This window comes from Pseudomonas cremoris, from assembly GCF_014230465.1.
This window is the reverse complement of sequence record NZ_JAAXCY010000001.1, coordinates 683,622-785,734: the sequence shown is the minus strand read 5'-3', so window position 1 is coordinate 785,734 and position 102,113 is coordinate 683,622. Positions and strand designations below refer to the sequence as shown.

Annotated in this window: 89 protein-coding genes, 4 tRNA genes, 3 pseudogenes and 1 riboswitch (1 of these 97 only partly in view); of the genes and pseudogenes, 72 read left to right on the top strand and 24 right to left on the bottom strand. The window is 60.2% G+C overall.

Going from position 1 to position 102,113, the window contains the following annotated elements; all coding sequences use genetic code 11:
- Together HF257_RS03610 and HF257_RS03605 are read right to left on the bottom strand one after the other, a co-directional pair.
- Positions 1 to 346 (bottom strand): annotated as a pseudogene (locus HF257_RS03610) (ribonucleotide-diphosphate reductase subunit beta); the annotation flags it as partial.
- Positions 347 to 902: 556 nt separating this feature from the next.
- The gene (locus HF257_RS03605; RefSeq protein ID WP_026136438.1) at positions 903 to 1,172 is read right to left on the bottom strand and encodes a DUF2790 domain-containing protein; all 270 of its coding nucleotides are present in this window, start codon (positions 1,170 to 1,172) and stop codon (positions 903 to 905) included.
- Positions 1,173 to 1,569: 397 nt separating this feature from the next.
- Here HF257_RS03605 and acs point away from each other — a divergent pair, with 397 nt between their 5' ends.
- The 10 genes from acs to tnpC all read left to right on the top strand — a co-directional run bounded on the left by acs (position 1,570) and on the right by tnpC (position 12,147).
- Entirely contained in the window at positions 1,570 to 3,525 is a 1,956-nt protein-coding gene (gene acs / locus HF257_RS03600) for an acetate--CoA ligase (RefSeq protein WP_017734150.1), read from the top strand.
- A 694-nt stretch (positions 3,526 to 4,219) separates the two neighbouring features.
- Positions 4,220 to 5,005 carry an ABC transporter substrate-binding protein gene (locus HF257_RS03595; RefSeq protein WP_185703161.1) on the top strand — a complete coding sequence of 262 codons (786 nt, stop codon included), beginning with the start codon at positions 4,220 to 4,222 and terminating at the stop codon, positions 5,003 to 5,005.
- Positions 5,006 to 5,096: 91 nt separating this feature from the next.
- The gene (locus HF257_RS03590) at positions 5,097 to 5,786 is read left to right on the top strand and encodes an ABC transporter permease (protein ID WP_010208305.1); all 690 of its coding nucleotides are present in this window, start codon (positions 5,097 to 5,099) and stop codon (positions 5,784 to 5,786) included.
- Entirely contained in the window at positions 5,783 to 6,481 is a 699-nt protein-coding gene (locus HF257_RS03585) for an ABC transporter permease (protein WP_159961329.1), read from the top strand. Before HF257_RS03590 ends, HF257_RS03585 begins: the two co-directional genes overlap by 4 nt.
- 1 nt (position 6,482) lies before the next feature.
- The gene (locus HF257_RS03580) at positions 6,483 to 7,595 is read left to right on the top strand and encodes a succinylglutamate desuccinylase/aspartoacylase family protein (RefSeq protein WP_185703163.1); all 1,113 of its coding nucleotides are present in this window, start codon (positions 6,483 to 6,485) and stop codon (positions 7,593 to 7,595) included.
- Positions 7,596 to 7,622: 27 nt separating this feature from the next.
- The gene (locus HF257_RS03575; RefSeq protein ID WP_185703165.1) at positions 7,623 to 8,387 is read left to right on the top strand and encodes an ABC transporter ATP-binding protein; all 765 of its coding nucleotides are present in this window, start codon (positions 7,623 to 7,625) and stop codon (positions 8,385 to 8,387) included.
- Between the two features lie 248 nt (positions 8,388 to 8,635).
- Positions 8,636 to 9,616 (top strand): transcriptional regulator ArgR, encoded by a 981-nt coding sequence (argR, locus tag HF257_RS03570; RefSeq protein ID WP_185703167.1) that lies wholly within the window; start codon positions 8,636 to 8,638, stop codon positions 9,614 to 9,616.
- Between the two features lie 272 nt (positions 9,617 to 9,888).
- On the top strand, positions 9,889 to 10,206 hold the full coding sequence (gene tnpA, locus HF257_RS33500) for an IS66-like element accessory protein TnpA (RefSeq protein ID WP_073665984.1): 318 nt from the start codon (positions 9,889 to 9,891) through the stop codon (positions 10,204 to 10,206).
- Positions 10,203 to 10,538, top strand: coding sequence for an IS66 family insertion sequence element accessory protein TnpB (tnpB, locus tag HF257_RS33275; RefSeq protein ID WP_010562499.1), 336 nt, complete (start codon positions 10,203 to 10,205; stop codon positions 10,536 to 10,538). The genes tnpA (HF257_RS33500) and tnpB overlap by 4 nt, the downstream gene beginning before the upstream one ends.
- 61 nt (positions 10,539 to 10,599) lie before the next feature.
- Positions 10,600 to 12,147: an IS66 family transposase gene (tnpC, locus tag HF257_RS03555; protein WP_060772731.1), complete on the top strand. Its 1,548-nt coding sequence runs from the start codon at positions 10,600 to 10,602 to the stop codon at positions 12,145 to 12,147.
- A gap of 179 nt (positions 12,148 to 12,326) precedes the next feature.
- Here tnpC and HF257_RS33495 read toward each other — a convergent pair whose 3' ends face one another.
- The 4 genes and pseudogenes from HF257_RS33495 to HF257_RS33770 form a co-directional block, all read right to left on the bottom strand.
- Positions 12,327 to 12,503, bottom strand: coding sequence for a diguanylate cyclase domain-containing protein (locus HF257_RS33495; protein WP_078466174.1), 177 nt, complete (start codon positions 12,501 to 12,503; stop codon positions 12,327 to 12,329).
- A 137-nt stretch (positions 12,504 to 12,640) separates the two neighbouring features.
- Positions 12,641 to 15,505 (bottom strand): bifunctional diguanylate cyclase/phosphodiesterase, encoded by a 2,865-nt coding sequence (locus HF257_RS33425; RefSeq protein ID WP_198342814.1) that lies wholly within the window; start codon positions 15,503 to 15,505, stop codon positions 12,641 to 12,643.
- 43 nt (positions 15,506 to 15,548) lie between these two features.
- A complete protein-coding gene (locus HF257_RS03540; RefSeq protein WP_411829050.1) occupies positions 15,549 to 16,634 on the bottom strand; it encodes a methyl-accepting chemotaxis protein in 1,086 nt (361 codons plus the stop codon).
- 150 nt (positions 16,635 to 16,784) lie between these two features.
- Positions 16,785 to 17,114: pseudogene (locus HF257_RS33770) on the bottom strand (PAS domain-containing protein); the annotation flags it as partial.
- Positions 17,115 to 17,439: 325 nt separating this feature from the next.
- Here HF257_RS33770 and HF257_RS03535 point away from each other — a divergent pair.
- Positions 17,440 to 18,003: pseudogene (locus HF257_RS03535) on the top strand (IS30 family transposase); the annotation flags it as partial.
- A gap of 62 nt (positions 18,004 to 18,065) precedes the next feature.
- On the opposite strand, the gene tnpA (HF257_RS03530) reads toward HF257_RS03535, so the two are convergent.
- Both tnpA (HF257_RS03530) and HF257_RS03525 read right to left on the bottom strand, forming a co-directional pair.
- Complete coding sequence (gene tnpA, locus HF257_RS03530; RefSeq protein WP_047302739.1) at positions 18,066 to 18,371, bottom strand: IS66-like element accessory protein TnpA; 306 nt, start codon at positions 18,369 to 18,371, stop codon at positions 18,066 to 18,068.
- A gap of 19 nt (positions 18,372 to 18,390) precedes the next feature.
- Positions 18,391 to 24,189 (bottom strand): leucine-rich repeat domain-containing protein, encoded by a 5,799-nt coding sequence (locus HF257_RS03525; protein ID WP_185703169.1) that lies wholly within the window; start codon positions 24,187 to 24,189, stop codon positions 18,391 to 18,393.
- Between the two features lie 245 nt (positions 24,190 to 24,434).
- Here HF257_RS03525 and HF257_RS03520 point away from each other — a divergent pair, with 245 nt between their 5' ends.
- From HF257_RS03520 to astE, 7 genes are all read left to right on the top strand, one after another.
- Positions 24,435 to 25,655 (top strand): aspartate aminotransferase family protein, encoded by a 1,221-nt coding sequence (locus HF257_RS03520; protein ID WP_185703171.1) that lies wholly within the window; start codon positions 24,435 to 24,437, stop codon positions 25,653 to 25,655.
- Between the two features lie 199 nt (positions 25,656 to 25,854).
- On the top strand, positions 25,855 to 26,874 hold the full coding sequence (aruF, locus tag HF257_RS03515) for an arginine/ornithine succinyltransferase subunit alpha (RefSeq protein WP_003175655.1): 1,020 nt from the start codon (positions 25,855 to 25,857) through the stop codon (positions 26,872 to 26,874).
- A gap of 53 nt (positions 26,875 to 26,927) precedes the next feature.
- Positions 26,928 to 27,953 (top strand): arginine N-succinyltransferase, encoded by a 1,026-nt coding sequence (astA, locus tag HF257_RS03510; RefSeq protein ID WP_033901301.1) that lies wholly within the window; start codon positions 26,928 to 26,930, stop codon positions 27,951 to 27,953.
- Positions 27,953 to 29,419: a succinylglutamate-semialdehyde dehydrogenase gene (gene astD / locus HF257_RS03505; RefSeq protein WP_185703173.1), complete on the top strand. Its 1,467-nt coding sequence runs from the start codon at positions 27,953 to 27,955 to the stop codon at positions 29,417 to 29,419. The genes astA and astD overlap by 1 nt, the downstream gene beginning before the upstream one ends.
- Before the next feature lie 152 nt (positions 29,420 to 29,571).
- Positions 29,572 to 30,918, top strand: coding sequence for an N-succinylarginine dihydrolase (gene astB / locus HF257_RS03500; RefSeq protein ID WP_185703175.1), 1,347 nt, complete (start codon positions 29,572 to 29,574; stop codon positions 30,916 to 30,918).
- A 23-nt stretch (positions 30,919 to 30,941) separates the two neighbouring features.
- The gene (locus tag HF257_RS03495; protein WP_177013231.1) at positions 30,942 to 31,229 is read left to right on the top strand and encodes a topoisomerase II; all 288 of its coding nucleotides are present in this window, start codon (positions 30,942 to 30,944) and stop codon (positions 31,227 to 31,229) included.
- Positions 31,230 to 31,240: 11 nt separating this feature from the next.
- Entirely contained in the window at positions 31,241 to 32,245 is a 1,005-nt protein-coding gene (gene astE, locus HF257_RS03490) for a succinylglutamate desuccinylase (protein WP_185703177.1), read from the top strand.
- Between the two features lie 133 nt (positions 32,246 to 32,378).
- On the opposite strand, the gene HF257_RS03485 is transcribed toward astE, so the two are convergent.
- Positions 32,379 to 32,888, bottom strand: a complete 510-nt coding sequence (locus HF257_RS03485; protein ID WP_090369065.1) for a 6,7-dimethyl-8-ribityllumazine synthase — start codon at positions 32,886 to 32,888, stop codon at positions 32,379 to 32,381.
- A gap of 97 nt (positions 32,889 to 32,985) precedes the next feature.
- A riboswitch (FMN riboswitch) is annotated at positions 32,986 to 33,155 on the bottom strand.
- A 190-nt stretch (positions 33,156 to 33,345) separates the two neighbouring features.
- Here HF257_RS03485 and ltaE point away from each other — a divergent pair.
- From ltaE to mgtE, 8 genes are all read left to right on the top strand, one after another.
- Positions 33,346 to 34,350, top strand: a complete 1,005-nt coding sequence (ltaE, locus tag HF257_RS03480; protein WP_185703179.1) for a low-specificity L-threonine aldolase — start codon at positions 33,346 to 33,348, stop codon at positions 34,348 to 34,350.
- Positions 34,351 to 34,496: 146 nt separating this feature from the next.
- Complete coding sequence (gene alaS / locus HF257_RS03475) at positions 34,497 to 37,115, top strand: alanine--tRNA ligase (protein ID WP_185703182.1); 2,619 nt, start codon at positions 34,497 to 34,499, stop codon at positions 37,113 to 37,115.
- A gap of 95 nt (positions 37,116 to 37,210) precedes the next feature.
- Entirely contained in the window at positions 37,211 to 38,452 is a 1,242-nt protein-coding gene (locus HF257_RS03470) for an aspartate kinase (protein WP_185703184.1), read from the top strand.
- Between the two features lie 175 nt (positions 38,453 to 38,627).
- Positions 38,628 to 38,816, top strand: a complete 189-nt coding sequence (gene csrA, locus HF257_RS03465; protein WP_009399024.1) for a carbon storage regulator CsrA — start codon at positions 38,628 to 38,630, stop codon at positions 38,814 to 38,816.
- Between the two features lie 62 nt (positions 38,817 to 38,878).
- Positions 38,879 to 38,969: transfer RNA gene (locus HF257_RS03460), tRNA-Ser, on the top strand.
- Between the two features lie 108 nt (positions 38,970 to 39,077).
- Positions 39,078 to 39,154, top strand: a tRNA-Arg gene (locus HF257_RS03455).
- Positions 39,155 to 39,226: 72 nt separating this feature from the next.
- Positions 39,227 to 39,303 (top strand) — tRNA-Arg (locus HF257_RS03450).
- A gap of 326 nt (positions 39,304 to 39,629) precedes the next feature.
- Complete coding sequence (gene mgtE, locus HF257_RS03445) at positions 39,630 to 41,072, top strand: magnesium transporter (RefSeq protein WP_135291620.1); 1,443 nt, start codon at positions 39,630 to 39,632, stop codon at positions 41,070 to 41,072.
- Positions 41,073 to 41,180: 108 nt separating this feature from the next.
- Here mgtE and HF257_RS03440 read toward each other — a convergent pair whose 3' ends face one another.
- The 3 genes from HF257_RS03440 to HF257_RS03430 all read right to left on the bottom strand — a co-directional run bounded on the left by HF257_RS03440 (position 41,181) and on the right by HF257_RS03430 (position 42,309).
- A complete protein-coding gene (locus HF257_RS03440; RefSeq protein ID WP_003193592.1) occupies positions 41,181 to 41,507 on the bottom strand; it encodes an Arc family DNA-binding protein in 327 nt (108 codons plus the stop codon).
- A gap of 383 nt (positions 41,508 to 41,890) precedes the next feature.
- A complete protein-coding gene (locus HF257_RS03435; RefSeq protein ID WP_185703186.1) occupies positions 41,891 to 42,070 on the bottom strand; it encodes a PA3371 family protein in 180 nt (59 codons plus the stop codon).
- Between the two features lie 11 nt (positions 42,071 to 42,081).
- The gene (locus HF257_RS03430; protein WP_185703188.1) at positions 42,082 to 42,309 is read right to left on the bottom strand and encodes a hypothetical protein; all 228 of its coding nucleotides are present in this window, start codon (positions 42,307 to 42,309) and stop codon (positions 42,082 to 42,084) included.
- Positions 42,310 to 42,635: 326 nt separating this feature from the next.
- Between HF257_RS03430 and HF257_RS03425 the strand changes: the two genes are divergently transcribed.
- Together HF257_RS03425 and HF257_RS03420 are read left to right on the top strand one after the other, a co-directional pair.
- Positions 42,636 to 42,712: transfer RNA gene (locus tag HF257_RS03425), tRNA-Arg, on the top strand.
- 268 nt (positions 42,713 to 42,980) lie between these two features.
- On the top strand, positions 42,981 to 44,369 hold the full coding sequence (locus HF257_RS03420; protein WP_185703190.1) for an MFS transporter: 1,389 nt from the start codon (positions 42,981 to 42,983) through the stop codon (positions 44,367 to 44,369).
- A 61-nt stretch (positions 44,370 to 44,430) separates the two neighbouring features.
- On the opposite strand, the gene HF257_RS03415 is transcribed toward HF257_RS03420, so the two are convergent.
- The 4 genes from HF257_RS03415 to flgA form a co-directional block, all read right to left on the bottom strand.
- Positions 44,431 to 45,180, bottom strand: coding sequence for a flagellar brake protein (locus tag HF257_RS03415; RefSeq protein ID WP_185703192.1), 750 nt, complete (start codon positions 45,178 to 45,180; stop codon positions 44,431 to 44,433).
- A 96-nt stretch (positions 45,181 to 45,276) separates the two neighbouring features.
- Positions 45,277 to 45,747 (bottom strand): flagella synthesis protein FlgN, encoded by a 471-nt coding sequence (locus HF257_RS03410; protein ID WP_185703194.1) that lies wholly within the window; start codon positions 45,745 to 45,747, stop codon positions 45,277 to 45,279.
- A gap of 48 nt (positions 45,748 to 45,795) precedes the next feature.
- On the bottom strand, positions 45,796 to 46,119 hold the full coding sequence (flgM, locus tag HF257_RS03405) for a flagellar biosynthesis anti-sigma factor FlgM (protein ID WP_185703196.1): 324 nt from the start codon (positions 46,117 to 46,119) through the stop codon (positions 45,796 to 45,798).
- Positions 46,120 to 46,259: 140 nt separating this feature from the next.
- Positions 46,260 to 47,024 carry a flagellar basal body P-ring formation chaperone FlgA gene (flgA, locus tag HF257_RS03400; RefSeq protein ID WP_185703198.1) on the bottom strand — a complete coding sequence of 255 codons (765 nt, stop codon included), beginning with the start codon at positions 47,022 to 47,024 and terminating at the stop codon, positions 46,260 to 46,262.
- Positions 47,025 to 47,114: 90 nt separating this feature from the next.
- Between flgA and HF257_RS03395 the strand changes: the two genes are divergently transcribed.
- The 6 genes from HF257_RS03395 to flgE all read left to right on the top strand — a co-directional run bounded on the left by HF257_RS03395 (position 47,115) and on the right by flgE (position 52,115).
- On the top strand, positions 47,115 to 48,047 hold the full coding sequence (locus HF257_RS03395; protein ID WP_185703200.1) for a chemotaxis protein CheV: 933 nt from the start codon (positions 47,115 to 47,117) through the stop codon (positions 48,045 to 48,047).
- Positions 48,048 to 48,090: 43 nt separating this feature from the next.
- The gene (gene cheR, locus HF257_RS03390; RefSeq protein WP_016979774.1) at positions 48,091 to 48,918 is read left to right on the top strand and encodes a protein-glutamate O-methyltransferase CheR; all 828 of its coding nucleotides are present in this window, start codon (positions 48,091 to 48,093) and stop codon (positions 48,916 to 48,918) included.
- Positions 48,919 to 49,170: 252 nt separating this feature from the next.
- Positions 49,171 to 49,578, top strand: a complete 408-nt coding sequence (flgB, locus tag HF257_RS03385) for a flagellar basal body rod protein FlgB (RefSeq protein WP_010208346.1) — start codon at positions 49,171 to 49,173, stop codon at positions 49,576 to 49,578.
- A 3-nt stretch (positions 49,579 to 49,581) separates the two neighbouring features.
- Complete coding sequence (gene flgC / locus HF257_RS03380) at positions 49,582 to 50,025, top strand: flagellar basal body rod protein FlgC (protein WP_185703202.1); 444 nt, start codon at positions 49,582 to 49,584, stop codon at positions 50,023 to 50,025.
- A 16-nt stretch (positions 50,026 to 50,041) separates the two neighbouring features.
- A complete protein-coding gene (gene flgD / locus HF257_RS03375) occupies positions 50,042 to 50,764 on the top strand; it encodes a flagellar hook assembly protein FlgD (RefSeq protein WP_185703205.1) in 723 nt (240 codons plus the stop codon).
- A 31-nt stretch (positions 50,765 to 50,795) separates the two neighbouring features.
- Entirely contained in the window at positions 50,796 to 52,115 is a 1,320-nt protein-coding gene (flgE, locus tag HF257_RS03370; RefSeq protein WP_185703207.1) for a flagellar hook protein FlgE, read from the top strand.
- A gap of 260 nt (positions 52,116 to 52,375) precedes the next feature.
- Here flgE and HF257_RS03365 read toward each other — a convergent pair whose 3' ends face one another.
- Entirely contained in the window at positions 52,376 to 55,273 is a 2,898-nt protein-coding gene (locus HF257_RS03365; RefSeq protein WP_185703209.1) for a ribonucleoside-diphosphate reductase subunit alpha, read from the bottom strand.
- Between the two features lie 695 nt (positions 55,274 to 55,968).
- On the opposite strand from HF257_RS03365, the gene HF257_RS03360 reads away from it, so the two are divergent.
- Both HF257_RS03360 and HF257_RS03355 read left to right on the top strand, forming a co-directional pair.
- Positions 55,969 to 56,694, top strand: a complete 726-nt coding sequence (locus HF257_RS03360) for a response regulator (protein WP_185703211.1) — start codon at positions 55,969 to 55,971, stop codon at positions 56,692 to 56,694.
- A complete protein-coding gene (locus tag HF257_RS03355; protein ID WP_185703213.1) occupies positions 56,691 to 58,301 on the top strand; it encodes an ATP-binding protein in 1,611 nt (536 codons plus the stop codon). Before HF257_RS03360 ends, HF257_RS03355 begins: the two co-directional genes overlap by 4 nt.
- Before the next feature lie 88 nt (positions 58,302 to 58,389).
- On the opposite strand, the gene HF257_RS03350 is transcribed toward HF257_RS03355, so the two are convergent.
- Positions 58,390 to 59,106, bottom strand: a complete 717-nt coding sequence (locus tag HF257_RS03350; protein WP_185703215.1) for a 4'-phosphopantetheinyl transferase family protein — start codon at positions 59,104 to 59,106, stop codon at positions 58,390 to 58,392.
- Between the two features lie 136 nt (positions 59,107 to 59,242).
- Between HF257_RS03350 and HF257_RS03345 the strand changes: the two genes are divergently transcribed.
- The 3 genes from HF257_RS03345 to HF257_RS03335 are packed head-to-tail and all read left to right on the top strand — an operon-like array spanning position 59,243 to position 61,590.
- Positions 59,243 to 59,551 (top strand): hypothetical protein, encoded by a 309-nt coding sequence (locus HF257_RS03345; protein WP_185703217.1) that lies wholly within the window; start codon positions 59,243 to 59,245, stop codon positions 59,549 to 59,551.
- An 18-nt stretch (positions 59,552 to 59,569) separates the two neighbouring features.
- Complete coding sequence (locus tag HF257_RS03340; RefSeq protein ID WP_016973689.1) at positions 59,570 to 60,247, top strand: response regulator transcription factor; 678 nt, start codon at positions 59,570 to 59,572, stop codon at positions 60,245 to 60,247.
- Complete coding sequence (locus HF257_RS03335) at positions 60,244 to 61,590, top strand: ATP-binding protein (protein ID WP_185703219.1); 1,347 nt, start codon at positions 60,244 to 60,246, stop codon at positions 61,588 to 61,590. Before HF257_RS03340 ends, HF257_RS03335 begins: the two co-directional genes overlap by 4 nt.
- Before the next feature lie 119 nt (positions 61,591 to 61,709).
- On the opposite strand, the gene HF257_RS03330 is transcribed toward HF257_RS03335, so the two are convergent.
- Positions 61,710 to 62,708, bottom strand: coding sequence for an AraC family transcriptional regulator (locus HF257_RS03330; protein WP_185703221.1), 999 nt, complete (start codon positions 62,706 to 62,708; stop codon positions 61,710 to 61,712).
- 340 nt (positions 62,709 to 63,048) lie between these two features.
- On the opposite strand from HF257_RS03330, the gene HF257_RS03325 reads away from it, so the two are divergent.
- From HF257_RS03325 to HF257_RS03315, 3 genes are all read left to right on the top strand, one after another.
- Positions 63,049 to 64,380 (top strand): dicarboxylate/amino acid:cation symporter, encoded by a 1,332-nt coding sequence (locus HF257_RS03325; protein WP_185703223.1) that lies wholly within the window; start codon positions 63,049 to 63,051, stop codon positions 64,378 to 64,380.
- Between the two features lie 147 nt (positions 64,381 to 64,527).
- Positions 64,528 to 65,514, top strand: coding sequence for an XdhC family protein (locus HF257_RS03320; RefSeq protein WP_185703225.1), 987 nt, complete (start codon positions 64,528 to 64,530; stop codon positions 65,512 to 65,514).
- Complete coding sequence (locus HF257_RS03315) at positions 65,511 to 66,173, top strand: nucleotidyltransferase family protein (RefSeq protein WP_185712018.1); 663 nt, start codon at positions 65,511 to 65,513, stop codon at positions 66,171 to 66,173. The genes HF257_RS03320 and HF257_RS03315 overlap by 4 nt, the downstream gene beginning before the upstream one ends.
- 49 nt (positions 66,174 to 66,222) lie before the next feature.
- Here the strand turns inward: HF257_RS03315 and rne are convergent, their stop codons facing one another.
- Positions 66,223 to 69,402: a ribonuclease E gene (rne, locus tag HF257_RS03310; protein ID WP_185703229.1), complete on the bottom strand. Its 3,180-nt coding sequence runs from the start codon at positions 69,400 to 69,402 to the stop codon at positions 66,223 to 66,225.
- Positions 69,403 to 70,160: 758 nt separating this feature from the next.
- Here rne and rluC point away from each other — a divergent pair.
- The 3 genes from rluC to HF257_RS03295 are packed head-to-tail and all read left to right on the top strand — an operon-like array spanning position 70,161 to position 72,774.
- Positions 70,161 to 71,120, top strand: coding sequence for a 23S rRNA pseudouridine(955/2504/2580) synthase RluC (gene rluC / locus HF257_RS03305; protein ID WP_033901273.1), 960 nt, complete (start codon positions 70,161 to 70,163; stop codon positions 71,118 to 71,120).
- Positions 71,107 to 71,769, top strand: coding sequence for an HAD-IA family hydrolase (locus HF257_RS03300; RefSeq protein ID WP_185703231.1), 663 nt, complete (start codon positions 71,107 to 71,109; stop codon positions 71,767 to 71,769). Before rluC ends, HF257_RS03300 begins: the two co-directional genes overlap by 14 nt.
- A 21-nt stretch (positions 71,770 to 71,790) precedes the next feature.
- Entirely contained in the window at positions 71,791 to 72,774 is a 984-nt protein-coding gene (locus HF257_RS03295; protein ID WP_185703233.1) for a S49 family peptidase, read from the top strand.
- Between the two features lie 130 nt (positions 72,775 to 72,904).
- Here the strand turns inward: HF257_RS03295 and HF257_RS03290 are convergent, their stop codons facing one another.
- Positions 72,905 to 73,483, bottom strand: coding sequence for a Maf family protein (locus HF257_RS03290; protein ID WP_185703235.1), 579 nt, complete (start codon positions 73,481 to 73,483; stop codon positions 72,905 to 72,907).
- Positions 73,484 to 73,588: 105 nt separating this feature from the next.
- On the opposite strand from HF257_RS03290, the gene HF257_RS03285 reads away from it, so the two are divergent.
- From HF257_RS03285 to HF257_RS03190, 20 genes are all read left to right on the top strand, one after another.
- Positions 73,589 to 74,119 carry a YceD family protein gene (locus tag HF257_RS03285; protein WP_010566563.1) on the top strand — a complete coding sequence of 177 codons (531 nt, stop codon included), beginning with the start codon at positions 73,589 to 73,591 and terminating at the stop codon, positions 74,117 to 74,119.
- A 13-nt stretch (positions 74,120 to 74,132) separates the two neighbouring features.
- Positions 74,133 to 74,315, top strand: coding sequence for a 50S ribosomal protein L32 (gene rpmF / locus HF257_RS03280; protein WP_008152339.1), 183 nt, complete (start codon positions 74,133 to 74,135; stop codon positions 74,313 to 74,315).
- Positions 74,316 to 74,319: 4 nt separating this feature from the next.
- Positions 74,320 to 75,330, top strand: a complete 1,011-nt coding sequence (plsX, locus tag HF257_RS03275) for a phosphate acyltransferase PlsX (protein WP_185703237.1) — start codon at positions 74,320 to 74,322, stop codon at positions 75,328 to 75,330.
- 126 nt (positions 75,331 to 75,456) lie between these two features.
- The gene (fabD, locus tag HF257_RS03270) at positions 75,457 to 76,395 is read left to right on the top strand and encodes an ACP S-malonyltransferase (protein ID WP_105525044.1); all 939 of its coding nucleotides are present in this window, start codon (positions 75,457 to 75,459) and stop codon (positions 76,393 to 76,395) included.
- A 19-nt stretch (positions 76,396 to 76,414) separates the two neighbouring features.
- Positions 76,415 to 77,158: a 3-oxoacyl-ACP reductase FabG gene (gene fabG / locus HF257_RS03265; RefSeq protein WP_185703239.1), complete on the top strand. Its 744-nt coding sequence runs from the start codon at positions 76,415 to 76,417 to the stop codon at positions 77,156 to 77,158.
- Between the two features lie 191 nt (positions 77,159 to 77,349).
- Entirely contained in the window at positions 77,350 to 77,586 is a 237-nt protein-coding gene (gene acpP / locus HF257_RS03260; RefSeq protein ID WP_007987170.1) for an acyl carrier protein, read from the top strand.
- Between the two features lie 109 nt (positions 77,587 to 77,695).
- On the top strand, positions 77,696 to 78,940 hold the full coding sequence (gene fabF, locus HF257_RS03255) for a beta-ketoacyl-ACP synthase II (protein WP_185703241.1): 1,245 nt from the start codon (positions 77,696 to 77,698) through the stop codon (positions 78,938 to 78,940).
- The gene (pabC, locus tag HF257_RS03250) at positions 78,940 to 79,755 is read left to right on the top strand and encodes an aminodeoxychorismate lyase (RefSeq protein ID WP_185703243.1); all 816 of its coding nucleotides are present in this window, start codon (positions 78,940 to 78,942) and stop codon (positions 79,753 to 79,755) included. The genes fabF and pabC overlap by 1 nt, the downstream gene beginning before the upstream one ends.
- Position 79,756: 1 nt before the next feature.
- Positions 79,757 to 80,890, top strand: a complete 1,134-nt coding sequence (mltG, locus tag HF257_RS03245) for an endolytic transglycosylase MltG (RefSeq protein ID WP_185703245.1) — start codon at positions 79,757 to 79,759, stop codon at positions 80,888 to 80,890.
- A 19-nt stretch (positions 80,891 to 80,909) separates the two neighbouring features.
- Entirely contained in the window at positions 80,910 to 81,542 is a 633-nt protein-coding gene (tmk, locus tag HF257_RS03240; RefSeq protein WP_185703247.1) for a dTMP kinase, read from the top strand.
- Complete coding sequence (locus tag HF257_RS03235; protein ID WP_185703249.1) at positions 81,535 to 82,524, top strand: DNA polymerase III subunit delta'; 990 nt, start codon at positions 81,535 to 81,537, stop codon at positions 82,522 to 82,524. Before tmk ends, HF257_RS03235 begins: the two co-directional genes overlap by 8 nt.
- A 63-nt stretch (positions 82,525 to 82,587) precedes the next feature.
- The gene (locus HF257_RS03230) at positions 82,588 to 83,373 is read left to right on the top strand and encodes a TatD family hydrolase (RefSeq protein ID WP_185703251.1); all 786 of its coding nucleotides are present in this window, start codon (positions 82,588 to 82,590) and stop codon (positions 83,371 to 83,373) included.
- Between the two features lie 429 nt (positions 83,374 to 83,802).
- On the top strand, positions 83,803 to 84,456 hold the full coding sequence (locus HF257_RS03225) for a TetR/AcrR family transcriptional regulator (RefSeq protein ID WP_185703253.1): 654 nt from the start codon (positions 83,803 to 83,805) through the stop codon (positions 84,454 to 84,456).
- Positions 84,457 to 84,571: 115 nt separating this feature from the next.
- Positions 84,572 to 85,540: a GTP 3',8-cyclase MoaA gene (locus HF257_RS03220; protein WP_185703255.1), complete on the top strand. Its 969-nt coding sequence runs from the start codon at positions 84,572 to 84,574 to the stop codon at positions 85,538 to 85,540.
- A gap of 98 nt (positions 85,541 to 85,638) precedes the next feature.
- Positions 85,639 to 86,244 carry a DUF4823 domain-containing protein gene (locus HF257_RS03215; RefSeq protein WP_185703257.1) on the top strand — a complete coding sequence of 202 codons (606 nt, stop codon included), beginning with the start codon at positions 85,639 to 85,641 and terminating at the stop codon, positions 86,242 to 86,244.
- A gap of 17 nt (positions 86,245 to 86,261) precedes the next feature.
- Positions 86,262 to 86,822, top strand: a complete 561-nt coding sequence (locus HF257_RS03210) for a DUF1285 domain-containing protein (RefSeq protein WP_185703259.1) — start codon at positions 86,262 to 86,264, stop codon at positions 86,820 to 86,822.
- A gap of 70 nt (positions 86,823 to 86,892) precedes the next feature.
- Positions 86,893 to 87,606, top strand: coding sequence for a GntR family transcriptional regulator (locus tag HF257_RS03205; protein WP_185703261.1), 714 nt, complete (start codon positions 86,893 to 86,895; stop codon positions 87,604 to 87,606).
- Positions 87,603 to 88,604: an ADP-ribosylglycohydrolase family protein gene (locus HF257_RS03200; RefSeq protein WP_185703263.1), complete on the top strand. Its 1,002-nt coding sequence runs from the start codon at positions 87,603 to 87,605 to the stop codon at positions 88,602 to 88,604. Before HF257_RS03205 ends, HF257_RS03200 begins: the two co-directional genes overlap by 4 nt.
- A 54-nt stretch (positions 88,605 to 88,658) precedes the next feature.
- Positions 88,659 to 90,125 carry a purine-cytosine permease family protein gene (locus tag HF257_RS03195; protein WP_185703265.1) on the top strand — a complete coding sequence of 489 codons (1,467 nt, stop codon included), beginning with the start codon at positions 88,659 to 88,661 and terminating at the stop codon, positions 90,123 to 90,125.
- Positions 90,118 to 91,023 carry a PfkB family carbohydrate kinase gene (locus HF257_RS03190; RefSeq protein WP_185703267.1) on the top strand — a complete coding sequence of 302 codons (906 nt, stop codon included), beginning with the start codon at positions 90,118 to 90,120 and terminating at the stop codon, positions 91,021 to 91,023. Before HF257_RS03195 ends, HF257_RS03190 begins: the two co-directional genes overlap by 8 nt.
- A 59-nt stretch (positions 91,024 to 91,082) precedes the next feature.
- Here the strand turns inward: HF257_RS03190 and HF257_RS03185 are convergent, their stop codons facing one another.
- The 3 genes from HF257_RS03185 to HF257_RS03175 all read right to left on the bottom strand — a co-directional run bounded on the left by HF257_RS03185 (position 91,083) and on the right by HF257_RS03175 (position 93,009).
- Positions 91,083 to 91,349 carry a hypothetical protein gene (locus tag HF257_RS03185; protein WP_185703269.1) on the bottom strand — a complete coding sequence of 89 codons (267 nt, stop codon included), beginning with the start codon at positions 91,347 to 91,349 and terminating at the stop codon, positions 91,083 to 91,085.
- Positions 91,350 to 91,400: 51 nt separating this feature from the next.
- Entirely contained in the window at positions 91,401 to 91,727 is a 327-nt protein-coding gene (locus tag HF257_RS03180) for a hypothetical protein (protein WP_185703271.1), read from the bottom strand.
- 85 nt (positions 91,728 to 91,812) lie between these two features.
- The gene (locus HF257_RS03175) at positions 91,813 to 93,009 is read right to left on the bottom strand and encodes an MFS transporter (RefSeq protein WP_185703273.1); all 1,197 of its coding nucleotides are present in this window, start codon (positions 93,007 to 93,009) and stop codon (positions 91,813 to 91,815) included.
- Between the two features lie 349 nt (positions 93,010 to 93,358).
- Between HF257_RS03175 and HF257_RS03170 the strand changes: the two genes are divergently transcribed.
- From HF257_RS03170 to araH, 7 genes are all read left to right on the top strand, one after another.
- A complete protein-coding gene (locus tag HF257_RS03170) occupies positions 93,359 to 97,396 on the top strand; it encodes a Pls/PosA family non-ribosomal peptide synthetase (protein ID WP_185703275.1) in 4,038 nt (1,345 codons plus the stop codon).
- The gene (locus HF257_RS03165; RefSeq protein WP_332872189.1) at positions 97,339 to 97,962 is read left to right on the top strand and encodes a 4'-phosphopantetheinyl transferase family protein; all 624 of its coding nucleotides are present in this window, start codon (positions 97,339 to 97,341) and stop codon (positions 97,960 to 97,962) included. The genes HF257_RS03170 and HF257_RS03165 overlap by 58 nt, the downstream gene beginning before the upstream one ends.
- A 65-nt stretch (positions 97,963 to 98,027) precedes the next feature.
- Positions 98,028 to 98,507: a GNAT family N-acetyltransferase gene (locus HF257_RS03160; RefSeq protein ID WP_010208407.1), complete on the top strand. Its 480-nt coding sequence runs from the start codon at positions 98,028 to 98,030 to the stop codon at positions 98,505 to 98,507.
- 237 nt (positions 98,508 to 98,744) lie between these two features.
- Entirely contained in the window at positions 98,745 to 99,566 is an 822-nt protein-coding gene (locus HF257_RS03155) for an SDR family oxidoreductase (protein ID WP_185703277.1), read from the top strand.
- 30 nt (positions 99,567 to 99,596) lie between these two features.
- Positions 99,597 to 100,577, top strand: a complete 981-nt coding sequence (locus HF257_RS03150) for a substrate-binding domain-containing protein (RefSeq protein ID WP_185703280.1) — start codon at positions 99,597 to 99,599, stop codon at positions 100,575 to 100,577.
- Positions 100,574 to 102,073: an L-arabinose ABC transporter ATP-binding protein AraG gene (araG, locus tag HF257_RS03145; RefSeq protein WP_185703282.1), complete on the top strand. Its 1,500-nt coding sequence runs from the start codon at positions 100,574 to 100,576 to the stop codon at positions 102,071 to 102,073. The genes HF257_RS03150 and araG overlap by 4 nt, the downstream gene beginning before the upstream one ends.
- Before the next feature lie 19 nt (positions 102,074 to 102,092).
- Positions 102,093 to 102,113, top strand: the 5' end (the start) of a protein-coding gene (gene araH, locus HF257_RS03140; RefSeq protein ID WP_185703284.1) for an L-arabinose ABC transporter permease AraH. The gene runs 945 nt beyond the window's last position; the window shows 21 of its 966 coding nt (coding positions 1-21); the start codon lies at positions 102,093 to 102,095; the stop codon falls past the right edge of the window.

Sequence of the window (102,113 nt, the reverse complement as noted above, 5' to 3'; positions counted from 1 at the left end):
TGGCGCAGCCGTCGAGGTATTTCTGCCAGGCCCAGTCGTACTTGAACGGCACGAGTTGGTTGAGGTCGGCGCGGCAGTTGATCATGCGCTTTTCGTCAACGGCGACGCGAGCGGCGGAGCCTTCCAGCTCGGCGAGGCCTTCGGCGACGTCGAGTTTGTCGAGGGCGGCCTTGGCGCGGATGATGGCGGCGGAGTCACTGGCGGTGACGGCGCGGGCTTCGATGGCAGCAGCAGCGCCTGCACCGTCGAGACGGTCCATGTTGGCTTCGGTGGCGTGGCCAGCGTTGGCGCCTTTGGTGGCTACTTCGCCTTCTTCTTCTTTATCGAATTCGTCCCAGCTCAGCATGACGTGTCGTCTCCTGCGTGAGGGCTCAAAGGTGCCCGTGTGAAACCGGATGGTTGGGTGTTCACACGGCCCTGAGGCCGCGGTGGATCTTAAGGAATCGTTTGTTGCAACAGCTCGCGCAGGCATTAAACGGAATTGGGTTACGGGTGGACTGCTTGAGGCTTGAGGTGCGCAGCGGTAGGTGCAAGCTCGCGCGGAGGCCTCAGGTCTGGCTCTTCATCCCAGTGTAAAGGGATATTGCAGGCCCGATTTACCCGCGCATTGTAGGGGAAAAAAACCGGTTTGTGTTGGGGCGGATGGTCACGGTGGGCGGCCAGAATGGTGTGTTTTTCGGCCAGAGTGCGGGTTTATAAGGCTTTGCTGGGGTTGGATTTTTTTGACGGGTGGTGGGCGGGGTTTTGTGGCTGGGGGAGGAGGGTGTGTGTGGCTGCCGCCGCTTTCGCGAACAAGCCCGCTCCCACATTTGGATTGGGGTGTGCCAAGAGGTGGGTTCTTTGCCGCAAGAACGATTTCTTGCGGCGAGTAAGGTCGGGTGTGGTGTTAACTAACGAAGTTGTTATCCGTTAGAGCAACCATTGCCCATCACATGGTAATTAAGAATATGACGCTGACCTTGGGAATCTTCATATTCCATCTTTACCGGTACCACTTCGCAGACTTCTGGAATGCTGCTCATCGACAGTACTTTGGCAACGTCCAAGTGGGTGCTGTAAGTGTAGTCCTCGACAATCGGGGCGTTGCGGCTAGCTACGTCAGTCGGGGCTTCGTCGGCCAGGGCGGCGGTGGCGCACAAGCTGCTGAGGGCCATAACTACTAAAGCTTTCATTTCTCTGTTTACCTTATTTAGGTCGAGTGGGGTCACGGGGCCCTTGTGAGGCCGCGTGTGTAACTTAAGAGTTGGGAAGTTCGGATTAACGTTGCCTTCGTGGGGGCTGTTGCGTTGTTAATCACAGTGTCGTGTTGACGGAGTTGATTTTAGGCGTGCGGGTTATATTCATATACCCGTGCTTTTGATAAACACTATTGGCGGTTTTTGTAACAATCCCGTGGTAAAGCTTTTTTCACAAAGCCGCAAAGCGCCGCAGCCTGCGGGCTAGAGCCGCAAACGCGGATGTCAGGGCAATTTGTAGGGGCTTGTTACTACCATCGTCGAATGGTTCTATGGGGCAGCCCCGGCTACAACAGGGCATACAAAAACAACTATTGTCACCGAGGTAAGAAAGATGAGTGCGGCTTCCCTGTACCCCGTTCGCCCCGAAGTAGCAGCCAACACGCTGACTGACGAGGCGACCTACAAGGCCATGTACCAGCAGTCGGTGGTCAACCCCGATGGCTTCTGGCGTGAGCAAGCCAAGCGCCTTGACTGGGTCAAGCCTTTCACCGCGGTGAAGCAGACCTCGTTCGACGATCACCATGTCGACATCAAGTGGTTTGCCGATGGCACCTTGAACGTTTCCTACAACTGCCTGGACCGTCACCTCGCTGAGCGTGGCGATCAGGCGGCCATCATCTGGGAAGGCGATGACCCTTCCGAAAGCCGCACCATCACCTACCGCGAGTTGCATGAAGAAGTCTGCAAGTTCGCCAACGCCCTGCGCGGCCAAGACGTGCATCGCGGCGACGTGGTGACTATCTATATGCCGATGATCCCCGAAGCCGTGGTCGCCATGCTGGCCTGTACCCGCATCGGTGCGATTCACTCCGTGGTGTTTGGCGGTTTTTCGCCGGAAGCCCTGGCCGGTCGCATCATCGACTGTAAGTCGAAGGTAGTGATCACTGCCGACGAAGGCATCCGTGCCGGTAAGAAGATTCCGCTCAAGGCCAACGTCGACGACGCCCTGACCAACCCGGAAACCAGCAGCATCCAGAAAGTCATCGTGTGCAAGCGCACCAATGGCGCGATCAAATGGAATCAGCATCGCGACATCTGGTACGAAGACCTGATGAAAGTGGCGGGCACCGTGTGTGCGCCCAAAGAAATGGGCGCCGAAGAAGCGCTGTTCATCCTTTATACCTCCGGTTCTACTGGCAAGCCTAAAGGCGTGCAGCACACCACCGGCGGCTACCTGCTCTACGCAGCGCTGACCCACGAGCGCGTGTTCGACTACCGTCCAGGCGAGATCTACTGGTGCACCGCCGACGTCGGCTGGGTCACTGGCCACACCTATATTGTCTACGGCCCGCTGGCCAATGGCGCGACCACGCTGCTGTTCGAAGGCGTGCCGAACTACCCGGACATCACTCGGGTCGGCAAGATCGTCGACAAGCACAAGGTCAACATCCTCTACACCGCCCCGACCGCAATCCGCGCGATGATGGCTTCCGGCACCGCCGCCTGCGAAGGCGTGGACGGCAGCAGCTTGCGTCTGCTGGGTTCGGTGGGTGAGCCGATCAACCCAGAAGCGTGGGACTGGTACTACAAGAACGTCGGCCAATCCCGTTGCCCGATCGTCGACACCTGGTGGCAGACCGAAACCGGCGCTACCTTGATGAGCCCGCTGCCGGGCGCCCATGCGCTCAAGCCGGGTTCGGCGGCACGGCCGTTCTTCGGCGTGGTGCCAGCGTTGGTGGACAACCTGGGCAACATCATCGAAGGCGCTGCCGAAGGCAACCTGGTGATCCTCGATTCGTGGCCAGGCCAGGCCCGTACCCTGTACGGCGACCATGACCGTTTCGTCGATACCTATTTCAAGACCTTCCGTGGCATGTACTTCACCGGCGACGGCGCCCGTCGCGATGAAGACGGCTACTGGTGGATCACCGGGCGTGTGGACGACGTGCTGAACGTGTCGGGCCACCGCATGGGGACCGCCGAGATTGAAAGCGCCATGGTCGCCCACCCGAAAGTCGCCGAAGCGGCGGTGGTCGGTGTGCCGCATGACATCAAGGGGCAGGGCATCTATGTGTATGTCACCCTCAAGAATGGCGAAGAGCCGAACGAAGCGCTGCGCCTGGAGTTGAAAAACTGGGTGCGCAAAGAGATCGGGCCGATTGCTTCGCCGGACGTGATCCAGTGGGCACCGGGCTTGCCGAAGACACGCTCGGGGAAAATCATGCGGCGGATTTTACGCAAGATTGCCACGGCTGAGTATGACGGGCTGGGGGATATCTCCACCCTGGCAGACCCGGGTGTGGTGGCGCATTTGATTGAGACGCACAAGACCATGAATGTGGCGTAAGGCGGGTTGGTGATACAGAGCCCCATTCGGTGTGAGCCGGATGGGGCTTTTTTGTGGGATCTTGCAAACAGTGGAGATCCCCTGTGGGAGCGGGCTTGCTCGCGAATGCGGTGGGTCAATCAACATCTCCAGCGACTGACACTCAGCATTCGCGAGCAAGCCCGCTCCCACATTTGGACTGCATTTCATAGCGAGGGCGGTGGTGGTATGACGAGCCTGCATAACCTTCAGGCCAATAAATATCGGTTTCTCTCGTAGGGCATTTCTGAATGTTACCGTTGTTGCCAAATGTGTAACCCAGCGCCCAAACATGAGGCGATGTGCTACACCTGTGCCCCGAAAAGCCCCATTCCAGACGCTCCCAGAAATAAGATTAAACGCCAGACTTGCCGTGCTAGAAGGGTTTGCGAATAATAGGCCCGCAATTTGCAGCATCAACAGGTTTAATATCTTTTGTCTCTGCATAAAATTCAGAGGCTGTCAATGTGCTGGACCCGCTTTCTCGGTGCTTCTGTAAATTGTTGTCGCATTGAGGAAATATCGGCTTCCGGCCTGTCGTTAGAATGCCGATCACTCGCTCGTCGTCGCAGGTTTAACTTGTGTAGGACGCAGCACCGCAATTCGGTTTCCCTTAAGTCGCATCGTGGGCCATGGCTCATACTGCTGTTTTGCCCTATACCGATGGAGTCCCAAGATGAAGAAACTCGTGCTGTTGGGCGCCCTGGCGCTGTCCGTGCTGTCCATGCAGGCTTTCGCTGATGAGAAGCCCCTGAAGATTGGTATCGAAGCGGCTTACCCTCCGTTTGCCTCGAAGGCGCCGGATGGCAGCATCGTGGGCTTTGACTACGACATCGGCAACGCCCTGTGCGAAGAGATGAAGGTCAAGTGCGTATGGGTCGAGCAAGAGTTCGACGGCCTGATCCCTGCGTTAAAAGTGCGCAAGATCGACGCGATCCTGTCGTCCATGTCCATCACTGACGACCGCAAGAAGTCGGTGGACTTCACCAACCGCTACTACCTGAGCCCAGCACAGCTGGTGATGAAGGAAGGCACCGCCGTCAGCGACAGCCTGGATGAATTGAAAGGCAAGAAAATTGGCGTGCAGCGCGGTTCGATCCACGATCGCTTCGCCAAGGAAGTCCTGGCCCCTAAAGGCGCCACGGTTGTTCCTTACAGCTCGCAGAACGAAATCTACCTGGACGTGGAAGCCGGTCGCCTTGACGGTACCGTGGCTGACGCCACCCTGCTGCAAGACGGCTTCCTGAAAACCCCGGCCGGTAAAGGCTACGCGTTCGTGGGCCCACAGTTCACCGACGCCAAGTACTTCGGCGACGGCATTGGCATCGCGGTGCGTAAAGGCGACAAGGCCGAGCTGGACAAGATCAACGCGGCGATCGCAGCGATCCGTGCCAACGGCAAATACAAGCAAATCCAGGACAAGTACTTCGACTTCGATATTTACGGCGCTGACCCTAAGTAACTCGTCGCAGCTGTCTGTCCGCAATGGCGCAAGCAACAGAATTCCTGAGGTTTGCGCCATTTTTTCATCCCCCTTTTCGAGGACCTGAATCATGTTGAAAGGCTACGGGGCCGTCATCCTCGATGGCGCATGGTTGACGCTTCAGCTCGCCTTGTCGTCCATGGCCTTGGCCATTGTTCTGGGTCTGATCGGGGTCGCGTTGCGCCTGTCGCCGGTGCGCTGGTTGGCCTGGCTGGGTGACTTGTACTCCACGGTGATCCGCGGGATCCCTGACCTGGTGCTGATCCTGCTGATTTTCTACGGCGGCCAGGACCTGCTTAACCGCGTCGCGCCGATGCTCGGCTATGACGACTATATCGACTTGAACCCCTTGGCCGCCGGTATCGGCACCCTGGGTTTCATCTTTGGCGCCTACCTCTCGGAAACCTTCCGTGGCGCCTTCATGGCCATTCCCAAGGGCCAGGCCGAGGCCGGCCTTGCGTATGGCATGAGCAGTTTCCAGGTGTTTTTCCGGGTGATGGTGCCGCAGATGATTCGTCTGGCGATCCCCGGCTTCACCAACAACTGGCTGGTACTCACCAAGGCCACCGCGCTGATCTCGGTGGTGGGTTTGCAAGACATGATGTTCAAGGCCAAGCAGGCGGCAGATGCCACCCGCGAGCCTTTTACCTTCTTCCTCGCAGTGGCGGCGATGTACCTGGTGATCACCAGCGTGTCGTTGCTGGCCCTGCGTCATCTTGAGAAGCGCTACTCGGTAGGCGTAAGGGCGGCTGATCTATGATCTTCGACTACAACGTCATCTGGGAGGCCATGCCGCTGTACCTTGGCGGCCTGCTGACCACCCTGAAACTGCTCGCCATCTCGTTGTTTTTCGGCCTGCTCGCCGCCTTGCCCTTGGGCTTGATGCGTGTGTCCAAGCAGCCGATCGTCAACGGCGCGGCCTGGCTCTACACCTACGTGATCCGCGGCACGCCGATGCTGGTGCAGCTGTTCTTGATCTACTACGGCCTGGCCCAGTTCGAAGCAGTCCGTGAAAGCTTCCTGTGGCCGCTGCTGTCCAGCGCCACGTTCTGTGCGTGCCTGGCGTTTGCGATCAACACCAGTGCCTACACCGCCGAGATCATTGCCGGTAGCCTCAAGGCCACGCCCAATGGCGAGATCGAAGCGGCCAAGGCCATGGGCATGTCGCGCTACAAGCTATACCGCCGCATCCTGTTGCCATCGGCCTTGCGCCGCGCGCTGCCGCAGTACAGCAACGAAGTGATCATGATGCTGCAGACTACCAGCCTGGCCTCCATCGTCACCTTGATCGACATCACCGGTGCCGCGCGCACGGTGAACGCCCAGTTCTACTTGCCGTTCGAAGCCTATATCACTGCCGGTCTGTTCTACCTGTGCCTGACTTTCATCCTGGTGCGCCTGTTCAAGTTGGCCGAGCGCCGCTGGCTGAGCTACCTGGCTCCACGGAAGCACTGATATGCAACGTATCGATCACCTGTTGCCCTGGGGCCACCTGGGCTGCGAGCGCCAGCTGAGCGTATTCCGTTTTGGCAAGGGCGAGCGCAAGGCCTATATCCAGGCCAGCCTGCACGCCGATGAGTTGCCCGGCATGCGTGCCGCGTGGGAGCTAAAGAAGCGCCTCGCTGAACTTGAAGAGCAAGGCGCCCTTAACGGCGTGATCGAGTTGGTGCCGGTCGCCAACCCGATGGGCCTCGGCCAGTTGCTGCAAGGCAGCCATCAGGGGCGTTTCGAGATCGGCAGCGGCAAGAATTTCAACCGTGACTTCGTTGAGTTGAGCGAGCCGGTTGCAGCGTTGCTCGGCGGCAAGCTGGGGGATGATCCCCACGCCAACGTACGCCTGATTCGCCAGGCCATGAGCGATGCCCTCGACGCGTTGCCCGCGCCAAGCAGCCAGTTGCAAGGCATGCAACGCATCTTGCTGAGTCACGCCTGCACCGCCGACGTGGTCTTGGACCTGCACTGCGACGCCGAAGCTGCGCTGCACATGTACGCGTTGCCGCAGCATTGGCCGCAGTGGCGCTCGCTGTCGGCACACTTGAATGTGAAAGTCGGGTTGCTGGCGGAAGACTCCGGCGGCAGCTCGTTTGACGAAGCCTGTTCGCTGCCGTGGCTGCGTTTGTCCCGCACGTTCCCCGAGGCGCAGATCCCGTTGGCGTGCCTGGCGACCACCCTGGAGTTGGGCGGGCAAGCCGATACGGGCCGTGACGAGGCGATCTTCCATGCCGAAGGGATCCTCGCGTTCCTCGCCGAACAAGGCTTGATCAAGGGCGAATGGCCGGCACCGCAACACGAGCCTTGCGAAGGCGTGCCCTTCGAAGGCACTGAATTGCTTTTTGCACCCCACGCCGGGGTGATCAGTTACCTGTGTAAAGCCGGTGACTGGGTAGAAGCCGGCGAACCGATTTTTGAAGTGATTGATCCCCTGGAAGACCGCGTGAGCACTGTTTGCGCGGGCACGACCGGGGTGTTGTTTGCCGTTGAACGGCTACGTTATGCCCAAGCGGGTTTCTGGCTGGCCAAGGTGGCGGGGCGCGAAGCGCTGCGTCACGGGCGCTTGCTCAACGACTGACCACCTGTTTTTGTGAGAACCGACCGCATGTACAAACTTGAAGTCCAAGACCTGCATAAACGCTATGGCAGTCATGAAGTGCTCAAAGGTGTATCCCTGGCCGCCGCTGCCGGTGATGTGATCAGCATCATCGGTTCCAGTGGTTCGGGCAAAAGTACCTTTTTGCGCTGCATCAACCTGCTGGAGCAACCCCATGCCGGCAAGATTCTGCTCAACAACGAAGAGCTGAAACTGGTGGCCAGCAAGGACGGCGCCATGAAGGCCGCCGACCCTAAACAACTGCAACGCATGCGTTCGCGCCTGTCGATGGTGTTCCAGCATTTCAACCTGTGGTCGCACATGACTGCGCTTGAAAACGTGATGGAAGCACCGGTGCACGTGCTGGGCATGTCGAAAAAAGAAGCCCGTGAAAAGGCCGAGCATTACCTGGCCAAAGTGGGCGTGGGCCACCGCAAGGATGCGTTCCCGGGCCACATGTCCGGTGGCGAACAGCAGCGCGTGGCAATCGCCCGTGCCCTGGCGATGGAGCCGGAGGTGATGCTGTTCGACGAACCTACCTCGGCCCTCGACCCGGAACTGGTCGGCGAGGTGCTCAAGGTCATGCAGGACCTGGCTCAGGAAGGCCGCACCATGGTGGTGGTGACCCACGAAATGGGCTTTGCTCGTGAAGTGTCGAACCAGTTGGTGTTCTTGCACAAAGGCATCGTGGAAGAACGTGGCAACCCGCGTGAAGTGCTGGTGAACCCGCAGTCCGAGCGTTTGCAGCAGTTCTTGTCCGGTAGCTTGAAATAATCAAGGCTGCTTTTATGCACTGAATTAGTGCATGCTCCACAGTCTTGAAGTCGACCTCAATCCTCTGTGGGAGCGGGCTTGCTCGCGAATGCGATCTATCAAATACAGATGGATTGACTGACACGCCGCATTCGCGAGCAAGCCCGCTCCCACATTTGGATCTTCATCGACTTTAAGGATTTGTGCTCGATTACGGGCTAGCATTGGCCTTTGTCTTCATTACTGTTACTGGCTTCGGATAGCACTCCATGACCGCCCACAAAATTGGTTTCCTGATTTGGCCCAGCACAAAAGCACTCACGCTTGCGCTGGCTGAGGAGGCCTTGCGCGTTGCTCAACGGGTGCATCCGGACGTGGTCTACGAGTTGTCGTTCCTGCTCGCCGAACCTGCCACCGAGGGCGCCTGGCAACTGCCGGGTGAACCGTGGGCCGGCAAGCTGGAAGGTTTCCAGAAGCTGTTCCTGCTGGCGGATGAACCACCGACGGCTATTGCCTCCCAGCTTAGTACTGCCCTCAAGCAACTGGTGCGCGCCGGGTGTGTGATCGGCGGTTTGTCGGCCGGTGTGTACCCGCTGGCCCAACTTGGCTTGCTCGACGGCTACCGCGCCGCCGTGCATTGGCGCTGGCAGGACGATTTCGCCGAACGCTTCCCCAAGGTCATTGCCACCAGCCACCTGTTCGACTGGGACCGCGACCGCCTCACCGCCTGCGGTGGCATGTCGGTACTCGACCTGCTGTTGGCGGTGCTGGCCCGTGATCACGGCGCTGAACTGGCCGGTGCGGTCTCCGAAGAATTGGTGGTGGAGCGCATCCGCGAAGGCGGCGAACGCCAGCGTATTCCTCTGCAAAACCGCCTGGGCTCCAGCCATCCCAAGCTGACCCAGGCCGTATTGTTGATGGAAGCCAATATCGAAGAACCGCTGACCACCGACGAAATCGCCCAGCATGTTTGCGTGTCGCGACGACAACTCGAACGCATCTTCAAGCAATACCTCAACCGCGTCCCCAGCCAGTACTACCTGGAACTGCGCCTGAACAAGGCCCGCCAGATGCTCATGCAAACCAGCAAGTCGATCATCCAGATTGGCCTGTCATGCGGCTTCTCCTCGGGGCCGCATTTCTCCAGTGCCTACCGCAATTTCTTTGGCGCCACCCCCCGTGAAGACCGTAACCAGCGGCGTAGCAGCAGCCCGTTCGAGTTATCGTCGGTGCCCGCCGAGCGCGGCTAGGGCTTATTCCTCCATAGGCTCCTCGGGCAGTTGCATCACGGGGTCGCCGTTGCCGTCCACGGTGATTTCGTGGATCTGGAAGTCAATCCCCGTCTGCACGTAATACTGCCTCAGTCGATCCAGGCTCTGCCGTGACCAGGGGTTGTTGCTCAGGTCGGACTCGTCGTGAAAGGTAAGCGTCCAGCCAAGTCACCTTCCGAACTCCAGCATTAAGGGCGATGGTGTCCGCGTATTTTTAAGCGGACGCGATCGTCCTTAACGTTAGGATTTCCATGCGCCAACGAAGCTCTTACCCCAAACCGTTCAAGGTCCAGGTCGTTCAGGAATGCCTACAACCGGGTGCGACCGTCTCCAGCGTTGCCATCCGCCATGGCATCAACGCCAACGTCATTCGAAAATGGCTACCGCTTTACCGAGATCAGCTACCCGCGGTGTTGTCGGCGTTCGTTCCATTGAGGGCTACGCCCAAACGGCCGACTGCAGCATCGGTGATTATTGAGCTATCGCTTGGCGAGCAGTCAGTCACAGTGAAATGGCCAGTGTCCGATCCTGACGGCTGCGCCCGCTTTGTCCGGGGGCTTGCCCCGTGATCCGCATCGATAGCATCTGGCTTGCCACTGAGCCGATGGACATGCGCGCCGGCACCGAGACCGCATTGGCCCGTGTAGTGGAGGTATTCGGTGCGGCGAAGCCGCACTGTGCTTATCTGTTCGCCAACCGCCGCGCCAACCGCATGAAAGTGTTGGTGCATGACGGTGTAGGGATCTGGCTGGCCGCGCGGCGATTGAACCAGGGCAAGTTTCACTGGCCAGGCATCCACCGCGGCTCGGAAGTTGAACTCGACACCGAGCAGCTTCAGGCTTTGGTGCTCGGTTTACCTTGGCAGCGGGTTGGTGCAGCCGGTGCGATCACAGTGCTGTAGCGCCGGCCATTAGCCCATCGCTTTATCTGCGCTGATCGCCTGCTCTGGCACAATCAGCGGCATGACTTCCTCGCCCAATCTCGACCAACTGACACCTGAGCAACTGCGCGCACTCGCTGCGCAGTTGCTGTCGCAAGTCGACACGTTGGGTAAGACGGTTGAAACGATGGGCAAGAAGATCGACCGCGATCAAACCGTCATCGAGCAGCTCACCCATGAAATCGCCTGGTTCAAGCGATACAAGTTCGCCAAGCGTAGCGAGCAACTAAGCCCTGACCAGGGCAGCCTGCTGGATGATTTGCTCGACACGGACATTGCCGCTATCGAGGCGGAACTGAAAACCCTCAATCCTCCGGCGGCTCCGGCTGAACCCCGCCAACAGCCCAAGCGCGCACCGCTGCCAGCCCAGTTTCCGCGTACTGTGATCCGTCACGAGCCGCAGAACACTCAATGCACCTGCGGCTGCCAGCTGCAACGCATCGGCGAAGACATCAGCGAAAAGCTGGATTACACGCCGGGCGTGTTCACCGTCGAACAGCACGTGCGTGGCAAATGGGCCTGCCGTCAGTGCGAAACACTGATCCAGGCGCCGGTACCAGCCCAGGTGATCGACAAGGGCATCCCCACTGCCGGCCTGCTGGCTCACGTGATGGTGGCCAAATTTGCCGACCACCTGCCGCTGTATAGGCAAGAAAAGATTTTTGGGCGCGCTGGCCTGGCCATCGCCCGCTCGACGCTGGCGCAGTGGGTCGGACACACCGGCGTACAGCTCCAACCATTGGTCGACGCCCTGCGCGAGGCGGTACTGGCGCAAGGCGTGATCCACGCCGACGAAACCCCCGTGCAAATGCTGGCCCCTGGCGAGAAGAAAACCCACCGGGCTTACGTCTGGGCATACTGCACCACACCCTTCGCCGACCTGAAGGCCGTGGTGTATGACTTCAGCCCCAGCCGGGCTGGTGAGCATGCGCGCAATTTTCTGGGTCAGTGGAGTGGCAAGCTGGTCTGCGACGACTTCGCCGGCTACAAGGCCAGCTTCGAGCAGGGCATCACCGAAATTGGCTGCATGGCCCACGCCCGCCGCAAATTTTTCGATCTGCACGCAGCGAACAAAAGCCAGTTAGCCGAACAGGCGCTGCACTCCATTGCCGGGCTGTATGAAATCGAGCGGCAAGCACGGCACATGAGCGATGAAGAACGCTGGCGAATACGGCAGGAAAAGTCTTCACCAATCCTCGATGCGCTGCATAACTGGATGCTGGCCCAGCGTGATCGGGTGCCCAACGGATCAGCCACGGCAAAAGCCCTGGATTACAGCCTAAAACGCTGGTTAGCGCTGACGCGCTATCTGGACGACGGCGCCGTGCCTATCGACAACAATCAGGTCGAGAACCAGATTCGACCATGGGCCCTTGGACGCTCGAACTGGCTGTTTGCCGGGTCGCTGCGCAGCGGCAAACGGGCGGCGGCGATCATGAGCCTGATCCAGTCGGCGCGGATGAATGGGCATGATCCGTACGCCTACCTGAAGGATGTGCTGATGCGGCTGCCGACACAGCGGGCCAGCGAGATTGGCCAACTACTGCCGCATCAATGGGCACCCGCCTGAATTACGCAAGGTGAGTTCGGCAGACGCTTACAGTTCCGCGCCCCCAGCGACCGTTGATGGCGCTCATGGTGCTCACCAAGTCCGGCGTTAGCAAACATCGGGTTGCTTCTCTGTGTCATGGCGATTCGCCGCCGGCAATTTATCGCCTAGTGCTGACGAGCTGCTGTGCCAAAAAAGAGTTACGGAAGTATTCGCGGAAGGCTTTCATTGGCGCGGTACATGGCCAGATCTGCATGCATGATGAGATCGTTCGTGCATTGCCCATCTTTGGGCGCGATGGCGACCCCCAGGCTGGCTGACACGACTAGGCTGTGCCCTAGGATTTCAATGGGGTGCGTGAACGGTCTCCTGGACACGGGCTAACTCACGCAGACGCTTGTCGAATGAGCGACTAAAACAGATCTCCAGTCTGAGTTCGATCTCATTCAGCGACGGCTTTATAACCTTCGCTGACAACTTCATTTACAGCTCAGCCTTACACGCTAATTTCCCCTTATGTTCGGGTGATCGGTTCCGGCTTACCAAACAGGTAACCTTGGAACGCTCGGCAGCCGATAGCAATCAGCAACTCCAGTTGTTCGCGCTGCTCCACGCCTTCGGCTACCACCTCCAGGCCGAGGTTTTGCGCCAGGGTCACCACGGTGTGAGCGATGGCGCTGTCGGTGTTGTCGGTGAGGATTTCGTCGACGAAGGACTTGTCGATCTTCAGCTGATCCAGCGGCATGTGCTTGAGGTAGCTCATGGACGAATAGCCGGTGCCGAAGTCGTCCAGCGAGAAGCGCACGCCGACCTGGCGCAGTGCCTGCATCTTGCCGATGGTTACCGTCAGGTCGTGTTGCAGCATGGATTCGGTGATTTCCAGGCGCAGGCGGTTGGCCGGTGCGCCGCTGCTGGCCAGCACCTGCAGCACCTGCTGGACGAAATCGGCCTGGCTGAGCTGGCGGGCGCTGATATTCACGGCAATGGTCCAGACCTGGCGCATGGGGTCGTGCTGCCACTCGGCCAGCTGGCGGCAGGCGGTGGCCAGTACCCATTGGCCGATCGGAATAATCAGGCCGCTTTCCTCGGCCAGGGGAATGAACTGCGCCGTGGAAACCAGGCCGCGCTGCGGGTTTTGCCAACGCAGCAGGGCCTCAAAGCCGAGGATCTGCTCGTCGGCGTCGACTACCGATTGGTAGAACAGGCGCAGCTCATCCTGCTCCAGGGCCAGGCGCAGGTCCCGCTGCAGCAGGGCGCGCTGGTTGATTTCGCTCTGCAGGGCGTTATCGAAGAAGCACAGCTGGTCGCGCCCGGCATCCTTGGCTTTGTACAGCGCCATGTCGGCCCGCTTGATCAGTTCGTCGGCGTTCTGCAGCGTGCCATCGAACAACACCACGCCAATGCTCGGGGTGATCTGCGCCATATGGTCGTGGAGCTGATAGGGCGCGGACAGCACCTGGCGGATCTTCTCGCCAGTATCGCTGGCATGGTGCATGGCGCTTTCCTGGCTGTTGCCCAGCTCTTCGATGATCACCACGAACTCGTCGCCGCCCAGGCGCGCCACCGTGTCGCTCTGGCGCAGGGTGCCCTGCAGGCGCACGGCCACTTCCTTGAGCAGCTGGTCGCCGATCGGGTGGCCGAGGGTGTCGTTGATTTCCTTGAAGTGGTCCAGGTCCATCAGCAACAGGGCACCGTGCTGATTATGCCGTTGGCTGTTGTGCAGGGCGCGGATCAGGCGTTCGCTCATCAGGCGGCGGTTGGCCAGGCCGGTGAGGGCGTCGTGCAGGGCCATGCGCTGGGCGGCTTCTTCGATGCGCTTGCGCTTGGTGATGTCGGCGCGGATGGCGATGTACTGCTCGGGCAGGCCATCCTTGCCGATGAAGGGCATGATGGTGCTCTGCACCCAGTACAGCGAGCCGTCCTTGGCGCGGTTGCACACCTCGCCACTCCACACCTCGCCATGGCTGATGGTGCGCCACAGGTCCTGGAAAAATTCGCGCGGATGATGGCCGGAGTTGATCATTTTGTGGGTGCGGCCGACCAGTTCACTGCGGGCGTATTGGGAAATGGCGCAGAACTTGTCGTTAACCTGGGTGATTACCCCGCGGGCATCGGTGATGGCGACGATGGCGTGGGCATCCAGGGCGGCCTTGATCTCGGCGATTTCACGCAGTGAGTCAATCAACTGTCGGCGATTGTGCTCGCGTTCGCTGGTGTCGGTGAAAATCGCCAGCACCCCGGCTTCGCGGCCGCTGACCTGGCGTTCCGGCACCACCAGGCAGGAGGCATAGGCGCTGTTGCCGTCCGGGCGCAGGTATTGCAGGTCCAGGTCGCTGCGTATGCCGTCGAGGGCTTTGATCAGGTGTGGTCTGATCTGCTCGGCAACGTCGTCCAGCAGCAGATCGCCGATGGTTTGGCCGATCACGCTTTCCGGACGACGATCCTGGCTGCGGATTAGCGTCGGGTTGGCATAGCGCAGGTGCAGGTGCTCATCCAGGCGGGCGATGCCAACCGGCAGGTTGCTCAGCAGGTTGTGCAGTTCGGTTTCCTGTTCGCGAATGCGCTGCTCACGCACTTCCAGCAAACGATAGGGTTTGCGCACGGCAATCTGGAAGGCAGCCAGGTAGAAGAAGCAGTAGGCGGCCACCTTATAGATGTGGCCGAACAGGTTGATGAATTCCGAAGTCGTTCGGTATTGGGTAAACGCCAGGCCGCCCATCGCGGTAATGAAACAGGCCGCGCCCAGCCATAGATCGCGGCTGCTCTGAGTCTTGCGGCTACGCAGGAAGAACCACAGGGCCAGGCCCAGGTTGGCGACGCACAGGATGAGTTCGCAGGTGTTCTTCAGTGGCGTCAGGCCGCTGCCGGGGATATAGCTCAGCGGCAGCCATTGTGGGCGCTGAGTGGCGATCAGGAACAGGGCGGCGACCAGGACAATGCCTGCTATCAGCCAGGCATTGCGGCTGCCGGGTAGGCGCAACGACAGGGCTGCCAGGCAGAGAACGGCCACCTCGACCGCACGGCTGCTGAGCCAGAAAAAGATCGCCGTGTTGGTACTGCCATCCACCACCAGCCCCGGCATGCCGGCGAAATACAGGGTATGCAACATGTCCAGGCCGGCCACGCTGGCGAAGCCGAAGACCAAGGTCTGAGCTATGGGCTCGGCGTCATGATCAGGGGTATTCCAAGCAATAGTCACAATCATCAGCGAGACGCTGATGGCGAACATTTCCAGCAGGATATGCACCGAGAGGTAGTCGGCCGGACGGGCAGTGAAGATGGCAATCGGAGGCAGGCTCAGGGCCAGGGCCATCAGTACCAAGGCCAGGGCGCAGGTGCTCAGAGCCAGACTGCGGTGGTTCAGATAGAGAGGCTGCAAGGCGTTGTCCGGGGGCGCTGCTAGCGCCCGTTGTGCAGGATTATTAACTGTTGAAACGCTCGACCAGCGCGTGCAGGGAGCCTGCAGTGGACTGTAGCTGGCTGCCTAGGCGCGCGCTATTGCCGGTGACTTCGGCATTGTCGTTGGTGGCCTGGGAAATCGAGTTGATCTGCCGGGCAATATCCTCAGCGACCAGACTCTGCTGTTCGGCGGCAGCGGCCATCTGCTCGGCCATCTGATGGATGTTGTCGACCGTCTGGCTGATGCCCTGTAGCGACTGTTCGGTTTGCGCTACCCGCGCCACGCCGTTACGCGCTTCCTCGCTGCCGGCGCGAGCTACGCTCAAGGCACGTTCGGTTTCCTTATGCAGGCCCGTGATGATGCCCTGGATGACGTCGGTAGACTGGCGGGTCTTGGAGGCCAGGGCGCGCACTTCGTCGGCCACTACGGCAAAGCCACGGCCCTGCTCACCGGCGCGGGCTGCTTCGATGGCGGCATTCAGGGCCAGCAGGTTGGTCTGCTCGGCAATCGCGTGGATCATGCTGGCGGCTTGCTGGATGGAAGCGGTTTCATCGGCCAGTGACTGCACCGATTGGCCGATGCCATCGACAGTCTGCGCCAGTTGCTCGATGACCTGGCGGCTTTGCTGCGACTGCTGGGCGCCGGCCATAGCCAGTTCACTGGCCTGACGTGCTTCCTGAGCGGTTTGCTGGACGTGGCTGGAGACCTGATTGATCGACGCGGCCATCTCGTGCATCGCCGTGGCGGCCTGGTCAGCTTCATTGCGCTGGGCCTGCAGGGCACGTTCGGCCTGCTCGTTGAGGCGGCCGTTTTCCTTGGCCAGGGCGGCGGTCTGGTCGGCGAAGTCTCCCAGGCGGCAAAGCGCCGTGCGAATCCGTGCATCCTCGCTGATCAGTGCCAGGTGCAGCAGCGCCAGTGGCCCGGAGGCATCGCTGTAGGTGCGGGCCACCAGCGGGCTGTCGAATGTTTTTGGCGCTACTGCACGAGCCCGGCCGAGCAGCTGGCTGGAGTTGTGCAGGCTGGCAAAACCCTGCAGCCCAAGCAGGACCAAGGTCAGCAGCAACGCCGTGCCGGGCAATTCCAGGCTCCAGAGCGCCGCGCCGCTCACTACACCGAGCAGCGGCAGCACGAAGAAGCGTGCCAGTTGCGCGAATGCCTCGCCACGGCCGATGGCCGGGCGCCCCTGGTTCAGGCGCGCGTAGAGCGCTTCGGCACGGCGCACCTGCTCGCTGTTGGGTTTGCTGCGCACCGACTCGTAGCCGACGACCCGGCCGTTTTCCTGGATGGGCGTGACATAGGCGCTGACCCAATAGTGATCGCCGTTCTTGCAGCGGTTCTTGACGATGCCCATCCAGCTGCGTCCGGATTTTAGGTAGTCCCACATATGAGCGAACACGGCAGGCGGCATATCCGGGTGACGCACTAGGTTGTGCGGGCTGCCGACCAATTCCTCGCGGGTAAATCCGCTGATCTCGGCGAACTCGTCGTTGCAGTACGTGATGATCCCGCGGGTATCGGTGGCGGAAATGAGGTGCTGTTCTGCTGGGAAACTGCGTTCGCGGCCGCTGAGTGGTTGATTGATTCGCATGGGGAGGGCTCACCTGAATGATAGGCACATCGATAGCCTGGGAGGCAGTGGGTCTAGTCGGCTCTGTAAGCTGATCGTTTAGTCAAACTTTTTCACATTAGCAGGCACCCCTCTTGATGCTCCCCCCATAGAGGGGGGGCTAAAAGACAGGTGAACAGCCTGATAGTCACAACTGTCGAAGAGTGCTCCCCCTTGATAGGTATTAGGGCTGGCAAACAGTTGTCGACCTGCGGCGGCAAAAGTTGAGTGCAGCACCTGGCCTTTCCGGTACGGTGCTGCCCCTATGTCTTACTCCGAACTCAGCGTTGAAGAGCGCGTCATTTAAATCGGTCATGCCCAAGGTTTCAGCCTGCGTAGGATTACCTGCTTGATCACCCGATCCCCTTCGACCATCAGCCGGGAGCTGCGCCGCAATCGAGATGCCTGCGGTTGTTACTCGGCCCGTGCGGCCCGGCAGCAGATGCAGGCCCGCCGCTAGGTTTGTCGACCGATGCGAAAGCTGTTGCTGGGTAGCGAGCGCTTCGAGTTGGTGGCCCATCTGCTGCGTGAGCGTTTGTCTCCCGATCAGATTGCCCGCAAGCATGCGCAGCATGAAGACTCCCAACCTCAGAGAGGCCTACGTCTGTCGCAAGACGATCAATAACGCGATCTATGCCCTGCCGGTCGGTGAACTGCGCAAGGAGCTTATCATCTGCCTGCGCCAAAGCAAGACGACGCGCAGACCGCGCTATGGCGGTGTGGATCGGCGCGGCCTGATCCCTGAGATGGTCAGCATTCATGTGCGTCCGCCGGAGATCGAAGACCGGCTGATGCCGGGGTATTGGGAGGCGACCTGACCAAGGGTAAGGCTAACGCCTCGTCTGTAGGCACGTTGGTGGTGCGCGCCAGCGCCGACCCACAGAGAGCAGTTCCTGGTAGATATGGTGATATTGCACCGTGTTGCGCGGTCGGCTACCAGGCAGCGGCGCTTTCGGTCGGCCAGTTCACTTTGATGGTACCGCTCGGGTGTGGGATTTCCAGACAGATAGTCGATGACGCGGAATCCGACTTTGTCCCAATAGCCTGCAAGGACAGAGGAATGAAAGCAGGTTGCAGCGCCATGGCTTTCTGCGTGTGCACTCGGATCCATTTATGGACGAGGTTTGCGTTGAGGCTGTGGCTCAGCGCAACGCTGGCAATCGAGGCCCCGGGCTGGGCGCACTCTTGAATAATCTGGGCCTTGAAGGATTTGGAGTAGGAACGGCGTTGTGGCTGCATGAAAGACCCGCTTAAAAGGCTAGAAATGGTGTCCACTTAAATCAGGTGGACACCATCGCCTTTGGCGTCGGGGCCAGGAAGGTGTGTTGGCCGGACGGATACCGTGAAAGTTCTGTTGCGTCTCCATTAATGCCTGCGGGATTTCGCGTAGTTGGTTATGGCTCAGGTCCAGGTTTTGTAGCTCGGTGAGTTGAAACACCCCGTCGGGCAGTTGGCTGATCCGCGTGTTGTGCAAGTGCAGCGAGGTCAGTCTTTGCAGGCCAGTGACGTCCGGCGCGTGGCCCAGTGGGTTGTTGCTCAGGTCCAGGAACTCCAGGCTGTGCAGGTCGCTGACCGTACGCGCGGTGGCCGGGGTCAACCGGATCGCGCAGTGGGACAGTTCCAGGCTGGTGAGCTTGGGCATGGCAAAGATCGCCGTGGGCAGCCGCTCCAGGGTGCAGTGGCTCACGTTCAGCGATTGCAGCTCGGTGAAGTTCTTGAGCGTGCCGTCCACCTGTGTGGTGGTGATCGAACCCTTGAATTCAAACGCCGTGACATGCTCGAAGCGCGCGCTCAATGGTGGCAACTCACCGATGATTGGCAGGTTGACCAGCACGGCATGGGTCGGCGTATAGTCCAGGCTTTCTTCGTCTTCCGGGCTTTCGCGGCGCCAGGCTTCTTCAAGCAGGCGCTTGAAGTGGCTGCGGTTGCCCTCTTCGGCGATGCGGGTCAAATCATCCAGGTCGTTGCCCAGCACCGGGTGCCGGGTGGGCACGTCGTCGGCCCAGCGTTGCAGGTCACTGACCAGTTGCTGGTATTCGGCTTCCAGTCGTGTCAGGGCGGCATCGACTTCATCCATGTTGCCCGCCAGCTTGAAAATCAAACCGTCTGCGTCGCGGGGTTGCAGTCTTGGGTAGAGTCGCTGCGCCCACTCGCGTTGTGCCGCCGGTGCTTGGGCATTGAAAAATGCCTGTGTGCGCTGGCAGTAGCGTTTGATCTGCTCAAGGGACGTGTACGACAGCGGGTTGGCGGATAGATCGAACGCCTGGCTGCTGCTGACCGGTAACTCGAATAACGCCGCTGGCAAGTGTTCGATGGCGTTGCGGCTCAAGTTGATCACCTGGCGGGGCATGGTGCGCAACAGCCCGGGCGGCACCGCGCTCAGCCCGGTGTCGGTCAGCAGCAGGGTGCCCAGTTCTGGCAGTTGGCTGAAATCCGGCAGCTCGCCCAGCGGGTTGCCGCTCAGGCTCAAGTGCCGCAGTTGCTGCATGTTTTCAAGGCTTGCGCGGCTATTGGCGGATAGCTTGATCGAGCAGTTTTCCAGCTCGAGGAACCACAGTTTTGGCAGGCCAAAGACCGCTTGGGGAATGTCCGTCAGCGGCGCTTGGTGCACGTTGAGCACATGCAACTCGGGGAAGCGGGCGAGGAATGCATCGACGTTGCCCAGGCCTACGCCGTCCTCGATCACCAATTGCGCGACGTGTCGCCAAGTGGCCTTCAGGGTGGGCATGTGCCCGGCCAAGCGGCGCGATATCACTAATGAGTGGCGCCGCCCGGTGGGTTGGGTGCGCTCGCGGCGCCAACTGTTTTCCAGCAACTGGCTCAGCTCATTTCGGCGGCGATACTCCGTTGGGCTGAGGTCGGGAGCCTGTTGCCACTGCGTCAACTCGGTTTGCAGCTGTTGCAGCTCGCCTGCCCGGTTGGCCAATTCAATCTGCCCGGCTTCGAGGTTGCCCGGCAATTTATAGATGAATTGATTGAGTTCCTCCTGGCTCAGGCTCGGATACAGCAGGCGCGCATCGCGCAGGTCGGCGGCGGGCGCGTCGATATCGAAATAAACGCCATGGAGCTGATAGTAGGTCTTGACCTGCTCCAGAGTGCGGCGCGACAGCGGGTTGTCGCTCAGCACGAAGCTGTCGGCTCGCTCGGGCGACAGCGTGAACAGTTCGGCTGGCAGCTCGCGGATCTGGTTGTCATTGAGCAGCACCACTTGCAGTTCGGGGCGCGTCAATACGCCGGCCGGCAGGTGTTCGATGGCGGCCTGCGTCAGGTCCAGATGAATCAGGTGCGGCATGGCTTCAACGCTGGGCGCCAAGCCCAGGGGGTTGTTGTGCAAGGCGAGGATCTGCAAGCCATGCAGCGAGCCGAGACGGGCCTGGCTGGCGGGGGTGAGCCTGATGTTGCAGGTGCTCAGGTTCAGGGCGTTCAGGCGCGGCATGCTGAAGATGGTTTCCGGCAGCGTGCCGAGGTTGAACCCGGTGACGGAGAGGTGACGCAGCCGCCGAAAACGCCCGATGAAAGCAACGGCGCCTGGGCTGTCGGGGAAACCGTAGAGCGTTAGCAACGACACATGGTCGAAGTTGGCGGTCAGTTCGGGCAATGGGCCGAGGGTAGGGTATTCCATGCGCAGGCTGTGGCCGTTTTCGTGGGCGGCTTCGAAGTAATCATCTACATCGGTCTCGCGCCGCCAGCATTGGCGCAGCTGCTTTGCGCTCATGTAGCGGTTCTGCGCTTCGCGGACTTGCTCGGCGTCGGACAAGGGCGCTCCGGTGCCCGGGTGAGTCGTGAGGGGTTGGCGCTCCCATGTGCTCAGGTCGCGGTCCAACTGCCCGTATTCCTCGGCCAGCGCGGCGAGGCCATTGGCGACGCCGCTGGGTTGCGCGTGCAGGTGGGTGAGCAAGTCATGAATTTGCCGTGGGTTGAGGGCTGGGTACAGCTGGCGTGCGCGCTGTTCTAACGTTGGGGGTTGCGTCGCCGGGGCGGCAAGCCTTGGGTAGCCGCTGTCGCTTCCCAGATGGCGCTGGGTTTCCAGGCTGGGGGGCTCGGCGGCGTCACCGCCCAGCACGTGGCGCAGTTCGTCGCGTTTAAGCGGGTTGTGGCGCAAGCGTTCTTCAAGCAAAGGGCCTTGGCCGATGCCGATGCCCAGGGCGTCTCGTTGCGCATCGGGCAAGGCATTGAGGACGGCGGTGTACAGGTCGGTTTCGCCGAACAACGGGCCCTTATCGTCGTAGGGGACATAGCGGCCGCCGGCCGTGCGCACCACTGTGCGTTGGATCGGCGCGTCGTCCGGGCCCACCTGCAGCCAACTGGCAGCGGCGGCGTCGAGGTGCCGGGCATCGAGGCGCAACTGATCAGACCAGCCTGGCAGCAGTTTCAGGCTGTTCAAGGCCAGGCGGTCAGTGTCCAGGTTCGGCGGCGCCACCAGGTGCTGGCCTTCGTAGGCGCGGTTAAGCCGCAGTTCGGCCAGTGCGCTTTCAGCCAAGTGGGCCAGGCGCGGCGGTGTACGCTGGTAGCCCAGTTCCTCCAGCTCAAAGGCGCTGGCCTGGCCCAGCAGTCGGGTGATGAGCTTGGTCGGCAGGCCGGGCGCGGTCTGCATCATGTGTTGCACTGGCGGTTGCTCGGTCAGTTGATACTCGGCATACCGCGCCTCGAACAGCTCGGTGCGATGTCGCTCGGCCAGACGCGCGAGTTTCTTGCGCAGTTGCTTCACGCGGTTTTCCAGGCGCAGCTCGGGGTCGGCAGCCACCTCGCCGAATTGCCTGCGGATTTCTTCCGGGCTCAGGGCTTGCAACAGGGTCCTGAGCAGGTCGCCATTGGTCATTTGCGCCTCGTGGATCTGCACCACGGGCTTGTTCTGATCACCGAATGCCCAGGCGGTGTTGCCCTCGGCGTCAACAATGCGCAAGGCGCGGGTGTTGGGCCAGTCGCCGTAGGTGGTGAGCAACTGGAGCATGTCCTGTGGGTCGACCTGCGCGTGTTGCGTGGGGTCGTCGCTGTCGAGGCGTTCGATCAGGGTTTGCAGGCTGCGGTCCAGGCGCAGACGGTCGAGGGTGTCGTCCAGCAGCGGCGGCACCGGGTCGCTGCGCACGTGCATTTGGCGCAGGGCGTTTTCATTCACGCCGCTGAGGCTCAGCGCCAGTTGCTGGTCAGCTTCGCTCAACTCGGCGACGCGATGGCCCAGGCGCCGCAGCAGGGTGGGGTGATCCCATTGCAGTGGCGTGTCCAGCTCACTGTGCCAGGCACCGGCGCCGTTGTGCTGCACGCGCGGGGTGTAGGCCTCGGGACGGTTGGGGTGCTTGATCACATAAGTGTCTTCATTCGCGTGTTTTTGCACGGCGTACAGCTTGCCTTCCAGGGGCAATATCGACTCGCCGCGCATCCGATGCAGCCCTTGCGAGTCGATGCCCAGGCGTGGTGGCAGGCGGATGTGTTGTTGATAGGGCGTGAGGTCCGGCTGCCAGTAACGGCGGGCACCGCTGGCCAGCGTGACGGGTTTGAAACGGTCGATAAAAGCCAGGACGTCAGGGGGCAAAACCCTGCGTAACTGCGCCGCGCCAATCGTGCTGCCTGCACCAAAGGCACCCAATTGCACCAGGGATTGCAGCACGCTCATCAAGTGGCCGAACGCCTCTTGGGACAAGCCTTCGGCCCAGTCAACAATGCCTTCGAACACGTCATCCAGCAGTTGGTAGGCCATGTAACCGAGCATTAACTCGCCCAGCCCGGGAATGAACGGTGCGACGATCAACAGCGCGGCGTTGAGGATCGACGACGCCACATTCACAAACGAATCCCATAGGGCCCAGCGCGCATTGCGGTCCACTGTGGCCGTGGACACGGCTTGGGTGCGCGCATCGTTGAGGACCTGATTGAGCTTTTGCTGATAGAGGTGCAACCAGATATTGCCGTGGACCAGTGTGGCGACAAATTGCAGCTTGGGGGCGTCGGTGGGTTCCTTGCGCCAGGCGGGCAGGCCGCTGCCGTAGTCGGTGGGGTGCCATTTGACTCGCGCCAGGCGCTGGCTCAGGTTGGCGAAAAACACCCCGCGCTGTGCATGGGGGACGAAGCGGCTGAAAAACGTCTGGTAGTCGGGGTCACGCAGTTGATGGGTCAGTTCCTGTTGGAAGGCCAGCGCCGAGGCGTATTCCTTGAGCGGTTGCTGCGGGTCGTCCGGCACGTAGGCGACCAGGCGCTGTACCGAACGGGAGGTTTCCAGGTCGGGAGCGATCAGCAGGATGCCTGCCAGTGGCGCGTCCATCATCTGCAAGGTGTGGCAGTGCAAGGGCTGGGTGTCGAGGCTCAGGTCACTGCGGCCCTGCAGTAGGCCTTCGACCTGCCGCGCAAAGTCATCGCGAATATCACCGCGCTGACGCGCCAGTTGCAGGGCGACGCGCAGGGCGGCTTTGTGGCTGGCGTCGACCTTGGCTTGCAGTACCGCGGCGCTCACCGGTTCGTTCAGGCCCAGTTGTGTGCGCAGGTACGTCTGGTAGTGCGCGCCGATATCCAGCTCGCGGCACAACCGGGTAAAGGTGGTGATGCCGATTTTTTCGCGGATGGCAGGCAGGGTGTCGAACTGGCCGGTGGCATTGGGCGGTGTGATGTAGGTCGAGTCGATCTCGAAGGCGTCGTCGAGGGTTTCGCTGTGTTCGAAGTTGTGCAGGGCGGCGTCCAGCAGTGACACGGTCCAGGTGCGCGCGGCGCCCGAAGGGATCGAAAACCACGGCACATGTTGTGGGATATAGAGGCGCAGAAAGACCGATTCGCTGTTCAAGTCCAGGCCGAAGCGGGTCAGCAGTGCACCTTCCAGCCGCGCACGGGCAAATGCCCGTGGGCCTTGCACCTGATTGAGGGCGTCATCCACCGCATTTTGCGCGTTCCAGTGCACGCCGGTCAGGCGCTTGAACTCGGCATTGGTGGCATGCGCTTGCAGGGTTGCCTCGGCCAAGGCCCGTCGCCGGGTGCTTGACGCCTGGCCCAGCCAGGGCGCAATGGCATCTTTCAGCAGGGCATAGTGACGGTCCGGCTGTGCGGTATCGTCGGTGAGAGAGGGCGTACTCATGCAAAATCTCTGATAGTCAGGAAAGCGCATCAGTAGATCAGCGCGTTTCACGCGGCCTGCTCTAGATAGTTAGTTTAAACTGCGCCATTGCGACGCTATTTGTCGCATTGGCGTAAACCCGCCAAAATCGCGGGTTGGCGCTATAAGAAGTTGTCGCTTGGCGGCAAGGCCGCGCTGAAAACTGTCCTTACAATCCCTGCATCGCCCGCCAGTTCCAGGCAGGCGTTCCTCTTCAGGAGACTCCGATGTCCGTTGAGCAAGCCCCGGTGCAACGTGCCGATTTCGACCAGGTCATGGTGCCTAACTACGCACCGGCCGCATTCATTCCTGTGCGTGGCGAAGGTTCGCGCGTGTGGGACCAGGCGGGTCGCGAGCTGATCGACTTTGCCGGCGGCATCGCGGTCAACGTATTGGGCCATGCCCACCCGGCGTTGGTTGGTGCACTGACCGAACAAGCCAACAAACTGTGGCATGTGTCGAACGTCTTCACCAATGAGCCGGCCCTGCGCCTGGCGCATAAGCTGATCGACGCCACCTTTGCCGAGCGCGTGTTTTTCTGCAACTCCGGCGCCGAAGCCAACGAGGCCGCGTTCAAGCTGGCCCGTCGTGTTGCGTTCGACCGTTTCGGCACTGAGAAGTACGAGATCATCGCTGCGCTGAACAGCTTCCACGGCCGTACCCTGTTTACTGTCAACGTCGGTGGCCAGTCCAAGTACTCCGATGGTTTCGGTCCTAAAATCACTGGCATCACTCACGTGCCTTATAACGACCTGGCTGCACTGAAAGCCGCCGTGTCGGACAAGACCTGCGCCGTGGTACTGGAACCGATCCAGGGCGAAGGCGGCGTACTGCCGGCTGAACTGGCTTACCTGCAAGGTGCTCGCGAACTGTGCGACGCCAACAACGCGCTGCTGGTGTTCGACGAAGTGCAAACCGGTATGGGTCGTAGCGGCAAGCTGTTCGCCTACCAGCATTACGGCGTTACGCCAGACATCCTCACCAGCGCCAAAAGCCTGGGCGGCGGTTTCCCGATTGCAGCGATGCTCACCACCGAAGCGCTGGCCAAGCACCTGGTGGTCGGCACCCACGGCACCACCTACGGCGGCAACCCGCTGGCGTGTGCGGTGGCCGAGGCGGTGATCGACGTGATCAACACGCCAGAAGTACTGGCCGGTGTGAACGCCAAGCACGACCTGTTCAAGGCGCGCCTGGAACAGATCGGCAAGCAATACGGCATCTTCACCGAAGTGCGCGGCATGGGCCTATTGATTGGTTGCGTATTGAGCGACGCGTTCAAAGGCAAGGCCAAGGACGTGTTCAACGCGGCCGAGAAAGAAAACCTGATGATCCTGCAAGCCGGTCCGGACGTGGTGCGTTTTGCGCCGAGTTTGGTGGTGGAGGATGCGGACATCAAGGAAGGCCTGGATCGTTTTGAGCGTGCTGTGAAGGCGCTGACGCAAGCCTGATAGCAACACTTTTTGCTGGCCGGACCGTTTCCAAATGTGGGAGCGGGCTTGCTCGCGAAAGCGGTGGTTCAGTCGCCAGGTGTATTGACTGACAGATTGCATTCGCGAGCAAGCCCGCTCCCACATTTGGGCCTGAGTTGAATCAGGCACTGTCCGGCATTTTTTCCTCTATGAGTTTTTCGAGTTAAGGAGTGACACCATGCTGGTGATGCGCCCCGCGCAAATGGCTGATCTGGGCGAGGTACAGCGTCTGGCTGCGGACAGCCCGATTGGTGTCACCTCCTTGCCGGATGATGTGGAACGCCTCAGCGACAAGATCGCCGCCAGCGAAGCTTCCTTCGCCGCCGAGGTGAGTTTCAACGGTGAAGAAAGCTATTTCTTCGTGCTCGAAGACACCGAGACCGGCAAGCTCGCCGGCTGCTCGGCTATCGTCGCGTCGGCGGGCTATTCCGAGCCTTTCTACAGTTTTCGTAATGAGACCTTCGTGCACGCCTCCCGCGAGCTGAAGATCCACAACAAGATCCACGTGCTTTCCCAGTGCCACGACCTGACCGGCAACAGCCTGCTCACCAGCTTCTATGTGGTGCCGGAGCTGGTCGGTTCGCCGTGGTCGGAACTCAATTCCCGTGGCCGCCTGCTGTTTGTCGCCAGCCACCCTGAGCGCTTTGCCGACTCGGTGGTGACCGAGATCGTCGGCTACAGCGACGAGAACGGTGACTCGCCGTTCTGGGACGCCATCGGTCGCAACTTCTTCGACCTCAACTACGCCGCCGCCGAGCGCCTGTGTGGGCTCAAAAGCCGCACCTTCCTCGCCGAGCTGATGCCGCACTACCCGATCTACGTGCCGTTGCTGCCGGATGAAGCCCAGGAAGCGATGGGCCAGGTGCACCCGCGTGCGCAGATCACCTTCGACATCCTGATGCGCGAAGGCTTCGAGACCGATCACTACATCGACATCTTCGACGGTGGCCCGACGTTGCACGCACGGGTCTCGGGCATTCGCTCGATTGCCCAGAGCCGCGTGGTGCCGGTGAAGATCGGCGAGATGGTCAAGGGTGTTGGCCGCCAGTACCTGGTGAGCAACGCGCAGTTGCAGGATTACCGCGCGGTGATGCTGGAACTGGACTACGCGCCCGGCAAACCGGTGACCCTGGACCTGGCGGCCGCCGAAGCCCTGGGCGTTGGCGAAGGCGCGAGTGTGCGTTTGGTCGCGGTTTAAAGAATTGAGTGTCGCGGGTGGCTGCCAAACAGCGGCCCGTCTGAGGAGATAGCATGATCGTTCGTCCCGTACGCAGCAGCGATTTACCGGCCCTGATTGATCTGGCGCGCAGCACCGGCACCGGCCTTACTACGTTGCCGGCCAACGAAGAGCGCTTGACGCACCGGGTAGGCTGGGCCGAAAAAACCTTCCGCGGCGACGCCGGGCGTGGCGATGCCGACTACCTGTTCGTGCTGGAAAACGACGAAGGGCGTGTGGTGGGGATTTCCGCGATTGCCGGTGCCGTTGGCCTGCGTGAGCCTTGGTACAACTTCCGGGTAGGCCTGACGGTCAGCGCCTCCCAGGAACTGAATATCTACCGTGAGATTCCGACGCTGTTCCTGGCCAACGACCTCACCGGCAATTCCGAGCTGTGCTCGTTGTTCCTGCACGCCGATTACCGCACCGGCCTCAATGGCCGCATGCTGGCCAAGGCGCGCATGTTGTTCATCGCAGAGTTCCCGCAACTGTTCGGCAACAAGATCATTGCCGAGATGCGCGGTGTGTCCAACGAAGCCGGGCGCTCACCGTTCTGGGAAAGCCTGGGCCGCCATTTTTTCAAGATGGAGTTCAGCCAGGCTGATTACCTCACGGGCGTAGGCAACAAGGCATTTATTGCCGAGTTGATGCCGAAGTTTCCGCTGTACAGCTGCTTCCTGTCCGAAGACGCACGCAACGTGATCGGCAAGGTTCACCCAGACACCGAGCCTGCGCTGAGCATGCTCAAGAGCGAGGGGTTCAGCTACCAGGGCTATGTCGACATCTTCGACGCGGGCCCTGCAGTGGAGTGTGAGACCACCAAGATTCGCGCGGTGCGTGACAGCCAGTCGCTGGTACTGGCCATCGGCACGCCGGGGGACGACGCCACGCCGTTCCTGATCCATAACCGCAAGCGCGAGGAGTGCCGCATCACGGCCGCTCCGGCCCGCCTGGCGGCAGGCACGCTGGTGGTCGATCCACAAACCGCCAAGCGCCTGCAACTGGTCGTAGGTGATCAAGTGCGTGCCGTACCGTTGTCCGCTGCTCGGGAGTCGAAGTAATGAATTCGTTGTACATCGCAGGTAGCTGGCTGGAAGGTCAGGGTGAGCTGTTCGAATCGCGCAATCCGGTGACTCAGCAGGTGCTGTGGGCGGGTAATGGCGCCACTGCCGAGCAAGTCGAGTCTGCCGTGCAGGCTGCGCGCCAGGCGTTCCCGGCCTGGGCCCGCCGCTCGCTGGAAGAACGTATCAGCGTGCTGGAAACCTTCGCCACTACCCTGAAAAAGCGTGCTGATGAAATCGCCCGCTGCATCGGCGAAGAAACCGGCAAGCCGCTGTGGGAGTCGGCCACCGAAGTCACCAGCATGGCCAACAAGATCGCCATCTCGGTGCAAAGCTACCGTGAACGTACCGGCGAGAAGAGCGGCCCCCTGGGCGACGCCACTGCCGTGTTGCGTCACAAGCCCCACGGCGTGGTGGCAGTGTTTGGCCCGTACAACTTCCCGGGTCACTTGCCCAACGGGCATATCGTCCCGGCGTTGCTGGCCGGTAATACCGTGTTGTTCAAACCCAGCGAGTTGACGCCAAAGGTCGCCGAGCTGACCGTGCAGTGCTGGATCGAAGCCGGCCTGCCCGCGGGCGTACTGAACCTGCTGCAAGGTGCGCGGGAAACCGGCATCGCCTTGGCGGCCAACCCAGGAATCGACGGGTTGTTCTTCACCGGCTCCAGCCGCACGGGTAATCACCTGCACCAGCAATTCTCCGGGCGTCCGGACAAGATTCTGGCGCTGGAAATGGGCGGCAATAACCCGCTGGTGGTTGATGAAGTGGCCGATGTGGATGCGGCGGTCTACACCATTATCCAATCGGCGTTTATCTCCGCTGGCCAGCGTTGCACCTGTGCGCGTCGTCTTCTGGTGCCGGAAGGGGCATGGGGTGATGCGTTGCTCGCAAGATTGGTCGCGGTCAGTTCAACGATTGAAGTGGGCGCGTTCGACCAGCAACCGGCACCGTTCATGGGCTCGGTGATTTCCCTGGCGGCTGCCAAAGCCTTGATAGACGCCCAGGAATTGATGCTGGCCAACGGCGCCGTGGCGCTGCTGGAAATGACCCAGCCGCAGGATCAGGCCGCGCTGCTGACGCCAGGCATCATTGATGTGACCGGCGTGACCGAGCGCGAAGATGAAGAGCTGTTCGGCCCGTTGTTGCAGGTGATTCGCTACGCTGATTTCGAAGCCGCGATTGCCGAGGCCAACAACACCCAGTACGGGTTGGCTGCAGGTTTGCTGTCGGACTCCGAGGCGCGTTACCAACAGTTCTGGCTGGAAAGCCGTGCCGGTATCGTCAACTGGAACAAACAGCTGACTGGTGCGGCGAGTACGGCGCCGTTTGGTGGGGTAGGGGCCTCGGGCAACCATCGCGCCAGTGCGTATTACGCGGCGGATTATTGTGCGTACCCGGTGGCTTCGCTTGAGACTCCAAACTTGGTGGTCCCAGCGACATTGACCCCTGGGATAACATTGATCTGAAAATGTGGGAGCGGGCTTGCTCGCGAATGCGGTCTGTCAGTTGATGTATCAGGTGACGGGTCCACCGCTTTCGCGACCGAGCCCGCTCCCACATTGGATCTCTGTTGTGTTGAAAATTGCCTATAAAAACAGATGTTCGTGGAGCCTCGCCGATGAAATCCTATGAAGTCAATTTTGACGGTCTAGTGGGGCCGACCCATAACTACGGCGGTTTGTCCTTCGGCAACGTCGCGTCCCAGAGCAACAGCCAGCAGCATTCCAACCCCAAGGAAGCGGCGTTGCAGGGCCTGCAAAAGATGAAGGCCCTGATGGACATGGGCTTCGTGCAAGGTGTGTTGGCGCCCCAGGAACGCCCGGACGTGGCCGCCTTGCGCAGCCTCGGTTTCAGCGGCACCGACGCGCAGGTCATTCAGCAGGCAGCGAAGGAAGCCATGCCGCTGCTGGTCGCCAGTTGCTCCGCGTCGAGCATGTGGGTGGCCAACGCCGCTACCGTGAGCCCGAGTGCCGACACCTTTGACGGTCGCGTGCATTTCACCGCCGCCAACCTCAATTGCAAATACCACCGCAGCATCGAACATCCGACCACCAGCCGTGTGCTAGGAGCGATGTTTGCTGACGCGCAGCACTTCGCCCATCACGCCGCATTGCCCGCGGTGGCGCAGTTTGGCGACGAAGGCGCAGCCAACCACACGCGTTTTTGCCGTGAGTACGGCCAAGCGGGCGTTGAGTTCTTCGTGTTTGGCCGCAGTGCGTTCGACCCCCGTTACCCAGCACCGCAAAAGTACCCGGCGCGCCAGACACTCGAAGCTTCCCAGGCCGTTGCACGCCTGCATGGCTTGAAGGAGTCCGGTGTGGTCTACGCCCAGCAGAACCCAGCGGTGATCGATGCCGGCGTGTTCCACAATGACGTAATCGCCGTGGGCAATGGCGAAGTGCTGTTCTACCACGAGGACGCGTTTCTCAATACCGAGCAAATGCTCGCTGAATTGCACGGCAAGTTGGGCAAGTTGGGCGGTAACTTCCAATCCGTCTGCGTGCCCCGCGCGCTGGTCAGCGTCGAGGACGCAGTGCGTTCTTACCTGTTCAATAGTCAGTTGCTGACCCGCTCCGACGGCTCGATGCTGCTGATCGTGCCGGAAGAATGCCGTGCCAACGAACGCGTTTGGCAGTACCTGCAAGGCTTGACCGCGTCCGGCGGGTTGATCCGTGAAGTGAAAGTCTTCGATCTCAAGCAAAGCATGCAGAACGGCGGTGGCCCGGCGTGCCTGCGCTTGCGCGTTGCGTTGAACGAAACGGAACTGGCGGCGGTGAATCCAGGCGTTATCATGACCGCGCCGTTGTACGAAACACTGACCCAGTGGGTCGGCAAGCACTACCGCGACAGCCTGCGTGAAACCGACCTGGCTGACCCGCAATTGCTGCTTGAGTGCCGGACGGCATTGGATGAACTGACGCAAATCCTTAAACTGGGCTCGGTTTATCCTTTCCAGATCAATTAACGCCGCACGGCGAGAGCTAAAATATGACCACCGACACCCTCAAACTGATTCTTGAAGACACCGACGGCACCCAGCTGGAAACCTCCTGCACCCGCGTCGCCGTGGTCTGGCAGGGCAAGGAAATCTGGATCCAGCACGACGGCCGTGGCCAACTGCTGATCGGTGTGGACGTGGAAGAAGGCGACGCCGAGTACGCCAACCTGCTGATGCGCCCACTGGCCACCAACCTGATGAGCCTGCAATTGGAAATGGAACCGGCCGACGTTGAAGGTGACGACGATCACGTTCACGGCCCAGGCTGCAACCACTAAGGAAGCTGCTTATGCTCGCCCTCGGCAAACTGCTTGAACTGACCCTCGCCGGTCGTGAACCGGCGCAAAAAATTCAACTGACTGTCGACGGCGTGCAGATGCGCTGGCTCAGCGAGGGCGCGCTTGAAGTGCGCCCGCCGCAGGGTCGGGACAATGGCGGCGACCTGCTGCTGTCGTCTGGCATCCATGGCAACGAAACCGCGCCGATCGAACTGCTCGACCGCTTGTTGCATGGCATTGCCCGTGGGGAGATCAAACCCCGCAACCGTATTCTGTTCCTGTTCGGCAACCCCGAGGCGATGCGCCGCGGCGAGCGTTACCTGGAGCTGGACGTCAACCGGCTGTTCAATGGCCGTCACGAACAAAACATCGGCCCGGAGGCCATGCGCGCCGCCGAGCTTGAGCAACTGGCTCGTAGCTTTTTCAGCCTGCCCGACCGTTCGCGCCTGCACTACGACCTGCATACGGCCATTCGTGGTTCGAAGATCGAACAGTTCGCCCTGTACCCGTGGAAAGCCGGTCGCCAGCACTCCCGTCGCGAACTGGAGCGTTTGCGCGCCGCTGGCATGGAAGCCGTGCTGCTGCAGAACAAGACCTCCATCACCTTCACGGCGTTTACCTACGAGCAACTGGACGCCGAGGCCTTCACCCTGGAGTTGGGCAAGGCGCGGCCGTTCGGGCAGAACCAGGGCGTAGACGTGTCTCGCCTGGAAACCCGCCTGAAGCAGATCATCGAAGGCAGCGAGCCTGAGACCGACACACTCGACGGTTTGAAACTGTTCGCGGTTGCACGGGAAGTCATCAAGCACAGCGATGCCTTCCTCTTGCACTTGCCGACGGACGTGGAAAACTTTTCAGAACTGGAAAAGGGCTATCTGCTGGCCGAAGACGTGGCCAAGACCCGTTGGGTGATCGAGGAGGAGGGTGCGCGCATCATCTTCCCCAACCCAAAGGTCAAGAATGGTTTGCGTGCGGGCATATTGATAGTCCCGACGTCGGATGCCGGGTTGGCGTAGATCTCAAGGTTTTAGCGCTATCCAATGTGGGAGCGGGCTTGCTCGCGAAGGCGGTGTATCAGTCAACCTGTTCAGTGACTGACACACCGCCTTCGCGAGCAAGCCCGCTCCCACATTTATTTCGCGGTGTTATTTAGACGGCTACAGCGCGCGGCTCGCTACGACGGATCGCGCGCACTTTGTGCAAGGTATCGGCACAGGTACGTGCCGCTTCCTGACCCTTGTGCACAAAGTGATCGTGGAAGAACGCATGATGTTCGCTGCCCGCATGGAAGTGATGCGGCGTCAGGGACACCGAGAACACCGGCACTTCCGTTTCCAGCTGTACTTGCATCAATCCGCTGACCACCGATTGGGCGACGAATTCGTGACGGTAGATACCGCCGTCTACCACCAATGCGGCAGCGACGATACCGGCATAACGGCCAGTCTTCGCCAGTAGCTTGGCGTGCAGGGGCATTTCAAATGCGCCACCGACTTCGAAGAAATCGATGTCCGATTCCTGGTAGCCCTGGGCGATGATTTCGGCGAGGAAGCCTTTACGGGATTGGTCGACAATATCCTTGTGCCAGCAGGCCTGGATAAACGCGATACGCTCGCCGTGATGGTTCTTGCTTTTGCTGTCGATTGCGGTGGGTTGCATGTTCTGACTCCTGTTTAAGAAAAAAACAGGGCGTTATGAATCGAATGGGATTTAAGGGTACGCCTGCCCGAATCGGCGCGCGGCCCTTAGGTGCCAATCCCGTTCTCTCTTCATCCGGACTATGACCGTCGGCCCCGGGATCACACCGGGTCTGCTGACCTTGTCGCCGTCCTGCGTGAGCAGTTCGAGGCGCCAAGCGCTCGCGGGCTATACACGTTGCGTGTAATTACCGCCGGTGGGGAATTGCACCCCGCCCTGAGAACGTTGCCGCCAGAACCCTGGCGGCGGAGAGTTTTTAACACGGTTTTTCCAAAACTGCACGATCGTCGTATCGATAAGCTATATCGGTTTGTTTGGTTGGTATTCGATTGAATGCGCAGGGGGCTTGATATTCCGTGGCTTTGCCCGCAGTAATCACTCTGAAAAGGAACTTACTGAACCCCAAGAGGCTTGTTTCATGTCTGTGATCGACCTGCGCAGCGACACCGTGACCCAACCCACCCCCGGCATGCGGGACGCCATGGCCGCTGCCGCCAGCGGCGATGACGTGTATGGCGAAGACCCTAGCGTCAACCATCTGGAGGCCGAACTGGCCAAGCGCCTGGGGTTTGCCGCTGCGTTGTTCGTGCCCACCGGCACCATGAGCAACCTGCTGGCGTTGATGGCTCACTGTGAGCGCGGCGAGGAATACATCGTCGGCCAACAGGCCCACACCTACAAATACGAAGGCGGTGGTGCGGCGGTACTCGGTTCGATCCAGCCGCAGCCGCTGGAGGTACAGGCCGACGGCTCGCTGGACCTGGACCACGTGCTCGCAGCTATCAAACCCGACGATTTCCACTTCGCTCGCACCCGCCTGCTGGCACTGGAAAACACCATGCAGGGCAAGGTGTTGCCACTGGAATACCTGGCCAAGGCGCGAGCGTTCACTCGTGAGCACGGCCTGGCCTTGCACCTGGACGGCGCGCGGATCTACAACGCGGCGGTCAAGCTGGGGGTGGATGCGCGGGAAATCGCCCAGCATTTCGACTCGGTGTCGGTGTGCTTGTCCAAGGGCTTGGGTGCGCCGATTGGCTCGGTGCTGTGCGGCTCCACGGCGCTGATCGCCAAAGCGCGCCGCCTGCGCAAAATGGTCGGCGGCGGTATGCGTCAGGCCGGCTCCCTGGCGGCGGCCGGGTTGTACGCCCTGGACCACCAGGTGCAGCGCCTGGCAGACGACCACGCCAACGCCCAATGGCTGGGGGACGAATTGCGCAAAGCTGGTTTCGAAGTGGAGCCGGTGCAGACCAACATGGTCTACGTCCAGATCGGCGATCAGGCCCAGGCGCTGAAAGCCTTCGCCGCCGAGCGCGGGATCAAGTTGAGCGCCGCGCCACGCCTGCGAATGGTCACGCATTTGGATGTCAACCGGGCACAGATCGAGCAGGTGCTGGCGACATTCGTCGAATTTTCACGCAAATGACCGTACAGACCGTCTAATTGAACCGCTCTATCGCATAAACACGCTGTACCACCGACAAAGGGCCGATATAATGCGGCCCTTTGCCGTCGCTCCGTCTGATGATGTTGCGCACTGGCCTTTGGCCGCAGCCTCCGTGGAAGAACCTAATGAAAAGCGCAGAAATCCGTGAAGCCTTCCTTCGCTTCTTCGAAGAGCAAGGTCACACCCGTGTAGCCTCCAGCTCCTTGATCCCAGGCAATGACCCAACCCTGCTGTTCACTAACGCGGGGATGAACCAGTTCAAGGACTGCTTCCTGGGCCAGGAAAAACGCGCGTACACCCGTGCTACCAGCAGCCAGAAGTGCGTGCGTGCCGGCGGCAAGAACAGCGACCTGGAAAACGTCGGTTACACCGCCCGCCACCACACCTTCTTCGAAATGCTGGGTAACTTCAGCTTTGGCGACTATTTCAAGAAAGATGCGATCACCTTCGCCTGGACCTTCTTGACCGGCGTGCTGAAGCTGCCCAAGGAAAAGCTCTGGGTCACCGTCTACGCGACGGACGACGAAGCGTATGACATCTGGACCAAAGAAATCGGCGTGCCTGTCGAGCGCATGATCCGTATTGGCGACAACAAAGGCGCGCCGTACGCTTCCGATAACTTCTGGACCATGGGTGATACCGGCCCGTGCGGCCCTTGCACCGAGATCTTCTACGACCACGGCGCCGACATCTGGGGTGGCCCACCGGGCTCGCCGGAAGAAGACGGCGACCGTTACATCGAGATCTGGAACAACGTCTTCATGCAGTTCAACCGCACCGCCGATGGCGTGTTGCATCCGCTGCCAGCGCCGTCGGTCGACACCGGCATGGGCCTGGAGCGGATCAGTGCGGTGATGCAGCACGTTCACTCCAACTACGAAATCGATCTGTTCACTAACCTGCTGAGCGCGTCGGCTGCCGCCATTGGCTGCGCCAATGAAAACCAGTCCTCGCTCAAAGTAGTGTCCGACCACATTCGCTCTTGCGGCTTCCTGATCGCCGACGGCGTGCTGCCGTCGAACGAAGGCCGTGGCTACGTGCTGCGCCGTATCATCCGTCGTGCCTGCCGCCACGGTAACAAGCTGGGTGCCACTGGCAGCTTCTTCTACAAGATCGTTGCTGCGCTGGTTGCCGAGATGGGCGAAGCCTTCCCGGAACTCAAGCAGCAGCAAGGCAACATCGAGCGCGTGCTCAAAGCCGAAGAAGAACAGTTCTCCAAGACCCTGGAACACGGTCTGAAAATCCTCGAGCAGGACCTGGCCGAGCTCAAAGGCACCGTGGTGCCGGGCGACGTGGTGTTCAAGCTGTACGACACCTACGGTTTCCCGATGGACCTGACTGCCGACATCGCCCGTGAGCGCGAGCTGACCATCGACGAAGCCGGTTTTGAGCGTGAGATGGAAGCCCAGCGCGTGCGCGCCCGCTCCGCCAGCTCCTTTGGCCTGGACTACAACACCCTGGTCAAGGTTGATGTGCCGACCGAGTTCACTGGCTATAACGCCACGGTGGGTTCGGCCAAGATCGTTGCTATCTATAAAGACGGCAAGTCGGTCGACGTATTGAACGAAGGTGAAGAGGCGGTTGTGGTCCTGGACCAGACGCCGTTCTACGCCGAGTCCGGCGGCCAGGTCGGCGACTGTGGTTTCTTGAGCTCGACGTCCGGTCGTTTTGAAGTTCGCGATACCACCAAGACCGGCGGTGCGTTCCTGCATCACGGTGTCTTGGTGCTGGGTAATCTGACCATCGGTGCGCCGGTAGACACTCAGGTTGATGCTGACGTACGCCACGCCACTGCGTTGAACCACTCGGCCACTCACTTGTTGCACGCTGCATTGCGCCAGGTACTCGGTGAGCACGTCCAGCAGAAAGGCTCGTTGGTCGACAGCCAGCGCCTGCGTTTCGACTTCAGCCACTTTGAAGCGATCAAGCCTGAGCAGATCAAGGCTCTGGAAGACATCGTCAACGCCGAGATTCGCAAGAACACGGCGGTACAAACCGAAGAAACCGACATCGAGACCGCCAAGGCCAAGGGCGCCATGGCGCTATTCGGCGAGAAGTACGGCGACAGCGTGCGCGTGCTGAGCATGGGCGGCGATTTCTCGGTGGAATTGTGTGGTGGTATCCACGCCAACCGTACCGGCGACATCGCTTTGTTGAAGATCATCAGCGAAGGCGGCGTGGCCTCCGGTGTGCGTCGTATCGAGGCGGTGACAGGTGCTGCGGCCCTGGCCTACCTCAATGCAGCCGAAGAACAACTCAAGGAAGCGGCCAGCCTGGTCAAGGGCAGCCGCGACAACCTGATCGACAAGCTGTCGGCTGTGCTGGAGCGCAACCGTGCGCTGGAGAAGCAGCTGGAGCAACTGCAGGCCAAGGCTGCCAGCGCAGCAGGCGACGATCTGTCCGCCTCTGCGGTGGACGTCAAGGACGTGAAAGTCCTGGCGGCACGCCTGGATGGTCAGGACGGCAAGGCGCTGTTGGCGCTGGTTGATCAGTTGAAGAACAAGCTCGGCCGCGCAGTGATCCTGCTCGGCAGTGTCCATGAGGATAAGGTCGTTCTGGTTGCCGGTGTAACCAAGGACCTGACTGGCCAACTCAAGGCCGGTGATTTGATGAAGCAAGCCGCTGCGGCAGTGGGCGGCAAGGGTGGTGGTCGTCCGGACATGGCGCAAGGCGGTGGTGTAGACGCTGGTGCCCTGGACGCGGCCCTGGCCCTGACCGTGCCATTTGTCGAGGCAGGTATTTAAGGCACCGTTCACCGGCCCGTGGTCTAGTCGCGGGCCGGTGTGGTGTTGGTTGATTGGATAATAGGCGCCCCTTTACGGGCTGAGGCGGCTTAGAAATGGCTTTGATCGTACAGAAATTTGGAGGCACCTCGGTCGGTTCTGTCGAAAGAATCGAACAGGTAGCCGACAAGGTTAAGAAATTCCGCGATGCCGGTGACGACCTGGTGGTGGTGCTGTCGGCCATGAGCGGCGAGACCAATCGCCTGATCGATCTGGCCAAGGCAATCAGCGGTGATCAACAGCCGCTGCCGCGTGAGCTGGATGTGATTGTGTCCACGGGGGAGCAGGTGACCATCGCCTTGCTGGCCATGGCGCTGAACAAGCGTGGTGTGCCGGCGGTGTCCTACACTGGCAGCCAGGTGCGCATCCTTACCGACAGCTCGCATACCAAGGCGCGCATCCTGCAGATTGACGATCAGAAAATCCGTACTGATCTGCAAGCAGGCCGCGTGGTAGTTGTAGCGGGCTTCCAGGGTGTGGACGAGCACGGCAACATCACGACCCTGGGGCGTGGCGGCTCGGACACCACCGGCGTGGCACTGGCGGCGGCCCTCAAGGCTGATGAATGCCAGATCTACACCGATGTGGACGGCGTCTACACCACCGACCCGCGTGTTGTGTCCGTGGCCCAGCGCCTGGACAAGATCACCTTCGAAGAGATGCTGGAAATGGCCAGCCTCGGTTCCAAGGTGCTGCAGATCCGTGCGGTGGAATTCGCCGGCAAGTACAACGTTCCGCTGCGCGTATTGCACAGCTTCAAAGAGGGTCCGGGCACCCTCATTACTATTGATGAAGAGGAATCCATGGAACAGCCGATCATTTCCGGTATCGCATTCAACCGTGATGAAGCCAAGCTGACTATCCGTGGCGTGCCAGACACCCCGGGCGTGGCTTTCAAGATTCTGGGCCCTATCAGCGATGCGAACGTTGAAGTCGACATGATCGTGCAGAACGTTTCGCACGATAACACCACCGATTTCACCTTCACCGTGCACCGCAACGAGTACGATGCGGCTCTCAAGATCCTGGAGAACACTGCCAGCGAGATTGGTGCCCGCGAAGTGGTCGGCGATACCAAGATTGCCAAGGTGTCGATCGTAGGCGTTGGCATGCGTTCCCACGCCGGCGTTGCCAGCCGCATGTTCGGCGCGCTGGCCAAGGAAAGCATCAACATCCAGATGATCTCCACCTCGGAAATTAAAGTCTCGGTGGTGATTGAAGAGAAGTACCTGGAACTGGCTGTACGGGCGTTGCATACGGCTTTTGAGCTGGACGCTCCGGCTCGACAGGGCGAGTGATGTAATGCCAGGAAGGCGCGGTTTACCGCGCCTTTCCTTTTTTTGTAGGGCGCATGTTCTTTTGCGTGGGCTCGACAATACTTAGGCGTGTAGGGCTATGGCCATTGGCTTGTAGGTCGAACGCCTTTTTTTTGCAGACTGTTGTTCCTGAAATGAAATGCGTGAGGAGAAAGGTATGCTGATTCTGACTCGTCGTTGCGCAGAAAGCCTGATTATTGGTGATGGCGAAATCACCGTGACCGTGCTCGGCGTCAAAGGCAATCAAGTGCGTATTGGGGTTAACGCTCCGAAAGAGGTGGCGGTCCACCGCGAGGAAATCTACCTGCGGATCAAGAAAGAGAAGGACGAAGAACCAACCCTTTAATTTTTATCGTTTTTTATGTTTGCAAACGGGGATGAACGTGGTTAATATACGCCCCGTGTTGCGGAGAGCTGGCCGAGTGGCCGAAGGCGCTCCCCTGCTAAGGGAGTACACCTCAAAAGGGTGTCGGGGGTTCGAATCCCCCGTTCTCCGCCATTATTTGCTTAGTACGTTGCAATCTGGTTTTTTCGTTAAGTGATTGAAATTAAACGAAAAAATAGCTTTACATAGAGATTGAACGGCCTATAATGCGCGGCAACAAATGCACTCGTAGCTCAGCTGGATAGAGTACTCGGCTACGAACCGAGCGGTCACAGGTTCGAATCCTGTCGAGTGCACCATTTAAGAGTCAGTTGCAGCAATGCAGGTGACTTGGCTTCAACCAGTTGTGATCTGGTCTAAAAACACAATCTGCACTCGTAGCTCAGCTGGATAGAGTACTCGGCTACGAACCGAGCGGTCACAGGTTCGAATCCTGTCGAGTGCACCATACAAACAAAAAGCCCGCCTAGTGCGGGCTTTTTGCCGTCTGGGTTTTATGTTTTTGTCCTGCTCATGTGTTTTCCTTCCGAGCTGTGTCGTCGCAGTTCATAGATGCAGCCAATGCTCAGCTTTGTCTCGCAAGCGCTTGTTCTTTCCAGTTTTTTAACGTTTAAAGCGCGCGCAGCGTGTATCATTGCGCCCGTCAGCCCCGCCGGGGCTTGTGGAATACCTCCATGGACTTACCCAGTAGTGACTCAGTACCCCGTTTTACCAATCATGAATTGACTGATTGATCCTTCCGGCGTGCCCCGCTGCTGGGAGTGGAGTTCGCCTATGACCGAAGTAGAAGTAAAGAAAACACAAGAAAGCCTGCAGGATCGCCTGGCTCAAGTCATCGAGCTGCTGCAGCGCCAGCGCGTGGTCGAAGACCTTACGCACCGCCAGGATGGTCCAAATAACAACCTGGTCGAAAACCTGGTTCACCGGCAAAACCTCGTCGAGTTGCAACGCAAGCTCGATGACCTGCACTCCGCCGACGTTGCCTATATTCTCGAAGCCTTGCCGCTGGATGATCGACTGACCCTATGGCAGTTGGTCAAGGCTGATCGTGACGGCGACATTCTCCTAGAAGTATCTGACTCAGTCCGTGAAACGCTGATCGCCGACATGGACGATCACGAGCTCTTGGCTGCGGCCAAGGAGATGGATGCCGACGAACTCGCTGACCTGGCTCCTGAGCTGCCGCGCGACGTCGTGCACGAGCTGATGGAAGCCCTCGATGGCCAGCAGCGTGAGCGCGTACGCTCCGCATTGTCCTATGACGAGGATCAGGTCGGCGCCCTGATGGACTTCGAGATGGTCACCATCCGCGAAGACGTCAGCCTGGAAGTCGTCTTGCGTTACCTGCGTCGACTTAAAGAGTTGCCAGGTCATACCGACAAGCTGTTTGTGGTCGATTACGAAGGCATCCTCAAGGGTGTACTGCCGATCAAGCGTTTGCTGGTCAACGACCCGGATAAAAAAGTTGCTGACTTGATGGCCAGCGACACTGTGAGCTTTCACCCGGATGAAGACGCCTACGAGGCCGCCCAGGCGTTCGAGCGTTATGACTTGATTTCGGCGCCCGTGGTCGACAAAAACGGCAAGTTGATCGGCCGTCTGACCATCGATGAAATGGTCGACCTGATTCGTGAAGAGAGCGAAACCGAAGTTCTCAACATGGCGGGTCTGCGTGAAGAAGAAGATATTTTCGCATCGGTCTGGCGCTCGCTGCATAACCGCTGGGCGTGGCTGGCCGTTAACCTGATTACTGCGTTTATTGCTTCGCGGGTGATCGGGTTGTTTGAAGGTTCGATCGAGAAACTGGTGGCCCTGGCAGCGCTGATGCCAATTGTGGCCGGGATCGGCGGTAACTCGGGTAACCAGACGATTACCATGATCGTACGTGCTATGGCGCTGGATCAGGTAAGCACCGCCAATTCATCGCGCTTGCTGCGCAAGGAGCTTGCGGTTGGCCTGATCAACGGCCTTGTCTGGGGAGGTGTGATTGGTGTGGTGGCCTATTTGCTGTACGGCAGTTGGTCCCTTGGCGTCGTGATGACGGCTGCCATGACCCTCAACCTGCTCTTGGCGGCGTTGATGGGGGTGTTGATCCCTATGACCCTGGCCCGCCTGGGCCGTGATCCGGCAATGGGCGCCAGTGTGATGATTACCGCCATGACCGACAGCGGTGGGTTCTTTATCTTCTTGGGCTTGGCGACGATCTTCCTGCTCTGATTCATTCCGGCGGGGGCAGATCTGCCCCCCGCATCTCCCGGCATTCCCTTCCCAAATTCCATGCAAAAAAAAGCCAGCACGTGGCTGGCTTCGGCTTTCACTTGCAGATCAATTGGCTTCTGCGGCCGCCTCAACGTCGTGCGCGATAAGCGAGACGAGAGCATTTTGCTGGCGGTGGGAGAGCTGACGAAAACGCTGCAGCAGTTCGCGTTCGTGCAGTGACAGCTCGGGGCTGTCCAGGCGCATGCTCAACTCTTCGCCCAGCGCACCTTCCTGAATAAGGCTCTGTTCCAGGCGTGCGATGATTTCGGAGTTCATGCTTCGGTGATGATTGCGAGCCACCTCGGCAATGCGTTCCCGCATTCCGTCTGGCAGACGTACGACGAACTTGTCAGCCGTACGGCTGGAATAAATTGCCTGTTTCAATGGGCGCATATATTTAACCGGTTAGTTCAGGGGAGCGGTTTTTGGAATTGGCCGCAAGATGTGTGTTAGGACAAGGTTCGCAGCCAAATGTTCAACCTGAATTGCAAAGAGGCCGCATCATGCCTCAGATTTGCCATTTCCTTGGCGTCAATTCTGTGACAAATATTGAACTGCCTAAAGGCTTTATGCCAGCACTCATTTGCATTTTTGCGGACTGGTTGGAAAACTTTTCTACGAGTGATTCTGTAGGGGAACTTCCAGCAAGTCCTGGCCACCACAAGGGTTTAGGCCGCCTATCCTATAGCAAAGTGGCCTTTTGCCCGCAGTTTTAAGACTAGTGGCATTTTGCCGATTTGCGAGGGCGAGGCGACATAAGGTCGGGAGGGGAGGGGTCAGCGCAAAACCGGATCGAATTTGATTCGGCGACCCACGATCAGCGTGAGCAACAACAGGCTGGCGGATACGCCGGCGGCAATGAGTGCGGTGGTTTGCTCGCCTTCAGAGCTGGCGCTCAGGCCGAAAATGCCAGTGGCGAGGGTCAGGCATAGAAACAGCCAGGCAGATTTGGTCATGAGTGGTTTCCTCAGAAAACCCAGTGTTCAGAGACGGGAGCAGCTTGATCGCCTTGAGTCAGGCGTACCTGCGATTGCACGTTTGGGGTCATCACTGCCAGCTGCGGGCGCTGTTGCAGGTGGTGTGGCACGGCCTGGCTGATCTGTGCGGGGTCATTCGTGCCAGTCGTTTGAAAGTGGAACGTCACCAATGCAGCCAGGGCTACGGCATTGAGGCTCAACAGAAGGGCACTGTTCATGGTCATGTTCTCCGCTTGACGCCGTGGCTGAATGGGTCTTGTAGGAGAGGTATTGCAGGTCTTGTGCCAATCTATATATTCAATAAAATCAATGTCTTGAGTCTACTTTAAATGCTCTCAAGGTTGCAATTTGCAATGCTGGCATTTTAGGGGAGTGCATTTTGCACGATGGCGCCATGTGCCTGTGTTTACTGGGCAAAACCCGGATCGTCACAGGAGGGGTCGACCTACACTCAAAAAGCCAACGGACGACATGACAAAATCCACCTTGGCCGTTAACATGCACGCCGTCCGTCGCAGCGCCCTTGGCTCGGTGGCTGTCATTTGTCCCAGTAGCTCAATTGGATAGAGCATCCCCCTCCTAAGGGGAAGGTTGGCCGTTCGAACCGGCCCTGGGACACCAGATTCAAAGCCCCGCACAGAATATTCTGGCGGGGCTTTTTTGTGGGCGTTCAACGGGATGGGTCGAACCTTGCCGGTGTTCAGGGTTCACAGCAGGTGCGCGGTGTATTTATCGCCATTTGTGTACCTTGCAAGCAGTTGGGTAGCGTCTGAGCTGTTAAGCAAAATAATCCCCGGAAACAGCATTTGCTGCCTGTCCGGACCCGGCCACCCCGGACTATCATGCCGATAGCCCTGTCTCTCACCGCAAGGAGCCGCTCGGAACGCCGATGCGCCAGATCTGGAAATCTTTTCGAGCCCTTTATTTCGCCTCCTTGATGATGCTGATCGGCTCCGGCCTGCTCAGTACTTACCTGGCCTTGCGCCTGGCGGCCGACCATGTCGACAGCCTGTGGGTAGGTGCGCTGATGGCGGCCAACTACTTTGGCCTGGTGCTGGGTGGCAAGATCGGGCACCGCCTGATTGCCCGGGTCGGGCATATTCGTGCCTACGCCACGTGTGCTGGGATTGTCGGTGCGGCAGTGCTGGGCCACGGCCTGATCAACTGGCTGCCGGCCTGGATTGTGCTGCGGATGATTGTCGGCCTGGGGATGATGTGCCAGTACATGGTGATCGAGAGCTGGCTTAACGAGCAGGCGGACGCCAAGCAGCGTGGCGTGGTGTTCAGCGGCTATATGATCGCGTCCTACCTGGGCCTGGTGCTGGGTCAGCTGATCCTGGTAATGCACCCCCAACTCGGCCTCGAACTGCTGATGCTGGTAGCGTTGTGCTTCGCCCTGTGCCTGGTGCCGGTGGCCATGACCCGGCGTATTCACCCGGCGCCGCTGCATCCTGCGCCGATGGAGCCACGCTTCTTTATAAAGCGCGTGCCGCAGTCGCTGAGTACGGTGTTGGGTGCGGGGCTGATCGTGGGCTCGTTCTACGGTTTGGCGCCGCTCTATGCATCGCAGCAAGGGCTGACGACGGAGCAGGTAGGTCTGTTCATGGGTAGCTGTATTTTTGCCGGATTATTGGTGCAGTGGCCGCTGGGTTGGCTGTCGGACCGTTATGACCGCGCGCTGCTGATTCGCTGCTTTGCCCTCTGCCTTGCGGTGGCGGCGTTGCCGTTGGCGGTACTGACCCAGGTGCCGCTGGAAGTGCTGTTTGTGGCTGGCTTCGTGTGTTCCCTGGTGCAGTTCTGCCTGTATCCGCTGGCAGTGGCGTTCTCCAACGACCATGTGGAGGGTGACCGTCGGGTGTCGCTCACGGCCATGTTGCTGGTGACCTATGGCGTGGGTGCCAGTGTCGGGCCGTTGCTGGCAGGTGTGGTCATGAAGATGTTTGGCAGCCACATGCTGTATGCGTTTTTCAGTGTGTGTGCGTTGATCCTGGTGTGGCGCATTCGGCCAAAAGCGGTGACCAACCTGCATCAGGTGGACGATGCACCGCTGCATCACGTGGCGATGCCCGACAGTATGTCCAGCTCTCCGTTGGTGGCTGCGCTTGATCCTCGGGTGGATGAGCAGGTGGTGCAAGACCAGATGCAAACCACCGTGCCAGAGGCCGAGGACGAACCGGAGCAATCGCCGGTGGAGTCGCCGGCGGCCGAAACTGAGCCTGAGCCCGAACATCCGGACCCCGACGACCACCCCCACGACTTGAGCAGGGCGCGCCCCTGAATGCAAAAACGGGCAGATCCCATCAGGATCTGCCCGTTTTTTTTTGTCGCGATCTTTAGCTTTAAAAATCGTCGTCTTTGTCGAAGCGCCGTGCTTCACGCTGCAGTTGGTACACGAATCGCTCGACCTGGCGTTGTACCAGGCCACTCATATTGTGGAAGCGCACACCCGCAAAGGTGGTGTTGATCTTCTCTTCGAAGTGCAGGTAACGCAGTTCGACGGAGGTGGTCATGCTGCCAAAGGGCAGGGCGGCGATAAAGCGGTCGTAGACCTGGCCCAGTTGCAGGCGCTCGGAAATATCCCCTTCAAAGCGCAGTTTGCAGCCGGTGGCGGAAATATCCAGCAGCTTGCCAGCAATGGGAGCCTTTAGTTTCTCGCCGCCTATTTCGATATTGACCAGTTGGGCCAGCTTCAGGGCTGCGCGGAAGGCGTTGCGGCGCTGATGGTAGACCACCTCGTCGGGCATGCTGCCGGTATAGATGCGGTGACCGTCTTTTTCGCTGACGGTCATGGTGCCGCTGCTTTCCCAGGCAACGCGTACGCCTTCGTGGAAGCCTTCGATGCGGAAGGGTTCGCCGTTCTCAAGGTGGCGTTCGCCGTCACGGGGGATCATCTCGTCCAGGGCCACTGTACCGCTGTCGCGATCAACGTCCACCAGGTAACTCTGGAAGCGCTGGCTACGTTCGTGGAAGGTAATGATCAGCGGGTCGTGGCTTTCTTGCAGCATCCGCAAGGTGCTGGCGATTTCCAGAGGCGTGGTGAGGACCTTGGGTGGCTGCGGTGCATCTTCCGCATTAAGGGCGTTGAACACGGTTCTTCCATCTCCAGACAAAATACAACTACACGCAAGAGCCAGCATTTTGCCAGCATGTAACACGCCTTGGATAGGCCGCGCTGTAAACGGGTGTCAGGCTTGGCTGCGGGTGCTTGGTTTGACCAGGCGTGAGGTGGAGCCTTGGGCGTTATACAATGCCGGAGGCTCTCCGCCGTGAAGTATACGCAACTGGTTGGCAGTCGTAGCTTGCTGAATCTGGATCGACTGACCGTTGAGCAGGTTGGCTTCCTGGCACTGGGCGAGCAAAAGGTTGAGTTCTTTGCTCTGGGCCAGCAATTGATCGCCGACCGAGGAGTGACTGGCCAATTGCGCCAGACCGTCGTGGTCTGCCGGCAGGCCGAGGCTGATGAGGATCTGGCTGCGTTTTTTGCCGTGCTGTTCAAGCAGTACAATCAGCGACTGCTTGCGCGCCAGAATGTCTTCCAGCAGGGGCATGTCACGGCCGTAAAGCGCCAGGGATTCTTCCTTGAGCAGCTCAAGCAAGTGTTGTGTCGGCGCGAGATCATCAATGATCAGTTGAAGCAGATTTTCGTCGTGATGCATGGCTGGCCTTGGGGTTTAAGCGTCCAAAAGCCCGGCGCAGGCCTTTGCCTAGCGCTCGGCTTCGAAATTAAGCAGCTTGCTGGCTACACGGTTGCTGTCGACTTTATAGCTGCCATCGGCGATAGCCTGTTTCAACTCGGCCACGCGGGCTTTATTGACAACCGGTTGATCGCGCAGCGAGTCAGTGACCTTCTGCAACTGTTGAGCCTCATTGCTCAGGTGTACGGATTCCCCGCTCTGGCTGGCGCTGGCCTGTTCTGCCTTGACGGGCAGGGCCTGTGGCTTGGCCTCTGCGCTGTCCTTGGCACCCGTGGTGCGCGTACTGCCGGGCAAAGCCTGGGAATTATTTAAACGGCTGAAATCGATGACCATGATAAAAAACCTCTGGGTATTTGGACGCTTGCCATGTTTTCGGCCATACCCGGACAAACTTTAGGCTCGATTGACAATAAACTGCACAGGCCGACATCCAGTCGACAGTGTAGGAAAAGCTGGCGCCTGATACCAGTAGTCTATAAAGCCACCTCGACTTGGCCAGGTGCTGTCACCCGTGCCTTGATCACGCGATTGGAATTAAGGTTCTTCACGCGGATCTGCTCGCTCATGCCGCCGTTGGACAGCGCTTCCCCCGGCATTTTCACGTTCAGCGCGCCGCTGCTGGCGGAAATCACTACCTGATCACCCTTGCGAATGACTTCGGCCTGTTCCAGATGCACCAGCGTGATGACCTGGTCCGTGACCACTGGTCGGGTCAATTTTTGCCCGACAGCCTGGTCCAGTGACGTCAAATAGCCCTGGTTGATCATGCTGATGTCTCGCTCACGCAGCACAACATCGTCGAAACCGATGATGCCAGTGCGTTTCAGCGGACGAGCCACTACCACTACATCGCGAAACAGCTTCACCTGGGCCGGCACAAACACGGTCCAGGGGGACGCGCCCTCGCAGCGTACTTTCACCGTCACGCGGCCGATGGGTTGGGCGGGGCTTTCCAGGGACGCTGTCAATTCCTTGTCGCACATTGGCATGCGCAGGCGTGGGTCCAACTGGCTGACCTGGATTTCATAACGCCCAGGCGTCTGGGTGGTCGCCAGATAATCTTCTACAGTGAACTCAAGAAAGCCCTGAGTGACGCCGATAAGTAGATCAGGCAAGGTGACGTTGTCTGCGCGGGCCGTGGCGCCGAGGCTCAAGGCGAGCAACGCCAGCGGTGCGCAGAGCAATCTACGGTACCTTGGTAATTGAAGGCGTCGGGAAACTGTCGTTTTAATATCCATAGCCAACAAATAGCAAAGCTCGTGCCGTTTAGTGTTGGGGGCGCGCTGTCCTCTAGGTATGGCTCAAGGTTTTAGCGTAGGAGTAAAGGCATGGCAGGTGTAATGGATTCAGTAAACCAGCGCACACAGCTGGTAGGGCAGAATCGCCTGGAGTTGTTGCTTTTTCGCCTGGACGGCAAGCAGTTATATGGCATCAACGTGTTCAAGGTGCGGGAGGTGCTGCAATGCCCCAAGCTGACGATCATGCCCAAATCCAGCCCGGTGGTGTGCGGCGTGGCCAATATCCGCGGCGCGACCATACCCATTCTTGACCTGGCGCTGGCCACTGGCTCGCCCGCGTTGCAGGATCGTCAGAATCCCTTCGTGATCATCACTGAATACAACACCAAGACCCAGGGTTTCCTGGTGCGCTCGGTGGAACGTATCGTCAACATGAACTGGGAAGAAATTCATCCACCACCCAAGGGCACTGGCCGCGACCACTACCTCACGGCGGTGACGCGGGTTGATAACCAGTTGGTGGAAATCATCGATGTGGAGAAAATCCTCGCCGAAGTCGCTCCCACCTCGGAATCGATTTCCGTGGGCGTGGTGGATGCCGAGACCGCACACAAGGCGATCTCCCTGCGCGTGCTGACGGTGGATGACTCTTCGGTGGCACGCAAGCAGGTAACCCGTTGCCTGCAAACGGTCGGCGTCGAGGTTGTAGCCCTCAACGATGGTCGCCAGGCGTTGGATTACCTGCGCAAGTTGGCGGACGACGGCAAAAAGCCGGAAGAAGAGTTCTTGATGATGATCTCCGACATCGAAATGCCGGAAATGGACGGTTACACGCTCACGGCTGAGATACGCAACGATCCACGCATGCAAAAATTGCATATCATCCTGCATACTTCGTTGTCGGGTGTATTCAACCAGGCGATGGTCAAGAAGGTCGGCGCTGATGACTTTTTGGCCAAATTCCGGCCGGATGACCTGGCAGCCCGGGTAGTCGACCGGATCAAGGCAGCAGATCACGGCTAGGGGGATTTCCCCTGGCGGTCACACGATTTAAGAGGCGGTATCATTGTCTACGGGTAATTTGGATTTCGAACAATTCCGGGTCTTCCTGGAAAAAGCCTGTGGCATATTGCTCGGTGAAAACAAGCAGTACCTGGTATCCAGCCGTCTCAACAAGCTGATGGAACAGCAGGGCATCAAGTCGTTGGGCGAATTGGTCCAGCGTATCCAGGGCCAGCCGCGCAGCGGGCTCAAGGAAATGGTGGTGGATGCCATGACCACCAACGAAACCCTGTGGTTTCGCGATACCTATCCCTTTGAAGTGCTCAAGAGCAAGGTGCTGCCGGAAGCCATCAAGGCCAGCCCGGGCCAGCGCCTGCGCATCTGGTCGGCGGCCTGTTCTTCGGGGCAGGAACCGTACTCGATCTCGATGTCCATCGATGAGTTCGAACGGACCAACATGGGGCAGTTGAAGGCTGGCGCGCAAATCGTTGCCACCGACTTGTCAGGCACCATGCTTACCAACTGCAAGACCGGCGAGTACGATAGCTTGGCGCTGGGCCGAGGTCTGTCCCAAGAGCGCCTGCAACGTTACTTCGATCCGAAAGGGGCCGGGCGTTGGGCGGTCAAGGCGCCGATCAAGAGTCGGGTGGAGTTCCGTTCGTTCAACCTGCTCGACAGCTATGCCAGCCTGGGCAAGTTCGACATGGTGTTCTGCCGCAACGTGCTGATCTATTTCTCGGCCGAGGTGAAGAAAGACATCCTGTTGCGCATCCACGGCACTCTCAAGCGTGGTGGTTATTTGTTCCTTGGCGCCTCCGAAGCGCTGAACGGTCTGCCGGATCATTACCAGATGGTGCAGTGCAGCCCTGGGATCATCTACCAGGCTAAGTAAGTCGAGTTCACTCGGTCAAAAAATGTGGGCGCTGGCAAACCAGCCCCCACATTTTTTTTGCGGCAATCCTTCCTCGAGCGGCAATCCCCCATTGCCGCTTTACTGGCGCCACGCGGAAACACGTTGCCGCTTTTCTGGCATTGCCGCCGGCAATCGCCCCTCAAACCCTTTAAATTCGGGCCCTCCATAAACTGGCACACACCTTGCTATAACCCTGTTAATGAAAAGCAGGTCAGCCTAAAGGTTTCCGCCATGAGCATCAGCTTCGATAAAGCGCTCGGTATCCACGAACAAGCCCTGGGCTTCCGCGCCCAGCGTGCCGAAGTCCTGGCCAACAACATTGCCAACGCCGACACCCCGAACTACAAGGCTCGGGACCTGGACTTCTCCGCCGTGCTCGCCGCACAGCAGGACAAGACCAAGAACGGCACCTTCGCCTTGAACATGACCAACAGCCGTCATATCGAAGCGCAAGGCCTGAGCAATGGTGACGAGTCGTTGCTGTACCGCACGCCGATGCAGCCATCGATCGACCAGAACACCGTCGACGCCCAGCTGGAGCAATCGGCCTACGCCGAGAACTCGGTGAACTTCCAGGCCAGCTTCACCCTGCTTAACAGCAAATTCAAAGGGCTGATGTCAGCCCTGCGTGGAGAGTAAGCCATGTCCCTGTCCAGTGTTTTCAATATTGCCGGTAGTGGCATGAGCGCTCAGACCACCCGTCTGAACACCGTCGCCAGTAACATCGCCAACGCCGAAACCGTGTCTTCGAGCATTGACCAGACCTACCGCGCTCGCCATCCCGTGTTCGCCACCATGTTCCAGGCTGGCCAGAACGGCGGCAGCGATTCGTTGTTCCAGGACCAGGGCAATGCAGGTTCCGGTGTGCAGGTGCTTGGCGTGGTCGAAGACCAGAGCAACCTCGAAGCCCGTTACGAGCCCAACCATCCCGCCGCGAACGAAAAGGGTTATGTCTACTACCCCAACGTCAACGTGGTCGAGGAAATGGCCGACATGATTTCCGCCAGCCGTTCGTTCCAGACCAACGCGGAAATGATGAACACCGCCAAAACCATGATGCAGAAGGTCCTGACCCTGGGTCAGTGATAAGGGGCACCGAATAATGGCCATTGTTGATACCTCATCAACCAACACCGCGGTCCAGGACCTTTTCAACAGCAAGGTCAAGACTGCGACCGACAACGTCGCAAGCGCTTCCAGTGCCGCCACGGGTAACCAGTCGCTGGGCAAGGACGCGTTCCTGCAACTGCTGGTGACTCAGCTGAAAAACCAGAACCCGCTGTCGCCTCAAGACAACGGTGCATTCGTGGCCCAGTTGGCGCAGTTCAGCAGCCTGGAAGGCATCAACACCCTGAACGACTCGGTGAACGCGATTTCCAGCAACTTCAGCTCGTCGCAAGCGCTGCAGGCTTCGTCGTTGGTAGGGCGCTCGATCATCACCCAGACCGACAAGGCCCTGGTGGATACCAGCAAGAGCATGACCGGTTCGGTGGCGGTGACGTCGGCAGTCGGCAACGTCTCCATCAAGATCACCGACAAAGACGGCAACGTGGTGCGCACCATCGACATGGGTGCCCAGAACGCCGGGAATTCGGACTTTATCTGGGATGGCAAAAACGACGCGGGTGAGGTTGCCCCAGCCGGTACCTACACCTTCGCGGCCACCACCAAGAATGACAAGGGCGACGCGGTTGCCCTGGCCACTTCGCTGCCAGCCACGGTCACCAGCGTGACCTTGAGCAAGACCGGTGGCGAAATGTTGCTGAACCTGGCAGGCGGCATGGGCAGCGTCAAGCTGTCGCAAATTCAGACTATCGGTACATAGAGCCGGCTAAATACGGCAGAGGGAGAGAAACATGTCTTTTAACATCGGCCTTAGCGGCCTCTATGCGGCCAACAAACAACTGGACGTGACCGGCAACAACATTGCTAACGTCGCGACCACTGGCTTCAAATCGTCCCGTGCGGAATTCGCCGACATCTACGCGGCGTCTAAACTGGGCACCGGCCAGAACAGCATCGGTAACGGTGTGAACCTGGCGGCAGTGTCCCAGCAGTTCACCCAAGGTGATGTGAACAACAGCGGCGGTATCCTGGACATGGCGATCCAGGGCGGTGGCTTCTTCGTACAGAAGGCCAGCGACGGCTCGCTGGAGTACACCCGTAGCGGTGCTTTCCGTGCCGACAAAGACGGCTACATCACCAACAACACCGGTACTTCGCGCCTGCAAGGTTATGCAGCAGACGAGAACGGTAAAATCGTCAAGGGCGGCCTGGTCGACCTGCAGCTGAACTTGGCGAACCTGCCGCCGAAGGCATCCACCAAGGTGGATTCCACCAGTAACCTGAACTCCTCGGACCTGCCGATCGATCAGACACTGCACCCGTTTGACCCAACCAAGACCGACAGTTTCAACACTCAGTACTCCACCACGCTCTACGACACCCAGGGCAATGCCCACTCGATGGTGCAGTACATGGTCAAGACGGGTTCCAATACCTGGGATTCCTACACGTTGATTGACGGTCGTAACCCGGACGGCTCGGCGATCAGCGGCGCCGATCCTAGCGACCATACGGTGCCTGTGCCGTCCACCTTGACCTTTGATGGTTCCGGCAAACTCACCAAAATCGTGGGTGCCAACGTCAGCGGTACCACGATGACCATTGACGATTGGAAGCCGGGTAGCATGGTCAACGGCGTCTGGACGAGCAATGGCGCTGATGCCAACAAAGACGGGATTGCCGTCAATATGGGCAACATCACCCAGTACAACTCGGCCAGCTACCGTAACCCTCCGGTCACCGATGGCTACGCCACCGGCCAGATCACTGGCCTGAAAATCGACGGCAGCGGCGTGTTGTTCGCCACGTTCAGCAACCAGCAGAGCAAGGCCATCGGCCAGATCTCTCTGGCCAGCTTCAACAACGAACAGGGCCTGCAGCCAGCCGGCGGCACCACCTGGAGAGAGACTTTCGCCTCGGGCCAGCCAGGCTTTGACAGCCCGCAAGCCGGTACCTTGGGTTCGATCGTGGCCAACTCCCTGGAGAACTCCAACGTCAACCTGACCAACGAGCTGGTGGACCTGATCAAGGCCCAGAGCAACTATCAGGCGAACGCCAAGACCATCTCCACCCAGAGCACCATCATGCAGACCATCATCCAGATGACCTGATGCGGTAGCGCTCCACAAGAAGCCCCTCACACGAGGGGCTTTTTTGTGGGCGTGTAGTGAGCGGGCTTGCCCCGCGCTGGGTGGCGAAGCCGCCCCAACCAAGACGCCGCGGTGTTTCAGGGGCACCTAGGTGTCTGGGTTTAGGGCGGCTTCGCCACCCAGCGCGGGACAAGCCCGCTCACTACAAGTAAGTCCGCCAGGCAAAAGAAAACCCCCGGCAAACCCAAAGGGCTTGGCGGGGGTTCGTTTACCAGCTCAGCTTATTGGCAAGCTTCGCAATCCGGCTCGTCAATTGCGCAGGCCTTTGGCACTGGCGCCGGGCCGGCTGGAGCGGCGAGTACCGAGTCATCACCGTGGTTGCCGCCGCTGGAAACAGCGTTCAGCTTGCCGGTGTTGATGGTCGATTTCTCGGTGCTGGTCGCAGCCAGGGCACGGAGGTAGTAAGTGGTTTTCAGGCCACGGTACCAAGCCATGCGGTAGGTCACGTCCAGCTTCTTGCCCGAAGCGCCGGCGATGTACAGGTTCAGGGACTGAGCCTGGTCGATCCACTTCTGACGACGGCTAGCGGCGTCAACGATCCACTTGGTGTCCACTTCGAAGGCCGTCGCGTAGAGCTCTTTGAGTTCTTGCGGGATGCGTTCGATCTGCTGCACGGAACCGTCGTAGTACTTCAGGTCGTTGATCATGACCGAGTCCCACAGGCCGCGGGCCTTGAGGTCGCGAACCAGGTACGGGTTGATCACGGTGAATTCGCCCGACAGGTTCGATTTCACATACAGGTTCTGGTAGGTCGGTTCGATCGACTGCGATACGCCAGTGATATTGGCGATGGTGGCGGTCGGCGCGATGGCCATGATGTTGGAGTTACGAATACCTTTTTGCACGCGGGCACGTACCGGCGCCCAGTCCAGGGTTTCGTTCAGGTCAACGTCGATGTACTTCTGGCCACGGGCTTCGATCAGAATTTGTTGCGAGTCCAGCGGCAGGATGCCTTTGGACCACAGCGAACCCTGGAACGTCTCGTAGGCGCCGCGCTCGTCGGCCAGGTCGCAGGAAGCCTGGATCGCGTAGTAGCTGACCGCTTCCATGGACTTGTCGGCGAACTCGACCGCAGCATCCGAACCGTAAGGAATGTGCTGCAGGTACAGCGCGTCCTGGAAGCCCATGATGCCCAGGCCCACTGGACGGTGCTTGAAGTTGGAGTTCTGCGCCTGTGGCACCGAGTAGTAGTTGATGTCGATAACGTTATCGAGCATGCGAACGGCGGTGTTGACGGTGCGTTCCAGCTTGGCGGTGTCCAGCTTGCCGTTGACGATGTGGTTCGGCAGGTTGATCGAGCCCAGGTTGCAAACGGCGATCTCGTCCTTGTTGGTGTTCAAGGTGATCTCGGTGCACAGGTTCGAGCTGTGGACCACGCCCACGTGCTGCTGCGGGCTGCGCAGGTTGCACGGGTCTTTGAAGGTCAGCCATGGGTGGCCGGTTTCAAACAGCATGGACAGCATTTTGCGCCACAGGTCTTTGGCCTGGATGGTCTTGAACAGCTTGATCTTGCCAGGGTACTGAGCCAGGGCTTCGTAGTACTCGTAGCGCTCTTCGAAGGCCTTGCCGGTCAGGTCGTGCAGGTCCGGAACTTCGGATGGCGAGAACAGGGTCCATTGGCCGTCATCGAAGACGCGCTTCATGAACAGGTCAGGGATCCAGTTGGCGGTGTTCATGTCGTGGGTGCGACGACGGTCATCACCGGTGTTCTTGCGCAGCTCGATGAACTCTTCAATGTCCATGTGCCAGGTTTCCAGGTAGGCACACACAGCGCCTTTGCGCTTGCCACCCTGGTTCACGGCTACAGCGGTGTCGTTCACTACTTTCAGGAACGGTACAACGCCCTGGGACTTGCCGTTGGTGCCCTTGATGTACGAACCCAGTGCGCGCACCGGGGTCCAGTCGTTACCCAGGCCGCCAGCGAATTTGGACAGCATGGCGTTGTCGTGGATCGCGTGGTAGATGCCCGACAGGTCATCCGGCACGGTGGTCAGGTAGCAGCTGGATAGCTGTGGACGCAGGGTACCGGCGTTGAACAGGGTCGGGGTCGACGACATGTAGTCGAAGGACGACAGTAGGTTGTAGAACTCGATGGCACGGTCTTCTTTGTGCTTCTCTTCGATCGCCAGGCCCATGGCCACGCGCATGAAGAACACTTGCGGCAGTTCGAAGCGGATACCGTCTTTGTGGATGAAGTAACGGTCGTACAGGGTCTGCAGGCCCAGGTAGGTGAACTGCTGGTCGCGCTCGTGGTTGATCGCCTTGCCGAGTTTTTCCAGGTCGAAGGTGGCCAGGACCGGGTTCAGCAATTCGAATTCGATACCCTTGGCGATGTAGGCAGGCAGGGCCTTGGCGTACAGGTCAGCCATTTCGTGGTGGGTGGCGCTTTCGGCGACTTTCAGGAAGCCCAGGCCTTCGGCACGCAGGGTGTCCATCAACAGGCGCGCGGTCACGAACGAGTAGTTCGGCTCACGCTCAACCAGGGTACGGGCGGTCATCACCAGGGCGGTGTTGACGTCGGTCAGGGCCACGCCGTCGTACAGGTTCTTCAGGGTTTCGCGCTGGATCAGGTCACCGTCGACTTCTTCCAGGCCTTCGCAGGCTTCGGTGACGATGGTGTTCAGGCGGCCCAGGTCCAGCGGTGCAAAGGTACCGTCGGCCAGGGTGATGCGGATCGATGGGTGAGCTTGTACTGCCGCTTCTTCCGCTGGGGTGCGTACAGCGCGTTCCTTGGAGCGGGCGTCACGGTAGATCACGTAGTCGCGGGCTACTTTCTGCTCGCCGGCACGCATCAGGGCCAGTTCGACCTGGTCCTGGATTTCTTCGATGTGGATGGTGCCGCCCGAAGGCATGCGACGCTTGAAGGTTGCGGTGACTTGTTCGGTCAGGCGGGCAACGGTGTCGTGGATGCGCGACGAGGCAGCAGCGGTGCCGCCTTCAACTGCAAGAAACGCTTTGGTGATGGCGACGGTGATTTTGTCATCGGTGTAAGGAACGACAGTGCCGTTACGCTTGATCACACGCAGTTGGCCGGGTGCAGTGGCGGACAGATCCAGGTTCGAATCAGCGGCCTGCGGCACGGAGCCTTGCGGGTTCTCGCGAGTTGTGTCGGTTTGCATGGGGGGTTGTCTCCACATTCTATATTTATTTGGGCACCATCACGGTGCCCACCGTTCCGTCCTGAAGCACTTACAGCAGGCCTGGGCCTGGCATAACAACTTCGGGACAGGAGGAAGGGAGCTGTTCGCGCCGCTTCCATGCCGAAGTCTTCGGTTCGGGGCTGAAAAAGCCCTTGGCCGTATTCCTGATGGGTGACAGTTGCCAGGTTCAAGCACTGCAACACCCGTACCGTTTTGCGCTGTAGGAGCTGGAAAACGGCTGCCATCCGCGTGCGCGGTTTGGGCTTTGAAAAAATGCTTTGGTTCAACCAAACGGGAGCAAGAAAGGGCTTGAGTTTCTTGTCTGATCTGTGTTTGGTTTTTTGCTTAAAACCCTACATGTAGGGTTTTTTTAGCGCCGAGGTACAAGATAATGCGTTTTGGGGGGCTTAGCAACGCACTACCTGTGGATAACGCTGTGGGTAAAATGTGTATGAATCGTGGAACACCCGTGTAGGCCGCATTGCTGCTGGATTCGGCCGTTTGTCACCGAATATTCCAAGATAAAAACAGCCGGTTGGATTTTTGAGGGCGCGAACCCTATCACAAAAAAACGCGATCACCGAATGGATTTCCTGGCTTGTGCTAGAGGGGCGGCGCATGGCTACAATCGGCCTCAGTTATGCCCTCAAAACATTACAAATAAGGTGTGGCCCGTGGAGCAAGAAGCCTGGCAGGTATTGATTGTCGAAGACGACCAGCGACTCGCTGAGCTGACCCGCGACTATCTGGAGAGCAACGGCCTGCGGGTATCGATAGAAGGCGATGGGGCGCTGGCAGCCGCGCGTATCATCGCCGAGCAACCGGACCTGGTGATCCTCGACCTGATGCTGCCCGGCGAAGACGGCCTGAGCATCTGCCGCAAGGTACGCGAACGCTATGACGGCGTGATCCTGATGCTCACCGCCCGCACCGACGACATGGACCAAGTGCTTGGCCTGGACATGGGCGCCGATGACTACGTATGCAAGCCCGTGCGCCCGCGCCTGTTGCTGGCGCGCATCCAGGCCCTGTTGCGGCGCAGTGAACCGGCGGAACCGGCCACCGTGGAAAGCCAGCGCCGCCTGCAATTCGGTCCACTAGTAGTGGACAACGCCCTGCGCGAGGCCTGGTTGCACGAGGGCGGCATCGAGCTGACCAGTGCCGAATTCGACCTCTTATGGCTGTTGGTGGCAAACGCCGGGCGCATCCTGTCCCGCGAAGAAATCTTCATCGCCCTGCGCGGCATCGGCTATGACGGCCAAGACCGCTCCATCGATGTGCGCATCTCGCGCATTCGGCCCAAGATCGGCGACGACCCGATCCACCCTCGCCTGATCAAGACCATTCGCAGCAAAGGTTACTTGTTCGTCCCCGAAGCCGCCGCCGACATGCCACTGTGAACTCGATCTTCCTGCGCATCTATGGCGGCATGTGCGCAGCGCTGATCCTGGTGGCGCTGCTCGGCGTGTTGGCCCTGCACCTGCTCAACGAGGTGCGCAGCGGTCAATACCGCGAGCGCCTGGCCCACGGCACGTTCGCCTTGATGGGCGATAACCTGCAGCCCATGAGTCCCATCGAACGCCAACGTGCCTTGGCAGTGTGGGAGCGGTTGCTGGGGATTCCCCTGGAGCTGCGCAGCCTTACCGATGCTCAGCTAGACCTCAGTCAGCGCACCCGCTTGCAACGCGGCCAGGTGTTGGTGGAGCAGACCGGGCCCCACGCGGCGCGGGTGCTGCGCTTGGTCAGCGAGCGAGAGCAACTGGTGCTGACGGGCGAAGTGCAGCAAATCAGTGAGCAGTTGGCACGGGCAACTATTTACCTGCTGGCCGATGAGTTGGTGCGTTTCCCGGTGGCGGAGCAGCCGCAACGCCTGGCTGACCTCAAGGAAGCCAAGGGGTTTGGCTTTGAGATGCACCTGATGACCCTCGATCAGGCTGATATGGATGACGACCAGCGCCGTCGCGTGTCGGAGGGTGACACGGTGATGGCCCTGGGCAAGGGCGGCGATTCGATCCGCGTGTTTGCCGGCATGGTCGGCACGCCGTGGGTGCTGGAGATCGGTCCGCTGTTTCAAATGAACCCGTACCCGGCGCAATGGCTGATTCTGATCGCTTTGATCGGCCTGACCCTGATCGGTTTGATCGTCTATCTATTGGTGCGCCAACTGGAACGCCGGCTCAGAGGCTTGGAAGCCGCCGCCACGCGCATCGCCAAGGGCAACCTGGAAGTGCGCGTCCCCGCTCGTGGTGCCGACTCGGTGGGGCGCCTGGCTGCCGCGTTCAATGGCATGGCCGAGCACTTGCAGCAGTTGCTGGCCATCCAGCGCGAATTGGTCCGGGCCGTGTCCCACGAATTGCGCACCCCGGTGGCACGTTTGCGTTTTGGCCTGGAGATGATCGGCGACGCCGCCACTCCCGAGGCCCGGCGTAAATATATGGAAGGCATGGACAACGATATCCAGGACCTGGATGGCCTGGTGGACGAAATGCTCACTTATGCGCGTCTGGAGCAAGGTGCGCCCGAGCTGAATTTCCAGCGGGTCGACCTCAATGCACTGCTCGACCAAGTGATCGATGAGTTATCGCCATTGCGCCCGCAGGTCTCGGTCACCCGAGGCATTTGCCTGTCTTCGGCGCATTGGGACGACGCCTGGGTTGATGCCGAACCGCGCTACCTGCACCGTGCCCTGCAAAACCTGGTGAGCAATGCGATGCGCCACGCCCAGGGCCAGGTGTTGATCAGTTACCAGGTGGGCCAGGTGCGTTGCCGCATCGACGTGGAGGACGACGGCCCCGGCGTGCCGGAAAGCGCTTGGGAGCGCATCTTCACGCCCTTTTTGCGTTTAGACGACAGCCGTACCCGTGCTTCGGGCGGACATGGCTTGGGGTTGTCGATCGTGCGGCGAATAATCTATTGGCATGCTGGGCGGGCGTTGATCAGCAAGAGCAATAACTTGGGTGGGGCGTGCTTTAGCTTGAGTTGGCCTCGGGATCAGGAGAAACCCTGATACCGCTTTCGCGAGCAAGCCCGCTCCCACATTTTGATGTGTGAATACAGTTAAATGTGGGAGCTGGCTTGCCTGCGATAGCGGTCTATCAGGCGCTGACGGCCACCAGGCTCAACAACTGCCCATCCGCCACAGCAAACTGCCCCACCAACTCCGTGCCATCACACCACTCGCTGGACAGGTCCGTGAGCAATCGCAATCGCACCACGCCTGACTCAGACCACTCCACGACCTCGGCATGCTCAAAGTAGAAGCGCTTCTGCACGATGGGGTAGAGAGCCTTGAACAGGCTCTCCTTGGCCGAAAACGTCAGCGTCACCAGCAGCGCAATCTGTTCGCGCGGTATCAAGGCCATGCGCTGCATTTCATCGGCCGTGAGGATTTCCCCCGCCAAGCGCTCGGCCCGCTCCAGGCTCAGCACATTCTCCAAGTCCATCCCCAGCCCACGCCACTGCGCCTTGTGCCCGACAATCGCCGCTGCGTGCCCGGTGCTGTGGGTAATGGAGCCGCTGATATGCCCAGGCCACACCGGTGCACGGTCTTCGCCGATGGCGGGGATGAAGTCCAGATGATCGAGTTGTTGCAGCGCGGCACGCGCACATAATCGACCGGCCAGGAACTCCGCCTGACGCTTGGCCACCGAACGCTGGATACTGGCCGGCGGCGGTACGGCGGTGCGCTGGAAATCGCCCTCTGCCAGCAAGGCAGGATCAAAGCGCGTGCTGAGAAACACCGTGCCCGGCAAAGCGGTAGGCAACGGCCAATGGGCGTCAAGTGGGGTGCAGCAGGCGGGTAGGGGATTCATGGGGGGTAGTTTGCCGAGTTGCTGCGCCAGAGGCTAGCCCGCAACGGTTCAGCTGAGGTTCAGAGCCTGTTCAGGGGGAGTTCAGGGGGCGCTGCGTAGTCTGGCCTCAACAGCCAAACGCACCGAGGTAAGCACCATGACTGCGATCAAAAAGCTGATGTTGGCGTTAACCATGCTCAGTGCCACCGCTGGGGTCCAGGCCTCCGATAGCGACTTTGCTGCATTCGGTAGCCAGAAAACCAAGAAACCCAGCACGTTGATCCAGCGTGTCAGCGTGGAAGATGCAGGCAGCCAGCCGACGCCATGGGGCCAGTCGCTGGGCCTCACCGCGCCACAGCCAGCCTATCGTGCCGGTTATGAACACCTGACTGGCCAGTACAATGGCATTAAACTGCGCCCGCAAGACCTGCAGGGCCGCTATGATATCCCTCTGTCGGACAGTTGATTTGCTTTGGAGAGCCTTATGAAATTGCTGGTGGTGGAAGATGAAGCGCTGCTGCGTCATCACCTGTTGACCCGCCTGACCGACAGTGGGCATGTGGTCGAGGCCGTGGCCAATGCCGAGGAAGCCTTGTACCAGACCGGCCAATTCAACCACGACCTGGCGATCATCGACCTGGGCCTGCCCGGCATGGGCGGCCTGGACCTGATCCGCCAACTGCGCACCCAGGCCAAGACGTTCCCGATCCTGATCCTCACCGCACGCGGCAACTGGCAGGACAAGGTCGAAGGCCTGGCTGCCGGCGCCGACGACTATGTGGTCAAGCCCTTCCAGTTCGAAGAGCTCGAAGCGCGGATGAACGCCTTGCTGCGCCGCTCCAGTGGGTTTACCCAATCGACCATCGTTGCCGGGCCCTTGCTGCTGGACCTCAATCGCAAGCAGGCGTCCCTCGACGAACAGCCTTTGGCGCTGACTGCCTACGAATACCGCATCCTCGAATACTTGATGCGCCATCACCAACAAGTGGTCGCCAAGGACCGTTTGATGGAACAACTCTACCCCGATGACGACGAGCGCGATCCGAACGTCATCGAAGTGCTGGTCGGCCGCTTGCGTCGCAAGCTGGAAGGCCCGGCCGGATTCAAGCCGATCGATACCGTGCGTGGCCTGGGCTACCTGTTCAATGAGCGCTGCCGTTGATTCGCTCGCTACGCGTGCGCCTGATGCTAGCGGCCGCCACCCTGGCCGTGCTGTTTATGTTGGGTTTGTTGCCGGCCATGCAGGGCGCGTTCAGCCTGGCGTTGCAGGATTCCATCGAGCAGCGCCTGGCATCGGACGTCACCACGTTGATCTCCGCCGCGCGGGTGGAAAACAACCGCCTGTTGATGCCAGCACAGTTGCCGGACGAACGCTTCAACCTCACCGATAGCCGGCTGCTCGGCTATATCTACGACCGCGAGGGCCACCTGGTATGGCGCTCGCGGGCGACCAAAGAAGAAAACATCAACTACAAGCCGCGCTACGACGGGCGCGGTAATGAATTTGCGCGGATCCGTGAAGCGAACGGCCAGGAATTCTTCGTCTATGACGTCGAGGTCAAGCTGCTTGGCGGCAAAAGCGCGGCGTTCAGTATCGTTGCCCTGCAACCGGTGCGTGAATACCAACTGACCCTGGAAGGCCTGCGGGAAAACCTCTACCTGGGCTTCGGCGCGGCCTTGCTGGTGCTGCTGACCTTGCTGTGGCTGGGCCTGACGTGGGGCCTGCAAGCCTTGCGGCGCCTGAGCCAGGAGCTTGACCAGATCGAAGGCGGCACCCGTGAAAGCCTCTCTGAAGAACACCCCCGCGAACTGCTGCGCCTCACCGGTTCCCTTAACCGCCTGTTGGCCAGTGAGCGAGAGCAACGGGCGCGCTACCGTGATTCCCTCGACGACTTGGCCCACAGCTTGAAAACCCCGCTCGCCGTGTTACAGGGTGTGAGCGAAGACATGGCCCAGCGCCCCGAAGACCGCGACCAGGCTTGGGTGCTGCAATCGCAGATCGAGCGCATGAGCCAGCAGATCAGCTACCAGTTGCAGCGTGCCAGCCTGCGCAAAAGCGGCCTGGTGCGCCATCAGGTGCGCCTGGAACCGGTGCTGCAAAGCCTGTGCGATACGCTGGACAAGGTCTACCGCGATAAACGCGTCACCGTGTCCTTTGACTTGCCGCCAGAGTGTGATGTGCCGATTGAGAAGGGCGCCTTGCTGGAATTACTCGGCAACCTGCTGGAAAACGCCTACCGCCTGTGCCTGAGCGAGGTGCGTATCCGCCTGGTCGAAGGCCTGGAAGGGACTGAGTTGTGTATCGAGGATGACGGCCCCGGTGTTCCGCCGGATCAGCGTGCGCGGATACTGCAACGGGGTGAGCGGTTGGATCGCCAGCATCCGGGGCAGGGGATCGGGCTGGCGGTGGTCAAGGACATTATTGAAAGCTACGGCGCGCAGCTGACCTTGGGGGATTCGCCGTTAGGTGGTGCTGCCTTCAAGATTCACTTTCCGGCAGTTTGATTTTTATTGGCTGTGCTGGCCCTTTCGCGAGCAAGCCCGCTCCCACATTTGAACGTGTTCACAAATCAAAATGTGGGAGCGGGCTTGCTCGCGAAGAGGCCGGTACAGACAACACATCTCTAATTCTCTTGCGCCCGATACGCCCCCGGCGTTACCCCCGTCCACTTCTTGAACGCCCGATGAAACGCCGACGGTTCGGAAAACCCCAACTGCTCGGCAATCTCCTGCAACGACAAATCCGCCCGCCCCAAATGATAGATGGCGATGTCCCGCCGCAGCTCATCCTTGAGCGCCTGAAAACTGGTGCCTTCCTCGCGTAAATGCCGACGCAGGGTCTGTGGGCTGATGTGCAGGTGCTGGGCGACGGCGTCCAGGTCGGGCCAGGGCGTGCGGTCACGGCTCAACAGGCGGCGCAACTGACTGCTCAAGCTGTCGCCTTCATCCGGGCGGGACAGCAGGTCGGCGGGGGAGCGTTCAAGGAAGTGCTTGAGGGTGCGTTCATCCTGCAACAGCGGCAGGCCCAGATAGCGTGCGGGAAATACCAGGCTGCTGTTCGGCGCACCGAACACCTGGGTACAGGGAAACAGCAGGTCATATTCACTGGCATGCGCTGGCATCGGATAGCTGAAGGTGGCCTGATGCAGCCGGATACGCTGGCCGATCAACCAACTGCCGAGGCGGTGCCAGATCACCAGCAGGCATTCACTGAGGAAGTGATCCGGGTCCCACAGTTGGGAGTCGTCCAGGCTCAAGCGAGCCATTTCGCCTTCTCTTGTCAGCTGCCAGCGCGGGCCTTGTGGGAATAGGCTATAAAATAATAAGCCGCGCTCCAGAGCCTTCTCCAGGGTGCGGCAGTGGATCAGCGCGTGGCACATCATGGCGAAGGTGCCGCGTTTGCTCGGGCCTTCGGCAAACCCCAGGTATTCGTCGTCCAGCGCCAACCAAAGCATCTGCAACAGCCGGGTAAATTGCTCCGGCGCGATGCGCGCACGCGGTTCTGTCAGTAGCTCTGGAGGGATACCCACCTGTTGCAGCAGACCTGAATAGTCGTAACCCGCTCGGCGCGCACCGCCGAGGGCAGCCCGGGCGTAGTGACTGGCGATGGTGCGTTCACGCATGCGAAGGCCTCGTCCGTGGAAAGGCCGATGGTAGTCATCACCGCTGAGGGCGACAAGGCGGATATCCGCCAAATTGTAGGACGGGATTGGATGGGTGGGCGGAAATCCGCCACCTGATTTGGCGTTTCGCAGGGCGTCCGGAAAGCCTTGAGCCTGATGCCTAAAGGCCTTCAGGGGTTTTCAGCAAAGTGGCACGGCGTTTGCGATATAGATTACAGCGCAGGCTTGGATCCTTGAGGCTTCGCAAACAACAAATCCCTCCAGTGCAGGAGGGTTCGCAATTCAAGTGTCGTGGGCAATGGCGGATCTTTGCCACACGGGACGATTGAGGAATTTTGCAATGACGACTCGTCAGCCAATCTACAAATCCCTGTATTTCCAGGTGATCGTTGCAATCGTTATCGGTATTTTGCTCGGTCACTTCTACCCGCAGACCGGCGTGGCCCTCAAGCCACTGGGTGACGGCTTTATCAAGCTGATCAAAATGGTCATCGCCCCCATCATCTTCTGCACCGTTGTCAGCGGCATCGCTGGCATGCAAAGCATGAAATCGGTCGGCAAAACCGGCGGCTACGCGCTGCTGTACTTCGAAATCGTATCGACCATCGCCCTGCTGATCGGCCTGATCGTGGTTAACGTTGTGCAACCGGGCGCCGGCATGCACATCGACGTTGCCACCCTGGACGCCTCTAAAGTCGCTGCCTACGTGACTGCCGGTGCAGACCAGAGCATCGTTGGCTTCCTGCTCAACGTGATCCCGAACACCATCGTCGGCGCTTTCGCCAACGGCGACATCCTGCAAGTGTTGATGTTCTCGGTGATCTTCGGTTTTGCCCTGCACCGCCTGGGTGCCTACGGCAAGCCGGTACTGGACTTCATCGATCGCTTCGCTCACGTGATGTTCAACATCATCAACATGATCATGAAGCTCGCGCCACTCGGTGCCCTGGGCGCCATGGCGTTCACCATCGGCGCCTACGGTGTAGGTTCCCTGGTGCAACTGGGCCAGTTGATGATCTGCTTCTACATCACGTGCCTGCTGTTTGTACTGGTGGTGTTGGGCGGTATCTGCCGCGCTCACGGTTTCAGCGTGTTGAAGCTGGTTCGCTACATCCGTGAAGAGCTGCTGATCGTCCTGGGTACTTCCTCCTCCGAATCCGCACTGCCACGCATGCTGATCAAGATGGAGCGTCTGGGTGCGAAGAAATCCGTAGTAGGCCTGGTAATCCCGACTGGCTACTCCTTCAACCTCGACGGTACTTCGATCTACCTGACCATGGCTGCCGTGTTCATCGCCCAGGCGACTGACACCCACATGGACATCACTCACCAGATCACCCTGCTGCTGGTGCTGCTGCTGTCCTCCAAAGGCGCTGCGGGTGTGACCGGTTCGGGCTTCATCGTACTGGCTGCGACTCTGTCGGCCGTAGGCCACCTGCCGGTTGCCGGCCTGGCGCTGATCCTGGGTATCGACCGCTTCATGTCGGAAGCCCGCGCACTGACCAACCTGGTGGGTAACGCCGTTGCCACCATCGTTGTGGCCAAGTGGGTCAAGGAGCTGGACACCGACAAGCTGCAAAGCGAGCTGGCGTCTGGCGGTACCGGTATCTCCGAGACTCGTCAGGAAGATGACCTGGGCGTAGCCGAAGGCCCGGCGCCTGCCATCAAGTAATACGCTGCTGGCGTGAACTGACGCCCAAGCGACTCCACAAACGCCCCGACTTGTTCGGGGCGTTTGCGTTTCTGGCGGCTGACGTTGAATTCTTTTACTTTAAAGTCAGTCGAACTTTCATTCGTTGCAACGCTTGCGAGAGGTGGTATGGACAGTGTGGATCTGAACGTCCTGCGCAGCGTGTTGGAGTGGCGCCGCGCCGGGCAGCAAGTGGTGTTGTACAGCGTGGTTCAGACCTGGGGCAGCGCACCGCGCCCGCCGGGGGCGATGCTGGCCCTGCGCGGCGATGGGGTGGTGATCGGTTCGGTGTCCGGCGGTTGCATTGAGGATGACTTGATCGCCCGCCTGCAGGACGGACGATTGCCCGAAGATGGGCCACCGGTGCAGTTGGTGACCTATGGCGTTACCCGTGACGAGGCTGCGCGGTTTGGCCTGCCGTGTGGCGGCACCCTGCGACTGACCGAAGAGCGCGTTGTCGAGTGGGAGTGGGTGTCGGAGTTGTTGGCGCGTTGTGAAGCCCATGAGATTGTCGCTCGAGAGTTGGACCTGGCCAGCGGCAACGTCACTCTCAGCAGCGCGAGCAAGACCGACGTGGTGAGTTTTGACGGCGAGCGTCTGCGAGCGATCTATGGCCCACGCTGGCGCCTGCTGCTGATCGGCGCTGGTCAGCTGTCGCGCTACGTGGCAGAAATGGCGCGCCTGCTGGATTTCGAGGTGTTGATCTGCGACCCGCGTGAAGAGTTCGTCCACGGCTGGGAAGAACAGCACGGCCGTTTTGTGCCAGGCATGCCCGATGAGGCGGTGCTGAACATCCAGACCGACGAACGCACGGCCATCGTCTGCCTGACCCATGATCCAAGGTTGGATGACATGGCGTTGCTCACCGCGTTGAATTCTTCAGCGTTCTACATCGGTGCCCTGGGCTCGCGGGTCAACACCCAGAAACGTCGGGAAACCCTCACGGCGCTGGGGTTGTCCGCCGAGGCGATTGCTCGCCTGCATGGGCCGATTGGCTTGCATATCGGCAGTCATACGCCAGCAGAGATTGCGTTGTCGTTGATGGCGGAAATTGTCGCGATCAAGAATGGTGTGGCACCGATGCAGAAAAAGCCGTTGCCGGTAGTAGCACAGTGACTATCACGGCGATTGTCCTGGCGGCAGGGCAGGGCAGTCGTTTCCGCGCAGAGGCGGGGGCTGACCAGGACAAGCTGCTGGCTGATTGTGTCGGCCTGGATGGCGTGACGAGGCCGGTGATCGAGCAGGTATTGAGGCATTTGCCTGCAGGCGTTGTCAGGCGCTGGTTGGTGACCTCGCCGGAGCGCTCGGGTGTGATTCGATTGGCTGGGGCTTATAACTGCGAAGTGTTGCTGCTGGACTCGGCCGGAATGGGCGACAGCATCGCGGCGGCAGTCGCGGCCATTGGTCCGGCGGATGGCTGGTTGGTGGTACTGGGGGATATGCCGTTTGTTCGGCCGTCGAGTATGGAGCGGGTGATTGAGGGGCTGGAGGAAGGAGGGATCAGCGTGCCGATGTATGGCGGTCAATACGGGCATCCGGTGGGATTTGGCCGGGCGCTGGGGCCTGGGTTGACGGCGTTGAGCGGTGATCGTGGAGGGCGGTCGTTGTTTGCACAGGCGCCGGTCAGCGAGGTGCTGGTTGAAGATCCCGGTGTGCTCTGGGATGTGGACGTGCCGCAGTCCTTGAATTTCAAGAGGTATGTATCGACTGAAACACCGCATTCGCGAGCAAGCCCGCTCCCACATTGGATCTGCGGCATTTTTCAGACTGCATAAAAAAGCCCCGCCTGAGAGATCAGGCGGGGCTTTTTAGTTACTGCTGGAATCAGACCAGAGGTTTGCTCTCGTGTTCTGCTTCCTGTGCAGCAGCAGCAGCAGCTGCTGCTTCTGCTTCCTTGCGACGGCGACGCACTTCACGTGGGTCGTTCGGCGCACGGCCGTTCTCGGTCAGGGCGCTGGCAGGTGCAGCTTCAACCACTGGAGCGGCCACTTCGGCAACTACCGGTGCTTCAACTACGGGTGCTGGCTCGACGACTGGAGCAGGCTCAACCGCGGGGGCAGGCTCGGCAACCGCAACTTCGGCGACCGGTGCTGGCGCTTCCTCTACTGCTGGGGCAGGGGCTGGCGCTTCAACCGGAGCGGCGGGCTCGGCAGTCCATTGGAAGGCGGTCTGTTCTTCACGAACTTCACGAACTTCTGGCGCTGCTTCGACAACCGGTGCTTCAACAACCGCTTCAACCACTGGCTCAGGCTCGGCCACCGGTGCTGGCTCAACCACTGCCGCTTCCACTTCCGGCAAGGCTTCTTGAACCGGGGCAACTTCCACTTCCGGAACTACCGGCGCTTCGATTGGGGTGGTGGCTTCTACAACAGGTGCTTCGACAACCGGTGCTTCGAAGGACGGAGCTTCAACAGCCGGAGCCTCAACAACAGGTGCTTCAACGACTGGCGCCTCGGCAACCGGTGTTTCCACGGCGACGGTTTCTTCTACGGCAGCAGTAGCGCGTTCAGCCTGCTCGTGAGCCTGGGCTTCAGCAGGTGCGCTGATGACCGCGCTGGCAACAGCAGCGGTAACGGCCAGGCCGGCGGCCAGTTCGGCGCCACTTGGTTCGTCGGTTGCGCCTTCTGTGTTCTCGCCGGTTTCTTCCGAGCCTTCGATCACGTTGCCGTTGGCATCACGTTGACGCTCACGACGGTTGCTGCGGCGACGCTGGCCACGGGAGCGACGACGTGGACGATCGCCTTCGGCGCCTTCCTGACCATCTTCCTGCAGTTGCTCTTCACCGGTCAGTACTTCTTCTTCGCTGGCGGCAGCGGCTTGCTCGGCACGTGGTTGACGTTCTTCACGCGGGGCGCGTGGTTGACGCTCCTCACGTGGCGCACGCTCTTCACGCGGCTGACGAGCCGGGCGCTCTTCGGCAACTACGGCTGCACCGGCAACGGCTGGGGCCGCGTCCAGTGGCTCGCGCAGTTCACGCACGCGCTCTTCGCGTTCGCCGCGTGGCTTGCGATCTTCGCGCGGTGCACGTGGAGTGCGTGGTGCACGCTCTTCGCGCGGTGCACGTTCTTCACGGGCTGCGGCTGGGGTTTCTTCACGGGCTTCGCGAGGCGCACGTTCTTCACGCGGTGCGCGCTCTTCACGAGGCGCACGTTCTTCGCGCGGCTTGCGCTCTTCGTCGCGGCGACCGTTGCGGTTGCGGCTCTGCTGGCGACCGTTGCGACGCTCTTCGTTGCGTGCCGGGCGTTCGGCGGCAGGTTTTTCAACCACAACCGGTGCCGCAGGCTCTTCCTTGGTGGCGAACAGGCTGACCAACGACTTCACCAGGCCTTTGAACAGGCTTGGCTCAGGCAGGGCGGCCGGTGCGGCAACAGGGGCAGCAACTTCGGTCGGAACCGGTGCGTTGGCACGGGCCGGCGCGGTCTTCACGGCAGCTTCCTGGCGAACCAGGGTGCGGGTCGCTGCGGCTGGCTGGACTTCTTCCACTTCGGCTGCGGCTGCGGCGATTTCGTAGCTGGATTGGCCGCTATGGGCTTCCGGGCTGTCATCACGCAGACGCTGCACTTCAAAGTGCGGCGTTTCGAGGTGATCGTTCGGCAGAATGACGATACGGGCGCGAGTGCGCAGTTCGATCTTGGTGATCGAGTTGCGTTTTTCGTTGAGCAGGAAGGCTGCAACCGGGATCGGCACTTGCGCGCGGACTTCGGCGGTGCGGTCTTTCAGGGCTTCTTCTTCGATCAGGCGCAGGATCGCCAGCGACAGCGATTCAACGTCACGGATGATGCCGGTGCCGTTGCAACGCGGGCAGACGATGCCGCTGCTCTCGCCCAGGGATGGACGCAGGCGTTGACGGGACATTTCCAGCAGGCCGAAGCGCGAGATGCGGCCGACTTGCACGCGGGCGCGGTCAGCTTCCAGGCACTCGCGGACTTTTTCTTCCACGGCGCGCTGGTTCTTGGCAGGGGTCATGTCGATGAAGTCGATCACGATCAAGCCGCCGATATCACGCAGGCGCAACTGGCGGGCGATTTCTTCAGCCGCTTCCAGGTTGGTCTGCAGGGCGGTTTCTTCGATGTCGCTGCCTTTGGTCGCACGCGCCGAGTTGATGTCGATGGACACCAGGGCTTCGGTCGGGTCGATCACGATGGAGCCGCCGGAAGGCAGTTCGACCACGCGCTGGAAAGCGGTCTCGATCTGGCTTTCGATCTGGAAACGGTTGAACAGCGGTACGCTGTCTTCGTACAGCTTGATCTTGCTGGCGTACTGCGGCATCACCTGGCGGATGAAGGTCAGGGCTTCGTCCTGGGCTTCAACGCTGTCGATCAGCACTTCGCCGATGTCCTGGCGCAGATAGTCGCGGATAGCGCGGATGATCACGTTGCTTTCCTGGTAGATCAGGAACGGCGCGGAACGATCCAGGGACGCTTCTTTGATAGCGGTCCACAGTTGCAGCAGGTAATCGAGGTCCCACTGCATTTCTTCGCTGCTACGGCCCAGGCCGGCAGTGCGAACGATCAGGCCCATGTCGGCAGGTGCGATCAGGCCGTTCAGCGCTTCGCGCAGTTCGTTGCGCTCTTCGCCTTCGATGCGACGGGAAATGCCGCCGGCACGTGGGTTGTTCGGCATCAGGACCAGATAGCGGCCAGCCAGGCTGATGAAGGTGGTCAGGGCTGCGCCCTTGTTGCCACGTTCTTCTTTCTCGACCTGAACGATGACTTCCTGGCCTTCGCTCAGGACGTCCTTGATGTTCACGCGGCCTTCGGGGGCTTTCTTGAAGTATTCGCGGGAGATTTCTTTAAGGGGCAGGAAGCCGTGGCGCTCGGAGCCGAAATCGACAAAGGCAGCCTCAAGGCTTGGTTCAATGCGAGTAATACGGCCTTTGTAGATGTTGGCCTTCTTTTGCTCGCGTGCACCGGATTCGATGTCCAGGTCGTAGAGGCGTTGGCCATCTACCAGTGCAACACGCAACTCTTCGGGTTGAGTTGCGTTAATCAGCATTCTTTTCATGTTGTACCGTCGGTTTCCGGGCTGCCGGAAACGGCGTTCGGCACACACGACTTCTCACGGTCGGTGTCAGGTGCGTCAAGAGTGGTTGGCCACTCCAGTGTCCAGCAAACACCGGCCAATTGGGCCAGTATCGCGACGGACGCGTCCTGCTTGTTAGCGGTGGTGACAAAGGCACCACTTCAACAAAAGCTAAGGTCAGGAGGAGGAATCAACCGGCGACTGTGGACGAGATGAAGCGTCTAAATATAAGCCTAGTGCTACACAGTCCGACGGTTGTGCATCTCCACCCTACACGTATCCCTGATAATTCGGGTGCTGCCGCGCGCAGAATCCGCAGCGGGTTGGCATTTACCGTGTTCTCCAATGGGGAGTCCACGCTCATGGCTAAACAAGACTAGGTGTGGGCGACTGCGCTCTCACTCAGCTCTTAACAGGCGTTGTTTCCGAAGCATTCGCCATGGTCTGGCTCAAGACTGACTGCACTTTGTGAACTGGCCGTAAATATCGGCGCAAAACGCGAGTATTCACTCTGCTTTCTGCACTCGCTTCAGGCCTCATGTCACCTGCGCTCGTTACAATCCTGAGCCTTCCAAGGTGGCGAAAGCCCCGTAGGACGGCCTCGCGTCCTGATGAATTGCGATGGTCAGGGCCGGCAGTTTGCCGCATGTCCTCTGGCCAGGCCGCTTTTGGCGGCGTTCGCGACTATAGCAGCAATGATTAAGTGCTTCAAATCCATAAAAATTGTTATCATCGCCGGCATGACGACTACCGCCCCCCAGACCCCCAGCGTCCAGCTGCTCGAGGTCTCGCCGGAATATGCCGGCCAACGCATCGACAATTTTCTCCTGGCCAGGCTCAAAGGCGTGCCCAAGACCTTGATTTACCGCATCTTGCGTAAAGGTGAAGTGCGGGTGAACAAGGGCCGGATCAAGCCCGAGTACAAGCTGCAGGCGGGCGATATCGTCCGTGTACCGCCGGTTCGCGTGCCAGAACGTGACGAGCCTGTGCCATTGGCTCAAGGCTTGTTGCAGCGCCTGGAAGCCTCGATTGTCTTCGAAGACAACAAGCTGATCGTGATCAACAAGCCGTGCGGCATTGCGGTTCACGGCGGCAGCGGCCTGAACTTCGGCGTGATCGAAGCCTTTCGTCAGTTGCGTCCGGATGCCAAGGAGCTGGAGCTGGTCCATCGCCTGGACCGCGACACTTCCGGTCTGCTGATGATCGCCAAAAAGCGCAGCATGTTGCGTCACCTGCACACCGCCCTGCGTGGCGACGGTGTGGACAAGCGCTACATGGCGCTGGTGCGCGGCAACTGGGCCAGTTCCATCAAGAGCGTGCGTGCGCCTCTGCAGAAGAGCAACCTGCGCTCCGGCGAACGCATGGTGGAGGTGGACGAGGAGGGCAAAGAAGCGCTGACCCTGTTCAAGGTGCTGCGCCGCTTCGGCGACTTTGCCACCATGGTTGAGGCCAAGCCGGTGACCGGGCGTACCCATCAGATCCGTGTGCATACCCTGCATGCGGGCCATTGTATTGCCGGTGATACCAAATACGGCGACGAGGATTTCTCCAAGGAGATCCGCGACCTGGGTGGCAAGCGCCTGTTCCTGCACGCCTACATGCTGACCGTGCCGCTGCCCGATGGTGGCGAATTGAAGCTGCAGGCCCCGGTCGATGAGATGTGGGCCAAGACCGTGGAGCGTTTGAGTGTCGCACCTTGATTACAAACTGCTGATTTTCGATTGGGACGGGACCCTGGCCAACTCCATTGGCCGGATTGTCGAGTCGATGCATGCGGCGTCGACCCGTTCGGGCTACGCGCTGTGCACGGATCACGCGGTCAAGGGCATCATCGGCCTGGGTTTGCCTGAGGCGATTCGCACGTTGTACCCAGAGATCAGTGATGCTGATTTGATTGCGTTTCGCGAGCACTACGCTGATCACTACATCGCCCTGGAGGCTGAGCCCTCGCCGCTGTTTGAGGGCGTGGTGCAGTCTCTGAATGCCTTTCGTGCCGAGGGTTATCACCTGGCGGTCGCTACCGGCAAGGCCCGTCGCGGCCTGGATCGGGTGCTCAAGGCTCACGGTTGGGAAGATTATTTCGATATCACCCGTGCTGCCGATGAAACCGCCAGCAAACCCCATCCTCTGATGCTCGAACAGATCATGGCCCATTGCGGTGTGTCGCCGCGCCAGGCGTTGATGGTAGGCGATGCCTCCTTCGACCTGATGATGGCGCGCAATGCTGGCATGGACAGTGTGGCGGTCAGCTATGGCGCCCAGTCTGCCGAGGCCTTGCAGCAATACGAGCCGCGGCTGACGATTGATCATTTTTCCGAATTGCAGGCCTGGCTCAGCCGGGCCCGATAAGTCTTTGCTGGGGTTAATGGCATGAGTGACGAATGGAAAGCGCCCGAAAAGGCTGAAAGCGGCGATGACAAAAGCTGGAGGCTGTTGGAGAAGACCCTGCTGGCCAGTGTCCAGGAGCAGCGCCGTGCGCGGCGTTGGGGGATTTTCTTCAAGCTGCTGACCTTTGTGTGGCTGATCGCAATGCTGGCGCTGTTCAGTCCGCTGATGGACATGGAAAAGAACGCAACTCGCGGTGCCAACTACACCGCGCTGATCGAGGTGCGCGGGGTGATCGCCGACAAGGAGTCCGCCAGCGCCGACAATATCGTCAGCAGCCTGCGGACTGCATTTGAGGACCCCAAGGTTAAAGGCGTGATCCTGCGTATCAACAGTCCGGGCGGTAGTCCGGTGCAGTCGGGATATGTGTATGACGAGATTCGCCGTCTACGCGGCTTGCACCCGGATACCAAGCTTTATGCGGTGATTTCCGATCTCGGTGCCTCCGGGGCTTATTACATTGCCAGCGCGGCTGATCAGATCTATGCCGACAAGGCCAGCCTGGTCGGCTCCATTGGCGTGACGGCCGCCGGTTACGGGTTTGTCGGCACCATGGAGAAACTCGGCGTAGAGCGCCGCACCTACACTTCGGGCGAGCATAAATCCTTCCTTGATCCGTTCCAGCCGCAAAAGGCTGATGAAACCGAGTTTTGGCAGGGCGTGCTCGACACCACGCATCGTCAGTTCATCGCCAGTGTGAAGCAGGGGCGTGGCGATCGTCTGAAGGACAAGGAACATCCGGAACTGTTTTCGGGGTTGGTGTGGTCGGGCGAGCAGGCATTGCCGCTAGGCTTGATCGACGGCCTGGGCAGTGCCAGTTCGGTTGCGCGGGATGTGATTGGCGAGAAAGAGCTGGTGGATTTCACCGTGCAGGAATCGCCGTTTGACCGGTTCTCCAAGAGGCTGGGCGCCAGCGTGGCGGAGAAGTTGGCGCTGTATATGGGCTTCCAAGGCCCGAGCCTGCGCTAAGGTTCTGAGCCTGGTGTAGATCCAAGTGTGTGCGGGCTTGCTCGCGAATACGGTGGGTCAGTCGCATATGTACTGGCTGATATGCCGCCTTCGCGAGCAAGCCCGCTCCCACATTGGTTTTGTGGGGTGCTTAGGGTATTTGCACGCCTTCGGCCAGCAGCATATCTACCAGCCGAATCAGCGGCAGTCCCACGAGGCTTGTTGCATCCGGCCCTTCCGTGCTCTGGAACAAGCTCACACCCAGCCCTTCTGCCTTGAAGCTGCCCGCGCAGTCATAGGGTTGCTCAATCCGTAGATAGCGTTCGACCCGCTCCGGGTCCAGCTCACGCATGTGTACGGTAAACGGCACACAGTCGACTTGGCAGTGACCGGTCTCGGTGTTCAGTAATGCCAGCCCAGTCAGGAAGCTGACCCGCTTGCCGCTGGCGGCCAGGAGTTGATCGCGGGCGTTTTCAAAGGTGTGCGGTTTGCCGATGATTTTTCCGTCGAGTGCTGCCACCTGATCGGAGCCGATGATCAAATGCCCTGGATGGCTGGCTGCAAGGGCGCGGGCTTTCTGTTCAGCCAGGCGCTTGACCAGTTCCACGGCGGACTCATTTGCGTGATGGCTTTCGTCGATGTTCGGCGAGCTGCAAGTGAATGAAAGATGCAGGCGGCTCAGCAATTCCCGGCGATAAACCGAGCTGGATGCGAGTAATAAAGGCAGCATGGGCGTCTCCTCAAGGCAGCCGGGGATTCTAGCTGCGTGACCGGCTGACGCACAGGGCTGAATTTCCTTTGACATGGCCGGGTGCATCCCTATAATGCTGCGCCTATGTTGAATGACCCGATTCCACCTCACGTTGACCCGCGCAAATTGGCTGATCGTGGCACTTCCCTTCAAGGTGAGTTGCTGCTGGCCGATTTGGAGAGACTCTGCGACCCGCTTTCCGACACTGTCGGTACGGTGCAGGCCAAATTCGTTTTTGAACGAGATGAACGTAAATCTGTGGTAATCCACAGCTTTATCGACACCGAGGTCAAAATGGTTTGCCAGCGTTGTCTTGAGCTGGTCACCCTGCCGATCCACAGCGAGTGCAGTTATGCTGTGGTGAAGGAGGGTGCGAATACCCAGTCGTTGCCGAAAGGTTATGACGTGCTGGAACTGGGCGAAGATCCTTTGGATCTGCATGCACTGATCGAGGAGGAGCTTCTGCTCGCCTTGCCCATTGTGCCTGCTCATCATCCGGAAGAATGCCAGCAGCCGGCGGGTCTCGATGACGAGCCCGAACCGAGCGAGGACGAGGTAACGCGGTCCAACCCGTTCAGTGTATTGGCGCAGTTAAAGCGTGACCCAAACGTTTAGGAGTTAATCAATTATGGCTGTTCAGCAGAACAAAAAATCCCGCTCTGCCCGTGACATGCGTCGTTCGCACGATGCCCTGACGGCAAGCACTCTGTCTGTAGAAAAAACCACCGGTGAAATTCACCTGCGTCACCACGTATCGCCAGAAGGCGTATACCGTGGCCGTAAAGTGATCGACAAGGGCGCTGACGAGTAATCACTTGTCTGCTCTAGTCATCGCGATAGACGCAATGGGCGGGGACTTCGGTCCCCGCAGCATTGTTCAGGCCTGCATTGCCAGCCTGTCTGCCACACCCTCGCTGCACCTGACCCTTGTCGGTCAACCCTCCTTACTTGAAGAACTGATTGCCAGCCATCCGGCGGTGGATCGCGCGCGCCTGACGATTACGCCGGCCAGCGAAACCATCACCATGGATGAAAAGCCGGCGGCTGCCCTGCGTGGCAAGCCTGACTCTTCGATGCGGGTGGCGCTTGAGTTGCTGCGTGATGGCAAGGTGCAAGCCTGTGTCAGTGCTGGCAATACCGGGGCGCTGATGGCTTTGTCGCGGCATGTGCTTAAGACATTGCCTGGCATTGATCGGCCAGCGATGGTAGCGGCGATTCCGACGCAGCAAGGCTATTGCCAGCTGTTGGACCTGGGGGCAAACGTTGATTGCAGTGCCGAGCACTTGCTGCAGTTTGCCGTGATGGGCTCGGTGGCTGCCGAGGCGTTGGGCGTGGCCCGGCCGCGTGTTGCCTTGCTGAATATCGGCACCGAGGACATCAAGGGCAACCAGCAGGTCAAGCTCGCCGCCACGTTGTTGCAAGGTGCGCGTGGCTTGAACTACATCGGTTTTGTCGAGGGTGACGGTCTGTACCGTGGCGAAGCGGATGTGGTGGTGTGCGATGGGTTTGTCGGCAATATCCTGCTCAAATCCAGTGAAGGCCTGGCGACCATGATCGCTACGCGTATCGAAGCGTTGTTCAAGCGCAACCTGGTTTCACGCATCGTGGGGGCCTTGGCGTTGCCGTTGATGCGCCGTCTGCAGGCTGACCTGGCGCCGGCGCGGCACAATGGTGCGAGTTTTCTCGGCCTGCAAGGCATCGTGGTGAAAAGCCATGGTTCGGCGGGCGTGGAAGGCTTTCAAAGCGCGATTGCGCGGGCCCTGATCGAGATTCAGGAAAACCTGCCGCAACGCTTGCACGGCCGTCTAGAGGACCTGTTGCCTTAGGCGAATCGGCCCGGAAATGCTTAAATGTGACCGGCCAGTTCAATTGACCATCCAATCTGTCAGTTTCGGGTGCTCCCACCGTAGGGGTGCCCATATCCGACGACCAGATCATTAGGGGCTTGTTACATGTCTACATCCCTCGCATTCGTCTTTCCAGGGCAGGGTTCGCAGTCCCTCGGCATGCTGGCCGAGCTGGGCGCGCAATACCCGTTGATCCTGGACACCTTCAAGGAAGCTTCCGATGCCTTGGGTTACGACCTGTGGGCGTTGACCCAGCAAGGGCCGGAAGAGCAGCTCAATCAAACCGACAAAACCCAGCCGGCCATCCTGACCGCTTCGATCGCCCTGTGGCGCTTGTGGCTGGCAGAAGGCGGCGCACGCCCGGCATTCGTGGCCGGTCACAGTCTGGGCGAATACAGTGCCCTGGTTGCAGCGGGTAGCCTGACCCTGGCTGAAGCGGTCAAGCTGGTTGAGCGTCGTGGCCAACTGATGCAAGAAGCCGTTCCGGCCGGTCAGGGCGGCATGGCTGCGATCCTGGGCCTGGACGACGCCGTAGTGATCGAAGCCTGTGCCGAAGCGGCACAAGGTGACGTGGTCAGCGCAGTGAACTTCAACTCCCCTGGCCAGGTGGTAATCGCCGGCGCCAAGGCTGCAGTTGAGCGCGCCATCGAAGGCTGCAAGGCCCGTGGCGCCAAGCGCGCGCTGCCGTTGCCGGTAAGCGTGCCGTCCCACTGCGAGCTGATGCGCCCGGCGGCCGAACGTTTTGCCGAATCCATCGCCGCCATCAACTGGCAGGCGCCGCAGATTCCGCTGGTGCAGAACGTCAGCGCGGCCGTGGCCGCCGACCTCGACACCCTCAAGCGTGACTTGCTGGAGCAGCTCTACAAGCCCGTACGTTGGGTTGAGTCGGTCCAGACCCTGGCCGCCAATGGCGCCACCGAGCTGGTCGAGTGCGGTCCGGGCAAAGTCCTGGCCGGTTTGAACAAGCGCTGCGCCGACGGAGTGTCGACCGCGAACCTCAATACCCCAGATGCCTTCGCTGCCGCTCGCGCAGCATTGGCCTGAAGAATTAGGAGAAGCCTGCATGAGTCTGCAAGGTAAAGTTGCACTGGTTACCGGCGCAAGCCGTGGCATTGGCCAGGCGATCGCCCTGGAGCTGGGCCGTCAGGGCGCCGTTGTCATCGGCACCGCCACTTCTGCCTCGGGCGCCGAGCGTATCGCCGCGACCCTGAAGGAAAACGGCGTGCAAGGCACCGGCCTTGAGCTGAACGTCACCAGCGACGAGTCCGTGGCAGCCGTACTGGCCGAGATCACTGCACAGTTCGGTGCGCCGGCTATTCTGGTGAACAACGCCGGTATCACCCGCGACAACCTGATGATGCGTATGAAAGACGACGAGTGGTACGACGTGGTCGATACCAACTTGAACAGTCTGTTTCGCCTGTCCAAGGGCGTTTTGCGCGGCATGACCAAGGCGCGTTGGGGCCGAATTATCAATATTGGCTCCGTAGTGGGTGCCATGGGCAACGCAGGCCAAGTAAACTACGCCTCCGCCAAGGCCGGCCTGGAAGGTTTCAGCCGTGCACTGGCGCGTGAAGTCGGCTCGCGGTCGATTACGGTCAACTCGGTGGCCCCAGGGTTCATCGATACCGATATGACCCGCGAGCTGCCGGAAGCACAGCGTGAAGCCTTGCTGACGCAGATTCCGCTGGGCCGTCTGGGCCAGGCTCAAGAGATCGCGAATGTGGTCTCTTTCCTGGCATCCGACGGTGCGGCATACGTGACTGGGGCTACAATCCCGGTGAACGGCGGGATGTACATGAGTTAAATTGTGACGGATCGCTTCAAAAAAATGTCATACGAGCTGTCTAAAATCCGTTATAAAGCTGCAACTTAATTTATAGGCGGATGGCCGACCGGGTACGTGGTGAAGCTTTCAGTTGAAAAGCTGAAAAGGCTTTCTATACACTTACCCACTGGCCAGCTGCCTGAATTTGTCCATTAGGAGTTAAACAAGGTATGAGCACCATCGAAGAGCGCGTCAAGAAAATCGTCGCCGAGCAACTGGGCGTTAAAGAAGAAGAAGTGGTCAACACTGCTTCCTTCGTAGAAGACCTGGGTGCCGATTCCCTTGACACCGTTGAGCTGGTGATGGCTCTGGAAGAGGAATTCGAGACCGAAATCCCGGACGAAGAAGCTGAAAAAATCACTACCGTTCAAGCTGCTATCGACTACGTTACTGCCCACCAGGCGTAATAGTTTTTAGTCGTCGCTTGCTGTTGGGAAAAACCGCACTGCTGTTACAGCGTGCGGTTTTTTCTTTAGCTCTATAGCAAAGTGTCGTCATTAGAAAAAGGAGAGTGCTGTGTCGCGTAGACGCGTCGTAGTCACCGGTATGGGTATGTTGTCGCCACTGGGTACGGATGTGCCAAGCAGTTGGCAGGGCATTCTGGCTGGCCGCAGTGGTATTGGTCTGATCGAACACACGGACCTTTCTGCCTATTCCACCCGTTTTGGCGGCTCGGTAAAGGGTTTCAATGTCGAGGAATACCTCTCGATCAAAGAGTCCCGCAAACTCGACCTGTTCATTCAATACGGCCTGGCAGCCGGTTTTCAGGCAGTGCGTAACGCCGGCCTGGAAGTCACCGACGCCAACCGTGAACGCATCGGCGTGGCCATGGGCTCGGGTATTGGTGGCCTGACCAATATCGAAGAAACCAGCCGCATCCTGCACGATACTGGCCCCCGTCGAATTTCACCGTTCTTCGTGCCGGGCTCGATCATCAATATGATTTCCGGGTTCCTGTCGATCCACCTGGGTGCGCAGGGGCCTAACTACGCCATCGCCACCGCGTGCACCACCGGCACGCATTGCATCGGCATGGCTGCGCGCAACATTGCCTATGACGAAGCCGACGTGATGATCGCCGGCGGCGCCGAGATGGCTGCTTGCGGCCTTGGCATGGGCGGCTTCGGCGCGTCCCGTGCACTGTCTACCCGCAACGACGAGCCGACCCGTGCCAGCCGTCCGTGGGATAAGGGCCGTGACGGTTTCGTGTTGTCCGACGGCGCCGGTGCCCTGGTGCTGGAAGAGTTGGAGCACGCCAAGGCGCGTGGTGCCACCATTTACGCCGAGCTGATCGGCTTTGGCATGAGCGGCGATGCTTACCACATGACCTCGCCACCGTCCGACGGTGCCGGCGCTGCGCGTTGCATCACCAACGCCCTGCGTGATGCGAAGGTCAATGCGGACCAGGTGCAATACATCAACGCACATGGCACTTCGACCCCGACTGGCGACTTGGCGGAAGCCGAAGCTATCAAGTCGGTGTTCGGCGAGCACGCCTACAAGTTGGCGGTCAGCTCCACCAAGTCCATGACCGGTCACCTGCTGGGTGCGGCGGGCGCGGTCGAGGCGATCTTCAGCGTGATGGCCATCAAGGATCAGGTCGCTCCGCCGACCATCAACCTGGATGAGCCGGACGAAGGTTGCGACCTGAACTTCGTGCCGCACGAAGCGCAGCAGATGCCGATCGACGTAGTGTTGTCCAACTCGTTCGGTTTTGGTGGCACCAACGGTTCCCTGGTGTTCCGCCGGTTCGCCGAGTGATGGAAAGCTGGGTCGACGGTCAGCCAGCGGACAACGTGCCCCTGAAAGATCGCGGCCTGGCGTATGGCGATGGGCTGTTCGAAACCATCGCCGTCAAGGCCGGGCAACCTGTGTTGCTCGACCGCCACCTGCAGCGCCTTGATGAGGGTTGCAGGCGCCTCGCCTTGGCTGCCGATCACGGGTTGATCCGCAGCGAAGTGCTGGCCTACGCCTTGGCCCTCGGCGACGGTGTTCTCAAGTTGATCCTCTCTCGCGGCGACAGCTTGCGGGGTTATGGCATCAACCCTGGCGCGCCGGTGCGCCGTATCTTGCAGGGCAGCCCGCCCGCAACCTATCCCCACACCCACGCAACCGATGGCATCCGCCTGTTCCCGTGCGCGACCCGTTTGGCCGAGCAGCCCTTGCTGGCGGGCCTCAAGCACCTTAACCGCCTGGAGCAAGTGATCGCCCGCGCCGAGTGGCAGGATGCCGAACATGCCGAAGGCTTGATGCAGGATATATCTGGCCGAGTGATCGAAGGTGTATTCAGCAATCTGTTCCTGGTACGTAATGGCTTGTTACTAACCGCCGATCTGAATCGTTGTGGCGTTGCCGGGGTGATGCGCGCCGAGATTCTGGCCCAGGCGCAGGCACTGGGCATCCCGGTGGCTGTGGCCGACATCAGTATCGAGCAGTTACAGCAGGCCGACGAAGTTTTTGTCTGCAACAGCGTTTATGGCATTTGGCCGGTGCGCGGTTGCGCTGCGATGAGCTGGTCGGTTGGGCCGCTCACCCGTAAACTGCAGGGCATTGTTCGCGCGCTATTGGATATTTGAGTTGATACGAAAACTGGTTGTACTGCTGCTGATCGGTCTGTTCTCGGCGGCTTTGCTGTTGGGCTATTCGGCCTGGAAGTTCGACTCTGCCTTGAAGCAGCCCTTGAACCTGACCCAGGAGCAATTGCTCGATGTACCGGCAGGGGCGACCCCTACCGGCACCTTCAATCGCCTGGAAGCCGACGGCGTGCTCGATGGCGCCTTCTGGCTGCGCTTGTATTGGCGTTTCAACCTCGACGGCCAACCGCTGCACAGCGGCGAATACCGCATGACGCCCGGCATGACCGCACAAGGTTTGATTGGCCTATGGCAGCGCGGTGAAGTGGTGCAGTACAGCCTGACGTTGGTGGAGGGCTGGAATTTCCGCCAGGTTCGCTCGGCGCTGGCCAAGCATGAAAAGATCGTGCAAACCCTTTCCGGCCTCAGCGACAGCGAAGTAATGGACAAGCTCGGCCACCCCGGTGTGTTCCCCGAAGGTCGCTTCTTCCCGGATACCTATCGTTTCGTGCGTGGGATGACCGACGTCGAATTGCTGAAAAAAGCCTATAACCGCCTGGACGACGTACTTGCCCAGGAGTGGAGCAAGCGTGCCGCCGATGCGCCGTACACCGAGCCTTATCAAGCGCTGATCATGGCGTCCCTGGTCGAGAAGGAGACCGGTGTACCTGAGGAGCGCGGGCAGATTGCCGGGGTGTTCGTGCGTCGCCTGAAAGTCGGCATGCTGTTGCAGACCGACCCCACGGTGATCTACGGCCTGGGAGAGCGCTACAACGGCAAGTTGACCCGCGCTCATCTCAAGGAGGCCAACCCCTATAACACCTATATGATTTCCGGTTTGCCGCCGACACCGATTGCCATGGTCGGCCGCGAGGCGATCCACGCGGCGCTCAACCCGGTGCCGGGCAGCAGCCTGTATTTCGTCGCCCGTGGCGATGGCAGCCATGTTTTCTCCGATGACCTGGATGCGCATAACGCCGCCGTGCGTGAGTTCCAGCTCAAGCGTCGTGCTGACTACCGCTCCAGTCCCGCACCGGTGGTAAAACCGGCGGAAGATCCGGCGCCATCGACCGAGGCACCTGCTGAAACGCCGGCCACGCCTACGCCCGACACTGTCGCGCCGCAAAGCCCGCAATGACTCTGACTAAGGACTGCCTGTGACTGGCTTGTTTATTACCCTGGAAGGCCCCGAAGGCGCCGGCAAAAGCACCAACCGCGATTACCTCGCCGAGCGTTTGCGCGCCGAGGGCATCGAGGTCGTGTTGACCCGTGAGCCCGGTGGTACGCCACTGGCCGAGCGCATTCGTGAAGTGCTGCTGGCTCCGGGTGAAGAACAGATGAACCCCGATACCGAGCTGCTGCTGGTGTTCGCCGCGCGTGCCCAGCACCTGGCCGAAGTGATTCGCCCGGCCCTGGCCCGTGGTGCCGTGGTGATTTGTGACCGTTTCACCGACTCCACCTACGCCTATCAGGGCGGTGGCCGGGGTTTGTCCCTGGAGCGTATTGCCACGCTGGAAACTTTCGTCCAGGGCGATTTACGCCCCGATCTCACCCTGGTGTTCGACTTGCCGGTAGAGGTCGGGCTGGCCCGTGCCAGCGCGCGTGGCCGCCTGGATCGTTTTGAGTTGGAAGGTCGGGCCTTCTTCGATGCGGTACGTACCGCATTCCTCAAGCGCGCTAATGCTGAACCTGCGCGTTACCACTTGCTGGACGCTGCCCAGCCGCTGGCTCAGGTGCAGCAAGCCATTGACGCCCTGTTGCCGACACTGCTGGAGCGCGCCCGTGGCTGAAGCCTACCCGTGGCAAGACAGCCTCTGGCAGCAACTGGCCGGCCGTGCCCAGCATGCCCATGCCTACTTGCTGCATGGGCCGATAGGGATCGGTAAGCGTGATCTCGCCGAGCGGCTGATGGCCAGCCTGCTGTGCCAGCGCCCGGTCAATCTGGAGGCCTGCGGCGAGTGCAAATCCTGTCTGCTGCTCAAGGCGGGCAGTCACCCGGATAACTACCTGCTGGAGCCCGAGGAAGCCGACAAGGCGATCAAGGTCGACCAAGTGCGCGATCTGGTCAGCTTCGTGGTGCAGACCGCGCAGATGGGCGGGCGCAAGGTGGTGTTGATCGAGCCGGTAGAGGCGATGAACATCAACGCCGCCAACGCCTTGCTCAAAAGTCTGGAAGAACCTTCCGGCGATACGGTGTTGTTGTTGGTGAGCCACCAGTCCAGCCGTCTGCTGCCAACCATCCGCAGTCGCTGCGTACAGCAGGCATGCCCGTTGCCGAGCGAGGCCATGAGCCTTGAGTGGTTGGGGCAGGCATTGCCTGATTGCAGCGCAGAAGAACGGGTTGAGTTATTGACCCTGGCCGCCGGCTCACCCCTGGCTGCGGTAAAGCTGCAAGCCCAGGGCGTACGCGAGCAACGTGCGCTGGTGGTGGATGGCGTGAAGAAACTGCTCAAGCAAGAACTGTCTGCCACGCAACTGGCCGAAAGCGCCTGGAAGGATATTCCGCTGCTGCTGCTGTTCGACTGGTTCTGTGACTGGTCCAGCCTGATCTTGCGTTACCAGTTGACCCAGGATGAAAGCGGCCTGGGCCTGCCGGACATGCGCAAGGTGGTGCAATACCTTGCGCAGAAAAGCGCCCAGGACAAGGTGCTCACTATTCAGGACTGGATCCTCGCCCAGCGCCAGAAGGTGCTCGGCAAAGCCAACCTCAACCGTGTGCTGTTGCTCGAGGCGCTGCTGGTGCAGTGGGTTGGCCTGCTCGGCCGTCGTTAATTTCCGAGGCCTGCGGGTGTATCGTGGGCCAGACACTTTCCGTGATTTAAGTCGTAGATGCCTATGCTCGTAGATTCCCATTGCCACCTTGATCGCCTCGACCTCTCTCAGCACGGCGGCTCCCTGGACGCGGCCCTCGAAGCCGCTCGCCAGCGTGGGGTAGGGCACTTCCTGTGCATCGGCGTCAGCGCTGAAAACGCTGCCGACGTCAAAGCCCTGGCCGAGCGTTATGCCGATGTGGACTGCTCGGTGGGTATCCACCCGTTGGACCTCAAGCCCGGCGAAGCGCCTGCGCTAGATTGGTTGCTGGGTGAACTCAACCACCCGCGGGTGGTGGCGATTGGCGAAACTGGCCTGGACTACCACTACGAACCCGAAGCCGCCGAGTTGCAGCAAGCCTCCTTTCGCTTGCACCTGCAAGCCGCCCAGCAAACCGGCAAACCGGTGATCGTCCACACGCGGGGCGCCCGCGCCGATACCCTGGCCCTGCTGCGCGAAGCTGCGCTACCCCAGGCCGGCGTGCTGCACTGCTTTACCGAAGACTGGGAGATGGCCAAGGCGGCTCTGGACCTGGGTTTCTACATCTCGCTGTCGGGCATCGTCACTTTTCGCAATGCCGACGCTTTGCGCGACGTGGCACGCCAGGTGCCGGCCGACCGGCTGCTGGTGGAAACCGACTCGCCGTATCTGGCGCCGATCCCGCATCGGGGCAAGCCCAACTTGCCGGAATACGTCCGAGACGTGGCAGATTACCTGGCGATGCTGCGCGGCGAGTCCGTGGAGCGTTTTGCCGAGCAGACGACTGAGAACTTCAAACGCTTGTTCCCATTGGCGCACGTCAAATCCTAGGCAAAAAAAACCCGGGTTCTGGGGGGTGAATCCGGGCTAAGACCATTAGGAGTAAAACAAGGGCACACAGTCCTTCGGTACCCAGGTCGGCGCGTCACTTGGGGGAGATGTCACGCCGACAGTTCAAGTATTGATCAGTATCTGATTCAGTCCAGTCGCGACTGTTCGTTTTTTAAACAGATTTGGAATACACGCGCTTCGCTTGAGTTCTCATTACGCAGGTGTACGGCGGTAGTTGTTGCGTATTATTTCTGACTGATAGGCGACTATTCGTTGGCGCAGGGTTAGGAAGGTGCGCAGATTGTTCACATAGGCGTTGCTCGGCGACCGTTCAGTCTGGATAATCCCTCGCATCGGGTAAATCGTATCGCCACGTATCCGTGGCCCTGCGCAACCCGCCCCCTATTCACCTCTGCAGATCTCTTCCTCATGCACAAAGAACCCCGTAAGGTCCGTGAGTTTCGCCGCCGTGAGCAGGAAATTCTCGACACCGCGCTCAAGCTGTTCCTCGAACAAGGTGAAGACAGCGTCACCGTCGAGATGATCGCGGATGCCGTGGGTATCGGCAAAGGCACCATCTACAAGCACTTCAAGTCGAAGGCCGAGATCTACCTGCGCCTGATGCTCGACTATGAGCGCGATTTGAACGAGCTGCTGCATTCGGCCGATGTCGACAAGGACAAGGAAGCGCTGTCGCGCGCCTATTTCGAATTCCGCATGCGTGACCCGCAGCGGTACCGCCTGTTTGACCGCCTGGAAGAAAAAGTGGTCAAGGGCCATCAGGTGCCGGAAATGGTCGAAGAGCTGCACAAGATCCGTGCCTCGAACTTCGAACGCCTGACCCTGCTGATCAAGGGCCGTATCAGCGAAGGCAAGCTGGAAGACGTACCGCCGTATTTCCACTACTGCGCTGCCTGGGCGTTGGTGCACGGCGCGGTGGCGCTGTACCACTCGCCGTTCTGGAGCAACGTGTTGGAAGATCAGGAAGGTTTCTTCCAGTTCCTGATGGACATCGGTGTACGCATGGGCAACAAGCGTAAACACAGCAGCGAGCCACCGGCTGCCGAACTCCCTGCCACCTGAGGATTTACTGCCACGCGCAGTACCCCAGGAATATACTCAGGCAAGGACGCTTGCTAAAAGCTGATTTTTCAGTCAGCTTTTAGCGCGCCCGTAACATCCTCTGTCGGAGTGATCCATGATCGTTGATCGTCAAGGCAGGCGTTTTCGCAATTTGCGGATCAGCCTGACCTCAGCCTGCAATTATGCGTGTACCTACTGCGTGCCCAACGGCAAGCGGCTGGTGGCTGCCCAGGACGAACTCTCGGCCGAGGCCATGGCCCGCGGTGTGGCCTATCTGATTGAGGCGGCCGGTATCGAGCGCCTGCGTATCACCGGCGGTGAGCCGCTGGTCAGCCCAAAACTGGAAGCCTTCATGGGCGCCGTAGGGCAGATGGGGCTCAGTGATATCAGCCTGACCACCAACGGCCAACTGCTTGCACGCAAGTTGCCGTTGCTGGTGGATGCCGGGATCAAGCGCATCAACGTTTCCCTCGACACTCTGGACGCCGACGCCTTCCGCAGCATCGCCCGTGGCGGCGACTTGGCCACCGTGCTCGACGGCATGGACCAGGCCCGCGCTGCCGGGATCAAGATCAAGGTCAATATGGTGCCACTGCGCGGCCAGAACCTGGACCAGGTGATGCCGTTGCTGGATTACTGCCTGAAGCGCGGCTACGAATTGCGGTTTATCGAGTTGATGCGCATGGGGCACCTGGCCAAGGACTCCAACGCGTTTCTGCAGCAATTTGTCAGTCTGCAGCAGCTACTCAGCCTGATCGGCGAACATCACGAGTACCTGCAAGCCAACGCTCCTGTGGACGCGACGGCGGTGCGCTACGAAGTGCCGGGCAAAGGCTACTTCGGTGTGATCGCTAACGAGAGCGTGCCGTTCTGCCGTACCTGTTCGCGGCTGCGCTTGTCTTCCACGGGTTGGTTGCATGGGTGCTTGTCGTCGAGCAATCGTCATTACGTCGGTGACTTGCTGGACCTGCCGCGACACCAGGCATTGCCTGCCCTGCAAGGTCTGTTGATGAAAGCCTTGGGCGACAAACAGGAAGTCGCGTTTTCGGGTGGCGCTACCATCATGAAGATCATCGGCGGCTAAAACGCCTACATTTGGACAGGTGCCTCTCCTGAATGGCGCGGTTTCTGCATCTCACGCCCATTCGCCGGTTTTCCGTCACCGGCTTCTGGAGGAATAGGATGCGTAGTCTGGTTTTGTTGCTGGCGTCGTTGGCGCTGAGTGGTTGCATGACCGTCAGCGATATGGCCGAAGGCACCCGTTATCAGATGAGTGACGCCGGGCTGCTGGACCACAGCGATACGCGCCGCAGCAACTCGGTTCGCGTGCAGCCGGACTCGTTTATCTTCATCGCCCAAGGTGCCTTTGTGCCGCCAGGCAGCGCCTATCCGCGTCCAAACGTGGTGGCTGAAGAGGCTTTTAATGGTTTTGTCGAATACTTCCCCATGGTGCGCCGCGCCCGTCAGGCTGAAGGCCTGGAGCAGGCGATGGCCGAAGCGCGTGGCGCGGGTGCCCACTATTTGCTGTATTGCCGTTTCGCGGCAGCGGATGACCGCATCGGCAACGCCGACGAGTGGTCCGATCAGGAGGCCCTCGACCGACTCGGCCTCGACAGTGGCGTGATCCAGGTCATGTTGATCGAGACCAGCACCCAGTATTTGATCGATACTGTGCGCATTCGCAGCCGTGGCGGTTTACTGACGTTCCACGACAACAAGCCACAAGACCTGATCGCTCGTCCCCTTGCGCAGTACGCGCGCAGCCTGCTGGGCATGAGTGACCAATAAATCCCGAGGAGAACCCCATGACCGATTCCGCCAAGGCCAATGATCTGTTGGCCCAACTGCCCAAGGGCAAGGGGCCGGCGCCGGTGCACATGTGGAACCCGGATTTCTGCGGCAACATCGACATGCGTATCGCCCGTGATGGCACCTGGTTCTACCAGGGCACGCCGATCGGGCGTAAGCCGATGGTCAAGTTGTTCTCCAACATCATCCGCCGCGATGGCGATGAGTACTTCCTGGTCACGCCCGTGGAAAAGGTCGGCATCACCGTCGATGATGCGCCCTTTGTCGCCGTGACCCTTGAGGTGGAAGGGCAGGGCGAAAGCCAAGTGCTGCGCTTCACCACCAACGTCGATGAGCCGATTGAAGCGGGCATGGAACACCCATTGCGCGTAGTGATCGACCCCATTACCCAAGAGCCGTCACCCTACCTGCGGGTGCGCACCAACCTCGAAGCCCTGGTACACCGCAACGTGTTCTACCAATTGGTTGAACTGGCGGTGAGCCGTCCGATCAACGGTCAGAACTGGCTTGGGGTCTGGAGCGGCGGGGAGTTTTTCCGTATTGGCCTGGAGCCCTGAGGCCGGTTTTTTCATTCCTCTGAAATAATTCGCTTGCTGCACAGCGGGGCTTTCGGTTATCAATTTGTACATGATTAGACATGTCCGATTTGATAAGAAAAAACGCGTCGTCGACGAACTGATCCGCCGTATCGAGGGCGGGGTGATGGTCGACGGTTTCCTCTTGCCCGGCGAGCATCAGTTGGCCGAAGAGTTTGCAGTCAGCCGCGGCACCCTGCGCGAAGCCCTGGCCGAACTCAAGCGGCGCAATTACATCGCCACCCAAAGCGGCGTCGGCTCCATTGTCACCTTTGACGGCATGGTGCTCGACCAACGCAGCGGCTGGGCGCAAGCCCTGGCCGATACGGGCGCCTCGGTGAACACCGATATCCTGCGCCTGGAGGCGGTAACCCGCCCGGACCTGCTCAGCCGTTTCGGCAGCGACCAATTTATCGCCCTCGACCGCCGCCGGCGCACGCCGGATGGCATCGCTGTGTCTCTTGAGCGTTCGCTCATGCCCGCTTCAGGTGGCCTGGAAAGCCTGCCGCAGGTCGGCCTGATCGATAATTCCCTGACCATCACCCTGGCAGCCTACGGTTACGTCGGCGCCGAAGGTGATCAGTGGATCGGCGCCGAACCACTCAACGATGAAGACGCCGAACTGCTCGGTCGTCCGACGGGCACGGTGTTCCTCAAGGCGTCACGCACGACCTACGACCGGCGCGAACGGTTCATGGAACACGTCGAAAGCCTGCTCGACCCTCTGCACTTTCGCCTGCACCTCCAGTTTGGAAACTCGAAATGACCTCGCACACTCGCGCCCTCGGCGCCTTCTACGGCTTGGCGTTGGGCGATGCCCTGGGCATGCCCACCCAGTCACTTAGTCGTGAGCAAGTACGCGCGCGCTTCGGTGCGATCACTGCGTTGGAAGATGCCGATGCGCACCAGCCCATCGCCCCGAACATGCCAGCCGGTTCCATCACCGATGACACCGAGCAGGCGATCCTGGTCGGTGAGTTGCTGGTCGAAGGTCAAGGCAGCATCGAACCCACCGTGCTCGCCCAGCGCCTGATCGACTGGGAAGCAGTGATGCGTGCCAAGGGCTCCCAAGACTTGCTGGGTCCTTCGACCAAGCGCGCGATCGACATGATCCTCGCCGGGCACACCCCGGAAGAGTCTGGTCGCTACGGCACCACCAACGGCGCGGCCATGCGCATCACGCCCGTGGGGATTGCCGCCGATGTCAGCGACCCTGCGCAGTTTATCCAGGCGGTGATCCAGGCGTGCCAGGTGACCCATAACACCACGTTAGGCATCTCCAGCGCGGCGGCGGTAGCGGCGGTGGTCTCGGCGGGCATCAACGGTGCGGACCTCGGTGAAGCGTTGAACATCGGCACCCAGATCGCCCAGCAGGCTGAAGGCCATGGCCATTGGATCGCGGGCGGGCGTATTTCCACCCGTATCAGTTGGGCGCGCACCTTGAGCGTGGGCAGCGCAGACAAGGCGCTGTTCGCCGACCTGTTATACGAATTGATCGGCACCTCCGTGGCGTCCCAGGAGTCGGTGGTGGTGTCGTTTGCCCTGGCCCAGCAAGTGGCCGTGGGTGACATGAATGCATTCGAGGCCCTGTGCCTGGCCGCCAGCCTGGGTGGCGACACCGACACCATCGCCGCGATTCTCGGCGCGATGTTGGGGGCGTGTCTTGGGATGCAGTGCTGGCCGGAGGCGATGATCGAACAGGTCAAGGCCGTCAATGGTTTGGATTTGCAGCCGTTGGTCAACGGTTTGCTCGCGTTGCGCTAAACACCACAGATAGTTGCCACAACCACAACAATACAGGCATCAGGAGCACCCCTCATGAGCAGCACCTCTTCCGGCCAAGGCGCCGGGCAATTGGAAACACGCGGCATCGAGCCGGTCCCGGAAGCCGAGTGCAACGGCCACCCGCTGCAACTGTTCTGGGTATGGTTCGCGGCCAATATCAGCATCCTCGGCTTGCCACTGGGCGCAACGCTTGTTGCGTTTCGTGGCCTGGCCATCTGGCAGGCGGTCATCGTGGCGATCCTCGGCGCCGCCGGTTCGTTTGCGGTGGTGGGCATTATCTCCATTGCCGGTCGTCGTGGCCGCGCGCCGAGCCTGACCCTGTCCCGCGCCATCTTCGGCGTGCGCGGCAATATCGGGCCGACGCTGGTGTCGCTGATGTCCCGCCTGGGCTGGGAAACCGTCAACACCACCACCGCCGCCTTCGTGTTGCTGTCGTTGTGTTCGATCCTGTTCGGTTCGCCGGTCGAGGCGAAAAGTGCACCCATCCTCACGCTTATCTTCATCGCGATTTTCGTGCTGTTGACCCTGTCGGTCTCCGGCCTTGGTCATGCGACATTGCTGGTCATTCAGAAGTGGGCTACCTATGTGTTCGGCGCCTTGAACATCCTGGTGGGCGGCTTCCTCTGCGCCACCATCGACTGGAGCGCCGTATTCAATGCGACCCCGGCACCGCTGAGCGCAATGATCATCGGCGTCGGTACCATGGCCGCCGGTACCGGTATCGGTTGGGCCAACGCCGGTGCCGACATGTCGCGCTACCAGCACCGCAGCGTCAAGGCCGTGCGCCTGGTGGCCTCTGCCGCCTTCGGTGCGGGCATTCCACTGGTACTGTTGATCACCCTTGGTGGCCTGCTCTCGGTCGGCAATAACGACTTGGCCTCGGCCACTGACCCGATCATCGCGATCCGCGACATGCTGCCGACCTGGATGGCGGTGCCGTACCTGATCACCGCGTTTGGCGGGCTGTTGCTGTCCAACAACCTGTCGGTGTACTCCGCCGGCCTCACCACCTTGACCCTCGGTCTCAAGGTCAAGCGCGTGCATGCGGTGATTGTCGACATCGTGGCGATCTTCGCCGGCTCCATCTACTTCATGCTGATCGCCGACAGCTTCTACGGCCCGTTCATCACCTTTATCTCGCTGCTGGCGGTGCCGATCACGGCGTGGGTCGGCATCTTCGTGGTCGACCTGATCCACCGTCACTACTACAGCCCCACGGACCTGCTGGACGTCAGCCCAAGCAGTGCCTACTGGTATCGCGGCGGTGTGGAATGGCGTGCATTCGGCGCCTGGGCCGTGGCGATTGTGCTGGGTTTCAGCTTCACCACCATCGGCACCACTGCCGAAAACATTTGGTTCGCCGGGCCATTGTCCGACTCTTGGTTGGGCCACAACGGCCTGGGCTGGATCGTCACCTTCTTGGTGGCCGGCGGCATTTATGCAGTACTGGGTGGCGCAGCTGATCGTCGCCCGGCTTTGGTAGAGAGTCACAATGTCTAGATTGCTGCACACCGGCCAAGTCATCGTTGACCTGGTCATGGCCCTCGACACCTTGCCCGCAACCGGCGGTGACGTGCTGGCGCAATCCGCCAGTTTCGAAGCCGGCGGTGGCTTCAACGTCATGGCAGCGGCGCGGCGCAATGGCTTGCCGGTGGTGTACCTCGGTCGTCATGGCAGCGGCCGCTTCGGCGACCTGGCCCGCGCCGCAATGCAAGCCGAGGGCGTGGAGATGGCCCAGCCGGCCAGCACCGACAAAGACACGGGCTTATGCGTGTCGCTGACTGAGGCCACCACCGAGCGAACCTTCATTTCCCATATCGGTGCCGAAGGTGACTTGAGCGCCGACGACTTGGCGCGCGTGACGCCGCAGCCTGGCGACTACGTGTATGTCAGCGGCTACAGCCTGTTGCTGGAGGGCAAGGCACAGGCGCTGCTCGACTGGGTCGTGGCGTTACCGCGTGAGATCAACGTGGTGTTCGACCCGGGGCCGCTGGTCAAGGCGCCGGAATCGGCACTGATGGTGGCGTTGCTGCCGCGTATCGATATCTGGACCAGCAATGGTCCGGAAGCCTTGGCGTTTACCGGTGCACGTACGCTGGCGGATGCGCTGGGCGAGTTGAAACGTCATTTGCCAGAGGGTGCATTGCTGGTGGTGCGTGATGGCCCGAAAGGTTGCTGGGTGAATGCTGACCATGTGCCGGGCTTCAAGGTGAAAGCCGTAGACAGCAATGGCGCGGGCGATGCCCATGCGGGAGTGTTTGTAGCCGGGTTGGCTGCGGGACTTGCGCCGGTTCAAGCGGCGCGCCGCGCGAATGCGGCTGCGGCGTTGGCGGTGACGCGTTGGGGGCCGGCAACATCCCCGGGCACTGCCGAGGTCGACGCCTTACTCATTGAATAAACTCGCTCAAAACTGTGGGAGCAGGCAAGCCAGCTCCCACATTTACACCAGTGTGAGGGCTACTGGCTTGTCTCAGACTCCAACTTTCGCGCCTCATCCACCCCAGACGCCGTCAGCTTGATCGGCAAATTCAGCGAGTACTCACCGTCATCGCCGGTGGTGACATGCCCATCCTTGATAAATCCGCGGTCCTGCAAAAAAGCCAGCACACTGGCCACCACTTTTTCGCCGCGGTAGTTATCCAGCACCTCCTTGCCCAAGCCATTCGGATGGGCGTGCAGCAGGCGGGTGAGGACTTCTTTTTCAAGGTTTCTATCGACGTTCATGCGTACCTCTTCACTGGGAAATGATGGGGTGTTGGCGGTGCGTTGATTAGGTCAAGGTGCAGGCTGTTTTGGCGCGCCTGGCAGGTTCGAGTCGTCGCCTTTATTGATCTTCGGTTCATTCACCGAAGGGCCCATCTTGCCGTTGCCGACCGCTGGCGGGCTCTGGCGACCGGTGTCCTGGCCTTGGGTGTGCGGGTCGGCGCTGTTGCTGTTGTCGACCGCGCCGCCATTGGTTTCCATGCCGGTGCCCATGGATTTCTGGGTTTCGCTGGTGGAGGGGTTGGTCGGACCGGTGGACGAGGTGGCCGCCACACTACTCAGGGAAACCGCAGACAGCAGGCCGGTGAGGGCGAGGGCAGCAAACTGGGAATGCTTCATGAGGGTATCTCCATAGGATTAATGTCCTTACCCTCTATTGGTCCGCCCGCACTTTGCGTTCGTGCCTTGATGGCGACGAACGGTCTTAGCTCACCTGTAAGATTTTGTGTGTCGATGCCCGGCGCCAGATCAATCGCGCCACCGTGATCAGCCAGTTGAACAGCGCCACTGCCACCACACTCAACAGCAACGTCGGCAGGCCGTATTCCACAATGATCTGCCCCGCCAGCAACGGAAACCCGAACACCCCGACAAAGTACGCCAGGCTGAACAACAACAGCGCCTGGGACGTGGTGCCGGCCGGTGCTTCATTGGCCACCAACCCGTTGATCACCGAATACGTCAGGCCATAGCCCACGCCCAGAGTGACTGCCGCCAACAGGTAACTGAAGCTGCCTGACACGCTGAAGCCAAACATCAACACCGACACCAGCATCAGCCCCGACAGCACACACGCGGCGCTGTAGGCATCACGCTTGACGACGAACCCGGCGATCAGCAAACGGCTGGTGATTGCGGCGCTCAGGAATCCCGCGAAGAACAACGAATAGTCCAGGTTGTGCGCCGCCGCATAGCTGGTCTGGAACGACGACAGCCCACCGAACACGCAGCCGCCCAGGCCGACCATGATGATCGCGAACACCGCTTTGGATGACAGTACCCGGCGCACGGCACCCCACGAGATTTTCGCCGCCGGTACAGCACCTTGTTGCTTGAGATGGGCGCCCAAGCGCCAGAACATCACGACCCCAATCAGGCTGGCGCACGCGGCAATGTAGAACGCGGTGGTCAACGGCAGCCCCAGCGCATTCGCCGCACGCCCCAGCAAAGGGCCGGCGCCGATGCCACTCATCATGCTCCCCGACAGCAACGCAAAGTACTTGGCCCGATGCTGTGGCTCCACCAGCATCGCCACGATGATCGGCCCCAAGGTATAGAACACGCCCCAACCCAGCCCCAAGGCCAGGCCAAACATCATCAAGCCTTGGCCAAAACCTGGCGTCAGCGCAAAGCCCAGACACGCCACCGCCAGCAGAAGGCCAAGCATTGCAATCGAACGAGCGGCGCCGAGCCAATCGGCCAGGTGACCGGACACCATCACGGCGACAAAGGTGCTCAGCATCGCCATGGAAATCACGCTGCCGGCGTCGTGTTCATTGCCGCCGCGCAGGTGGATCAACAGCGACAGCAAGAACGTCGAGCCATAAGACAAGGACAACAGAAAGCTGGCCAGGCAAAAGAACACGAAGTGTTTTCGGGAAAGCATCGCAGCGGTGGACATGGGCGGACCTGGCCGTTGTTGGATTTATGCCGTCAGCTTTTAGCATGTGTAGGGCGCGGGTTAGTTGTGGTGTTACTGGTCTCAGCATTAGCCCCAGGTGGAGTAATCGCGCGGTGCGCTGTGCCGCCGGACGAGCGGTCAAGGCGAGCAAATTTGTTCAACCGCCGTACAGCTGGCCTTTGCGATAGTCCTGATGCGTAGTTGAAGTCGTGGGGTATCTGTCGCGTTTAAGCCAGAACCCAAGGGCCTCGTTCGCCTATCAATGTATCGAGAGCGATACCGGCGAGATACGCAACATTACAAATCGGCGACTTGGCCGGATTGACCCCACACAGCGAACACTGCCGCCATGACTACTGTGACCTTGCTGAAAGCCCCCGTTATCGCCCGACCGACAGAGGTGTTGTACGGTCCCATCCAGCCTGAATTGTTGCGTAACGAGGTGTTGGCCGATGTGCTTGAGGCCACGGTGCGTCGTGACCCGCACCAGGTGGCGCTGATCGATGGCGAGCGCCAGCTCAGTTATGGCGAGCTGGATCGACAAGCCAACGTCGTCGCCTCGCGCTTGATCGAGGTGGGCGTGGGGCCCGGCCAGATTGTCGGCTTGTGGATGCCGCGCGGGTTGGAACTGCTGGTCATGCAAGCGGGCATCGCCAAGACCGGCGCCGCCTGGTTGCCGCTGGACCAGGACACACCGCTGGAGCGCCTGCAGATCTGCATGGAGGATGCCCAGGCGGTTGGCGTCTTGAGCAGTGCATGCAACGCCCCCGCTTTGCAGGCCGTGGGTCTTACCGCCTGGGCCGCCGAGGCATTGCTCGCACCGTTGGCGGCGCCGTTGCTGCGCCGCAGCAATGCGCAGCCCGAAGACCCGGCCTACGTCATCTACACCTCCGGCTCCACCGGCAAACCCAAGGGCATCCTGATTTCCCAAGGCAGCATCTGCCACTTCCTGCGCAGTGAAAACGCGATCCTCGGCATCCAGGCCAGCGACCGGGTTTACCAAGGTTTCTCGGTGGCCTTCGACATGTCGTTTGAGGAAATCTGGATCGCCTACCTGGTGGGCGCCACCCTGTGGATCGGTCCCAAGGACATCACCGGCGACCCCGAAGCCCTGCCGCGCATGCTCGCCCAGCAGCACATCAGCGTATTGCACGCGGTGCCGACACTGCTGGCATTGTTCAGTGAGGACGTGCCCAGCCTGCGCCTGATCAACCTCGGCGGCGAGATGTGCCCGGAGTCGCTGGTGGAGCGTTGGAGCCGTCCCGGCCGACAGATTTTCAACACCTATGGCCCCACCGAAGCCACTGTTTCTGCAAGCCTGGCGCGCTTGGTGCCGGGCGCAGCGGTGACCATCGGCACACCGCTGCCCAATTACGGTTTGCTGGTGATCGAGGCCGATCTGGCCGCCGGTGCCACGCCGACCTTGCTGGCGCGCGGGCAGACCGGCGAGCTGTGCATCATCGGTCCCGGCTTGGCCGACGGGTATTTGGGAAGGCCTGACCTGACCCGCGAAAAATTCCTCGAAAATCCCTGGTCTACCGGCTACTACGATGAGCGCCTGTATCGCACCGGTGACTTGGCGCGCATTGATGCCGACGGGCAAGTGGTGTGCCTCGGGCGCGCCGATGACCAGGTGAAGATCCGTGGTTTTCGGGTTGAACTGGGCGAAATCGAAGCCTTGCTCGCCCAACAACCAGGGGTGGGCACGGTTGCGGTGCTGCTGCGCAATGACGGTGGCATCGATCAATTGATCGCCTATCTGGTGCCCGAGGGCGGCCTGCCCGTCGACGACTTGCCCGCACGGTTGCGCAAGGCATTGCAGGCGCGATTGCCGGCGTACATGGTGCCGGGTCGCTTTGAACTGCTCGACAGCATGCCGCGCCTGACCTCCGGCAAGATCGACCGCAAAGCCCTCAAGGCGCGGCCGTTGGCCATGGACACCCACGGCGCGAACCTGGAGTCCGACACCCCGGAAAACCCTGCGGAAAGTACACTGTTCGCCGCCCTGGAAACACTCTTCCCCGGCCAGCCGATTCGTCGCGATGCCGACTTCTTCGTCGACCTGGGCGGTCACTCATTCTTCGCGGCACGGCTGGCGTCGGCCCTGCGTGCCGATGAGCGTTTCGCCCACATCACCGTGCGCGATATTTATCAGCAGCGGCGGGTAGGTGCTATTGCGCAGGTCCTGCAAGCGACGCCGCAACCGACTGTGCAACAGGCGGCCTGGACACCGCCGTCAGCACTGGCCCGCTGGCGCTGTGGGGTGGCGCAGGCGGCGGTGATGCCGGCAATGGTGTGCCTGCGCATGAGCCAATGGTTGGCGCCGTTCTTTACCTATCACTACCTCACCGGCAGCCCTGGTGATTCCGTGGTCACCGCAACTGCAGCGTCGATTGGCGTGTTTTTACTGGCGACGGTGTTGCAGTTCGTATTGGCCATTGCCGGCAAATGGTTGATCGCCGGGCGGTTGAAAGCTGGCGTCTATCCGTTGTGGGGCATGACCTATTTCCGCTGGTGGGCCGCGTCGCGAATGGTCGAGTCGGCGCCGGTCTACCTGTTGAGTGGTTCGTCGCTGTACGGCCTGTGGCTGCGCGCGCTTGGCGCCAAGGTGGGGCGTGAGGTCAACATCGGCTCGTTGGGTGTGCGAGTGCCGGACCTGTTGCAGATCGGCGATGAGGTCAGCATTGGCAACGGCGTCAGCCTGGAAAATGCCCGGGTCGAGCGCGGCCAGTTGTACCTCGGTCGGGTGGTGATCGACGACAACGCGTGCCTCGGTTCCTACACGATTCTGGAAGGTGATACGGTCGTCGGTCGCAGCGGCCATTTGCAAGGCCAGTCCGCGTTGGCACAGGGTTGCAGCGTGCCGGCCGAACGCATCTGGAGCGGTTCTCCTGCGGTCGATATCGGCGCTTTCGACCCGGCCAGCTTGCCTGCGCGGCCGGTGGTCGGACGTTTGCAATTGGCGTTGGAAAACCTGTTTTATGGGGTTGGCATCCTGCTAATCGCCACGCTGTTTTTCATCCCGGTATTCCCGACGTTTTTCCTGATCGACTGGTTCGATGAGCACCACATCCTGCCGTGGCTGCAAGAACAGCACGTGAGCATGCAACTGCTGCGCTATTTCGCCTTGGCCCTGCCGGCAGCGGCGGTATTGATCGTGGTGGTGATGCTGGTTTCGGCGGCGCTGCGCTGGGCCGTGTTGCCGCGCCTGAAACCTGGCAGTTATCCGGTACACAGCCGGGTGTATTGCAGTAAATGGCTGGTGAGCCATATCCAGGAAGCCAGCCTCAATGTGCTGTCGGGGCTGTATGCCACGGTGTATGCGCCGCTGTGGTATCGCTTGCTGGGCGCGCGGGTGGGGCGTGATGCGGAAATTTCCACGGCCCAGGGCGTGATTCCCGACATGCTCACCCTGGGCGATGAAACGTTTATCGCCGATGCGGTGATGCTCGGCGACGAACAGGTCGACGGCGGCTGGATGTGCATTCAGCCTACCGTGGTGTCCCATCGCAGTTTTGTCGGCAACGGCAGCTATATCCCCGATGGCACCACGTTGCCCGAGAACGTGTTGATCGGCGTGCACTCCCGTGCGCCAGCCAACGCCGAGATCGCCAGTGGCGACACTTGGTTGGGTTCGCCGCCGATCAACCTGCCAGCGCGTGAACAGGTCAGTGGCTACCCGGACAACCTGACGTTCCGTCCGTCACCCTGGCGCCGCCTGGCCCGGGGTGCGATCGAAGGCGTGAGGATCGTGGTGCCCCATGCGACGGTGATCGCCGTGGGCTACACGGTAATGATGGACCTGATGCCCGTCGCCGAAGCGCAGCGTTGGGGCGCCGTGTTGGGTTACCTGGCGCTGATCGGCCTGGCCTACAGCCTGGGTAACTATCTGTTGGTGGCGGCGTTGAAATGGCTGGCGATTGGGCGCTACCGCAAACGCTCCGAAGCGATGTGGACGCCGTTTGTGTGGTTGTCCGAGGGCATCACCAGCCTGTACGAAGGCATGGCTGCGCCCAATTTCATGAGTTACCTGCGCGGCACACCGTGGTTGCCGTTGGCGTTCCGGGGACTGGGCTGCAAGATCGGCCGGGGCGTGTACATGGACACCACCGACATCACCGAATTCGACTGCGTGACCATCGGCGACCACAGCGAATTGAACGCGGGCGCCTGCCCTCAGACGCATCTATTTGAAGACCGCGTGATGAAAATCGACCAGGTTCTGATCGGCGAGCGCGTCTACATGGGCCCGCGCAGTGCCGTGCTGTACAGCGCCGAAGTCGGCGACGGCGCGCGGCTTGGCCCGCTGACGTTGGTGATGAAAGGCGAGTGTATTCCGGCCTCCAGCAGTTGGCTCGGTTGCCCGGCCGCGCCGGCGCGGGGCTGACGCCGATGCAGGTGTTCATGTGGCCAGAAACTACCCCTCGCTGGCAGAACGGTGTGTTGCTGATAGGCGTGCGGCATGTGCCGGGCCTCAACCGCGACACGGCTCGTATGCGCGTGCGGCAGGCGTTGAGCGAGGCGTTGGCGCAAGCACTCGATGTGCCCCTGAGTTGCATTACCTTCGCTACGGAGCCTGGCCAGGCACCCCGCATCGGTGTGCCGGGGCACGAGCATGCCGGGCTTTCCATCAGTCACGACGGCGAGTTCTCGGTGGCAGCGGTGCATCTGCACGGCGCGGTGGGCATCGATGTAATGACCGTGCTGGACACTTTCGACTGGCACGGCGTAGCGGGCGACTATTTGGGCCCCCAGGTGTTGGCGCGCTTGTGCGCCGTGGACCAGTTGCAGCGTGCCCGTTTGTTCACCCGCGCCTGGTGCGAGCGCGAAGCGCGGCTCAAGTGTGCCGGGCTAACGCTGGGCGAGTGGTCACGCGAGGCACAACGACCGTATCGCATTGTTGAACTGGACTTACCGGCAGGGCTGCTCGGGGTGTTGGCACTGCCGGTATAAATTGCGCTGCAATCAGTCATGAAAGCCCCTTAGTATGTGTGCTTTGAAATTGCCAAGGCTCGCCCATGACCATCGAGATTCGCCCCGCCGTGCCCAGCGATGCTGCGCAAATCCTGACGTTTATCACCGAGCTTGCCGAGTACGAGAAAGCCCGGCATGAAGTGATCGCCAGCGTGGTGGACATCGAACGCAGCCTATTCAGCGAAGGCGCTACCGCCCACGGCCTGATCTGCCTGCGCGATGGCTTGCCGATTGGTTTTGCGGTGTTCTTTTTCAGCTATTCCACCTGGCTGGGCAGCAACTGCCTGTACCTCGAAGATCTGTACATCAACCCGGAACAACGCGGTGGCGGGGCGGGCAAGAAGTTGCTGCGCCACCTGGCCAAGATCGCCTTCGACAACGGCTGCGGGCGTTTCGAGTGGAGCGTGCTGGACTGGAACGAACCGGCGATTGCCTTCTACAAATCCATCGGTGCCCAACCCCAGGAAGAGTGGGTGCGCTACCGCATGGAAGGCGACGCGCTGCGCGACTTTGCCTTGGGCTGAGATTGGGTTTTAGAAAACACTGAGTTCAAATGTGGGAGCGGGCGTGCTCGCGAATGCGGTGTGTCAATCGACTGATAGGGCGACTGACAGACCGCATTCGCGAGCAAGCCCGCTCCAACATTTTTTTGTGTTTCGTTCAACATATGGGATGCAAATTTATATATTGAGATATTTCAAAAGATAGGTTTATAGTCCCCTGCATCAGCACTCACTACCAAAAATAAAACAGGTGAAGCGATGCAGGCACAACCGTTGTCACTCCCCGCCGTGCCCGAGCCTACCTATGGCGAGCGGCTCAAAGGCAAAGTGGTGATCATCACCGGCGCCGCCCAAGGCATCGGCGAGGCGATCGTCGCGTGTTTCCAGGCCCAGCAGGCGCGGTTGATCATTGCCGATATCCAGGGCGAAAAGGTCGAGAACGTTGCCGCCCACTGGCGCGAACGCGGCGCCGAGGTCCATGCGCAAGCCGTGGATATCACCTCCAAGGATCAATGGCAGTCGCTGGTCAACCTGGCCATCGAACGCTTCGGCCGTGTGGATGTGCTGGTCAACTGCGCCGGGGTCAACGTATTCCGCGACCCTCTGGAAATGACCGACGAAGACTGGCGCCGTTGCTTCGCCATCGACCTCGACGGCGCCTGGTTCGGCTGCCGCACGGTGTTGCCGCACATGATCGAGCAGGGCATCGGCAACATCATCAATATTGCCTCCACCCATTCCAGCCACATCATTCCTGGCTGCTTTCCTTACCCTGTCGCCAAGCACGGCCTGCTCGGTCTCACCCGCGCCCTCGGCATCGAATACGCACCCAAGGGCATCCGCGTGAATGCCATTGCGCCGGGCTATATCGAAACCCAGCTCAACGTCGATTACTGGAACGGGTTTCCCGACCCGCATGCCGAGCGCCAGCGTGCATTTGACCTGCACCCGCCCAAGCGCATCGGCCAGCCCGTGGAAGTGGCGATGACCGCGCTGTTCCTGGCCACCGACGAGGCGCCCTTTATCAATGCCACCTGCCTGATGATCGATGGCGGGCGTTCTGTGATGTACCACGACTAACACTTTTCCAATAACAAGAAGAGGTGGTTCATGTTCAAGAAAACTGTAGGGGCGCTGGCGCTCGCGCTCGCCTTTAGCGGCGTGGTATCTGCCGAAGAAGTGAAGATCGGTTTCCTGGTCAAGCAGGCCGAAGAACCCTGGTTCCAGACCGAATGGGCCTTCGCCGAAAAAGCCGGCAAAGATCAGGGGTTCACCGTAATCAAGATCGCCGTGCCCGATGGCGAGAAAACCCTTTCAGCCATCGACACCCTGGCCGCCAACGGCGCCAAGGGCTTCGTCATTTGCCCGCCGGACGTGTCCCTGGGCCCGGCCATCATGGCCAAGGCCAAGCTCAACAACCTGAAAGTGCTGGCGGTGGACGACCGCTTCGTCGACGCCAAGGGCAAGCCCATGGAAGATGTGCCTTACGTGGGCCTGGACGCCTACAAGATCGGCCAGAAACAAGGCGAAGCCATGGCCGCCGAGGCGAAAAAACGCGGTTGGGACTGGAATGAAACCTACGCCGTGATCAACACCTTCGACGAGCTGGAAACCGGCAAGAAACGCACCGACGGTTCAGTCGAAGGCCTCAAGGCGGCTGGCTTGCCCGCCGACCACATCCTGTTCAGCGCGCAGAAAACCCTCGACGTGCCCGGCAGCATGGACGCCACCAACTCGGCGTTGGTCAAACTGCCCCGTGCGGCGAAAAACCTGCTCATCGGCGGCATGAATGACAGCACCGTGCTGGGCGGCGTACGCGCCACCGAAAGCGCCGGCTTCAAGGCGGCCAACGTGATCGGCGTGGGCATCAACGGCACTGATGCCATCGAAGAACTGAAGAAGTCCGACACCGGTTTCTACGGCTCCATGCTGCTCAGCCCTGACGCGTCAGGCTACAAGACCGCCAGCGCGATGTTCGAGTGGGTCACCAAAGGCACCGAGCCTGCCAAGTTCACTGCGCTGGATAACGTGACCCTGATCACCCGCGCCAACTTCAAGGAAGAGTTGAGCAAAATCGGGCTGTGGAAATGACCGGCGCGGCCCTGCGCTTCAACGGCATCGGCAAGGAATTTCCCGGGGTGAAAGCCCTGGCGCAGATCAGCTTTGAAGCGCGGCCGCACGAGGTCCATGCGTTGATGGGCGAGAACGGCGCGGGCAAGTCGACGTTGCTGAAAATCCTTGGCGGCGCCTACATTCCCAGCAGCGGCTCGCTGCAGATCGGCGAGCAGACCATGGCCTTCAAGAGCGCTGCCGACAGCATCGCCAGTGGCGTGGCGGTGATCCATCAAGAGCTGCACCTGGTGCCGGAAATGACGGTCGCCGAGAACTTGTTCCTGGGGCATTTGCCGTCGCGATTTGGCGTGGTGGATCGGCGCCAGCTACGCAAGCAGGCGCTGGCGTGCCTCAAGGGCCTGGCCGATGAAATTGATCCAGAGGAAAAACTCGGGCGTCTGTCCTTGGGCCAACGCCAATTGGTGGAAATCGCCAAGGCGTTGTCGCGTGGCGCCCATGTGATTGCTTTCGACGAGCCCACCAGCAGCCTGTCAGCGCGGGAGATCGACCGCTTGATGGCGATCATCACGCGCCTGCGGGACGAGGGCAAAGTGGTGCTCTACGTGTCGCACCGCATGGAGGAAGTGTTCCGCATCTGCAACGCAGTCACGGTGTTCAAGGACGGTCGTTATGTGCGCACCTTTGATGACATGGCGGCACTGACCCACGACCAACTGGTGACCTGCATGGTCGGCCGTGACATCCAGGATATCTACGACTACCGGCCGCGTGAGCAGGGTGAGGTGGCGCTTAAGGTCGAGGGTTTGCTCGGGCCGGGTCTGCGTGAAGCGGTCAGCCTTGAGGTGCACAAAGGCGAGATTCTCGGACTGTTCGGGTTGGTGGGCGCGGGGCGCACCGAGCTGTTTCGGTTGCTGAGCGGTTTAGTCCGCAGCACCGCCGGCAGCCTGGAACTCTGCGGTGAAACCCTGCACTTGCAATCCCCCCGCGACGCCATCGCCGCCGGCGTGCTGCTATGCCCGGAGGACCGCAAGAAGGAGGGCATCATCCCGCTCTCCAGCGTGGCCGAGAACATCAATATCAGTGCCCGTGGCGCGCATTCCACCTTCGGTTGGCTGCTGCACGACGGCTGGGAAAAGGGCAACGCTGACCAACAGATCAAAGCGATGAAGGTCAAGACGCCCAACGCCGAGCAGAAAATCATGTACCTGTCCGGCGGCAACCAGCAGAAGGCCATTCTCGGCCGCTGGCTGTCGATGCCGATGAAAGTGTTGCTGCTGGACGAACCCACGCGCGGCATCGATATCGGCGCCAAGTCGGAGATCTACCAGATCATCCACAACCTGGCCGCCAGCGGCATCGCGGTCATCGTAGTGTCCAGCGACCTGATGGAAGTGATGGGCATCAGCGACCGCATCCTGGTGATGAGCGAAGGCGCCCTGACTGGCGAACTCAGCCGCGACCAGGCGGATGAAGCACGGCTGTTGCAACTGGCTCTCCCGCGTTCGCGGGCTTGAAGTATTCGAGGGTGTAGGCATGTCACAGGTAAAAACTGCA

Excerpts from the sequence above, each read along its gene's own strand:
- tnpC (WP_060772731.1), top strand. The coding sequence starts at position 10,600 with ATGACTTCCTCGCCCAATCTCGACCAACTGACACCTGAGCAACTGCGC.
- HF257_RS03180 (WP_185703271.1), bottom strand. The coding sequence starts at position 91,727 with ATGAAGCATTCCCAGTTTGCTGCCCTCGCCCTCACCGGCCTGCTGTCT.
- HF257_RS03590 (WP_010208305.1), top strand. The coding sequence starts at position 5,097 with ATGTTGAAAGGCTACGGGGCCGTCATCCTCGATGGCGCATGGTTGACG.
- HF257_RS03155 (WP_185703277.1), top strand. The coding sequence starts at position 98,745 with ATGCAGGCACAACCGTTGTCACTCCCCGCCGTGCCCGAGCCTACCTAT.
- HF257_RS03190 (WP_185703267.1), top strand. The coding sequence starts at position 90,118 with ATGTCTAGATTGCTGCACACCGGCCAAGTCATCGTTGACCTGGTCATG.
- astE (WP_185703177.1), top strand. The coding sequence starts at position 31,241 with ATGCTCGCCCTCGGCAAACTGCTTGAACTGACCCTCGCCGGTCGTGAA.
- HF257_RS03220 (WP_185703255.1), top strand. The coding sequence starts at position 84,572 with ATGATCGTTGATCGTCAAGGCAGGCGTTTTCGCAATTTGCGGATCAGC.
- HF257_RS03185 (WP_185703269.1), bottom strand. The coding sequence starts at position 91,349 with ATGAACGTCGATAGAAACCTTGAAAAAGAAGTCCTCACCCGCCTGCTG.
- HF257_RS03290 (WP_185703235.1), bottom strand. The coding sequence starts at position 73,483 with ATGCTGCCTTTATTACTCGCATCCAGCTCGGTTTATCGCCGGGAATTG.
- astD (WP_185703173.1), top strand. The coding sequence starts at position 27,953 with ATGAATTCGTTGTACATCGCAGGTAGCTGGCTGGAAGGTCAGGGTGAG.
- HF257_RS03605 (WP_026136438.1), bottom strand. The coding sequence starts at position 1,172 with ATGAAAGCTTTAGTAGTTATGGCCCTCAGCAGCTTGTGCGCCACCGCC.
- HF257_RS03330 (WP_185703221.1), bottom strand. The coding sequence starts at position 62,708 with ATGCGTGAACGCACCATCGCCAGTCACTACGCCCGGGCTGCCCTCGGC.
- HF257_RS03595 (WP_185703161.1), top strand. The coding sequence starts at position 4,220 with ATGAAGAAACTCGTGCTGTTGGGCGCCCTGGCGCTGTCCGTGCTGTCC.
- rluC (WP_033901273.1), top strand. The coding sequence starts at position 70,161 with ATGACGACTACCGCCCCCCAGACCCCCAGCGTCCAGCTGCTCGAGGTC.
- HF257_RS03410 (WP_185703194.1), bottom strand. The coding sequence starts at position 45,747 with ATGCATCACGACGAAAATCTGCTTCAACTGATCATTGATGATCTCGCG.
- HF257_RS03200 (WP_185703263.1), top strand. The coding sequence starts at position 87,603 with ATGACCTCGCACACTCGCGCCCTCGGCGCCTTCTACGGCTTGGCGTTG.
- HF257_RS03160 (WP_010208407.1), top strand. The coding sequence starts at position 98,028 with ATGACCATCGAGATTCGCCCCGCCGTGCCCAGCGATGCTGCGCAAATC.
- HF257_RS03295 (WP_185703233.1), top strand. The coding sequence starts at position 71,791 with ATGAGTGACGAATGGAAAGCGCCCGAAAAGGCTGAAAGCGGCGATGAC.
- HF257_RS03435 (WP_185703186.1), bottom strand. The coding sequence starts at position 42,070 with ATGACCAAATCTGCCTGGCTGTTTCTATGCCTGACCCTCGCCACTGGC.
- pabC (WP_185703243.1), top strand. The coding sequence starts at position 78,940 with ATGGAAAGCTGGGTCGACGGTCAGCCAGCGGACAACGTGCCCCTGAAA.
- flgB (WP_010208346.1), top strand. The coding sequence starts at position 49,171 with ATGAGCATCAGCTTCGATAAAGCGCTCGGTATCCACGAACAAGCCCTG.
- flgD (WP_185703205.1), top strand. The coding sequence starts at position 50,042 with ATGGCCATTGTTGATACCTCATCAACCAACACCGCGGTCCAGGACCTT.
- HF257_RS03215 (WP_185703257.1), top strand. The coding sequence starts at position 85,639 with ATGCGTAGTCTGGTTTTGTTGCTGGCGTCGTTGGCGCTGAGTGGTTGC.
- HF257_RS03350 (WP_185703215.1), bottom strand. The coding sequence starts at position 59,106 with ATGAATCCCCTACCCGCCTGCTGCACCCCACTTGACGCCCATTGGCCG.
- HF257_RS03585 (WP_159961329.1), top strand. The coding sequence starts at position 5,783 with ATGATCTTCGACTACAACGTCATCTGGGAGGCCATGCCGCTGTACCTT.
- alaS (WP_185703182.1), top strand. The coding sequence starts at position 34,497 with ATGAAAAGCGCAGAAATCCGTGAAGCCTTCCTTCGCTTCTTCGAAGAG.
- HF257_RS03225 (WP_185703253.1), top strand. The coding sequence starts at position 83,803 with ATGCACAAAGAACCCCGTAAGGTCCGTGAGTTTCGCCGCCGTGAGCAG.
- HF257_RS03285 (WP_010566563.1), top strand. The coding sequence starts at position 73,589 with ATGTTGAATGACCCGATTCCACCTCACGTTGACCCGCGCAAATTGGCT.
- HF257_RS03575 (WP_185703165.1), top strand. The coding sequence starts at position 7,623 with ATGTACAAACTTGAAGTCCAAGACCTGCATAAACGCTATGGCAGTCAT.
- HF257_RS03195 (WP_185703265.1), top strand. The coding sequence starts at position 88,659 with ATGAGCAGCACCTCTTCCGGCCAAGGCGCCGGGCAATTGGAAACACGC.
- HF257_RS03470 (WP_185703184.1), top strand. The coding sequence starts at position 37,211 with ATGGCTTTGATCGTACAGAAATTTGGAGGCACCTCGGTCGGTTCTGTC.
- HF257_RS03340 (WP_016973689.1), top strand. The coding sequence starts at position 59,570 with ATGAAATTGCTGGTGGTGGAAGATGAAGCGCTGCTGCGTCATCACCTG.
- fabD (WP_105525044.1), top strand. The coding sequence starts at position 75,457 with ATGTCTACATCCCTCGCATTCGTCTTTCCAGGGCAGGGTTCGCAGTCC.
- HF257_RS03345 (WP_185703217.1), top strand. The coding sequence starts at position 59,243 with ATGACTGCGATCAAAAAGCTGATGTTGGCGTTAACCATGCTCAGTGCC.
- acpP (WP_007987170.1), top strand. The coding sequence starts at position 77,350 with ATGAGCACCATCGAAGAGCGCGTCAAGAAAATCGTCGCCGAGCAACTG.
- ltaE (WP_185703179.1), top strand. The coding sequence starts at position 33,346 with ATGTCTGTGATCGACCTGCGCAGCGACACCGTGACCCAACCCACCCCC.
- flgC (WP_185703202.1), top strand. The coding sequence starts at position 49,582 with ATGTCCCTGTCCAGTGTTTTCAATATTGCCGGTAGTGGCATGAGCGCT.
- HF257_RS03170 (WP_185703275.1), top strand. The coding sequence starts at position 93,359 with ATGACTACTGTGACCTTGCTGAAAGCCCCCGTTATCGCCCGACCGACA.
- HF257_RS03325 (WP_185703223.1), top strand. The coding sequence starts at position 63,049 with ATGACGACTCGTCAGCCAATCTACAAATCCCTGTATTTCCAGGTGATC.
- HF257_RS03580 (WP_185703163.1), top strand. The coding sequence starts at position 6,483 with ATGCAACGTATCGATCACCTGTTGCCCTGGGGCCACCTGGGCTGCGAG.
- HF257_RS03365 (WP_185703209.1), bottom strand. The coding sequence starts at position 55,273 with ATGCAAACCGACACAACTCGCGAGAACCCGCAAGGCTCCGTGCCGCAG.
- araG (WP_185703282.1), top strand. The coding sequence starts at position 100,574 with ATGACCGGCGCGGCCCTGCGCTTCAACGGCATCGGCAAGGAATTTCCC.
- HF257_RS03495 (WP_177013231.1), top strand. The coding sequence starts at position 30,942 with ATGACCACCGACACCCTCAAACTGATTCTTGAAGACACCGACGGCACC.
- tnpA (WP_073665984.1), top strand. The coding sequence starts at position 9,889 with ATGCGCCAACGAAGCTCTTACCCCAAACCGTTCAAGGTCCAGGTCGTT.
- argR (WP_185703167.1), top strand. The coding sequence starts at position 8,636 with ATGACCGCCCACAAAATTGGTTTCCTGATTTGGCCCAGCACAAAAGCA.
- HF257_RS03210 (WP_185703259.1), top strand. The coding sequence starts at position 86,262 with ATGACCGATTCCGCCAAGGCCAATGATCTGTTGGCCCAACTGCCCAAG.
- acs (WP_017734150.1), top strand. The coding sequence starts at position 1,570 with ATGAGTGCGGCTTCCCTGTACCCCGTTCGCCCCGAAGTAGCAGCCAAC.
- HF257_RS03150 (WP_185703280.1), top strand. The coding sequence starts at position 99,597 with ATGTTCAAGAAAACTGTAGGGGCGCTGGCGCTCGCGCTCGCCTTTAGC.
- fabG (WP_185703239.1), top strand. The coding sequence starts at position 76,415 with ATGAGTCTGCAAGGTAAAGTTGCACTGGTTACCGGCGCAAGCCGTGGC.
- HF257_RS03205 (WP_185703261.1), top strand. The coding sequence starts at position 86,893 with ATGATTAGACATGTCCGATTTGATAAGAAAAAACGCGTCGTCGACGAA.
- HF257_RS03430 (WP_185703188.1), bottom strand. The coding sequence starts at position 42,309 with ATGAACAGTGCCCTTCTGTTGAGCCTCAATGCCGTAGCCCTGGCTGCA.
- csrA (WP_009399024.1), top strand. The coding sequence starts at position 38,628 with ATGCTGATTCTGACTCGTCGTTGCGCAGAAAGCCTGATTATTGGTGAT.
- HF257_RS03525 (WP_185703169.1), bottom strand. The coding sequence starts at position 24,189 with ATGAGTACGCCCTCTCTCACCGACGATACCGCACAGCCGGACCGTCAC.
- flgM (WP_185703196.1), bottom strand. The coding sequence starts at position 46,119 with ATGGTCATCGATTTCAGCCGTTTAAATAATTCCCAGGCTTTGCCCGGC.
- HF257_RS03420 (WP_185703190.1), top strand. The coding sequence starts at position 42,981 with ATGCGCCAGATCTGGAAATCTTTTCGAGCCCTTTATTTCGCCTCCTTG.
- HF257_RS03320 (WP_185703225.1), top strand. The coding sequence starts at position 64,528 with ATGGACAGTGTGGATCTGAACGTCCTGCGCAGCGTGTTGGAGTGGCGC.
- HF257_RS03440 (WP_003193592.1), bottom strand. The coding sequence starts at position 41,507 with ATGCGCCCATTGAAACAGGCAATTTATTCCAGCCGTACGGCTGACAAG.
- HF257_RS03395 (WP_185703200.1), top strand. The coding sequence starts at position 47,115 with ATGGCAGGTGTAATGGATTCAGTAAACCAGCGCACACAGCTGGTAGGG.
- tnpA (WP_047302739.1), bottom strand. The coding sequence starts at position 18,371 with ATGCAGCCACAACGCCGTTCCTACTCCAAATCCTTCAAGGCCCAGATT.
- flgE (WP_185703207.1), top strand. The coding sequence starts at position 50,796 with ATGTCTTTTAACATCGGCCTTAGCGGCCTCTATGCGGCCAACAAACAA.
- aruF (WP_003175655.1), top strand. The coding sequence starts at position 25,855 with ATGCTGGTGATGCGCCCCGCGCAAATGGCTGATCTGGGCGAGGTACAG.
- HF257_RS03175 (WP_185703273.1), bottom strand. The coding sequence starts at position 93,009 with ATGTCCACCGCTGCGATGCTTTCCCGAAAACACTTCGTGTTCTTTTGC.
- flgA (WP_185703198.1), bottom strand. The coding sequence starts at position 47,024 with ATGGATATTAAAACGACAGTTTCCCGACGCCTTCAATTACCAAGGTAC.
- HF257_RS03485 (WP_090369065.1), bottom strand. The coding sequence starts at position 32,888 with ATGCAACCCACCGCAATCGACAGCAAAAGCAAGAACCATCACGGCGAG.
- HF257_RS03520 (WP_185703171.1), top strand. The coding sequence starts at position 24,435 with ATGTCCGTTGAGCAAGCCCCGGTGCAACGTGCCGATTTCGACCAGGTC.
- astA (WP_033901301.1), top strand. The coding sequence starts at position 26,928 with ATGATCGTTCGTCCCGTACGCAGCAGCGATTTACCGGCCCTGATTGAT.
- rpmF (WP_008152339.1), top strand. The coding sequence starts at position 74,133 with ATGGCTGTTCAGCAGAACAAAAAATCCCGCTCTGCCCGTGACATGCGT.
- astB (WP_185703175.1), top strand. The coding sequence starts at position 29,572 with ATGAAATCCTATGAAGTCAATTTTGACGGTCTAGTGGGGCCGACCCAT.
- mgtE (WP_135291620.1), top strand. The coding sequence starts at position 39,630 with ATGACCGAAGTAGAAGTAAAGAAAACACAAGAAAGCCTGCAGGATCGC.
- rne (WP_185703229.1), bottom strand. The coding sequence starts at position 69,402 with ATGAAAAGAATGCTGATTAACGCAACTCAACCCGAAGAGTTGCGTGTT.
- HF257_RS03230 (WP_185703251.1), top strand. The coding sequence starts at position 82,588 with ATGCTCGTAGATTCCCATTGCCACCTTGATCGCCTCGACCTCTCTCAG.